64 protein-coding genes and 1 pseudogene (2 of these 65 running past the window's edge) are annotated in these 115,343 nt (G+C 67.2%); 26 read left to right on the top strand and 39 right to left on the bottom strand.

Going from position 1 to position 115,343, the window contains the following annotated elements; translation table 11 throughout:
- Together ACIA76_RS25670 and ACIA76_RS25665 are read left to right on the top strand one after the other, a co-directional pair.
- Positions 1-17, top strand: partial view of a DUF2630 family protein gene (locus ACIA76_RS25670; RefSeq protein WP_397154870.1) — the end only. 229 nt of this gene lie to the left of the window's left edge; the window shows 17 of its 246 coding nt (coding positions 230-246); its start codon lies off the left edge, out of view; it ends in the stop codon at positions 15-17.
- A 16-nt stretch (positions 18-33) separates the two neighbouring features.
- Entirely contained in the window at positions 34-1,536 is a 1,503-nt protein-coding gene (locus ACIA76_RS25665; protein ID WP_397154869.1) for a carboxylesterase/lipase family protein, read from the top strand.
- A 126-nt stretch (positions 1,537-1,662) separates the two neighbouring features.
- Here ACIA76_RS25665 and ACIA76_RS25660 read toward each other — a convergent pair whose 3' ends face one another.
- On the bottom strand, positions 1,663-2,529 hold the full coding sequence (locus ACIA76_RS25660; RefSeq protein WP_397154867.1) for an Fpg/Nei family DNA glycosylase: 867 nt from the start codon (positions 2,527-2,529) through the stop codon (positions 1,663-1,665).
- Positions 2,530-2,759: 230 nt separating this feature from the next.
- Here ACIA76_RS25660 and ACIA76_RS25655 point away from each other — a divergent pair, with 230 nt between their 5' ends.
- Together ACIA76_RS25655 and ACIA76_RS25650 are read left to right on the top strand one after the other, a co-directional pair.
- On the top strand, positions 2,760-3,716 hold the full coding sequence (locus ACIA76_RS25655) for a GlxA family transcriptional regulator (RefSeq protein ID WP_397154865.1): 957 nt from the start codon (positions 2,760-2,762) through the stop codon (positions 3,714-3,716).
- A gap of 139 nt (positions 3,717-3,855) precedes the next feature.
- On the top strand, positions 3,856-4,287 hold the full coding sequence (locus tag ACIA76_RS25650) for a VOC family protein (protein ID WP_397154863.1): 432 nt from the start codon (positions 3,856-3,858) through the stop codon (positions 4,285-4,287).
- A 39-nt stretch (positions 4,288-4,326) separates the two neighbouring features.
- Here ACIA76_RS25650 and cobF read toward each other — a convergent pair whose 3' ends face one another.
- Complete coding sequence (cobF, locus tag ACIA76_RS25645) at positions 4,327-5,100, bottom strand: precorrin-6A synthase (deacetylating) (protein ID WP_397154861.1); 774 nt, start codon at positions 5,098-5,100, stop codon at positions 4,327-4,329.
- Between the two features lie 20 nt (positions 5,101-5,120).
- Here cobF and ACIA76_RS25640 point away from each other — a divergent pair, with 20 nt between their 5' ends.
- From ACIA76_RS25640 to ACIA76_RS25610, 7 genes are all read left to right on the top strand, one after another.
- Entirely contained in the window at positions 5,121-5,921 is an 801-nt protein-coding gene (locus ACIA76_RS25640) for a thymidylate synthase (RefSeq protein ID WP_397154859.1), read from the top strand.
- Positions 5,918-6,397, top strand: coding sequence for a dihydrofolate reductase (locus tag ACIA76_RS25635; RefSeq protein WP_397154858.1), 480 nt, complete (start codon positions 5,918-5,920; stop codon positions 6,395-6,397). The genes ACIA76_RS25640 and ACIA76_RS25635 overlap by 4 nt, the downstream gene beginning before the upstream one ends.
- Positions 6,398-6,517: 120 nt before the next feature.
- Positions 6,518-6,844: a cupin domain-containing protein gene (locus ACIA76_RS25630; protein ID WP_397154856.1), complete on the top strand. Its 327-nt coding sequence runs from the start codon at positions 6,518-6,520 to the stop codon at positions 6,842-6,844.
- Positions 6,845-6,913: 69 nt separating this feature from the next.
- Positions 6,914-7,927, top strand: a complete 1,014-nt coding sequence (locus ACIA76_RS25625) for a Dyp-type peroxidase (RefSeq protein ID WP_397154854.1) — start codon at positions 6,914-6,916, stop codon at positions 7,925-7,927.
- On the top strand, positions 7,924-8,724 hold the full coding sequence (locus ACIA76_RS25620; protein WP_397154852.1) for a family 1 encapsulin nanocompartment shell protein: 801 nt from the start codon (positions 7,924-7,926) through the stop codon (positions 8,722-8,724). Before ACIA76_RS25625 ends, ACIA76_RS25620 begins: the two co-directional genes overlap by 4 nt.
- A gap of 64 nt (positions 8,725-8,788) precedes the next feature.
- Positions 8,789-9,319, top strand: a complete 531-nt coding sequence (locus tag ACIA76_RS25615) for a hypothetical protein (protein WP_397154850.1) — start codon at positions 8,789-8,791, stop codon at positions 9,317-9,319.
- Positions 9,320-9,334: 15 nt separating this feature from the next.
- Positions 9,335-9,733 (top strand): NUDIX domain-containing protein, encoded by a 399-nt coding sequence (locus ACIA76_RS25610; protein ID WP_397154848.1) that lies wholly within the window; start codon positions 9,335-9,337, stop codon positions 9,731-9,733.
- A 37-nt stretch (positions 9,734-9,770) separates the two neighbouring features.
- Here the strand turns inward: ACIA76_RS25610 and ACIA76_RS25605 are convergent, their stop codons facing one another.
- Positions 9,771-10,427, bottom strand: coding sequence for a TetR/AcrR family transcriptional regulator (locus tag ACIA76_RS25605; protein ID WP_397154846.1), 657 nt, complete (start codon positions 10,425-10,427; stop codon positions 9,771-9,773).
- Positions 10,428-10,450: 23 nt separating this feature from the next.
- Positions 10,451-11,596, bottom strand: a complete 1,146-nt coding sequence (locus ACIA76_RS25600) for an epoxide hydrolase family protein (protein WP_397154844.1) — start codon at positions 11,594-11,596, stop codon at positions 10,451-10,453.
- A gap of 63 nt (positions 11,597-11,659) precedes the next feature.
- Between ACIA76_RS25600 and ACIA76_RS25595 the strand changes: the two genes are divergently transcribed.
- Positions 11,660-12,610, top strand: a complete 951-nt coding sequence (locus ACIA76_RS25595; RefSeq protein WP_397154842.1) for a helix-turn-helix transcriptional regulator — start codon at positions 11,660-11,662, stop codon at positions 12,608-12,610.
- Positions 12,611-12,614: 4 nt separating this feature from the next.
- Here ACIA76_RS25595 and ACIA76_RS25590 read toward each other — a convergent pair whose 3' ends face one another.
- A complete protein-coding gene (locus tag ACIA76_RS25590; protein ID WP_397154840.1) occupies positions 12,615-13,088 on the bottom strand; it encodes a MarR family winged helix-turn-helix transcriptional regulator in 474 nt (157 codons plus the stop codon).
- 36 nt (positions 13,089-13,124) lie between these two features.
- Here ACIA76_RS25590 and ACIA76_RS25585 point away from each other — a divergent pair, with 36 nt between their 5' ends.
- Positions 13,125-13,298: a hypothetical protein gene (locus ACIA76_RS25585; protein ID WP_397154838.1), complete on the top strand. Its 174-nt coding sequence runs from the start codon at positions 13,125-13,127 to the stop codon at positions 13,296-13,298.
- On the opposite strand, the gene ACIA76_RS25580 is transcribed toward ACIA76_RS25585, so the two are convergent.
- The 5 genes from ACIA76_RS25580 to cobM all read right to left on the bottom strand — a co-directional run bounded on the left by ACIA76_RS25580 (position 13,285) and on the right by cobM (position 61,527).
- A complete protein-coding gene (locus tag ACIA76_RS25580) occupies positions 13,285-14,862 on the bottom strand; it encodes a hypothetical protein (RefSeq protein ID WP_397154836.1) in 1,578 nt (525 codons plus the stop codon). The two genes, ACIA76_RS25585 and ACIA76_RS25580, sit on opposite strands and share 14 nt — an antisense overlap.
- Complete coding sequence (locus ACIA76_RS25575) at positions 14,847-15,608, bottom strand: ABC transporter ATP-binding protein (RefSeq protein WP_397154834.1); 762 nt, start codon at positions 15,606-15,608, stop codon at positions 14,847-14,849. The genes ACIA76_RS25580 and ACIA76_RS25575 overlap by 16 nt, the downstream gene beginning before the upstream one ends.
- Before the next feature lie 123 nt (positions 15,609-15,731).
- Complete coding sequence (locus ACIA76_RS25570) at positions 15,732-16,325, bottom strand: Uma2 family endonuclease (RefSeq protein ID WP_397154833.1); 594 nt, start codon at positions 16,323-16,325, stop codon at positions 15,732-15,734.
- Positions 16,326-16,460: 135 nt separating this feature from the next.
- Entirely contained in the window at positions 16,461-60,392 is a 43,932-nt protein-coding gene (locus tag ACIA76_RS25565) for a non-ribosomal peptide synthase/polyketide synthase (protein ID WP_397154831.1), read from the bottom strand.
- Positions 60,393-60,759: 367 nt separating this feature from the next.
- Positions 60,760-61,527 carry a precorrin-4 C(11)-methyltransferase gene (gene cobM / locus ACIA76_RS25560; RefSeq protein ID WP_397154829.1) on the bottom strand — a complete coding sequence of 256 codons (768 nt, stop codon included), beginning with the start codon at positions 61,525-61,527 and terminating at the stop codon, positions 60,760-60,762.
- Between the two features lie 145 nt (positions 61,528-61,672).
- Between cobM and ACIA76_RS25555 the strand changes: the two genes are divergently transcribed.
- On the top strand, positions 61,673-62,533 hold the full coding sequence (locus ACIA76_RS25555) for an MOSC domain-containing protein (RefSeq protein WP_397154827.1): 861 nt from the start codon (positions 61,673-61,675) through the stop codon (positions 62,531-62,533).
- 261 nt (positions 62,534-62,794) lie between these two features.
- On the opposite strand, the gene ACIA76_RS25550 is transcribed toward ACIA76_RS25555, so the two are convergent.
- The 13 genes and pseudogenes from ACIA76_RS25550 to ACIA76_RS25490 form a co-directional block, all read right to left on the bottom strand.
- Complete coding sequence (locus ACIA76_RS25550; RefSeq protein ID WP_397154825.1) at positions 62,795-63,145, bottom strand: hypothetical protein; 351 nt, start codon at positions 63,143-63,145, stop codon at positions 62,795-62,797.
- A 199-nt stretch (positions 63,146-63,344) separates the two neighbouring features.
- A complete protein-coding gene (locus ACIA76_RS25545; RefSeq protein ID WP_397154823.1) occupies positions 63,345-63,572 on the bottom strand; it encodes a hypothetical protein in 228 nt (75 codons plus the stop codon).
- 28 nt (positions 63,573-63,600) lie between these two features.
- Entirely contained in the window at positions 63,601-64,635 is a 1,035-nt protein-coding gene (locus tag ACIA76_RS25540) for a nucleoside hydrolase (protein WP_397154821.1), read from the bottom strand.
- Between the two features lie 61 nt (positions 64,636-64,696).
- A complete protein-coding gene (locus tag ACIA76_RS25535) occupies positions 64,697-73,234 on the bottom strand; it encodes a toxin glutamine deamidase domain-containing protein (RefSeq protein WP_397154819.1) in 8,538 nt (2,845 codons plus the stop codon).
- 15 nt (positions 73,235-73,249) lie between these two features.
- Positions 73,250-73,573: a WXG100 family type VII secretion target gene (locus ACIA76_RS25530; protein WP_397154817.1), complete on the bottom strand. Its 324-nt coding sequence runs from the start codon at positions 73,571-73,573 to the stop codon at positions 73,250-73,252.
- Positions 73,574-73,669: 96 nt separating this feature from the next.
- Complete coding sequence (locus ACIA76_RS25525) at positions 73,670-74,104, bottom strand: YbaB/EbfC family nucleoid-associated protein (protein WP_397154816.1); 435 nt, start codon at positions 74,102-74,104, stop codon at positions 73,670-73,672.
- 4 nt (positions 74,105-74,108) lie between these two features.
- Entirely contained in the window at positions 74,109-74,783 is a 675-nt protein-coding gene (locus ACIA76_RS25520; RefSeq protein ID WP_397154814.1) for a hypothetical protein, read from the bottom strand.
- 103 nt (positions 74,784-74,886) lie between these two features.
- Complete coding sequence (locus ACIA76_RS25515; protein ID WP_397154812.1) at positions 74,887-75,210, bottom strand: hypothetical protein; 324 nt, start codon at positions 75,208-75,210, stop codon at positions 74,887-74,889.
- Positions 75,210-77,297: a hypothetical protein gene (locus tag ACIA76_RS25510; RefSeq protein ID WP_397154810.1), complete on the bottom strand. Its 2,088-nt coding sequence runs from the start codon at positions 77,295-77,297 to the stop codon at positions 75,210-75,212. Before ACIA76_RS25510 ends, ACIA76_RS25515 begins: the two co-directional genes overlap by 1 nt.
- A complete protein-coding gene (locus tag ACIA76_RS25505; RefSeq protein WP_397154808.1) occupies positions 77,275-77,595 on the bottom strand; it encodes a hypothetical protein in 321 nt (106 codons plus the stop codon). The genes ACIA76_RS25510 and ACIA76_RS25505 overlap by 23 nt, the downstream gene beginning before the upstream one ends.
- Before the next feature lie 184 nt (positions 77,596-77,779).
- Complete coding sequence (locus tag ACIA76_RS25500) at positions 77,780-77,983, bottom strand: DUF397 domain-containing protein (protein WP_397154807.1); 204 nt, start codon at positions 77,981-77,983, stop codon at positions 77,780-77,782.
- Positions 77,973-78,635: a DUF5753 domain-containing protein gene (locus ACIA76_RS25495; RefSeq protein WP_397155077.1), complete on the bottom strand. Its 663-nt coding sequence runs from the start codon at positions 78,633-78,635 to the stop codon at positions 77,973-77,975. Before ACIA76_RS25495 ends, ACIA76_RS25500 begins: the two co-directional genes overlap by 11 nt.
- Positions 78,636-78,650: 15 nt before the next feature.
- Positions 78,651-78,863 (bottom strand): annotated as a pseudogene (locus ACIA76_RS25490) (helix-turn-helix domain-containing protein); the annotation flags it as partial.
- 274 nt (positions 78,864-79,137) lie between these two features.
- Here ACIA76_RS25490 and ACIA76_RS25485 point away from each other — a divergent pair.
- Entirely contained in the window at positions 79,138-79,563 is a 426-nt protein-coding gene (locus tag ACIA76_RS25485; protein ID WP_397154805.1) for a DUF4254 domain-containing protein, read from the top strand.
- Positions 79,564-79,584: 21 nt separating this feature from the next.
- Positions 79,585-81,375, top strand: a complete 1,791-nt coding sequence (locus ACIA76_RS25480) for an alpha/beta hydrolase domain-containing protein (protein ID WP_397154803.1) — start codon at positions 79,585-79,587, stop codon at positions 81,373-81,375.
- A gap of 8 nt (positions 81,376-81,383) precedes the next feature.
- Here ACIA76_RS25480 and ACIA76_RS25475 read toward each other — a convergent pair whose 3' ends face one another.
- A complete protein-coding gene (locus ACIA76_RS25475; RefSeq protein ID WP_397154802.1) occupies positions 81,384-81,809 on the bottom strand; it encodes a PPOX class F420-dependent oxidoreductase in 426 nt (141 codons plus the stop codon).
- Between the two features lie 346 nt (positions 81,810-82,155).
- Between ACIA76_RS25475 and ACIA76_RS25470 the strand changes: the two genes are divergently transcribed.
- Positions 82,156-83,160, top strand: a complete 1,005-nt coding sequence (locus ACIA76_RS25470) for a transcriptional regulator (protein ID WP_397154800.1) — start codon at positions 82,156-82,158, stop codon at positions 83,158-83,160.
- Here the strand turns inward: ACIA76_RS25470 and ACIA76_RS25465 are convergent.
- Positions 83,130-84,014: a C1 family peptidase gene (locus tag ACIA76_RS25465; protein WP_397154798.1), complete on the bottom strand. Its 885-nt coding sequence runs from the start codon at positions 84,012-84,014 to the stop codon at positions 83,130-83,132. The genes ACIA76_RS25470 and ACIA76_RS25465 overlap by 31 nt on opposite strands.
- Positions 84,015-84,213: 199 nt before the next feature.
- On the opposite strand from ACIA76_RS25465, the gene ACIA76_RS25460 reads away from it, so the two are divergent.
- Together ACIA76_RS25460 and ACIA76_RS25455 are read left to right on the top strand one after the other, a co-directional pair.
- Entirely contained in the window at positions 84,214-84,876 is a 663-nt protein-coding gene (locus ACIA76_RS25460) for a papain-like cysteine protease family protein (protein ID WP_397154797.1), read from the top strand.
- On the top strand, positions 84,873-85,499 hold the full coding sequence (locus tag ACIA76_RS25455; protein WP_397154795.1) for a hypothetical protein: 627 nt from the start codon (positions 84,873-84,875) through the stop codon (positions 85,497-85,499). Before ACIA76_RS25460 ends, ACIA76_RS25455 begins: the two co-directional genes overlap by 4 nt.
- A gap of 3 nt (positions 85,500-85,502) precedes the next feature.
- Here the strand turns inward: ACIA76_RS25455 and ACIA76_RS25450 are convergent, their stop codons facing one another.
- The gene (locus ACIA76_RS25450) at positions 85,503-86,120 is read right to left on the bottom strand and encodes a response regulator (protein ID WP_397154793.1); all 618 of its coding nucleotides are present in this window, start codon (positions 86,118-86,120) and stop codon (positions 85,503-85,505) included.
- Entirely contained in the window at positions 86,117-87,265 is a 1,149-nt protein-coding gene (locus ACIA76_RS25445; protein WP_397154791.1) for a sensor histidine kinase, read from the bottom strand. The genes ACIA76_RS25450 and ACIA76_RS25445 overlap by 4 nt, the downstream gene beginning before the upstream one ends.
- A 130-nt stretch (positions 87,266-87,395) precedes the next feature.
- On the opposite strand from ACIA76_RS25445, the gene ACIA76_RS25440 reads away from it, so the two are divergent.
- The 3 genes from ACIA76_RS25440 to ACIA76_RS25430 are packed head-to-tail and all read left to right on the top strand — an operon-like array spanning position 87,396 to position 89,901.
- Positions 87,396-88,445 carry an ABC transporter permease gene (locus tag ACIA76_RS25440; RefSeq protein ID WP_397154789.1) on the top strand — a complete coding sequence of 350 codons (1,050 nt, stop codon included), beginning with the start codon at positions 87,396-87,398 and terminating at the stop codon, positions 88,443-88,445.
- A gap of 16 nt (positions 88,446-88,461) precedes the next feature.
- Positions 88,462-89,187: an ABC transporter ATP-binding protein gene (locus ACIA76_RS25435; RefSeq protein ID WP_397154788.1), complete on the top strand. Its 726-nt coding sequence runs from the start codon at positions 88,462-88,464 to the stop codon at positions 89,185-89,187.
- A gap of 33 nt (positions 89,188-89,220) precedes the next feature.
- Positions 89,221-89,901 (top strand): hypothetical protein, encoded by a 681-nt coding sequence (locus ACIA76_RS25430; RefSeq protein ID WP_397154786.1) that lies wholly within the window; start codon positions 89,221-89,223, stop codon positions 89,899-89,901.
- A 9-nt stretch (positions 89,902-89,910) separates the two neighbouring features.
- Here the strand turns inward: ACIA76_RS25430 and ACIA76_RS25425 are convergent, their stop codons facing one another.
- The 6 genes from ACIA76_RS25425 to ACIA76_RS25400 are packed head-to-tail and all read right to left on the bottom strand — an operon-like array spanning position 89,911 to position 97,913.
- The gene (locus ACIA76_RS25425; RefSeq protein WP_397154784.1) at positions 89,911-91,866 is read right to left on the bottom strand and encodes an acetoacetate--CoA ligase; all 1,956 of its coding nucleotides are present in this window, start codon (positions 91,864-91,866) and stop codon (positions 89,911-89,913) included.
- 15 nt (positions 91,867-91,881) lie between these two features.
- Positions 91,882-92,685, bottom strand: a complete 804-nt coding sequence (locus ACIA76_RS25420) for an HpcH/HpaI aldolase/citrate lyase family protein (RefSeq protein ID WP_397155075.1) — start codon at positions 92,683-92,685, stop codon at positions 91,882-91,884.
- The gene (locus ACIA76_RS25415; RefSeq protein ID WP_397154782.1) at positions 92,682-93,164 is read right to left on the bottom strand and encodes a MaoC family dehydratase; all 483 of its coding nucleotides are present in this window, start codon (positions 93,162-93,164) and stop codon (positions 92,682-92,684) included. The genes ACIA76_RS25420 and ACIA76_RS25415 overlap by 4 nt, the downstream gene beginning before the upstream one ends.
- Positions 93,161-94,321 carry an acyl-CoA dehydrogenase family protein gene (locus ACIA76_RS25410; protein ID WP_397154780.1) on the bottom strand — a complete coding sequence of 387 codons (1,161 nt, stop codon included), beginning with the start codon at positions 94,319-94,321 and terminating at the stop codon, positions 93,161-93,163. The genes ACIA76_RS25415 and ACIA76_RS25410 overlap by 4 nt, the downstream gene beginning before the upstream one ends.
- Entirely contained in the window at positions 94,318-96,330 is a 2,013-nt protein-coding gene (locus ACIA76_RS25405; RefSeq protein ID WP_397154777.1) for a biotin carboxylase N-terminal domain-containing protein, read from the bottom strand. The genes ACIA76_RS25410 and ACIA76_RS25405 overlap by 4 nt, the downstream gene beginning before the upstream one ends.
- 5 nt (positions 96,331-96,335) lie before the next feature.
- Positions 96,336-97,913, bottom strand: coding sequence for a carboxyl transferase domain-containing protein (locus tag ACIA76_RS25400; RefSeq protein WP_397154775.1), 1,578 nt, complete (start codon positions 97,911-97,913; stop codon positions 96,336-96,338).
- 94 nt (positions 97,914-98,007) lie between these two features.
- Between ACIA76_RS25400 and ACIA76_RS25395 the strand changes: the two genes are divergently transcribed.
- The gene (locus tag ACIA76_RS25395) at positions 98,008-98,601 is read left to right on the top strand and encodes a TetR/AcrR family transcriptional regulator (protein ID WP_397154773.1); all 594 of its coding nucleotides are present in this window, start codon (positions 98,008-98,010) and stop codon (positions 98,599-98,601) included.
- A gap of 156 nt (positions 98,602-98,757) precedes the next feature.
- Positions 98,758-100,860: a prolyl oligopeptidase family protein gene (locus tag ACIA76_RS25390; RefSeq protein WP_397154771.1), complete on the top strand. Its 2,103-nt coding sequence runs from the start codon at positions 98,758-98,760 to the stop codon at positions 100,858-100,860.
- Here the strand turns inward: ACIA76_RS25390 and ACIA76_RS25385 are convergent, their stop codons facing one another.
- Entirely contained in the window at positions 100,861-101,301 is a 441-nt protein-coding gene (locus ACIA76_RS25385) for an SRPBCC family protein (protein ID WP_397154770.1), read from the bottom strand.
- Positions 101,302-101,582: 281 nt separating this feature from the next.
- Between ACIA76_RS25385 and ACIA76_RS25380 the strand changes: the two genes are divergently transcribed.
- Both ACIA76_RS25380 and ACIA76_RS25375 read left to right on the top strand, forming a co-directional pair.
- Positions 101,583-102,839: a TetR/AcrR family transcriptional regulator gene (locus tag ACIA76_RS25380; RefSeq protein WP_397155073.1), complete on the top strand. Its 1,257-nt coding sequence runs from the start codon at positions 101,583-101,585 to the stop codon at positions 102,837-102,839.
- Positions 102,840-102,899: 60 nt separating this feature from the next.
- Positions 102,900-104,681 (top strand): FAD-dependent oxidoreductase, encoded by a 1,782-nt coding sequence (locus tag ACIA76_RS25375; RefSeq protein WP_397154768.1) that lies wholly within the window; start codon positions 102,900-102,902, stop codon positions 104,679-104,681.
- 41 nt (positions 104,682-104,722) lie between these two features.
- Here the strand turns inward: ACIA76_RS25375 and ACIA76_RS25370 are convergent, their stop codons facing one another.
- The 5 genes from ACIA76_RS25370 to ACIA76_RS25350 all read right to left on the bottom strand — a co-directional run.
- Complete coding sequence (locus ACIA76_RS25370; protein ID WP_397154766.1) at positions 104,723-105,373, bottom strand: hypothetical protein; 651 nt, start codon at positions 105,371-105,373, stop codon at positions 104,723-104,725.
- 101 nt (positions 105,374-105,474) lie between these two features.
- The gene (locus ACIA76_RS25365; protein WP_397154764.1) at positions 105,475-107,394 is read right to left on the bottom strand and encodes an ArnT family glycosyltransferase; all 1,920 of its coding nucleotides are present in this window, start codon (positions 107,392-107,394) and stop codon (positions 105,475-105,477) included.
- A 98-nt stretch (positions 107,395-107,492) separates the two neighbouring features.
- Positions 107,493-108,203, bottom strand: a complete 711-nt coding sequence (locus ACIA76_RS25360) for an NUDIX hydrolase (protein WP_397154762.1) — start codon at positions 108,201-108,203, stop codon at positions 107,493-107,495.
- 97 nt (positions 108,204-108,300) lie between these two features.
- Positions 108,301-108,519 carry an MbtH family protein gene (locus tag ACIA76_RS25355; protein WP_397154760.1) on the bottom strand — a complete coding sequence of 73 codons (219 nt, stop codon included), beginning with the start codon at positions 108,517-108,519 and terminating at the stop codon, positions 108,301-108,303.
- A gap of 45 nt (positions 108,520-108,564) precedes the next feature.
- Positions 108,565-115,343: the 3' portion of a non-ribosomal peptide synthase/polyketide synthase gene (locus ACIA76_RS25350; protein WP_397154758.1), read on the bottom strand. Its footprint extends 18,280 nt past the window's final position; only the last 6,779 of its 25,059 coding nucleotides appear in the window; its start codon lies beyond the right edge, outside the window; its stop codon occupies positions 108,565-108,567.

The following is a 115,343-nucleotide window of genomic DNA, read 5'->3' as shown; positions in this document are numbered from 1 at the left end:
AAGGCTACCTGCAGTAAGGTCTACCATTCGTAGATGGTAGAAGTCACGACCGCCGACGGCGTGGTCCGCGGTCATCGCGGCCGCCGCACGCTGCGGTGGCGGTCGATTCCGTATGCGGCGGCGCCGATCGACGATCTGCGTTTTCGCGCCCCGCAACCGGTGACGCCCTGGGCGGGTGTGCGTGATGCCACCCGGTTCGGCCTCGCCGCCATGCAGCATCGCACCGGCGCCCGCATCGGCCCGCGCAACGTCCAGCCGACCGGCGAGGATTGCCTGACTCTGAACGTCACCGCACCGGTCACGCCGTCGTCGACGCCGCGACCGGTATTGGTGTTCATCCACGGCGGCGCCTATGTCATCGGCACCTCGGCGCTGTCGCTGTATTCGGGCGCGCGGCTGGCCGAGCGCGGCGATGTGATCGTGGTGTCGATGAACTATCGACTGGGCGCGTTCGGCTATGTCGATTTCAGCGAATTCTCCACTCCCGGTAGGCCGTTGGACTCCAATCTGGGCCTGCGCGATCAGGTGGCGGCGCTGCGGTGGGTGCGTCGCAATATCGCGGCCTTCGGCGGCGATCCGGACAATGTCACGATCTTCGGCGAATCGGCGGGTGCGCATGCGGTGGTGTCGCTGCTGGCGACGCCCGCGGCCGCCGGACTGTTCCATCGCGGCATCGCGCAGAGCGCGCCCGCGGATTGGGCCGTCGACGCCGACGAGGCGCGGATCTTCGCGCGGCGCTGTCTGGAAAACCTCGGCGCCACAACGCAGGACGCCGCCGAGGCGCTGACCACGGCCGGCGCCAACGATATTCGCAAGGCCGTGGATCGGGCGATCGCCGCGGCGCTGTCGCGGCAGCCGGGCAGTTTTCCCGCGGCGCCGGTCGTGGACGGCGACTATCTGCCGCGCGCGCCGATCGATGCCATCGCCGAGGGAAGCGCCCACGCCGTACCGCTGATCATCGGCACCAACCGCGATGAGGCGACGCTGTTCACGCGCTTCGACCGAACCCTGCCGACGACCCCCGAACAGTTGCATCGGGCCTTGGCGCGATGTGGCGACGACGTCGAATTCCGCGTCGTGGCAGCCTATCCCGGCTATCCGGCGGCCCGGGTGGCGGTCCGGATGGGCGGCGACTTCGTCTTCTGGCGGCCGACGGTCGCCGTGGCTCAGGGTCACAGCCGCCACGCGCCGACCTATGTCTACCGATTCGACTACGCGCCCCGCGCGGTCCGGCTCAGCGGCTTCGGCGCGACCCACGCCTTCGACCTGATCCCGGTCTTCGGCGGCGTCGACTCCCCCATCGGCCGCTCGCTGACACTGGCCGGCGGCTATCGCGGCTTCCTGTCGGTCCAACGCGAATTCCAGGACCACTGGCTGACTTTCGCCCGCACCGGCACACCACGCGACACCTGGCCCGCCTACACCGAACAACACCGCAACACCAGAATCATCGACCACCCGTCCCGAGTAGAGATCGACCCGGACCACACGAAACGTCTTGCATGGGAAGGCATCAAGGTCCCGGCACTGGATTGACCACCGTGCCGGCGGGAGCCGGGCCCCAAGTGATCGGTACGCCGAAGCGAACCGATGCGGGTGCATTTGGGTTCCGGCTTCCACCCACCCAGGTCCCCCGCCGCGAGCGCCGGCGAGCGGCGGGGGCTACTTCAGGAGGCGGGACATGCGGCGGTCGGCGAGGATCTTGCCGCCGGTCTGGCAGGTGGGGCAGTACTGAAAGGACTTGTCGGCGTAGGCGACTTCGCGGATGGTGTCGCCGCAGACCGGGCAGGGCTGGCCGGTGCGGGCGTGGACCTGCAGGCCCGAGCGCTTCTCACCCTTGAGGCGGGCGGCGTCCTGCCCGACGGATCGGTTCACCGCATCGGTGAGCACCGCGCGCATCGCCGCGTAGAGCTGTACGGCCTTGTCCTCGTCCAGGGCGGACGCCGTCGCGAAGGGAGACAGCTTCGCGGCGTGCAGGATCTCATCGGAATAGGCGTTGCCGATGCCCGCGAGCAGCGCCTGATCTGTGAGCGCCGTCTTCAGTCGTTGTGAGGTGCCGCGCAGCAGCTCGACGAACTGCCGCTCGCCGACCTCGAGGGCATCGGGGCCCAGCCGGGCGATGCCGGGAATCGCCTTGGGATCCGCCACGATCCACACCGCGAGCCGTTTCTTGGTGCCCGCCTCGGTCAGATCGAATGCCGGTGTCGCCCCCTCAGGGGTGAAGAAGTGCACCCGCAGCGCCAGCGGTCCCTTGCCCGGTTTGGGCGGCGTCGCACTCGGCTCATCGATCCAGCGCAGCCAGCCACCGCGCGACAGATGCGTGATCAACCACAGCCCGTCGCAGTTCATCCCCAGATGCTTACCCCAGTGCCCCGCCCCGGTGACGTCGCGACCGGACAGCGCGGTCACCGGCGGATCGAACGTCTTCAGCACACTCAGCGCCGCGACATCCACCCGCCCGACGACCGCGCCCACCGCATGCTCGGCGAGGAACCGCTCGAGCGCCGCGATCTCCGGCAGTTCGGGCACACTCGCAGCCTACCGGCCCCCACCGACGCGCGACGGTTCATCCGCGGACGGCGTCGGATTCGTCGTAGCCGATCATCGAATCTGCTTATCTACGAACGGTTTCGGCGACGGCTCGGAGAGCGCTCGTGATTCGAGCCCGCTCGCGCGACCGGACGCCATCATCGATCGAGAGCCTTCGAGCTCTGACACGGACCGGTGGCGGAAACGGCACGATAGCTATGATTACCGCCATGGAGATCGCGGTTCTGGCCTGCGACGGCGTATTCGACTCCGGGCTCGCGGCAATCCTGGATGTGCTGGACCATGCCAACGCGGTGCGCGAACAGACCTCCCAGTCTCCGTCCTGGAATGTGACGACGGTCGGCGTCCACGCCATGGTGCGGACCGGAGCCGGACATCTCGTGCCCACTGAGCCCCTCGCACGTGCCGAGTCGGCGGATCTGTTGATCGTCCCCGCCCGGGCCGCACGCGGTCCTGCGGAGGTGCTCGACTTCCTCGACGGGGATGAGTCGCTTCCCCTGCGCACCCTGATCTCCCGAACTCGACAGCGCGGCACCCCGATCGCCTCGGCGTGTGCGGGCACCTTCCTGCTGGCCGAGGCGGGGATCCTGGACGGCCTGCGCGCGACGACGACCTGGTGGCTCGCGCCGGCCTTTCGGACGAGGTACCCCAGGGTCGACCTCGACGACAGCCGAATGGTCGTCACCTCCGACGGCATCGTCACCGCGGGTGCGGCCTTCGGACACGTCGACCTCGCCCTGGCGGTCGTCCGGACGAGCAGCCCCGCGCTGGCCGACCAGGTGGCCCGCTATCTGGTGATCGACGACCGCCCGTCGCAATCCGCCTACACCATCCCCAGCGCGCTGGCGCAGAGCGATCCTCTCGTCGCGGCCTTCGAACGCTGGGTCCGCGAACGTCTCGCCGAGCCCGTCAGCATCCCGCACGCCGCCGAATCCCTCGGCGTCAGCGAACGAACACTGCAACGTACCGTCCAGCGCACCCTGGGGACCTCGCCCATTCGCTTCGTCCAAGCCCTCCGGGTCGAACAGGCATCCCATCTGCTGCGCACCACCGACCTGTCCCTCGAAGCCATCTCCAGGAAAGTCGGCTACGAGCATCCCCACACCCTGCGCCTGCTCCTGCGCGAACGCACCGGCAAGACGACCACTGCCCTCCGAGGCATCTGACCCGCCACACCCTCGCGACCCGCATGTCGGAATCCATATCAAAGATGTCGTTTCCGCCTCTGACCTCGCGCCGATCAGCGACCTAGCGTCATTACATGCCGGGGAAGATCCCCGGCGGTCGATGAAAGAGGAGTTCGACATGGTCGATATGCACCTCGAGGTCAACATCATCCCCGTGCTCGACGCCGAGCGATCCAAGCAGTTCTACCAGCACCTGGGCTGGCGGCTCGACGACGACGTCGCCCCGGCGGACGGCGTTCGCCTCATCCAGTTCACGCCCCCGGGCTCCGCCTGCTCGATCACCTTCGGCACGGGAATCACGACGACCGCGCCCGGCTCGGTCCAAGGAGGGTTGGTCGTCTCCGATATCGACGCGGCCCGTAAGGAACTCGTCAGCCATGGCATCGACGCGAGCGAGATCTTCCACGGTGCGCCGTTCCCCAAGGCGGCACGGCTCAGCGGTCCCGACCCCGAGCGCGCGAGCTACGGGTCGTTCGTCTCGTTCAACGATCCCGATGGCAATGAATGGCTGGTCCAGGAAATCACCACGCGGCTGCCCGGCCGGGACTGATACGGCACTCGAGATCCACGGCGGCACAGACCCCCGCGCTCATTCCCCGAGCGCGGGGGTCACGATTCGGCGCAGCAGATAGATATCCATGATCCAGCCCTTGCGCTCGCGAAGTTCGTTTCGGCACCGCATGATTCGATCCTCCACCGCCCGCAACGGCCCTTCGATCAAGGTCTCGTCCGGCATCCCCAGATACGCGGCCCACCAGATGTGCAGATCATCGCCCGGCACCTGGGTGAACGAACACTCCCCGTCGAGCATCACCAGCGTGGACCGCCCCGCCGCGACGCCCTCCTCGCGAATCCGGCGCCCGGTGGTGATGTGCACCGGTTCGCCGATCTCGTGCAGCACGATGCGATGCCGCGCGGCCAGCGCCTGGGCGCTGGTGATCCCCGGGATCACCTCGTAGTCGAACCTTGCCGCGCCCCGCGCCGCCACCCGCTCGACCATCCGCAGCGTGCTGTCGTACAGCGACGGATCGCCCCACACCAGGATCGCGCCCACGCCCTCGGTCCGGTCGAAGGCCTCCGCCAGCAGCGCGGCACGGCGCTCGTGCCAGTCCTCGACCACGTCGCGATAGTCCGCCGCGGCGGCCACGGTCCGCTCGCGCGGCGGATCGTCGATCCGCACGACCCGATACGGGTGGTCGACATGCGCGTCGAGGATGGCCGAGCGCACATCGAGCAGTTCCCGCTTGCCCTCGCCCTTGCCGATGACGAAGAACACGTCGACCCGCCGCAGGGCCGCGACGGCCTGCAGGGTCACCTGGTCCGGATCGCCGGCCCCGATTCCGATCACGAACAGCTTCCGCACGATGCGTAAGCTTGCCAGTCATGGGCATCGATACCCAGTACGAGGACCTGCTGCGACACGTGCTGGCAGACGGGACGGCGAAATCGGACCGCACCGGCACCGGCACCCGCAGCATCTTCGGCCATCAGCTCCGCTACGACCTGTCGGCCGGTTTCCCGTTGATCACCACCAAGCGGGTGCACCTGAAGTCGATCGTCTACGAGTTGCTGTGGTTCCTGCGCGGCGATTCGAATGTGCGCTGGCTGCGGGAGCACGGCGTCACGATCTGGGACGAATGGGCCGACGCCGACGGCGAGCTGGGCCCGGTCTACGGCGTGCAGTGGCGCTCCTGGCCCACCCCGGACGGCACCCATATCGATCAGATCGCGCAGGTGCTGCACACGCTGCGCACCGATCCGAACTCCCGGCGCATCCTCGTATCCGCCTGGAACGTCGCCGAATTGGACAAGATGGCGCTCGCGCCCTGCCATGCGTTCTTCCAGTTCCACGTCGCCAACGGGCGGCTGTCGTGCCAGCTCTATCAGCGCAGCGCGGATCTGTTCCTCGGCGTGCCGTTCAACATCGCGAGCTACGCGCTGCTGACGCATATGGTCGCGCAGCAGGCCGAGCTACTGCCCGGCGACTTCATCTGGACCGGCGGCGATTGCCACATCTACGACAATCACGTCGAGCAGGTGACCGAACAGCTGGGCCGCACGCCCTATCCGTTCCCGCAGCTGCGACTGCATCCGGCGCCGACGCTGTTCGATTACCGCTACGAGGACGTCGAGATCGTGAACTACCAGCATCATCCGACGATCAAGGCTCCGGTCGCGGTGTGATCGGACTGATCTGGGCGCAGACACCGCGGGGCGTCATCGGAGTCGACAACATGATTCCGTGGCGCGTGCCCGAGGATACGGCGCATTTCAAGGAAGTCACCGGCGGACATCCGGTGGTGATGGGCCGGCGCACGTGGGATTCACTGCCCGCGCGATTCCGGCCGCTGCCGGGCCGGCGCAATATCGTCGTCACCCGGCAGTTCGACTGGGCCGCCACGGGAGCCGAGCGGGCGGGTTCGGTCGAAGAGGCGCTGAAACTCGCCGACGCCGACACCGTATGGGTGATGGGCGGCGGCGAGATCTACCGGGCCGCAATGGATTACGCCACCGAACTGATGGTGACCGAGATCGATTCCGATATCGCGGGCGATGCGTACGCACCGCCGATCGGACCCGAGTGGACGATCGGCTCCGATAGCGGGTGGCGCGAGTCGTCGAGCGGCCCGCGTTATCGCTTTCTGCAATACGTGCGCTGAGACCGACGCGAAATCGCAACGGCGAAACCGCCGGAGCCACAGGTATTCGTCCGGCATACTCACGACTATTCGGTCCGCGCCCTCGGGCCTCGCTCTCGGCTGATCCGTGAAAGGTTGTCCATGGACAAGAAATCGCTCACCGCGGTCGCTCGACAGCAACTCAAGCTGGCCGCGGCGGCCACGAGCGGACGCAGCTCCCAGACCCTCTGCGGCGGCCACGCCCACAGCCTGCGCCAGACCGTGATCGCCCTGACCGCGGGCCAGAGCCTGGCCGAACACGAGAATCCCGGCGAGGCCACCCTGCAGGTACTCAGCGGCACATTGACGCTGATCAGCGGCGCGAAGGAATGGAAGGGCTCACCGGGGGACCTGCTGGTGATCCCGGACGCGCGGCACAGCGTCAAGGCCATCGACGATGTCGCGTTCCTCCTGACCGTCGCGAAGTAGTCCGCGATCGAGCAGCCGCCCCGCAACCACTCGGCCGATGTGTCGGTGCCGACCCATAGACTGACGATCATGAGTGAGCCGCAACCGGTCCTCGATCCGCTGACGCGGGCCGCGATCTTCCTGGTCGCCACCGTCGACGAGGGAGGTGAGCCGGTCGTTCGCGAGCTACTGGCCGATCTGCAGGGCCTGCGCCGCTCGATCGGTTTCCGGTTGCCCGGTACCGGCCTCGCCGTCATCGCGGGCATCGGCGCCGCGGCCTGGGATCGGTTGTTCTCCGGTCCGAAACCGGCTGAGCTGCACGAATTCCCGGGCTACGACGGCCCGCGCCACCGCGCCCCCACCACCCCGGGCGATCTGCTGTTCCACATTCGGGCCGAATCCCAGGACGCCTGCTTCGAATTGGCGATGACCATCGGGGCGCGGCTGCGCGGCGCGGCCACCCTCGTCGACGAGACGGTCGGCTTCCGCTACTTCGAACAGCGCGACCTGCTCGGCTTCGTCGACGGCACCGAGAATCCGGAGGGCAAGGCCGCGGCCTCGGCGGCGCTGGTCGGCGACGCCGATCCCGAATTCGCCGGGGGCAGTTATGTGATCGTGCAGAAGTACCTGCACGATCTCGATACCTGGAACGCGCTGTCGACGGGCGAACAGGAGCTCGTCATCGGGCGCACCAAACTCGGCGACTTCGAGTTGTCCGACGAGGACAAGCCCGATAACTCGCATGTCGCGGTGAACACGCTGATCGATCCGGACGGCACCGAACGCGAGATCCTGCGCGCCAACATGCCTTTCGGCAGCGTCCGCGAGGGCGAATTCGGCACGTATTACGTCGCCTACGCCGCCACCCCGAGCGTTACCGAGCGCATGCTGGTGCGGATGTTCCTCGGCAGCGATCAGGCCGCCTACGACCGCATCCTCGATTTCTCCACCGCCGTCACCGGCACCTCGTTCTTCGCGCCGGCGCTGGAATTCTTCGACGACCTTCCGGATCCGCCCGCGGCGACGGCCCCGGAATCAGCTGTTGCCGCGCCTCCGGGGGACGGCTCTCTCGGTATCGGCACGATGAAAAGGAGCAACGCATGAACAATCTGCATCGCGAACTCGCGCCGATCACGTCCGAGGCCTGGTCGGCGATCGAGGAAGAGGCGACCCGGACGTTCAAGCGGCACATCGCCGGTCGCCGCGTCGTCGATCTGTCCGGCCCGCACGGCACGGCCCATTCGGCCGTCGGACTGGGTCGCACCACCTCGATCGATGCGCCCGCCGAGGGCGTACAGGCCCGGCAGCGGGTGGTCGCCCCGCTGGTGGAGCTGCGGGTGCCGTTCACGCTCTCGCGCAATGAACTCGACAACGTCGAACGCGGCGCGCGGGACACCGATCTGGATCCGGTGAAGGATGCCGCGCGCAAGATCGCCTTCGCCGAGGATCGCGCGATCTTCGAGAGCTATCCGGCCGCGAGTATCACCGGCATCCGGGCGGCCTCGTCCAATCGGCCGATCGCGCTGCCCGGCGATCCGCGCCTGGTCCCCGAGGCGGTGGCCCAGGCACTGAGCGCGCTGCGGCTGGCCGGTGTGGACGGGCCGTATTCGGTGCTGCTCAGCGCCGATCTCTACACCCAGGTCAGCGAGACCTCCGATCACGGCCATCCGATCCGCACCCATATCGAGCGGCTGATTCCCGACGGCCAGATCATCTGGGCGCCCGCGATCGATGGTGCCTTCGTGCTCACCACCCGCGGCGGCGACTTCGATCTGCAACTGGGACAGGATCTCTCGATCGGCTATCTGTCGCACGACGCGGAGACGGTGCGGCTGTACTTCCAGCAGAGCCTGACATTCCTGGTCTACACCGCCGAGGCGGCGGTCGCGCTGCGGTCGTAATTCGACCCGAACCAGAGCTCGAACTCCCGGTACGGTGGTGACGCGCGGTAGCCAGGAGGTCGAGATGAGGATGGTGCGGGCGGGCGTCGTGTCCGGACAGCGGGCGGTGCTCTACGGCTCGCTCGGGGTGCTGACGATCGTGATCGTCTGCGGCGCCTTCGTCGGCGCGTTCGGGCTGAACCGGATGGTCACCGGGCTGTTCGCGGGTTCGGTCGCGGGCGTCACGCTGCTGGTGGCGCTGTTCGGCCGCGACGTGGTGCTGCTCACCGAGCGCGCCATCTACTGCCGCACCCCGTGGGCCGAGACGAGTATCGACTGGCATCGCGTGGTGGCCGGGCGGTTCGCGCTCGACGAGCATGCCCGCTGGTCGCTGGCGCTGGATCTGGCCGGTGGCGACGAACCGCACGGCGAACTGGTCCTGCTGAACATCCCGCCGGTGATCCGCCCGATCTCCAACGCCTACGAGCATCGCAAACGCGAACAGGTCGTCCAGATCCGGACGATGCTGCGCCACAAGCAGATTCCGGTGACGATCCTGCCCGATATCGCCCGGGCGCTGCACGAGCACTGGAGGCTCGCGCCGCCGGTGCACTGAATGAGAAGGAGAACGATGATCCACACGGCCACGCTGGCCTACGTCCGCGATCGGCGGCTGCTGCAGGCTCGGTCGGCCCACAAGGACGTCTTCTACATGGCGGGCGGCAAGATCGATCCCGGCGAGACCCCGGTCGAGGCGCTCTACCGCGAGGTCAGCGAGGAGCTCGGCGTCCAGGTGGCCACGCATCGCGAGTTCGGCGTCTTCCAATGCCAGGCCTACGGCGAGGCCCCGGGCGTGCGGATGCATATGACCTGCTTCACCGCCGATCTCACCGGCGACCCGCGCCCCACCAGCGAGGTGGCCGAGCTGCGCTACTTCACCGGCGGCGAATACGAGACCATGCCGCACGTCGCCCCCGGTTCGATGCTGGTCTTCCGCCGCCTGCACGAACTCGACCTGATCGACTGGTAGATCGCGATCGCCCGGCGCGCAACGGAATTCGGTCGTTTCAGCTCTCCAGCCGGGCCAGCAGGTCCTCGGCGGCCGCCCTGATCTCGGCCGGATCATCGTGCCGCCCCAGCAGATACAGCACGGCGTCGGGGATCAGCCGCGGCGCGGAGGCGGGCGCGACGCCGTCGTCGGAGCGCATGTTGATCACTGATTCGACCAGCCGGAACGGCAGGACCCACGCCTGCGGCGGCGCGGACCCGGCCGCGACCGCCGCGGCGAGTTCCTCGTAGTGGCCGCGCAATTCGTCGCGGCGGCGGCGAAATCCCTCGAACCGTTGCGCACGCAGCTCCGGAAGCAGATACAGCGCACCGAGATTCCACCGCCCGGCGCACAGTTGGTGGACGTCGAACCGCGCGAGGGCATACAGCCGAACCGCGGGCGGAGCCGGATCCGCCCGCAGCCTTCGCGCCAATTCCAGTGGGCCGGTGATGGTTTCGTCCAGCAGTGCGTCGAGGATGTCATCCTTGGCGGCGAAGTGATGATAGAGCGAGGCCTGCCGGATGCCGACCGCGTCGGCGATGCTGCGCGTCGAGGTGCTGGCATAGCCCCTGGTGGTGAACAGTTCGGCGGCGGCATCGAGGATTTCGGCGCGTGGCGTCGGACCGTGGCGCCTGCGCGGCTCGAGGCGGGGGCGGCCGGGGCCGAGTTGTGTCACGGCACCCATTCTGAACCATGGGCTCAGCGCAGCTCGCGGAAGAACTCCCGCATATCGGCGACCAACAGCTCCGGCTCCTCCAGGGCGGCGAAATGCCCGCCGCGGTCCACGTCCACCCAGCGCGTGATGGTGTTGGCCGTCTCGCAATAGCGGCGGACGCAGACATCGTGCGCGAAGGCGATGACGCCGGTCGGCACACCGGAATTCGCCCCAGGGGCGACCCGGCGCTGCGCGTAGCCGACGTAGGCCGCGGAACCGGCCGTACCGGTGAGCCAGTAGATCATCGCGTTGGTCAGCAGACGGTCGCGGTCGATGATCTTATCGGGCAGCACATTTCGCGGATACGTCCATTCGCGGAACTTGTCCATGATCCAGGCGAGCTGTCCCACGGGCGAATCCACCAGACCGTAGGCGAGGGCCTGCGGACGAGTGGACTGAATGGCGATGTAGCCGAACTCCTCTCGCATGAAGGCCGCGATCCGATCGATCCGATCGCGTTCGAGATCGGTCAGTTCGGCGAGTTCGGCCGCCGGGATCGTGGACGGTGGGAGGTTCGGGCCGCCGTTGACGTGCACACCGATCACCCGATCCGGCGCCGCCCGCGCGACCTCGGGACTCACCACCGCGCCGATATCACCGCCCTGCACGCCGTATCGCCGATAGCCGAGACGATCCATGAGCCGCGCCCACGCCCGGGCGATTCGATCTCTGCCCCATTCGGATTCGGCCACGGGACCGGAGAATCCGAATCCGGGCAGCGACGGAATCACCAGGTGGAAGGCGTCGGCCGGATCACCGCCGTGCGCGCCCGGATCGGTCAGCGGCCCGATGACGTCGAGGAATTCGACCACCGAACCGGGCCAGCCGTGGGTAAGCAGCAGCGGCACCGCATCCGGTTCCGGCGAGCGCACATGCAGGAAGTGGATGCGCTGCCCGTCGATCTCGGTGGTGAACTGCGGATGGGAATTCAACTGCGCCTCCGCGGTTCGCCAGTCGTAGCCCGTGCGCCAGTGGTCGACCAGCTCGCGCAGCCAGTGGGTGGGCACGCCGGTATCCCAATCGTCGCCGGGCAGCGGCCGCGGCCAGCGGGCGTTGTCGAGCCGGGTGCGCAGATCGTCGAGCTGCTGCTGGGGGATGTCGATCCGGAAGGGGGTGATCTCCTCGCTCATGGATACGACGTTAGAAGGCGGCTAGGACAACTTCCGTCCTAGCTAACGGGCAGAATGGAAACCGTGTTGGAGACCTCAGCGCGATTGCTCGAACTCTTGTCGCTCCTGCAGACGCCCCGCGAGTGGAGCGGCGCCGAACTGGCCGAACGGCTCGACGTCGATGTGCGGACGGTCCGGCGGGATATCGAGAAGTTGCGCGGTCTGGGCTATCCGGTCCGCGCGGTGCCCGGCGTGGCCGGATATCGCCTGGGCGCGGGCACGAAACTGCCGCCGCTGCTGCTCAGCGACGACGAGGCGGTCGCCGTCGCCGTGGGGCTGCGCACCGCGGCGGGCGGCACCATCGCCGGGATAGAGGAGAGTTCGCTGCGCGCGCTGGCCAAACTCGAGCAGATCCTGCCCACCCGGTTGCGTCGCCGGGTCTGGGCGCTGCAGGACGCCACGGTCAGCATGCCGGCCGGGACTCCGGTCGTGGATCCGGAAGTTCTCAGCACGATCGCCGCGGCGATTCGCGATCGCGAACAGCTCCGTTTCGACTATGTCACGCACGGCGGCAACGACATTCGCCGCGCCGCCGAACCGCATCGACTCGTGCACACCGGGCGGCACTGGTATCTGCTCGGCTGGGATATCGACCGAAACGATTGGCGCACATACCGTGTCGACCGCCTGCGACCGCGCACACCCCATGGCCCCCGCTTCGCACCGCGCGCGGTGCCCGAGCTCGATCCGGCCGCATTCGTCTCCTACGGGATCAGCACCGCGCCGTATCGCTATCGAGCGCGGTTCATCCTCGAGGTGTCCGCGGCCGAGGCGGCCGATCGCATTCCGCCGACCGTCGGTGTCATCGAGGCGATCGACGAGCACCGGTGCCTGCTGCATACCGGTGCGCCGTCACTCGACGCATTGGCGCTCTACACCGGGCTTTTCGGCTTTCCGTTCCGAGTGCAGGAACCGCCGGAGCTGATCGACCATATCCGGGTGATGGCCGGGCGGATGATCGCAGCGATCGACTGAGTTCTCAGTCCGAGATCACCGATGCCTCGGGCAACGACGCATCGCGGATGATGCGCAGGGCCGCCATCAGGCCGTCGCGCTGCTCGGGGGTCAACGGGCCGAAGAACCATCGGTCGACGACCTCCAGATACTCCGGAAGCACCTTCGCCAGCCGGGCCGCGCCCGCATGCGTGAGCACCGCATAGGAAGTGCGCCGGTCGCCGGGATCGGCCTCGCGCCGCGCCAGGCGGTTGCGCTCGAGCCGGTCGACCAGGCGGGTGACGCCACTGGTCGAAAGCTGGGTCTGGGCAGCGAGATCGGTCATGCGCAGCCGCGTACCCGGCGAGCGGCTCAGGCGCATGAGCGCGATGAAGTCCAACAGCGACAACCCGTTCGCGGTCCAGGTCGGCTCGAGTCTCATCCGTAGACCCCTACCCGCCTCGAACAGCAGGCCTACATCGGTGAGCCGAGGGTCGTCGAACATGTCCACATGCTCCATACGACCCACCCTAGCGACCCATTGCCACGCGGATAGTTGACACGCGGAACATATCTCGAATACCTCCCCCTCGGGGATATTCCTCAACGCAACTACGCCGACACCGGCATACCCGTCCGCCGCGAAATCAACGAATGGCTACGCGGCACAGACGGTTTCGACGCGGTATTCGACGTCGCCAGGGTGCCCGCATCGCTCACCGAGGCTTGATCTCCGCCAGCAGCTCCGGCCCCCGGGACGACAAACGGTTCTCGACTATTCGGGATGCGAACACCGCCGCGCCGAGGCCGAGTGCGATGCCTACCGGCACCCCGCACCACTGGATGAGCCAATTGTGCAGGTACGCACCGATTCCCAGGACGACGATCACCGGTGCGCACAGGATGATCTGGCCGAGGCCGACGATCACCTGGATCAGCGCGCGGCCACAGCCGGGGTTCGCGCCGCCGCCACCGAGCGGGTTACCCCGTTGCTGGGGAAGCGGATACGCCGCGTAGACCGACAGGTAGATGGCGGTGGCGATGCCGACGCCGAGCAGCACCGGCAGGGTTGCCAGGCTCCAGGGGTAGAGCTTGGCCATGCCGACCGCGCCGGGCAGGATCAGGGTGAGCAGCAGGCCGAACGGCGCGACGATGATCACCCAGGCCAGCATGCGGCCGCGCACATCGGCCCGGATCGCGCCGGGAATCACCAGCGTCTGCCAGATCGCGGTGCCGTCGAAGGCGTACATGTTGGCGCTGGCCATGGCCGCCATCCACACCACGAACGCGCCCGCGAACGGCAGCGCGCCCTGATTGTGCTGCAACCACAGGAAGATCGGCACCACGATTCCGATCAGCATCAGCGGCAGCAGCGCCGCGCGCCGCCGACTGTCGCGCCACCATGCCCGCAGCTCCTTGCTCACAACGGCGCCCAGCGGATCGGCGGGTAACAGCCGATCCAGCACGCCGCCACCGGCATTCACGCGCACCTGCCCGGCCGCGGCCTCGACCGTGGTCAGCCGACGCCGCAGCAGCACCGCCCACGCCTGCCACAGCACCACCGACAGCAGCAGCAACCCGCCCACCGCCACCAGGCTCAGCCACCACTGACCGCGCTGCGCCGCCTCGACGGCATAGGGCGCCCAGCCCGAGGGCGGAATCCGCAGCGCCAATGCCACCGGCCGCGAGGCATGTTCCAGCCGCGGCCCGACGTAGCTGATCAGCAATTGGATCGGGTAGTACGCCAGGCCGGTCATCGCGGCCAGCACCACGCCCAGATCCTTACCCCGCCGCGACCGCATGGCCGCGCCGATCCAGGCCAGCAGCACCCGCGACAGCAGCACGACGAAGACCAGCTGCGCGATCGCGCCGAGGATCGCGAAAATCGTTGGCAGCACGCCCAATTGGACGGCCACCAGCACCAGCCCGCCGAACGCCACGAGATTCACGATCGCCGAGGGGCCGGTGAACGCGGCGGCCAGTAGCCCGCTCGCCAGCTGCCGATAGCTCAGCGGCAGCAGTCGGAAGTGTTCGGGCTGCAGGGTTTCGTCGCTGCTTCCGGTGAGGATCGGCCCGCAGATCCAACCGAGGGTCCACACCGCGTACAGCGCGGCGGCGGCATTGGTCGCGGCGCGCGCGTCCCAGGCGTAGCCGGCCGCGAACATCAGGGCGGCGGTGACGACCGCCGCGATCAGCCCGACGACCACGCCGAGCCAGAACGCCACCGAGGCCCGGCCGCTGCTCATCGAGCGCAGGGTGAGCCGCCAGCGCATGCGAATCAGGACGCCAACCACGCCAGCCCCTCGTCGCCGCCGATCCGGCCGCCGACCAGTCGCACGAACGCCTCTTCCAGCGTCCCCGCGCCGCGAACCTGGTCGACCGTGCCCGCCGCGACCACCTGACCGCGGTTGATCACCGCGAGCCGATCGCACAGATCCTCCACCAGCGCCATCACATGACTGGACAGCACCACCGATCCGCCCGCCGCCACGAACCGCTGCAGAATCGTGCGAATCGTCCTGGCGGACACCGGATCCACGGCCTCCAGGGGTTCGTCGAGCACCAGCAGTTTGGGCGCGTGCAGCAGCGCGGTCGCCAGCCCGATCTTCTTACGCATACCCGCGGAGTAGTCGACCACCATCGTGTTCTCGGCCCCGTCGAGTTCGAGCACGCTCAACAGCTCCGCGGCTCGCTCGGCCACCGTCCCCGCCGCCATACCGCGCAAAAGCCCCGTGTAGGTGAGCAATTCGCGCCCGGTCAGCCGCTCGGGCAGCGCCAGCCCGTCGGGCAGCACCCCCACGATGGTCTTGGCGTGCACCGGATCCGACCAGACATCGAATCCGAAGATCCGCGACTGCCCCGCATCCGGCCGCAACAACCCCACGGCCATCGACAGCGTCGTCGTCTTACCGGCCCCATTCGGCCCGACCAACCCGAAGAACGACCCCGGCGGCACAACGAGATTCACCCCGTCCACCACCCAGGGCCCACCGAACCCCTTGTACAGCCCGGTCAATTCCAACGCCGGCAAGTTATCCATGACTCCCCTCCTCCAACCCGCTGAGACATGCGCACACCATACGGAATCGCTATCCCCACCCCACCCGTTGCGCGCGCGTGTCGAGGCGCCGGCAACGACCAGTGCGGCAAAACCGGCAAACGGCTACCGCAACAGAGTGGCCGGATCGATCGTGAACTCGAAGGGTGAGCGGAGAGTCACCAATTCGCCCGCCGGGATGCGGTGAGTCAGGCCATATTCGCCGTCGTCACCGAGAACGTAAGCGAACAACACCGGAAGCTGTTCACTCGGCAGACGTCCCTTGAAGGAGTTGACCTCGATACGCCAGTAGTTGGCGATGCCGGCCTCGGCGTACAGAGCGGGTTTGACCATGCGGTCCATCATCGTCGTCGAGGCCGACACGATCTCGACTGCCAAGAGGACATGCTCGGCAGGCACGCCACGCGCGTCCTTGTCGACAGTCTTCTGCCCGGCAACGAGATCAGGGATGGGCTCGTCGTCGCCGATCAGAACCCCGACGCCGGGCAGCACCCAGAAGTCTGGGGGCATCGCCGAGAGCAGCGCGGCCGACAGCCATAGCAGCAGCTCTTGATGCCGGGGCTTGGGGGCGGCGTTCACGATGAGCTGACCATTCATCACCTCGTACCTGAGTCCGTTTTCGGGCAGGCGATCGAGGTCGGCAGCGGTCCACCGATCAGACGCAGGCAGGAACTCCGATGATGCCTCGGGTGCGGGCATAGCCACGGAAACCACCTCCAACCCCCCTAGCCAGGAAGAACGACATTCTCCGACTGCTGTGCGCAGTCTATACCAGACCAGGTCGGCCCCAGGCCGGTGAGAGGTTTGCCCACAGCCCCTCACCGGCCGACAGGCCTACTCGACTACAACGACCCGAATCTCGTCATCGCCCGATTCCGTCGCCTCCTCGGCCGTGACGAACCAATGCGTCACCTCGCCATCGGCGAGATCGCCCTCGACCTCCCCGCTCGGCAGCACCGACAACGCACCGGCCGTGGCACTGGCCAGGAATTCGGCCAGCGCCGCCGCCCCGGCGGCGGAGGTGGTGTACGTGGTCGACTCGTAGTCGATCTCGTTATCCGTGCGCAGGGATTCGGCTCGGTCGAGGGCCTGGTCCTGGGTCAGGGTGAGCCAGGCGCCGTCGGCGCCGCGCAGGACGAAGGCCGGATGGTCCTCGTGCAGCGGGCGGACCCGGTCGGCGTAGGAGACCGGATGTGCCGGGGCCGCAGCGATATCCGCCTGGACCTTCGGATCGGTCGGGACCAGCCAGCGGACCGACTTGGCCGCCGGTTCCAGCGCGATGCCGAAACCCGCTCCGGCCGAGACGATATCGCCGAAGGACAGCCCGTCGGCGAATAGTGCCGCGGCGCCCGCCTTCTGAATCGCCCACAGCGCGACCACCGCATCCAGCGAGCGCGGCAGCGCGACCGCGACGATATCGCCCGGTCCCACGCCCCGTTCGATCAGCACCCGCGCGAGCTGCGAGGACCGCGAATCGACCACCTGGTACTGGATTTCCGCGCCACCCACCAGCAGCGCGGGAGCCTGCGGATCCTCCTCGACGACCTCGCCCAGCGCCTTGGCGACCGTCCGCGCGCCCACCCGGGCGGGTTCGGGCGCGGATTCGCCTGTGGTGACACCGGATTCGGCCAGGATCCGGGCCCGCTCGGCGTGATCGAGGATATCGATATCCCCGACGAGCGCGTCCGAATCGCCCACCAGCGCGTCCAGCACCCGCAGCATCCGGCCCGACAGGGTCGCCACCTCGTCGGCGGTGAACCGGCTGCCCAGATACTTCCAGGTCAGCTCGATCGTCGACTCCGCGATCACCAGCAGTGTCAGCGGATAGTGCGTGGCATCGTTGATGCCCACACCGGTCACCGACATGCCGTCGATGGAGCTGGCGGCGGCGATCGCCTCCTTATCCATCGGATAGGACTCGAACACCAGCAGGGTGTCGAATTGCGCTCCGGCGCCGGCGATCCGCTGAATATCGGTCAGGCCGACGTAGTGATGCTCGAGCAGACCGGCCTGATCGTGCTGCAACCGCTGCAACAGTTCGCCGGCCGACAACCGATCATCGACCCGCACCCGCACCGGCAGCGTGTTGATGAACAGGCCGACCATCGACTCCACGCCCGGCAGCTCCGCCGGACGACCCGATACGGTCGCGCCGAATACCACATCGCCGCGCCCGGTGAGCCGCCCGAGCAGAATGCCCCAGGCCGCCTGCACCAGCGTATTCACCGTGACGCCGAGTTCGGCGGCGTGCTTGGTGAGCCGGCGCGTGCGGTCGGCATCGATCTCGGTGACCAGCTTGCCGATCTCGTACTGCTCGGTCGTCCGGGCTTGCGGCGCAAGGGCGGTCGGCTCGTCGGCGCCCGACAGCGCCTTGGCCCAGGCCTGCAGCGACGCCTCGCGATCGCGCCCGGCCAGCCAGCTCAGGAAGCTGCGATACGACGCCACCCGCGGCAGCGCGGTCTGATCGCCGCGCACCGCGTACAGCACCAACATATCCCGCATGAGCAGCGGCATCGACCAGCCGTCGAGCAGGATGTGGTGGGTCGTGATGCCCAGATGCCACTGCGCCTCGCTCGTCCGATACAGCGTGAACCGCATCAGCGGCGCGACCGCCATATCGAAGTGGGTATGGCGATCCACATCGACCAGGCGCTGCAGCTCCGCGAGCCGCCCGCCCTCGGGCAGATGCGTGAGATCCACCTCACGCCACGGCGCCTCGACCCGGTCGAGCACGACCTGTACGGCGTGGCCGTCGGAATCGGTGACGAAGGCCGTGCGCAGGTTCGGATAACGGTCCAGGATGCCCTGGGCCGCCGACCGCAACCGCGGAATGTCCAGCGTGCCACCGAGATCGACGACCGCCTGCATCGTGTACACGTCGACCGTCGCCTGCGTCATCATCGCGTGGAACAGCAGGCCCGACTGCAGCGGCGACAGCGGCCAGACATCGCCCAGGCCCGGGTAATCCCGTTCCCACACCTCGATATCCGACTGCTCGACCGCGACCAGCGGCAGATCCGACGGCGTCAGGCCGCCGGCCGCCGGACCCCGCGCATGCCGCGCCAGGGCGGTCAGCGCGGCCACCCACAGATCAGCGAACTCCCGCACCCGCTCGCGGGTCAGCAGACCCGACGGGAAGGCGAAGGACGCGCCCAGCTGCGGACCGTCCGTGCCGTCGGTGACGATCGCGTTGATATCGATCGTCGCGTTGGCGGGCATGTCCTGATCCATCTCGGCGTCCAGACGCCCCAGATCCGCGACCGGCACCCAGCCGATCTCGGCCAGCTGTTCCGGAATCTCACCGGCGGATACGCGACCCAGATAGTTGAAGCTGATCTGCCCCGCGCCGCCGAGCTGATCGGCGGTCTCCGGATTCAGATACCGCAGCAGGCCGTAGCCGAGGCCCTTGTCGGGCACGGCCAGCAGCTGCTCCTTGATCGATTTCACGATCTCGCCCAGGGCGTTTCCGCCCGCGAACGCGTCGGTGAGATCCGCGCCCGCCAGATCGAGCCGCACCGGATACGCGCTGGTGAACCAGCCGACCGTGCGCGACAGATCCGCACCGGGGACGACATCTTCCTCGCGGCCGTGGCCCTCGAGCTTGACCAGCGTCGCATCGCCGGACTTCCCGCCGCGCCACCGCGAGGCCGCCAGCGCCAGCGCCGACAGCAGGCCGTCGTTGACCCCGCCCCGGTACAGGCCCGGGATCGCGGTCAGCACGGCGTCGGTCACATCGGCCGGGAGGCTGACCTCGACCCGCTCCACGGTCGCGAACGTATCGATGGCCGGATCGAATGCGCGGCTGCCGAGCAGCGGATCCGGCGTGGCCGAAACCTGCTGCCAGAACGGCAGTTCCGCGATCCGCGCCGCATCCTGAGCCGCATCGACGAGCGCATGCGCCCAGCGCCGCATCGAGGTCCCGTTGGCGGGCAGCGAAACCTGCTGTCCGGCAACCAGTTGCGACCAGGCGACCGCGAGATCCGGGATCAGGATGCGCCAGGAGACGCCGTCGACCACGAAGTGGTGCGCCACGACCAGCAGCACATCACGCCGGACCCGGCTCTCCGGATTCGCGTCACCGGAGTCGAACGCGAACCAGACGAACTGGATCATCGCGGCATTCGCCGGATCCAATCGGCCCAGTGCCGCATCGTATTCCGCACTCGCCCGCCGGGTCAGCTCCGCATCGGAGATGTCGCCGGGCAGCTCGACGCGATGCACCAGGGCATCCACATCGACGCCGTCCCGCGCGAGCGCCTCGAACGCCCACTGCCCGGATTCGTCACGCCGCAGCCGAGCCCGCAGCACATCGTGATGATCGAAGACCGCGGCGATGGTCGCGACCAGGGTCTGCCGGTCGATCCCGTCCGGCACCCGCAGCTCCATCGACTGCGAGAACCGTTCGTAGGTCGACCCGCTCGACAGGATCGAGGTCATGATCGGCGTCAGCGGGATCTCGCCCACGCCGCCGCCCGGCAGCTCCGGCAGGCGCTGTTGCTCGGATTCTCCGGCGAGGGTGGCGATTTCGGCCAGGGCGGCCACACTGCGCCGTTCGAACACATCGCGCGGGGTGAACACCACGCCGCGCGCCTTGGCCCGCGACACCAGCTGGATCGACAGGATCGAGTCGCCACCGAGGGCGAAGAACGAATCGTCCAGGCCGACCTGGTCCGCGCCGAGCACCTCGGCGAACACCGCGGCGATGATCGTCTCGATCTCCCCTGCGGGGGCCCGGAATTCGCGCGGCGCCAGCTCCGGCTCGGGCAGTGCCCGGCGGTCCAGCTTGCCGACCGGTGTCAGCGGGATCTCGTCGAGCACCACGATCGCCGACGGCACCATATGCGGCGGCAGCGTGCGCGCCACGAATTCGGTCAACCGCGCCGGATCCACCGCACGGCCCGTGGCGCCGAGCACATACGACACCAGAATCGTCGCGCCCGCGGCGGTCTCGCGGCCCATGGTGAACGCGAACTCGACATCGGAATGACGGCCCAGCACCGCGTCGATCTCGCCGAGCTCGATGCGGAAGCCGCGGATCTTCACCTGGAAGTCCGAGCGGCCCACGTAGTCGAGTTCCCAGGGCACCTCCGGCAACGCCTGATTGCCCTGGCGCTCTTCGGATTCGGCGAACCAGCGCACCACGTCACCGGTGCGGTACATCCGGGCGCCCGGCTCACCCCACGGATTGGCGACGAACCGCTCCGAGCTCAGGCCCGAACGGTTCTGGTAGCCACGGGCCACCGCGCCACCGGCCAGATACAGCTCACCGGCCACACCCGGCGGCACCGGATTCAGCCGCGAGTCCAGCACCAGCGCCGACATGCCGTGCACCGGCGTGCCGATGGTGATGTGGCGACCCGGGAACGACCGCGCGTAGGAGGAGATGATCGTGGTCTCGGTCGGTCCGTAGGCATTGAAGTACCTGCGGCCCGGCTGCCACTTGGCCAGCAGTTCCGGCGTGGTGACATCGCCACCGACCGAGGTGACCAGCAGCTGCTGCTGTCCGGCCGGATCCATCGTGCCCAGTACGGCCGGGGTGATGATGGTGTGCGTCACCTGCTCGGTGCGCAACAGCTCGGCCAGGTCCGGGCCGCCGATGATGGCGCCCGGCACGATCACCAACGTCGCACCGATGTAGAAGGCGCACACCCACTCCAGGACCGACGGGTCGAAGCTCGGCGAGCAGATGTGCAGGAACCGATGCTGCGGCTCCAGCCCGTACAGCCCGGTCGCCACGTCGGCCAGGCCGCCCAGACCCGCGTGGGTCACGGTGACACCCTTGGGCTTACCGGTCGAGCCGGAGGTGTAGATCACGTACGCCGGATGCGACATCCGCAGCGGCGCAAGGCGATCCGCGTCGGTGACCGGCTCAGCGGACCGTGCCGCGCACAGCTCGTCGGTCGCCGGATCGTCGAGCACCAGCCAGTTCACATCATCGGGCAGGCCCGCGACGTGCGTCGCACCGGTGATGCCGAGCACCGCCGCCGAATCGGTGAGCATATGCCGCACCCGATCCTCGGGATAGGTCGGATCGACCGGCACATGCGCGCCACCCGCCTTGGTGATCGCCAGGACCGCCAGCACCATCTCATAGGTGCGCGGGAAGGACACGGCGACCAGCTTCTCCGGCCCGACGCCGCGGTCGATGAGCACCCGCGCCAGGCGCGAGGACTGCTCGTCGATCTCGCCGTAGGTGATCGAACGGCCGTTGTAGCGCACCGCGATTCGATCCCGGCCCAGCCGCAGGCCGTTGGTCATCAGATCCGGCAGCAGGCCGGTCGCCATGACCTCGTCGCCGTGCACATGGGTCAGCAGATCGTATTCACCGGACGCCAGCAGCGGCAGATCGCCGACCGGGACGGAGCGATCGCCCGCGATCTCCCCGAGCAGGCGCAGGAATCGCTGTGCGAACACCTCGACGGTCGCATCGTCGAACAGGTCACGGGCGAAGGAGAATTCGGCGTACATGCCGTTGGCCTCGTCGGCCGATTCCCGCATCGTCAGCGACAGATCGAATTTCGCGATATCGACATCGAAATCGACGGCCTGGACATGCAATCCGGGCAGTTCGAACGAGTTCTCCGGCAGATTCTCGAACGAGAGCGCCACCTGGAACAGCGGATGCCGCGCGGTGGAGCGCTCCGGATCGAGCAGATCGACCAGCCGCTCGAACGGGATGTCGGCATGCGCGAACGCCTGCAGGTCGGCATCCTTGGCCTGCGCCAGCAGTTCGTCGAAGGTCAGATGACCCTGCACATGGGTGCGCAGCACCAGGGTGTTGACGAACATACCGATCAGATCGTCGAGTTCGGCCTCGCCACGGCCCGCGATCGGGGTACCGATCGCGATGTCCTCGGTGCCCGACATGCGCGCCAGGAAGACCGCCAGCGCCGCGTGCACCACCATGAACAGCGTGGCGTTCTGCTCGCGGGCGATCCGCTGCAGCGACTGATGCAGATCGGTGCCGATCGGGAACACCACGCGCCCACCGGCGAACGACTGCACCGTCGGGCGCGGCCGGTCGGTCGGCAGGTTCAGCTCGTCGGGGACACCCGCCAGAGCCTTGCGCCAGTACTCGGCCTGGATCGACAGCAGGCTGTCCGGTTCGTCGGTCGAGCCGAGCAGATTGCGCTGCCAGACCGAGTAATCCGCGTACTGGATCGGCAGCGGCGCCCAGGCGGGGGCCTCGCCGGTCGAGCGAGATACGTAGGCCACCATCAGATCCCGCGTCAGCGGGCCCATCGACCAGCCGTCGGCGCTGATGTGATGCGCCACGAACACCAGCACGTGTTCGGCCGGAGTGACCTGGAACAGCCTGATGTGGAACGGAATCTCGGTGGTCACGTCGAATCCGGCCGATACCAGCTGCGCCACCTCGGCCAGCACCCGATCCTCGCCGATCCGCACCGGCGTCAGATCCACCGGCACCTCGGCGGGTGAAAGCACCCGCTGCACAGGGCCTTCCGACGTTTCCGGATACAGGGTGCGCAATACCTCGTGCCGCGCGACGAGATCGGTGACCGCCCGCTGCAGCGCCGTCACATCCAGCTCGCCCGAGAGCCGGATGGCCACCGGGATGTTCTCCACCGAGGACGAGGTGTCGAACTGGTTGAGGAACCACATGCGGTGCTGCGCCAGCGACAGCGGCACCCGATCCGGGCGCGGCCCCGCCACCAGCGGCGGACGGCCGCCCGCGCCGGCCTGCTGCTCGGCCTTGGCGGCCAGGCCCGCGACCGTGGACGCCTCGAACAGCGCGCGCACCGGCACCCGGGTGTCCAGCAGCGCGCCGATGCGGGCGGCGACCTGGGTGGCCAGCAACGAGTTACCACCGAGGGCGAAGAAGTCGTCATCGGCACCGACACGATCCACACCGAGAACATCGGCATACACCGACGCCACAACCTCCTCGATCGGAGTCGACGGCGCCCGGAACGCGATACTCTCGAACTCCGGCTCCGGCAACGCCTTCCGATCCAACTTGCCGTTCACATTCAACGGCAGCGCATCCAGGACCACGAAAGCCGACGGCACCATGTACGACGGCAACGCCGCCGACAGCGCCGACTTCACCTGCGCCACATCCACATCCGCACCCGACGGGACCAAGTAGGCGACCAACCGATCGCCCGCACGCTCATCCGACCTCGCCACAACGGCCGTCTGCGCGATCTGCGGCAACGCCCGCAGCGCGGCCTCGATCTCACCGAGCTCGATCCGGAAACCGCGGATCTTCACCTGGAAGTCCGTGCGACCCCGGTATTCCAACTCACCGTTGTGCCAGGCGACCAGGTCACCGGTGCGGTACATGCGAGAGGCGTGGGAATCCCCCTCTTGGGCCCCGAAGGGGTTCGCCACGAACCGATCCGCCGTCAGATCCGCGCGGCCGAAGTAGCCGCGGGCCAACTGCGCACCGGCCAGATACAGCTCACCGGACACACCATCGGGTACCGGGCGCAGGCGCGAATCCAGCACGTACACCTGGCTGTTCCACTCCGGCGCGCCGATCGACACCGACAGCTGGTCGGCGCGGGTCACCTTGTGGCTGGTGATCGAGACGGCGGACTCGGTCGGACCGTAGAGGTTGAACAGTTCGCCCGCGTTGTCTCGGCGGAAGCGCTGCGCGGTGGACGCGGGTAGCGCCTCACCGATCGCCAGCACGCGGCGCAGCGAACGCGACAGTGCCCCAGCCGATTCCACCAGTAGCGCGTCCAGCATGGACGGCACCACATGCAGTGTGGTGACGACCTCGCGGGCCATGAGCTCGTTCAGGTACGACGGGTCGCGGTGACCGTCGGCCGTCGCGATCACCAGGCGACCGCCCGACACGGCGGCGGACCAGAACTCCCACACCGACAGGTCGAATGTCGCCGCGGTCTTCAACAGCACCGCATCGTCCACATCGAGGCCGAATTCAGCTGTCTTCCAGAGCAACTGGTTGACCACCGCGGCGTGCGGCACGGCCACACCCTTCGGGCGACCGGTCGAACCCGACGTGAAGATCACATACGCGGTGTTCTCCGGACGCAACGGGGATACCCGCTCGGCGTCGCTGATGGCGGCATCGGCGAGCTCACTCAAAGCCAGCTCATCGATCCGAACCAGCGGCGACACATCGGTATCGAACTCCGCGGCGGCATTGGTGAGCACACACACCGGCGCGGCGGTGGACAGAATGTAGCCGGTCCGCTCGGCGGGCTGATCCGGATCCACCGGCACATACGCGCCACCGGCCGCGGTCACCGCATACATCGCGACCACGAGATCGGTCGACCGGCGCAACGCCAACCCCACCCGCGACTCCGGCCCGACGCCCAGCGAAATCAGATGCCGCGCCAGACGATTCACCCGGCGATCGAGCTCGGCATAGGTCAGCACCGCACTGTCCGGCCCGATGACCGCCACCGCGGTCGGATTCGCCGCGGTCGTCGCGGCCAGCAACGAGGCCAGGGTTTGCGCGCGATCGGTCTGGCGCACGGTGGCATTGCGCGCCTCGACCACCTCGGCCCGTTCGGCGGGGGCGAGCAGTTCGATATCGCCGACGGCCGTCCGCGGCGCGGCGATGATCTCGCCGAGCAGTCGCACGAACCGATCCACGAAGCCCTGCACCGTATCCCGCTCGAACATATCGGCGGCATAGGTGAACAGGCCGGTGATGCCCTCGGGCTCGCCGCCCTGACCGTAGCGGTCGGTCGCGATCAGATGCAGATCGAATTGCGAGATCCGGGTGTCGAAGTCCAGACCCGCCACCCGCAGACCCGGCAGCTCCAGGCTGGACTGGGCCAGGTTCTGGAACGACAGACCCACCTGGAACAGCGGATGCCGCGCGGTGGAGCGGACCGGGTTGAGCACCTCGACCAACCGCTCGAACGGCACATCGGCATTGGCGAAGGCCTGGATGTCGGTCTCGCGCTGGCGGGCCAGCAGTTCGGCGAACGGCTCGTCGGGCTCGACCAGGGTGCGGAACACCAGGGTGTTGACGAACATGCCGATCAGATCGTCCAGGACCGCCTCGCCACGACCGGCCATGGGCGTGCCGATCGCGATGTCACCGGTGCCCGACAGCCGCGACAGCAGCACCGCGAGCGCGGTATGCACGACCATGAACAACGTCGCGCCCTCGGTGCGCGCCAATTCGATGAGCGCCCGGTGGGTTTCGGCGTCGACGCGCACGTCGATCTTGCCACCGGCGAACGACTGCACCGGCGGGCGCGGGCGATCCGAGGGCAGATCCAGCTGATCCGGCAGCCCGGCCAGCGCTGTCTTCCAGTACTCCACCTGCTTGGCCGCCAACGATTCCGGATCGTCGTCGCTGCCCAGCAGTTCGCGCTGCCAGATCGAGTAGTCGGCGTACTGCACGGCCAGCGGCGCCCAGCCCGGCGCCTCACCCATCGAACGCGCGGCATACGCGGTCATCAGGTCCCGAGTCAACGGACCCACCGACGAACCATCGCCGGAGATGTGATGCACCACCATCGCCAGGACGTATTCGCCTGCGGCACCGTCGATCTCGAATACCGCGATCTTGACCGGCACCTCGGCGGTGACATCGAAGATCGTATTGGTCAGCGCGACCACGGCGTTCTCTACGTCGTCGAATGCGACCGTGCGGATCTCCAGTTCCGGAACCGCCTGGGCCGCAGGCAGAATCACCTGGACGGGACCGTCGGCCGTCTGCGGGTAGATCGTGCGCAGGATCTCGTGGCGCGCCACCAGATCCACGATCGCCGCCCGCAGCGCCGCCACATCCAGATCCCCGGACAGCCGCACCGCGATCGGCACGTTGTAGGCCGCCGACTGGGTGTCGAATCGGTTGAGGAACCACATGCGCTGCTGTGCCAGCGACAACGGAATCCGCTCCGGCCGCGGGCCCGCGGTGAGCGCCCTGCGCCCGCCCGCGCCCGCATGCTGCTCCACCCGCACGGCCAGCGCGGCCACCGTCGACGCCTCGAACAGCAGGCGCACCGGCACCCGCGTATCGAGCGCCTCGCCCAGCCGCGCCGCGACCTGCGTCGCCAGCAGCGAGTTACCGCCGAAGGCGAAGAAGTCGTCGTCGCGTCCCACCGCACCGCTGTCCAACCGCAGCACGTCCGCGAAGGTGCTCGCCACGATCTGCTCGATCGGCGTGACCGGAGCCCGGAACACGGCCTTCTCGAACACCGGCTCCGGCAGCGCCTTGCGGTCCAGCTTGCCGTTGGCATTGAGCGGCAACGCGTCCAGTCGCATGAACACCGACGGCACCATGTACGACGGCAGCTCCGCCGCCAGCGCCGACTGCAGGGCCTGCTTGTCCAGCTCACCCGGCTCGGCCGAGACGATGTAGGCCACCAGGCGGTCACCGGTATGCGGATCGTTGTGTGCGACAACGGCCGTCGTGACGATGCCGTCCCGCCGCAGCAGCGCCGACTCGATCTCGCCGAGCTCGATGCGGAAACCACGGATCTTCACCTGGAAGTCCGTGCGGCCCCGGTAGTCCAGCTCGCCGTCGGAGGTCCAGGCCACGAGGTCACCGGTGCGGTACATGCGCGAACCGCCGGAGGCGCCCCCGAAGGGGTTGGCGACGAACCGATCCGCCGTCAGATCCGCACGGCCGAAGTACCCGCGTGCCAGCTGCGCACCCGCCAGATACAGCTCACCGGACACACCGACCGGCACCGGACGCAGGCGCGAATCCAGCACGTACACCTGGCTGTTCCACTCCGGCGCACCGATCGACACCGTCGCCTGATCGGCCTCGGTCACCCGGTGGCTGGTGATCGACACCGCCGCCTCGGTCGGGCCGTACAGGTTGAACAGCTCCGCGGAATGCGCGCGACCGAACCGCTGCGCGGTCGACGCGGGCAGCGCCTCACCGATCGCCAGCACCCGCCGCAGCGAATCGCTCAGCGCCCCATCGGCGTCGGTGAGCAGCGCGTCCAGCATCGACGGCACGACATGCAGCGTGGTCACCGAGGTGGTGAGCATGAGCTCGTTCAGATACGCCGGATCGCGGTGCCCTTCGGGCGCGGCGATGACCAGGCGGCCACCGCAGACGGTGGCCGTCCAGAACTCCCACACCGACAGGTCGAACGTCGCGGCGGTCTTGAGCAGTACGGAATCCGATGCCGTGAGCCCGAATTCCGCTGTCTCCCAGAGCAACTGGTTGACGATCGCACCGTGCGGCACCGCCACGCCCTTCGGGCGTCCGGTCGAACCGGACGTGAAGATCACGTACGCGGTGTCGGCCGGGCCGAAGTCGCGCACCAGATCGGCCGCGGCGAGTGGGGCATCCGAGTGGCCGGACAGATCGAGCTCATCGATGGGAATGACGAGGTCATGCTCGAATTGTTCTGCGGCCGTGGTCAATACGCAGACGGGCGCGGCGGTCTCGAGGATGTACTCCACGCGATCGGCGGGCTGCGCCGGATCGATCGGCACATAGGCCGCACCGGTCCGGGCGACCGCGTACATCGCGACCACCAGATCCACCGAGCGCCGAATGGCCAGCGCCACCCGGTCCTCCGCACCGACGCCGAGCTCGATCAGGTAGCGCGCCAGGCGGTTTACCCGGGCGTCGAGCTCGCGATAGGTCAGAACCTCCTGCGGCGCCGCGGAACCGGACTCGTCGGCGACCAGCGCCACGGCGTCCGGATGCGCCACCACCGTGGCGTCGAGCAGTGCGGCCAGCGTGCCCGAGGGCAACGAATGCTCGGTGTCGTTCCACGCCCGCAGGATTCGCGCGCTCTCGTCGCCGTCGAGCAGGTCGATATCGCCGACCCGCACCGCGGTATCCGCGATGACCGCGTCCAGCACCCGGACGAACCGGTCGGCGAAGCCCTGCACGGTCGCCTCGTCGAACAGGTCCACGGCATAACCGAATTCGGTGACGATCTCCGCCGGGGTGCCGTCCTCGTTGTACCGGTCGTACAGCGTGACGTGTAGATCGGTCTTGGCCAGCTGCGAATCGAAGTCGACCGCGCTCACCGACAGGCCGGGCAGTTCGAAGGTGGTCTCGGCCAGGTTCTGGAACGACAGGCCCACCTGGAACAGCGGATTGCGCGCGGTGGAGCGCACCGGGTTGATGACCTCGACCAGCCGCTCGAACGGCACATCGGCATTCGCGAAGGCCTCGAGGTCGCGCTCACGCACCTCCGAGAGCAGCTCGGCGAATCCGGCGCCGCCGTCCACGCGGGTGCGGAACACCAGCGTGTTGACGAACATGCCGATCAGATCGTCCAATTCGCGCTCACCGCGACCGGCGATCGGGGTGCCGACGGCGATGTCGTCGGTGCCCGACAGCCGCGACAGCAGCACCGCCAGCGCCGCGTGCACGACCATGAACAGCGAGGTGTTGCTGGCCCGCGCCAGCTCGTGCAGGCGGGCGTGCCGGCGCGCGTCGATATCGAAGCGGATCGCCTTGCCCTGGAACAACTGTGCGGGCGGGCGCGGCCGATCGGTGGGCAGCTCCAGCTGATCGGGCAGCCCGGCCAGCGCGGTGGTCCAGTACGACACCTGCTGTGCGGCCAGCGATTCCGAATCGTCCTCGGAGCCCAGCACCGCGCGCTGCCACAGCGCGTAGTCGGCGTATTGCACCGGCAGCGGAGTCCACTGCGGTGCTTCACCCTCGGCGCGCGCCACGTAGGCGGCCATCACATCGCGGGCCAGGGGGCCCATCGACGAGCCGTCGGCGGCGACGTGGTGCACGGTGAAGGCGAGCACATGCTCATCCGCGCCGGTCACGTGGAACAGCGCCACCTTCAGCGGCACCTCGACGGTCACATCGAAGGTCGTCAGCGCGAATTCGATGATCCGGTCGAGCAATTCGGCCTCGTCGACCTGCACCGGGGTCAGCGACGGCGCGGTCGTCGAGGCGGGCAGCACGACCTGGTGCGGCCCCTCGGGCGAGCCCGGATAGGTCGTGCGCAGCACCTCGTGCCGGGCGAATACGTCGCCGATGGCCTGTTCCAGTGCGGTCACATCGAGCGTGCCCGACAGCCGCACGGCCAGCGGGATGTTGTCGACCGCGGAGGTTTCGGTGTCGAACTGGTTGAGGAACCAGTAGCGCTGCTGCGCGGGCGATAGCGGAATCCGTTCCGGCCGTTCGCCCGGTGCCAGGCGCGGCCGGGTGCGACCGGAACCGGCGCCCTGTTCGAGCCGGGCCGCCAGGGTCGCGACGGTCGAGGCCTCGAACAGATCGCGGACCACGAGCTGGATATCCAGCGCGGCGCCGAGCCGCGCGGTCACCTGGGTGGCGATCAGCGAGTTGCCGCCGAGGGCGAAGAAGTCGTCGTCCACGCCCACCCGGGTCACGCCGAGCACATCCTCGAAGGTGCCCGCGACGATCTCCTCGATCGGCGTCGACGGCGCCCGGAACACCTTGGCCTCGAACACCGGCGCGGGCAACGCCTTGCGATCCAGCTTGCCGGAGGCGTTGAGCGGGAAGGCCTCCAGGACGACGAAGGCCGAGGGGACCATGTACGCGGGCAGTTCGTCGGACAGCGCCGCACGCACCGCCTCGATGTCGACAGCGGTTCCCGACTCCCCAACCAGGTAGCCCACGAGCTGGTCACCCAGGCGGTCGTCCGAGCGCACGACGACGACCGACTGCGCCACCTGCGGCAACGCCACCAGTGCCGCTTCGATCTCGCCGAGCTCGATGCGCAGGCCGCGCAGCTTCACCTGGAAGTCGGTGCGGCCCAGGTATTCGATCTCACCGGCCGAGGTCCAGCGCACCAGGTCGCCGGTGCGGTACATACGAGCGCCGTCCCCGAACGGACCCGCCACGAAGCGATCCGCCGTCAGATCCGGCCGCGCGATGTAGCCGCGGGCCAACTGCGCACCCGCCAGATACAGCTCACCCGCGACACCGGGCGCGACCGGATGCAGGCGCGAATCCAGCACGTAGACACCGGTATTGAACACCGGGCGGCCGATCGGCACCGAGACGGTGTCGGCCGGGGTCACCTCGTGATAGGTCACATCGACCGCGGCCTCGGTCGGGCCGTACAGGTTGTGCAGCCGCGCACCGGTCAGCTCGATCAGCCTCTGCGCGGTGGGCGCGGGCAGCGCCTCACCGGAGGCGAAGACGTTGCCGAGGGTGGTGCATTCGGCCGCGCGCTCCTCGGCGACGAAGACCGACAGCATCGACGGCACGAAGTGCGCGGTGGTCACGCCCTCGGCGGCGATGAGTTCGGCCAGATATGCCGGATCGCGATGCCCCTCCGGCTTCGCGACGACCAGCCGCGCGCCGATCTGCAACGGCCAGAAGAACTCCCACACCGATACGTCGAAGGTGGCGGGGGTCTTCTGCAGCACCACATCGTCGGAGTACAGATCGTATTCGTCCTGCATCCACACCAGGCGGTTCACGATCGCGTCGTGCGTGACCGCGACGCCCTTCGGGCGGCCGGTCGAACCCGAGGTGAAGATCGCGTAGGCGGTATTCGACGGGCGCAGCGGCGCAACGCGATCCGCATCGGTGATCGGCTCGGCCGAGTAACCCGACACGTCCAGGCTGTCGATCTCGAGAGTCGGAGCCCAGCCCCCATCCACCCCGGCCCGGCCCCCATGGGCCCCGCCGAAGGCAGGGGCGAAATCGTCACGCGCGGTGGTCAATACGCAGACCGGGCGCGCGATCTCGAGCACGTACTGGTTGCGCTCGGCCGGATGATCGGGATCCAGCGGCACATACGCGCCACCGGCGACCGTCACCGCGTACATGCCCACGACCAGTTCGATCGACCGGCGCATGCCGAGGGCGACCAGCGAATCCGGTCCGACGCCGCGCGAGATCAGTTCGCGCGCGAGTTGATTCACCCGCTCGGAGAATTCGCCGTAGGACAGGGTCGTCCCCTCGAACGTCAGCGCGGGCTCGTCCGGCGTGCGCTCGACCTGCATCTGGAACATCGAGGCCAGGGTCAGGGCGCGGCTGCCCGCGGACTTGCCCAGCACGACACGGTCGATGTCGTAGGCGGTCGCATTCCAGTTGTCGAGCACCTTGCGGCGTTCGGTGTCGTCGAGCAGCTCGACATCGCCGATGGCCACGGCCGGTTCGGCCGTCACCGCCGCCAGCATCCGCACCAGCCGCCGCGCGAACGCGGCGACGGTCTTGGCGTCGAACAGATCGGTGGCGTAGGCGAATTCGGCGCTCATGCCGTCACCCTGGCCCTGCGCGTCGAACCGCTCGGTGAGGTTCAGATGCAGATCGAACTTGGCCGTCACCACGTCCAGCGGCACCCCGGCCACCTCGAGGCCGGGCAGTTCGAACGACGCCTCACCGGTGTTCTGGAACGACAGCATCACCTGGAACAGCGGATGCCGCGCCTGCGACCGCGCCGGGTTGATGATCTCCACCAGCCGCTCGAACGGCAGATCCGCCTGCCCGAACGCGGCCAGATCCGATTCCTTGGTGCGCGCGAGCAATTCGGTGAAGCCGTCACCGGGCGCGACCGGCGTCCGCAACACCAGCGTGTTGACGAACATGCCGATCGCCTCGTCGATGGCCGCCTCGCCGCGGCCCGCGACCGCGGTGCCGATGGCGATATCGTCGCTGCCCGACAGTCGCGACAGCAGCGCCGCGAACGCGGCGTGCACGACCATGAACAGGCTCGCGCCGTGCTCACGGGCCAGCGCGTTCAGTGCGCGCAACAGCTCGGCGTCGATCGAGAACTGGTGCACGCCACCGCGGTTGGACGCCATGGCCGGCCGCGGCCGATCCGACGGCAGATCCAGCTGATCCGGCAGTCCGGCCAGATTCCGCGACCAGGAGGCGACCTGCTGGGCGATCAGCGACTGCGGATCGTCCTCGGACCCCAGCGTCTCGCGCTGCCACAGCGCGTAATCGGCGTACTGCACCGGCAGCGGCGCCCAGCCCGGCGCCTCACCGCGCGAGCGGGAGGCGTAGGCGATCATCACGTCGCGGGCCAGCGGCCGCACCGACCAGCCGTCACCGGAGATGTGGTGGACCACGAAAACCAGGACATGCGTGGGGATTTCGGCATCGGTCACCCGGAACAGCCGGGCCCGCACCGGAACCTCGGTGGTCACGTCGAAGCCGGTGAGAACGACCTCGCCGATGCGCTCGGCGATGTCGGCCTCGGTCACCGGAATCGTTTCCAGCCCCGCGATTTCCGCACCGATCGGCAGGATCGCCTGGGTGCCGTGACCGTCGGCGGTCTCCGGGTACACCGTGCGCAGCACCTCGTGCCGGTCGACCACATCGCGGACGGCCGCGCGCAGCGCGTCGGTGTCCAGATCACCGGACAGCCGCACGGCCAGCGGGATGTTGTTGACCGCGCTGGCGGTGTCGAAGCGGTTGAGGAACCACATGCGCTGCTGCGCCAGCGACAGCGGAATCTCCTCGGGCCGCGGCCCGGCCACCAGCTCACGGCGACGACCGGATCCGGCATGGCTTTCCATCCGCGCGGCCAGCGCACCCACCGACGGCGCCTCGAACAGCAACCGCACCGGCACGCGGGTGTCCAGCGCCGCGCCCAGACGCGCCACGACCTGGGTCGCGATCAGCGAGTTGCCGCCCAGTTCGAAGAACTCGTCGTCGACACCGACCGGCTCGGTCAGGCCCAGCACCTCGGCGAAGGTCGCGGCGACGATCTCCTCGATCGGCGTGGCCGGGGCACGGAATTCGCGCGCCTCGAAGGCCGGTTCGGGCAGGGCACGGCGGTCGAGCTTGCCGTTCGGGGTCAGCGGCATGGCGTCGAGCACCACGATCGCGGCCGGGACCATATAGGACGGCAGCTGCCGCGCCAGATGCGCCCGCAGCGCGTCGAGGTCGATCTCGCCCTCGGCGGGCACCACATAGCCGACCAGCTGATCACCGGTCCGCGCGTCCGAACGCACCAGCGCGACGGCCTGAGCCACGGATTCGTGTGCGGTCAAGGCGGTTTCGATCTCGCCGAGTTCGATACGCAGGCCGCGGAGCTTCACCTGGAAGTCGGTGCGGCCCAGGTACACGAGCTGACCATCCGCGGCACGGCGGACCAGGTCGCCGGTGCGGTACATCCGAGAGCCGCCGGAGGTATCCCCCGGGGCCCCGAAGGGGTTCGCCACGAAGCGATCCGAGGTCAGATCGGTGCGGCCGAAGTAGCCGCGCGCGAGCTGCTCGCCCGCGAGATAGAGCTCACCCGCCACACCCGGCGGCACCGGATGCAAACGGCCGTCGAGCACATACGCCTGGGTGTTCCACACCGGCATACCGATCGGGATCGCACCCGCGACAGCCTCGCCGATCGAGGCGTGCGTGGCGTGCACGGTGGTCTCGGTCGGCCCGTACAGGTTGTACAAGGTGATATCGGGGCTCAGGGCCTGGGCCTGTCGCGCCGCATCGGCGGTGAACGCCTCACCGGCGATCAGCAGCACCCGCAGCGACGACACCGCAGCGCGGTCCACGCTCGCGGCGAACACCGTCAGCATCGACGGCACGAACGAGGTCATCGTGACCCGCTCGGCCGCGATCACGTCGGCGAGGTACTGCGGATCGCGATGCCCGTCCGGGGTGGCGACAACCATCCGGGCGCCGGCCGACAGCGGGGCGAACAGCTCCCATACCGACACGTCGAAGGTCGCGGGGGTCTTGAACAGCACCACATCGTCGGTGTTGATGCCGTATTGACCGGTGATCCAGCGGATCTGGTTCACCACCGCCGAATGCGGGACGGCCACACCCTTCGGGCGGCCGGTCGAACCCGACGTGAAGATCACATAGGCCGGGTTGGACGGACGCAGCGGTGCACGACGTTCCGCATCGGTCAGCGCGCTGTCGGAATACGCCGACAACTCGAGTCGATCGATGATCAGCACCGGCAACTCGTCCACGGTGAAACCGTCACGCGCAGTGGTCAATACCGCGACCGGCCGCGCGGTCTCGAGCACATACGCGATCCGCTCGGCAGGCTGGTCCAGATCCAGCGGCACATACCCGCCACCCGCCTCGAGCACCGCGTAGATGGCCACGACCAGGTCCAGCGACCGCCGAAGACCCAAAGCCACCAGCGTTTCCGGCCCGACACCGGACTCGACCAGATGCCGCGCCAGCCGATGCACACGAGTCGCGAACTCGGTATAGGACAGACTCTGCCCGGCCTCCCGGTCGACGACCGCGACCGCGTCCGGGGTGGCCCGGACCTGCGCCTCGAACAACTCGACCACGGTGCCACCCGCCGACAGCTCGAGCGCCGTCGCGTTCCAGCCCCGCAGCTCCTGCAACGCCTCCTGCGCATCCAACAGCGGGATATCCCCGACCGGCCGATCCGGCGTCGCCGCAATCAATTTCAGCAGCCGCGTGAACCGCCGCGCGAACATCGCGATCGTGTCGGCATCGAAAAGATCGGTGGCATAGATGAACTGCGCCTCGACCCCCGCACCCGGCTGCTCGGTCAGCACCAGCTGCAGATCGAACTTCGCGGTATCGATCGGCATATCCACGCCACTGGCCGTCAAACCCGGCAACTCGAGTGAGGTCTGCCCGAGATTCTGGAACGCCAGCATCACCTGGAACAACGGATGCCGCGCCCGCGACCGCGCCGGATTCAGAATCTCCACCAACCGCTCGAACGGCAGATCCGCATGCCCGAACGCCGCGATATCCCCCGCCCGCACCGACCGCAACAAATCGGTGAACGTCGTCCCCGCCTCGACCTCGGTCCGCAACACCAACGTATTGACGAACATCCCGATCACATCATCCAGCGCCCGCTCACCACGACCCGCGATCGGCGTACCGATCGCGATATCCCGCTCACCCGACAACCGCGACAACAACACCGACAACGCCGCATGAGTCACCATGAACAACGTCGCACCACGCGTACGGGCCAGATCCGCCAGCCGCCCATGAGTATCGGCATCGATCCGGAACGAATAGGTGGCCCCGCGACCCGACGCCACGGCCGGACGCGGCCGATCCGACGGCAGATCCAACTGCTCGGGCAACCCCCGCAGACTCGCACCCCAATACGAGATCTGCCGCGCGATCACCGACTCCGGATCATCCTCACGACCCAGCACCTCACGCTGCCACAACGCGAAATCCGCATACTGCACCGGCAACGACTGCCACGCGGGCTCGCCACCCTCGACGCGAGCACCGTAGGCGGTCATCACATCCCGGGTCAGCGGACCCATGGAGAAACCGTCGGCGGAGATGTGGTGCACGACCAGTGCCAGCACATGTTCGGTCGGGCTGACCTCGAACAGCCGGGCCCGGAACGGCACCTCGGCGGTGACATCGAAGCCGGTCAGGAACAACTCCGAAAGCCGCTGCGGCAGTTCGGTTTCGGCGACCTCGATCGGCGTCAGGTCCGGTATGACCTTGCCGGTCGGGACGACCTGCTGATAGGCGGTCCCGTCCAGCTCCGGATAGAACGAGCGCAGCGATTCGTGCCGCGCGAGCACATCGGCCACGGCGATCTGCAGCGCCTGCCGGTCCAGCAGACCCGAAAGCCGCACGGCCGCAGGGATATTGTCGACCGCCGACTCCGGATCGAAGCGGTTGAGGAACCACATGCGCTGCTGTGCCAGCGACAGCGGCACCCGCTCCGGACGCGACTGCGGCGCCAGCGCCTTGCGCCCGCCCGCACCCGAACGGGATTCGGCGCGGGCCGCCAGCGCGGCGACCGTGGAACCCTCGAAGATCTCGCGTACACCCAGCTGGGTGTCGAGAGCGGCCGACAGCCGCGCCGCCACCTGGGTGGCGATCAGCGAGTTGCCGCCCAGGGCGAAGAAGTCGTCGTCCAGGCCGACCCGTTCGACGCCGAGCACCTCGGCGAAAATCCCGGCGACGATCTCCTCCACCGGCGTGGCCGGGGCACGGAACACCGCGGCCTCGAACACCGGCGCGGGCAACGCGCGGCGGTCCAGCTTGCCGGAGGCATTGAGCGGGAACTCGTCGAGCACCACGAACACCGCGGGGACCATATAGGCGGGCAACCGCTCGGACAGCTGCTCGCGCACGTCCTCCACATCGATCGAAAGCCCGCCCGCCGCAACCACATACGCGACCAGCTGATCGCCGGTATGCGCATCCCCGCGCACCACCACGACCGACTGCGCGACCTCGTCCAACGCCGTCAGCGCCGACTCGATCTCGCCGAGCTCGATCCGCAGACCGCGCAGCTTCACCTGGAAGTCGGTACGGCCGATGTACTCGAGCTCGCCATCCTCGGTCCACACGACGAGGTCGCCGGTGCGGTACATGCGCGAACCACTGCCGGAGGTTCCCCCTTCATGGACCCCGAAGGGGTTCGCCACAAAGCGATCCGCGCTCAGATCCGCCCGCGCGACATATCCGCGCGCCAGCTGAACACCCGCCAGATACAGCTCACCCGCGACACCCACCGGCACCGGCCGCAACCGGCCATCGAGCACATACACCCGGGTGTTGAACACCGGACGACCGATCGGGACCGAGAGCTCATCCGCACCGGTCACCCGGTGATAGGTCACGTCGACCGCGGCCTCGGTCGGGCCGTACAGGTTGTGCAGCTCCGCACCGGTCAACTCGCGCAGACGATGGGCGGGCTTGGGCGACAACGCCTCACCGGAAGCGAATACCAACCGCAGCGAAGTGCACTGCGCCGCAGCCTCTTCGGCCACGAATACCGCGAGCATCGACGGCACGAAATGCGTCACCGTCACACCCGCCGCGGCGATCAACTCGGCCAGATACACCGGATCGCGATGCCCGTCGGGCTTGGCCACGACCAGTCGCGCACCGATCTGCAACGGCCAGAAGAACTCCCACACCGACACATCGAAGGTGGCCGGAGTCTTCTGCAGCACGACATCATCGGCAGCCAGCCCGTACGCCGACTGCATCCACACGAGCCGGTTGACGATGGCCGAATGCGGCACCGCCACACCCTTCGGCCGCCCGGTCGAGCCCGAGGTGAAGATGACGTACGCGGTATCCGCTGCCCGCAGCGGATACCGCCGCTCGGCATCGGTCACCGGATCGCCGGAGTGGTTCGCCAGATCCAGCAGATCGATCCGCACCTGCGCGGTATCGATCGCCAGATCGTCGCCCGTGGTCAGCACGCAGACCGGATCCGCGGTGGCCAGGATGTATTCGGTCCGCTCGGCCGGATGATCCGGATCCAACGGCACATACGCGCCACCGGCCACGCTCACCGCGTACATGCCGACGACCAGATCGATCGAGCGCCGCATGCCCAGCGCCACCAGCGATTCCGCGCCCACACCGCGCTCGATGAGCCAGCGCGCCAGCTTGTTCACCCGCTCGCCGAATTCGGCGTAGGACAGACTCGTCCCCTCGAAGGCGAGGGCGATCGCCTCGGGCGTGCGCTCGACCTGCGCCTGGAACATCGACACCAGCGTCGCGGTGCGATCGGTCTCGACATCGGTGGCGTTCCACCGCGAGACGACCGTCTCCCGCTCGGCGGCATCGAGCAGGTCGATCTCACCCACGACCGCATCGGGTTCGGCGGTGATCGCGGTCAGCACCCGCACCAGCCGATCGGCGATCCGCCGAATCGTGTTCTCGTCGAACAGATCCCGCAGATACCCCGCCCGAACGCGCAGGCGGTTGTCCAGCTGCGCGATCAGCGTCAGCGGGTAGTGCGTGGCGTCGGCGGCGTCCAGACCGGTCACGGCCATGCCGTCGATATCGGCGGCCTGGCGCTGAATACCCTCGGAGTCGACGGGATAGGACTCGAATACGACCAGCGTGTCGAACAGCCCGCCGATTCCGGCCGCGGACTGGATATCGGCCAGGCCGATGTAGTGGTGATCCAGCAGATCCGCCTGCTCGCCCTGCGTGCGGGTGAGCAGCGACCGCGCCGACTCCGACGGATCGAAGCGGACCCGCACCGGCACGGTGTTGATGAACAGACCCACCATGGACTCGACGCCCGACAGCTGCGCCGGACGTCCGGATACGGTCGTGCCGAACAGCACATCGTCGCGACCGGTCATGCGGCCCAACAGGATTCCCCACGCCGTCTGCAGCACCGTATTCGCGGTGACGCCCAACTGCGCGGCCAGTTCGGTCAGGCGCGCGGTGGTCGCCTCGTCCAGGTCGAAGAAGTACTCGCCGGACAGGCTGGTGATCTCGTGCGCGGTATCGGGCCGGGTCAGCAGCGTCGGCTCCGAGACACCGGACAGCGCCCGCGTCCAGGCCGCCAGCGAGGCCGAATGATCCTGCTGGCCAACCCATTCCAGGAAGTGCCGGTAGGACCGGACCGCTGGCAGCGCGCCGGTGTCGCCATGCGTGGCGTACAGCACCAGCAGATCCCGCATGAGCAGCGGCATGGACCAGCCGTCGAGCAGGATGTGATGGTTGGATACCGCCAGCGACCAGCGATCCTCGCCGACCCGGATCAGGGTGAACCGGATCAGCGGCGGCTCGGCCAGATCGAAGCGCCGCATGCGGTCGGCCTCGATCAGATCGCTCGCGTCGCCGGTGCGGCGGCGGTCGTGTTCGGCCCAGGCCGCCCGCACGCCGTCGAGCACGACCTGCACCGGATTGCCCTGGGCGTCGGTCACGAACGCGGTGCGCAGATTCTCGTAGCGATCCACCAGCGCCTGCGCCGCAGACCGCAGCCGTGCCGCGTCCACTCGACCGGTGAGGGTGAGCACCGCCTGCGCGGTGTACACGTCCACCGAGGTGGCGGCGAGCTGGGCGTGGAACAGCAGACCGCCCTGCAGCGCCGACAGCGGCCATACCTCGGTCAGCGCCGGGAAGCGCCGCTCCCAGCCGTCGATATCGGCCTGCGAGACCCGCACCAGCGGGAAGTCCGACGGGGTGTGCCCGCCGGCGTCGGCCGAATCCGCGTGCCGTGCGACGGCCTCCAGCGCGCGGGTCCACAGCGCGCCGAATTCTCCCACCTCGTCGGCGGCCAACAGGGTTGTCGGATAACCGATCTGGGCGGTCAGTCGGTCACCGGCCACGATCGCGTTGATATCCAACGGGGCCATGGCGGGCATATCGGCGTCGTAGGCGCCGCCCAGTTCGGCCAGATCCGCCGCGGGCACCCAGCCGAAGCCGCGCAGCGCGTCCGGCACGCTGGTCTCGGCGACGCGGCCGAGGTAGTTGAAGCTCACCTGGCCGGGCAGCCGCTCGGGCAGCTCGGCCGCGGTGCGCGGGTTCAGATAGCGCAGCATGCCGTAGCCGAGACCCTTATCGGGCACGGCCAGCAACTGCTCCTTGATCGCCTTGATCGCGCGGCCCATCGCGGGCCCGCCCGCCAGCGCGGCGTCGATATCGATGCCGGACAGATCGAAGCGCACCGGGAAGATCGCGGTGAACCAGCCGACCGTGCGCGACAGATCCGCGCCGGGAGCCACATCCTCCTCGCGGCCGTGGCCCTCCATCCGGATGAGCAGCGAATCCTCTTCCCGCGCACGCCATTTCGCGACGGCCAGCACCAGCGCGGTGATCAGGCCGTCGTTCACGCCGCCGTGGAACAGCGCCGGAACGGTCGTCAGCAGCGAGCGGGTGACCTCCGGGGAGACCTCGATGCCGTGCTTGGCGAGCACACCGGTCACATCGACGGCGGGATCGAACGGCCGCGCGGTCAGCAACGGATCCGGTCCCTCGACGACCTCGCGCCACCACTCGAGCTCGTCGGCCCGATCGGCCGCCGCCCGCTCGAGGGCATGCGCCCAGGTGCGCATGCTCGTCGCGGGCGCCACCAGCTCGGGCGTCTGCCCGGCCGACAGCTGACCCCATGCGGCCACGAAATCGGGCACCAGAATGCGCCAGGAGACGCCGTCGACCACGAGGTGGTGCGCTACGACGATGAGACGACCCCTCGGCTTTGCCTCGGGGACAAGAGAGGGGACGGAACCGGGGACAGAGGAGGGGGCGGAACCGGGGACAGAAGTGGGAGCGGAACCGGAGACCGAAGAGAGGGCGGAGCCGGAGACCGAGGCGGGGGTGGGCTCCAGCCATACGAACCGGATCACCACGCCCGCTTCGGGATCCAGCAGATTCAGCGTGGTGTCCACCGCGGCCGAGGCGATCTCGACGATCGCGGCATCATCGGCCGCGGCGTCGAATTCGACGCGGTCGATGAGCGCGTCGACCTCGACCGTGCCCGGTGCGGCGGTCTCGACGATCCACTCCGCGCCCGCGTGGCGGCGCAGCCGCGCCCGCAGCATGTCGTGGCGGTCGATCACCGCGCCGACGGTGGCCGCGATACCGGCCCGGTCGATGCCGATCGGAAGTTCCAGCGCCAACAGCTGATTGAAGCGCCGGAACTCGCCCGGCCGCTCGACCATGAACCGCACCACCGGCGTGAGCGGCATGGTGCCGACACCGCCACCGGGCAGCTCGACCAGCGTCGGCGCGGAATCGCCCCGCCCGTCGGCGCTTTCGGCGACGGCCGCGAGTCCGGATACGGTGCGCTGTTCGAATACGTCGCGCGGGCTGAAGATCACCCCGCGCGCCTTGGCCCGCGACACCAGCTGGATGGAGACGATCGAATCGCCGCCGAGGGCGAAGAAGGAATCGTCCACGCCGACCCGCTCGACTCCGAGCACCTCGGCGAAGATCTCGGCGATGGTGTGCTCCAACGGATTCCGCGGCGCGCGGAAGGTGACCTCGGTGGCGAACACCGGCTCGGGCAGCGCCCGGCGATCCAGCTTGCCGACCGGGGTCAGCGGGATCCGGTCGATCACCATGATCGACGAGGGCACCATATAGGCGGGCAGGCTCTGTTCGACATGTTCGGTCAGCACCGCCACGTCGATCGGATGACCCTGTGCGGCAACCACATACGACACCAGCGCGGTCGCACCCGCGGAGTTCTTATGGCCCACGGTGACCGCGAAGTCCACGGTCTCGTGCGCCGCCAGCGCCGCGTCGATCTCGCCCAGCTCGATGCGGAAGCCGCGCACCTTGACCTGGAAGTCGGAGCGGCCGACGTATTCGACCTCGCCGTGCTGGGTCCAGCGCACCACGTCGCCGGTGCGGTACATGCGCGCGGTCCCGGCGGCGCTGTCCCCGTAGGGATTGGCCACGAAGCGGTCCGCGGTCAGGCCCGCCCGCGCGTGATAACCGCGCGCCAGCTGCACGCCCGACAGATACAGCTCACCCGCGACACCCACCGGAACCGGCCGCAGCCGCGAGTCCAGGATCAGCGACTGCATGCCGCGGATCGGACCGCCGATGGTCACCGGATCGCCCGGCGACAGCGGATCGCTGATATTGGTCATGATGGTGGTCTCGGTCGGACCGTAACCGTTGTGGAAGCGGCGTCCCGAACCATCCTGCGCGCCACCCCATTTGGTGACCAGCTCGGCCGGGACGGCCTCACCACCGGCGACGATCACCTTCATCTCCGACAGCGCGGCCGGATCCAGCGAGGCCAGCACCGACGGCGTGAGGAAGGTGTGGGTCGCCCGCTCGCGGCGGATCAGCCGCGCCAGCTCCTCGCCGCCGTACACACCCGGCGGCACGACCACCAGGGTGCCGCCCGCACCGATCGCGAGCAGGAACTCGAGCATCGAGGCATCGAAGCTCGGGGAGGCGAAATGCAGTGCGCGCGTATCGGAATCGACGCGGTAGCGCTCGTTCTGCTCGGCCCGGAAGTTCGCCAGACCCGCATGGGTGACCACCACACCCTTGGGCACACCGGTCGAACCGGAGGTGTAGATGACATAGGCCGGATGTTCCGGGCGGATCGGCCGCAGCCGGTCGGCGTCGGTGATCGCGGCCGCCGAGTACGCACTCGAGTCCATCTCGTCGAGTACGAGCCAGTCCACCGATTCCGGCAGCTCACCGCGCACCGACGACACGGTCAGGCCCACCGGCGAACCGGAGTCGGTGACCATATGCGCGATGCGATCGGCCGGATAGGTCGGGTCGATCGGTACGAATGCCGCACCCGACCTCGACACCGCCCATTCGGCGAAGTAGGACTCGTCCGAACGCGGCACCGCGATCGCGACCAGATCCTCGGTTCCGACACCGCGTTCGATCAGCAAGCGCGCCAATCGGTTCGAGCGTTCGTCGAGTTCGCCGTAGGACAGAGTCGTCCCCTCGAACACCACCGCGGGCGCCGCCGGGTCGATGGCCGCGGCCTCGGCCAGCAGCTCGGGCAGGGTGCGGGCCGGTTCGGCGGGCAGTCCGGCGCGGGCGATCAGATCGGCCCGCTCGGTGGCGTCGAGGATATCGATCGCGCCCACGGAGATCCGCGGATCGGCGGCGATCGCCTCGAGCACCCACACCCACCGCTGCACGAGCTCCGCGGCGGTGGATTCGTCGAACAGATCGGTGGCGTAGGTCAGCGCCAGTGCCATCCCGCCCTGGTCGGCCGCGATCTCCGACAGCGTGAACTGCAGGTCGAAGCGGGCGAAGTTCTCCTCGAGATCCAGCGACGACACCGTGAGCCCGGGCAGTTCCAGGGTGGCGCGGTCGAGGTTCTGGAAGGCCAGCATGACCTGGAACAGCGGGTTGCGGGCCTGCGAGCGCTCCGGCGCCAGCAGTTCGACCAGCCGCTCGAAGGGCACATCGGCATTGCCGAACGCCTCGAGGTCGACATCCTTGATCCGGCCCAGCAGCGCGGTGAACGCCTCGGCCGGATCCAGGCCGGTGCGCAGCACCAGCGTGTTGACGAACATGCCGACCAGCTCGTCGAGCGCGGCCTCACCGCGTCCGGCGATCGGGGTGCCGACCGCGATATCGTCGCCGCCGGACACCCGGGCCAGCAGCACCGACAGCGCGCCGTGCATGACCATGAACAGCGATGAACCGTGCTCGCGCGCAACGCCTTCCAGCGCGGTGACCAGTTCGGGCGCCAGCGTGCGATGCAGGGTCGCGCCGCGATGCGAGGCGAGGGCGGGACGTGGCCGATCGGTCGGCAGCGTCAGCTCGTCGGGCACCCCGTTCAGCGCGTGCTGCCAGTAGCCGACCTGACGGGCCAGCAGTGATTCGGCATCGTCCTCCGAGCCGAGCACCTCGCGCTGCCAGATCGCGAAATCGGCGTACTGCACCGGCAGCGGCGCCCAGCCGGGCGCACTGCCCTGGGTCCGGGCGGTGTAGGCGGTCATCACATCGCGCGCCAGCGGGCTCATCGAGAAGCCGTCGGCGGCAATGTGATGCACGACCACGACCAGCACATGCTCATCGGCCTGCACCTGGAACAACCGGGCGCGCAGCGGCACGTGTTCGGCGACGTCGAAGCCGGTGGATACGAATTCGGTGACGGCCGTGACCAATTCGGTGTCCAGTACCGGATAGGCACGCAGATCCAGCGCGATCTGCTCGGCCGGGACGACCACCTGCATCGGGGTGCCACCGTGCTCCGGATACCGGGTGCGCAACGACTCGTGCCTACGCACGACATCGAAGACGGCCAATTCCAGTGCGGCGGTGTCGAGCTCACCGGAGAGCCGGATCGCCAGCGGCAGGTTGTAGGCCGCGGAGGTCTTGTCGTACTGGTTGAGGAACCACATGCGCTGCTGCGCGAACGACAGCGGCACCAGCTCCGCGGCCGCGCGGGCCCGGGCGCTCAGACGCGGCCGCGATTCACCGCCGGTATGCGACTCCAGCCGTGCGGCCAGCGCCTCCACGGTCGGGGCCTCGAACAGCATCCGGACCGCGACGGTCGTGCCCAGCGCGGTGCCGATGCGCGACACCACACGGGTGGCGATCAGCGAGTTGCCGCCCAGGGCGAAGAACTCGTCGTCCAGGCCGACTCGCTCCAGATCCAGCACCTCGGCGAATACCGCGGCCACGGTCTCCTGGACCGGGGTCTCGGGGGCGCGGAACGCCCGCGCCTGCACCGCCGGGGCGGGCAGCGCGCGCCGATCCAGTTTGCCGTTGACGGTCAACGGGATTCGGTCCAGCACCACGAAGGCCGTCGGGACCATATAGGACGGCAGCCGCTCGGCGGCCCCGTCGCGCACGGCGTCGAGATCGACCGCTCCGGTGGCCACCGCATAGGCGACGATGCGCTGATCGCCCGGCTGATCCTCGCGGACGATGACCGCGGCCTGCGCGATGCCCGGCTGCGCCAGCACCGCGGCCTCGATCTCACCGAGTTCGATGCGGAAACCGCGAACCTTCACCTGATCGTCGGCGCGGCCCAGGTATTCGAGTTCGCCGTGACGGTTCCAGCGCGCCACGTCACCGGAGCGGTACAGGCGACCACCCCTGGTGTCCCCGAAGGGGTCCGCCACGAACCGCGAGAATGTCAGATCCGCGCGACCCAGGTAGCCGCGCGCCAATTGCGGTCCCGCGACATACATTTCGCCCGCGACACCCACCGGCACCGGATGCAGGCGGTCGTCGAGCACGTATACGCGTAGGCCCGCGATGGCGCGGCCCACCACCGAACCGGTTGCGGCGGCGATGGTTTCGGCATCGAGCACGCGGTGCGAGACATGCACGGTGGTCTCGGTGATGCCGTACATGTTCACCAGCCGCGGCACGGTATCACCGTGGCGGGCGACCCAATCGGCCAGGCGACGCAGCTCCAGCGCCTCGCCGCCGAAGACGACGTACCGCAGCGCGAGCGCCGTGGCATTCGGCGCGGCATTGCGATCGGCCTCGGCCAGCTGATAGAAGGCCGACGGCGTCTGGTTGAGCACCGTAACCCGTTCGCGGCGCAACAGTTCCAGGAACTGCTCGGGCGAGCGGGAGGTGTAGTAGTCGACCACGACCAGCGTGCCGCCGTAGAGCAGCGGGCCCCACAGCTCCCACACCGAGAAGTCGAAGGCGAAGGAGTGGAACAGGGTCCACACATCGTCGGGCCCGAAGCCGAATTCGCGATCGGTATTGGCGAACAGCCGCACCACATTCCGGTGTGCGACCGCCACGCCCTTCGGGCGGCCCGTCGAGCCGGAGGTGTAGATGACGTAGGCGATGCTGTCGGGCGTCAGCGGTGCGCGCCGATCGGCATCGGTGATGGGACCCTCACCGGCGTCGACCAGATCGGGGGTCTCGATCCCGAAGCCGTCCATCGAGACCACGGGCAGATCCGCGCCCAGCTCGACCTCGCTGCCACCGTCCACGATCACGCTGGTGGGCTTGGAGTCCGAGAGCACATAGGCGATCCGGTCGGCCGGATAGGTCGGATCGATCGGCACGTATCCCGCACCGGACTTCACGACCGCGAGCAGTGCGACCACCAGATCCAGCGAGCGCGGCAGCACGACCGCGACCAGGCTCTCCGGGCCCGCACCCTCGGCGATCAGCTTGCGCGCCAACTGATTCGAGCGCTGATCGAGTTCGGCGTAGGTCAGCAGGTCTGTGCCGAACCGGACCGCGACGCGGTCGGCGTGCGCGGCCACCGCGGCGTCGAACAGATCCGACAGGGTGACCGTGCGATCGGCGAGAACACCGGAGCCGCCGTCGTTTCCGGACGACACCCAGCGCTGCGACACATCGAGCCGCTCGGCCTCGCCGAGCAGATCGAGATCGCCCACCACGACCGCCGGATCCTCGGTGATACCGCGCAGGATCCGCACCAGCCGATCGGAGAACGCGGCCACGGTCTCCGGATCGAACAGATCGGTGGCGTAATTCCAGGACAATGCCAGCCCGCCGTCGAGGGTCTCCCCGACGGTCAGCTGCACATCGAATTTGGCTGTGCCCTCGTCGAATTCGACGATATCGAGCGCCAGCCCGGGCAGCGTGATCCGGTTGGCGTCGCGCTGGCCGGCGGCCTGGAAGGTGAGCGCCACCTGGAACAGCGGATGATGCGCCTGCGAGCGGACCGGGCTGATGACATCCACCAGCCGCTCGAACGGCACATCGGCGTGTGCGAATGCGGCCAGATCGGTGCGGCGCACCTCGTCGAGCAGTTCGGTGAACAGCGTCTCCGGTCGCACCGGGGTGCGCAGCACGAGCGTGTTGACGAACATGCCGACGAGATCGTCGAGAGCACGCTCGCCGCGGCCCGCGATCGGGGTGCCGATGGCGATATCGGTGCTGCCGGACAATCGCGCCGCCCAGGTGGCCAGCGCGGCGTGCATGAGCATGAACAGCGTCACGCCGCGCGAGCGCGCCAAATCCGTGAGCGCGGAATGCAATTCGGCGTCGATCGAGAAGGCGTGCGTACCACCGCGATTGGTGGCCACCTCCGGCCGCGGCCGGTCGGCGGGCAGTTCGATCTGATCGGGCAGATCCCGCAGCTGGTCGCTCCAGTACGCGATCTGCCCGGCGGCCAGCGATTCCGGATCGTTCTCCGCGCCGAGCACTTCGCGCTGCCACAGCGCGAAGTCGGCGTACTGCACCGCCAGCGGCGCCCAGGCAGGGCTCTCGCCGCGGGTGCGCTCGGAGTAGGCGGCCACCACATCGCGCAGCAGCGGGCGCATCGAGAAGCCGTCGCCGCTGATGTGATGCATGACCAGCACCAGCACATGCTCGTCGGGGCCCAGCTCGAGCAGGTTCGCCCGGAACGGCAGTTCGCGGGTGACGTCGAAGTACACACCCACCAATGCCGCGATGCGCGAGGGCAATTCGGCCGCGGTGACCGGCTCGGGATGCAGTTCGACCGTCACCTCGGCCGCCGAAAGCACCCGCTGATAGCCGACGCCCTCGATCTCGGGGTAGATCGTGCGCAGCGTCTCGTGCCGTGCCACCACATCGCGGATGGTCGCGGTGAACGCCTCGAGGTCCAGCGCGCCGGACAGGCGCACCGCGACCGGGATGTTGTTGACCGCGGTGCGGTTGTCGAATCGGTTGAGGAACCACATCCGCTGCTGTGCGGGCGACAGCGGCACCCGCTCGGGCCGCGGGCGCACAGTCAGCGGCGTCCGGCCACCCTGTCCCGCCTGCGATTCCAGGCGCGCGGACAGCTCCGCCACCGTGGTGTTCTCGAACAGGGTGCGCACCGGCACCTCGGTATCGAGGGCCTCGCCGAGGCGGGCCACGACCTGCATGGCCACCAACGAGTTGCCGCCGAGTTCGAAGAAGTCGTCGTCCAGGCCCACGCGCGCCGCGCCGAGCACCTCGGCGATGGTGTCGGCGACGGCCTGCTCGACCGAGGTCGTCGGGGCGCGGAACACCTTGGCCGCGAAGGTCGGCGCGGGCAGCGCCCGGCGGTCCAGCTTGCCGGAGGCGTTGACGGGCAACGCGTCCAGCGTCACGAATGCGGCGGGCACCATGTACCGCGGCAACGCCCGTGCCAGAGCCGATTTCACCGCGTCGACATCGATCCCCGAGCCCAGTGTTTCCGGCATGCCCTCCGCCGGAACCAAGTAGGCCACCAACTGATCGCCGGTGCGCTCATCGGTGCGCACCACCACGACCGCCTGCGCGACCTCGTCCAGCGCGGTGAGCGCCGACTCGATCTCGCCGAGCTCGATGCGCAGACCGCGCAGCTTCACCTGGAAGTCGGTGCGGCCCAGGTACCGCAGCTCGCCCAGCTCGGTCCACATCACCAGGTCGCCGGTGCGGTACATGCGGGAGCCGATGTCATCTCCGCGGGCGCCGTTTTCATCTCCGCGGGCGCCGTTTTCATCTCCCGGGACCCCGAAGGGGTTGGCTACGAACCGCTCCGCGGTCGGACCCGGCCGCTCCACATAGCCGCGCGCCACCTGTGCGCCCGCCAGATACAGCTCACCCGGCACACCCACCGGAACCGGCCGCAGCCGCGAATCCAGCACGTAGACATGGGTATTGAAGACCGGCGCACCGATCGGCACCGTCACCGCGTCGGCGTCGGTCACCTCGTGCGCGGTCACCTGCACCGCGGTCTCGGTCGGACCGTAGAGGTTGTGGACCCGGGCCCCGAGCTCCGAACGCACCCGCTGGGCGAGCGATCCGGTCAAACCCTCGCCACCGGCGAAGACGAACCGCAGCGTATCGACCCGATTCGCCTGCGGCGCGGCCACGAACTGCGCCAGCAGCGACGGCACGAACTGCGCCACGGTGACCTGCTCCGCGGCGATCAACCGGGCAAGATAGGCCGGATCACGATGCCCGTCGGGCCGGGCCACGACCAGTCGCGCACCGACCTGCAAGGGCCAGAAGAACTCCCACACCGATGCGTCGAATGTCGCCGGGGTCTTCTGCAGCACGACGTCGTAGGCCGCGAGCCCGTACTGGGCGTGCATCCACACCAGCTGGTTCACGATCGCCCCGTGCGCGACGGCCACGCCCTTGGGGCGACCGGTCGAACCGGAGGTGAAGATCAGGTACGCGGTATTCGCCGCGCGCAGCGGCGCCCGGCGATCGGCATCGGTCAGCGGGGTGTCGGCGAATGCGGACAGATCCAGTTCGTCGATCCGAATCTGCGGGGCCGCGACGGATTCCAGATCGCCCTGGGAGGTGAGCACGAATTCCGGCCGGGCGGTGTCGAGGATGTAGGCGATGCGATCGGCCGGATGATCCGGATCCAGCGGCACATACGCGCCGCCCGCGGCGCTCACCGCGTAGATGCCGACCACCAGATCGATCGAGCGCCGCATGCCCAGGGCCACCGGCGTCTCGGGCCCGATGCCCTCGGCGATCAGCCAGCGCGCCAAACGCCGCACCCGGGCGGCGAATTCGGCATAGGACAGACTCGTCCCCTCGAACGTGACCGCGGCCGCGTCCGGGGTGCGGGCGACCTGTGCCTCGAACAGCGATACCAGGGTCGCTGCGGCGTCCTCGGACACCGTCGGCAGGGCCGCGTCGATCGGATATCCGGTCTCGTTCCACCGCTCGAGCACCAACGCCCGCTCGGCGTCGTCGAGCAGCGGCAGCTCACCGATGGTCGCGGCCGGATCGGCGGCGACGGCGGCGAGCACGCGCAGGAAGCGCTGGGCGAAGACGGTCGCGAAGCGGTCGTCGAAAAGGTCGGTGGCGAAGACCAGTTCGGCCTCCATCGCCGCGGCGTCGGCCTCCATCAGCGACAGCTGCAGATCGAATTTGGCCGTCTGCTGGTCGATTCCGAGTTCGGCGACGCTCAGGCCGGGCAGCTCCAGTTCGGTGCGCCCCAGGTTCTGGAACGACAGCATCACCTGGAACAGCGGATGCCGCGCCTGCGACCGCACCGGATTCAGCATCTCGACCAGCCGCTCGAACGGCACGTCGGCGTGTGCGAACGCGGCCAGATCCCGCTCGCGCACCTGCGCCAGCAGATCGGAGAACCGCTCGCCCTGTTCGACGTTCGCCCGCAGCACCAGCGTGTTGACGAACATGCCGACCAGATCGTCCAGCGACCGCTCGCCACGACCGGCGACCGGAATGCCGATGGCGATATCGTCGCTGCCGCTCAACCGCGACAGCAGCGCCGCGAAGGCGCCGTGCACCACCATGAACAGCGTGGCGCCCTGGGCGTGCGCGACCCGGTTCAGGGCCTCGATGGTCTCGCCCGGCACCCGGAAGCGGTGCGTCCCCGCACGATTCGAGGCGACCGCCGGACGCGGACGGGTCGACAGCCGCAGCTCGTCGGGCAGCTCGGCCAGCGCATCGTGCCAGTAGACCAGCTGCTGGGAGATCAGCGAACGCCGATCATCCTCCGGCCCCAGCACATCGCGCTGCCACAGCGCGTAATCGGCGTACTGCACCGGCAGCGGCGCCCAGCCCGGTTCGCTTCCGGCGGCGCGGGCGATATAGGCGGTGATCAGATCCCGCACCAACGGCCGCATCGAGAAGCCGTCGGTGGCGATGTGATGGACGACCACAACCAGCACATGCTCATCGGCGCTCAGGCGGTACAGCCGCAGCCGCGCCGGCGGCTCGTTCGTCACATCGAAGCCGAGTGCGACGAAATCCGCTGTCGCCGGGAACAATTCGTCCTCGGCGGCGTCGACGACCGCGAGCTCGGGAATGGCGCGGGTCGAGGGCAGCACCTTCTGGTACGCGACGCCCTCGTGCGAGGGATAGATCGTGCGCAGCGACTCGTGCCGGGCCACCACATCGGCGACCGCGCCGCGCAGCGCGTCCAGATCCAGTGCGCCGGTGAGCCGGACGGCCGCCGGAATGTTGTTGGCGGCCGATTCGGTGTCGAACCGGTTGAGGAACCACATCCGCTGCTGCGCCAGCGACAGCGGCGGATACTCCGGCCGCGGCCGGGCCGTGAGCGCCTGGCGCACACCGGATCCCGCATGCGATTCGACCCGCGCGGCCAGGGCCCCGACGGTCGGCGCCTCGAAGAGGGCCCGCACCCCGACCTCGGTGCTCAGCGCGGCGCTCAGCCGGGCGACCACCTGGGTGGCGACCAGCGAGTTGCCGCCCAGTTCGAAGAAGTCGTCATCCACGCCGACCCGTTCGACGCCGAGCAGATCGGCGAAGATCTCCGCCACGATCTCCTCGATCGGCGTCGACGGCGCCCGGAACTGCCGCGCCTCGAACACCGGAGCGGGCAACGCCTTTCGATCCAGCTTGCCCGACGCGTTCACCGGGAACGTGTCCAGCACGACCAGCGCGGCCGGGATCATGTACGCCGGAAGCGATTGTGCCAGTGCGGCCTTCACCGCATCGGTGTCGACGACCGCCGACGGCACGACATAGCCCACCAGCTGATCGCCCGCATGCGCATCGGTACGCACCACGACCACCGACTGCTCGATCCCCGGCTGCGCCAGCAGCGCCGCCTCGATCTCGCCGAGCTCGATCCGCAGACCGCGCAGCTTCACCTGGAAGTCGGTGCGGCCCAGATACTGCAGCTCACCCGCGGCGGTCCACATCACCAGGTCGCCGGTCCGGTACATCCGTGAGCCGGGCTCACCGAACGGCCCCGCCACGAAACGATCCGCCGACAGATCCGGCCGCCCGAGATAACCGCGAGCCAGCTGATCGCCCGCCAGATACAGCTCACCCGCGATACCCGGAGCGACCGGATGCAGGCGCGAATCCAGCACATAGACTCCGGTGTTCCACACCGGACGTCCGATGGGCACACCGGTGGTGTCGGAATCGACAACCTCGTGATAGGTCACGTCGACCGCGGCCTCGGTCGGGCCGTACAGGTTGTGCAGCCGCGCCCCGGTCAGCTCCCGCAGCCGCTGCGCGGTCGGCGCGGGCAGCGCCTCACCCGAGGCGAACACCTGCCGCAGCCGCATTTCCTCCGGCCCCGCGGCGCGCCCCTCTTCCTGCCCCTCGGCGCGCTCCTCTTCCTGTCCCTCGGCGCGCTCCTCTTGCTGTCCCCCGGCGCGCTCCTCTTCCTGTCCCCCGGCGCCGGAGGCGTCGAGGGCGGCCACGAACACCGAAAGCATCGACGGCACGAAATGCGCGGTCGTGATCCCCCGCTCCGCGATCACCTGAGCCAGATACACCGGATCCCGATGCCCGTCCGGCTTGGCGACCACCAGTCGCGCACCGGTCTGCAACGGCCAGAAGAACTCCCACACCGACACGTCGAACGTCGCCGGAGTCTTCTGCAGCACGGCATCGTCCGGACCGATCGGATACTCGTGCTGCATCCACAGCAGCCGGTTGACGATCGCGGCATGCTCGACGGCCACGCCCTTCGGGCGGCCGGTCGAACCGGAGGTGAAGATGACGTAGGCGGTATTGTCCGGCCGAATCGGCTGCGCCCGTTCGGCATCGGCGATCGGCGTCGCGTCGAATCCGTCCAGCGGCAGCGAATCCACCTCGAGCACCGGCACATTGCGGCCGATGACGAAGTCGTCGCGGCCGGTGGTGAGGATGGCGGCCGGACGCGCGATGTCGAGCACGTAGTCGATGCGGTCCGCGGGCTGATCCGGATCCAGCGGCACATAACCGCCGCCCGCCTCGAGCACCGCGTACATCGCGACGACCAGATCGATCGAACGCCGAATGGCCAGCGCCACCAGCGATTCCGAGCCCACCCCGTCGGCGATCAGCCGCCGCGCGAGCCGATGCACGCGCTCGGCGAATTCGGCGTAGGTGAGCTGCTCGTCCTCGAAGATCACCGCGACGGCGCCGGGAGTGGCCGCCGCCTGCTTCTCGAACAACGAGACCAGGTCCGGGCCTTCGCCGGGACCGAGAGGCAGGGAGTGGGCGGTCTCGTTCCACGCGAGGAGCACCCGGGACCGCTCGGCGGCGGTCATCAGGTCGATATCGCCGACCGACGCCTGGGGCGCCGCGGTGACCGCGGCCAGGATCAGGTCGAGGTGGCGCGCGAATGCGGCGACCGTCGGCTCGTCGAAAAGATCCAGCGCATAGGAGAATTCGGCCGACATGCCCGCGGCCTCACCGCGCGAGTCCTGTGCCTCCTGCAACGTCAGCTGCAGATCGAACTTGGCCAACCGGGCGTCGTACTCGATCCCGTTGACCCGCAGCCCCGGCAGCTCCAGCGTCGCCTGGCGCGTGTTCTGGAAGGTCAGCATGACCTGGAACAGCGGATGCCGCGACTGCGATCGCGCCGGATTGAGCACCTCGACCAGCCGCTCGAACGGCACATCCGCATGCGCGAACGCGTGCAGATCGGCGTCGCGCGACCGCGCGAGCAGATCCGCGAAGGTGGTGGCCCCGTCGACATTCGTGCGCAGCACGAGCGTGTTGACGAACATGCCGATCAGATCGTCCAGCGCCGCCTCGCCGCGCCCCGCGACCGGCGTGCCGATGGCGATATCACCGGTGCCCGACAGCCGAGCCAGCAGCACCGCCAACGCGCTGTGCATGACCATGAACAGCGAGGCATTGTGCTTGCGCCCCAACTCGATCAGCCGCCGCTGCGTCTCCGCGGAGATCACGAACGGATAGGTGCCGCCGCGATAGCTGGCCGCGGCGGGCCGCGGTCGATCCGAGGGCAGCACGAGTTCGTCGGGCAGATCGGCCAATTGGTCGGTCCAGTAGCGAATCTGGCTGGAGATCAACGAGTTCGAATCGTCCTCCGCGCCCAGCACCTCGCGCTGCCACAGCGCGTAATCGGCGTACTGCACCGGCAGCTCGGCCCACGCCGGCTGCTCCCAGGAGGTGCGCGCGGCGTAGGCGACCATCACATCGCGCGCCAGCGGCCCCATCGACCAGCCGTCGGCCGAGATGTGGTGCACCACCATGCCCAGCACGTACTCGGTCTCGCTGATCTCGAACAGCCGCGCGTGCAGCGGCACCTCGGAGGTCACATCGAAGGCCATCGACGCCAGCTCGATCAGATGATCGATCAGATTGTCCTCGGTGACCGGCACCGGCGTCAGGTCCGGAACGATCTGCGCCGCGTCCAGAACCACCTGCACCGGCCCGTCCCCGGTCTCCGGGAACACCGTGCGCAGCGATTCGTGCCGATCGATGACATCGATGACCGCCACCTGCAGCGCGGCCACATCGAGCTCACCGGACAGTCGGATGGCGACCGGGATGTTGTTGACCGCCGACCCGGTGTCGAACCGGTTGAGGAACCACATGCGCTGCTGCGCGAGCGACAGCGGCACCTGCTCGGGGCGCTCGCGCGCCACCAGCGCCTTGCGCGCGCCGTCACCGACATGCGATTCGATCCGCGCGGCCAGGGCGGCGACGGTGCTGGCCTCGAACAGCATTCGCACCGGCACGCGGGTGTCCAGTGCGGTGCCCAGGCGCGAGGAGACCTGGGTGGCGATCAGCGAGTTGCCGCCGAGTTCGAAGAAGTCGTCGTCGACGCCGACCCGGGCGACGCCGAGGACCTCACCGAAGATCTGGGCGACGATCTCCTCGATCGGCGTTGTCGGAGCGCGGAATTCGCGAACCTCGAACACCGGAGCCGGAAGCGCCCTGCGGTCGAGCTTGCCGGAAGCGTTGAGCGGCAAGGCTTCCAGCACCACGAACGCCGAGGGCACCATATAGGCGGGCAGCGTGCGGTGCAGGAACGCCTTCACGTTGTCCAGATCGACCGGACCCGGCGTGGTCACCAGATACGCGACGAGCTGATCGCCCGCGACGGTGTCGATGACCAGCACGACGGCCTGGTTCACGGCCGGATGCGCCAGCAGCGCGGTCTCGATCTCGCCGAGTTCGATGCGCTGACCGCGGAACTTGACCTGGAAATCGGTACGCCCGATGTACTCGAGGACACCCGCGGCGGTCCAGCGGACCAGGTCGCCGGTGCGGTACAACCGCCCTCCCTGGACCTGCTCCTCGTGCCCTTCCTGGACCTGCTCCGCGTGCCCTTCCTGGACCCCGAAGGGGTTGGCGACGAATCGTTCCGCGCTCAGATCCGGGCGGCCGTAGTATCCGCGTGCCACCTGCGCACCGCCCAGATACAGCTCACCGGGCACTCCGGCGGGCACCGGTTGCAGGCCCTCGTCGAGCACATACGCCTGCCCGTTGGCGACCGGGCGGCCGATCGGCACCGTGATCGGATGCGGATCGGTGATATGCGCGGCGGTGGCGTGGACGGTGAATTCGGTCGGGCCGTACAGGTTGTGGACCGCGGCGGTCGAGAACCGGCGGAACGCGACGACCGTCGCGGGCGGCAGTGCCTCACCCGCGACGAGAACCGCGCGCAGCGACAGGCATTCGGCCGCCGAGGCGCTGGAGGCGAACACCGACAGCATCGACGGCACGAACGAGGTCATGGTGACCCGGTGCCGTCCGACGATCTCCGACATGTACATCGGATCGCGATGCCCGTCGGGGGCGGCGATGACCATCCGCGCACCCACGACCAGCGTGCCGAACAGCTCCCACACCGAGACGTCGAAGGTGACCGGCGTCTTCTGCAGGATCACATCGGTGTCGTCGATGCCGTATTCGTCGGTGATCCAGGCGATCTGGTTGACCATCGCGGCATGGGAGATCGCCACGCCCTTGGGGCGGCCGGTCGAGCCGGAGGTGAACAGCACATACGCGGTATTGCTCGGCCGCAGCACCCCGCGGCGTTCGGCCGGATCGATCGGGGCGCCGGAGTACTCCGACAGCTCGAGCTGGTCGATTTCGAGCAGGTCGCGGTCGGTGCCGAGATCATCGGCATCGTGCGCGGTGGACAGCACGACCACCGGATCGGCGGTGTCGAGGATGTAGTGGATGCGCTCGGCCGGGTAATCCGGGTCGATCGGCACATATCCGCCGCCGGCGGCCATGGTCGCGTAGATCGCGACGAGCATGTCGACCGAGCGGCGAATACCGACCGCCACCAACGACTCCGGCCCCACGCCCTCGTCGATCAGCCTGCGCGCCAGGCGATTCACCCGCGCGGAGAACTCGCTGTAGGTCAGCTCGGTGAGCGGGCCGAACTCGCTGCCGGAACGCTCGCCCGGATCGAAGATCAGCGCCGTCGCGTGTGGACGCTGCCGGACCTGTTCGTCGAACAGCTCCAGAACCGTTACCGCCGAAGGCAGCTCACGGGCCGTGCGATTCCACCGCTCGAGCACCAGCGCGCGCTCGGTGTCATCGAGGATCTCGATCTCGCGCACCCGCGCCTGCGGGGCCGCGACCGCGGCCTCCAGCACACGCAGATACCGGCGGCCGAATTCGGTGACCGTGGCGGCGTCGAACAGGTCGGTCGCATACGACACGACCGCCGATACTCCGCGCGGTTCGCCACCGGCCCCGCGCTGCTCGGTCAGCGTCCACTGCAGGTCGAACTTGGCGATGTCGACCTCGAGCTCCTCGGCCGACACCGACAGCCCCGCCATCTCCATCGTGGCGTGGGACAGCTCCTGGAACGACAGCATCACCTGGAACAACGGATGCCGCGCCTGCGACCGGGTCGGGTTGAGCACCTCGACCAGCCGCTCGAACGGCACATCCGCATGCGCGAACGCCGCGAGATCGTTCTCCCGTGTGCGGGAAAGGAATTCGGCGAACGATTCGGCCCCGTCGACCCGCGACCGCAACACCAGGGTGTTGACGAACATGCCGATCAGATCGTCCAGCGCCTGCTCACCACGACCCGCCACCGGTGTACCGATCGCGATATCACTGGTCCCCGACAGTCGGGCCAGCAGCACCGCCAGCGCCGAATGCAGCACCATGAACAGCGACACACCCTGCGCCCGAGCCAAACCCGACAGCTCGGCATGGAGATCGGCATCGATATCGAACGCGATCCGGCTACCGTGGAAGCTCTGCACCGCCGGACGCTGACGATCCGCGGGCAGATCCAGCTGATCCGGCAGACCGGCCAAAGCGCCACGCCAGTAAGCGATCTCGCTCGCCGCCATCGATGCCGGATCGTCCTCGGACCCGAGCACCTGCCGCTGCCACAGGCTGAAATCGGTGTACTGCACCGGCAACGACCCCCATCCGGGAGCCTCACCGTTCGCGCGCGACAGATACGCCGCCGTCACATCACGAGCCAGTGGACCGAACGAGAACCCGTCCGCCGCAATGTGATGCACGACGAACGCGACCGCGTAATCCGCGCCGTGCCCATTGGATCCCGCGACCTGGAAGATCCGCACCCGGATCGGCAGCTCATGGGAGACATCGAAGCCGCGCGAGGCGAATTCGGCCAGCGCGGCGGGCAATTCGGCCGTCGAGATCGGCGCCACCTCGACGCCGAGGTCGACCTGATCCATCGGCAGCACCCGCTGGAAGCCGCCGTCACCGGATTCGGGGAAGATCGTGCGCAGCGATTCCTGCCGCCGCACCACATCCATCAACGCCGTGGTCAAGGCGTCGATATCGACCCGGCCCCGCAACCGCACCACGAACGGGAGGTTATAGGTAGGCACACTCGGATCGAACTGGTTGATGAACCACATCCGCTGCTGCGCCAACGACAACGGCACCCGCTCGGGGCGGCGCTGGGCGACCAGCGGCGGACGCGAGACGTCCGCGGGAGTGGCGGCCTCGGCCCGTGCCGCGATTCCGGCCACGGTCGGGGTCTCGAACAGCGTCCGCACACCCAGCCGGATCCCGAACGCCGCGGAGATCCGCGCCACCACCTGGGTGGCGACCAGCGAGTTGCCGCCCAGATCGAAGAAGTTGTCGTCGATGCCGACCCGTTCCTGGCTCAGCACATCGGCGAAGATCCCGGCGACGATCTCCTCGGGCTGCGTCCGCGGCGCGCGGTATCCGGCCGCGTCCGCGCTGAACACCGGATCCGGCAACGCCTTCCGATCCAGCTTGCCGGAGGTGTTGAGCGGGAACGCATTCAACACCATGACCGACGCGGGCACCATATAGCTGGGCAGCTTCTCCGCGACGAACCGCGTCAACTCGACCGGATCCACCGAATGTCCCGGCACGGGAACGACATACGCGACCAGCTGCTGACCGGTGGCGGTGTCCATCACCAGCACCACGGCCTGACTGACCGCCGGATACGCGAGCAGATCGGTCTCGATCTCGCCCAGCTCGATCCGCTGACCACGGAACTTGACCTGGAAGTCCGTGCGCCCGATGTACTCCAGCGCACCGGCGGAGTTCCAGCGCACCAGGTCACCGGTGCGATACATGCGAGAGCCGATTCCGCCCTCTTCTTGTTCTTGCCCGCCCTCTTCTTGTTCTTGGACCCCGAAGGGGTTCGCGACGAACCGATCCGAGGTCAGATCTGCCCGGCCCCGGTACCCCCGCGCAAGTTGACGACCCGCCAGATACAGCTCACCCGCGGCGCCGACCGCGACCGGCCGCAACCGCGAATCCAGCACATAGACTTCGACATTCCACTCCGGCACACCGATCGGCACCGTCGTGGCGTCCGCCGCGGTGGCCTCCCAGGAGGTCACCGACACCGCGGCCTCGGTCGGACCGTACAGGTTGTGCAGACCCGCACCGGTGATGGCGCGGAATCCGGCGGCCGTCTCGGGCGGCAGCGCCTCACCGATCACGAACACCGCACGCAGCGAGACACACTGAGCGGCGGTGGCATGCGAGACGAATACCGTCAACATCGAGGGCACGAAATCGGTCACCGTCACCCGATGCCGAGCGATCGTCTCCGCGACATAGATCGGATCCCGATGCCCATCGGGACTCGCCACGATCAGCTTCGCGCCGACCATCAACGGCAGGAAGTACCCCCACAACGACACGTCGAATGTGGTCGCGGTCTTCTGCAGGTAGACATCATCACTGGTCAGCCCGTATTCATCGAGCATCCACAGCTGCTGGTTGACGATCGCGTGATGGGTGACGGCAACGCCCTTCGGGCGGCCGGTGGAACCCGAGGTGTAGATGACATACGCGGTGTTATCGGCCCGCAACGGCGCGCTGCGATCGGCATCGGTCACCGGCTCCGCGGAGAATCCGGACATGTCGAGCGAGTCGATCTCGACCCGCCGCACCGCTTCCGGCAGCTCCAGCTCGTCCGTTGATACGATGAGAACACAAACAGGAGAAGCGGATTCGAGAATGTAGGCGGTGCGATCCGCCGGATGATCCGGATCGATCGGCACATACGCGCCACCGGCCTTCAGCACCGCGTGCATACCGACGACCAGATCCAGCGAACGCCGCATCCCCAGCGCCACAAGCGATTCCGGCCCGACGCCATCGGCGATCAGGTAGCGTGCGAGTCTGTTGACCCGCGCACCGAACTCCGCATACGTCAGGGACTCGCCCTCGAACTCGAGCGCGACACTCCCGGGGCTGCGCGCGATCTGCGCATCCAGCAGTGCCGACAACGTGGTCGTCGGCACCGCATGCCCGGAGTCGTTCCACGCCGCCAGCGTCCGATCCAGCTCGGCCCGGGTGGTGATCGGCAGATCCCACGCCGCCTGGTCCGCCGCCGCGCTCAGGAACCGATCGAAGAACTCCAGGAATCGCGAATGATGCTGCTGCGCTTCGGTTTCGGAATACAGGTTCGGATTGGTCTCGAAGTCGATCCGCGCCCGCGCGCCGCCCTCGGACTGATAGAAGTTGACGCCGAGATCCTCGATGGCGCCCGTCGAAAGCACATGCAGCTTACCGACATTCGCACCCAGCACGAGCTCGTCGTGGAACAACATGATGTTCACCCACGGCCCGAAGAACTCCTTGGTGACCGTGCCGCCCGCGGCGCTGTCGCGCCGAATGTCCTCATGCCGATACCGCTGATGCCGCAGCGCGCCCGACACCTCGATCTGCACGGCCTTCAACAGCTCGGCGACCGTCGTATCGAAGCCGACCCGCAGGCGCAGCGGCACGATATTCGACGACGCACCGCCGGAGCGACGCATGACGGCGGTGGTGCGCGCGGTCACCGGCAGGCTGAGGATGACATCCTCGCTACCGGTCCACTGCGCCAGATATGCGGCGAACGCCGCGATGAGCAGACCCGCCGGCGACGAATCATGCCGCCGCACGGCCTCGTCCAGCACGGCATTGCGATCATCGGACAGCGCGGCGGTGACGACACCGTTCAGGGGTGCGGGCGCGGCATTGCGGCCGGTGAGGCTGCTGCCCTCCTCGAGCCCGGCGACCCGCTGCGCCCAGTAGGTCTTATCGGTCTGGAAGCGCGTGCTCTCGCGGTAGGTCAGCTCGGATTCGACCAGCGCGCTCAGATCGGCGGCCTTGGACGGCGTCGGCTCGGCGCCCGACAGATACGCCGTGTACAGCTCCGCGATGCGGTTCATGTTGGTCATCGCGCCGAAACCGTCGAGCGCGATGTGATGGGCCCGGCTGTACCAGTACCAGTGGTCGTCCGCGAGGCGCAGGGCCGCGACCTTGATCAACCGATCGGTCGTCAGGTCCAGCGGGCGGCCGTACTCCGCGCGCATCCACTCGTCCGCGGCCGCGCGCGGATCCGCTTCCTCGCGCAGGTCGACGTAGACGACCTTGTCGTAATCGGCGATGGCGTGATCGACGTACTGCAGGGGCTCACCGTCGCGCTCGACGATGCGCAGGAAGCCCGAACCCAGTTCGTGCGAGGCGTCGATACTGGCACGCTCGAGCACCTCGACGTCCAGCTCGCCACGCAGATCCACGTACTGGGCGATGGTGATCGGCACCTGCGGATCCAGATGCTGGGCATACCAGATACCGAGCTGCGCCGGAGACAGCGGGAAGAGGTCCTCCCCCGATTCGCCGTTTCCGCCGAAATCCAGCCGGTTCAACCGTAACCTCGCTTCCGAAACGCCCTGCAGCGCTCCCCGACGGCACACCGACACGGACGCACACCTAATCCAAGCGTGGCGTCCAGCGTTCGGGGCTCACTTCGAATCTCAATCAGACAAAAATGTTCATAGGACCTATACGCCCCACGGGCCGATCTTGTTACATGGGCCTGACCATGCCGGCCACGCACGGATCGATCACACACTGAACCTCGCTGATAAACACCGAACCAATCTACCGTCCACGACGGCTCGGCGACCAAAAAGGTTCATAGCCGAAAGGCATTGAACCAGTTCCCGCAGCGTGTGCGACGAAAACTTCCGTCCGGCAATATATCTGAACACACCGCCTGGTGTGCATTCGGTCTCAATGTGCCGGGCCCGCGGCAATGTGACGGACACGGGCAGGGTCATAGAGGTGTGATTCGACACAGTCGGTCGTCCGTCCGAGCGCGCGCCCGACGATGATCACCGCCGCCCGTGTCAGACCGGCGGATTCGACCTGTTCGGCAATGGTGGCGAGAGTGCCACGCAGAACGAGCTGTTCGGGCTGACTAGCCCGATATACGACGGCAACCGGACAATTCACCCCATAGTCCGCCCCGAGCTCCTCGGCGAGCGCCCGAATTCGGGTGATGGCCAAGTGCAGCACGAGGGTGGCCCCGGTCGAGGCGAAGCGATCGAGCGCCTCGGATTCCGGCATCGCGGTCGAGCGAGCCCGGGTCCGAGTGAGCACGACCGACTGCACGAGTTCGGGCACGGTCAACTCGGTCCCCAACAGCGCCGCCGCCGCGGCATACGCCGGAACACCCGGCGTCACATCCCACGGCACCCCGATCGCATCGAGTCTGCGAGTCTGCTCGGCCAGCGCCGAATAGATCGAGGGATCCCCCGAACACAACCGAGCCACCTCCTGCCCGGCCGCATGCGCCACGCGACAGTGCTCGATGATCCGATCCAGATCCAGATCCTGGGTATCGATCAACTCGGCCCCCGGCGCACAGTGCGCGAGCACCTCCGGATCGAGATAGCTCCCCGCATACAGACACACCGGCGACTCCCGCAACAACCGCACCGCCCGCACGGTCAACAGATCCGCCGCGCCCGGCCCGGCCCCGATGAAGTGCACGGTCATGCGGCTGAGTGTAGGTGCCCGGCCTGCCTGCGCCGCACTCTCGCCCGCCGTCCGCCACGACTGACGCGCAGCGGCGGCGAAACCGTTTCGACCGCAATCGGATCCACGACTACCGTGACAGACGGAGACGATCCGAGGGGAGCAGATGGCCACCGTCACCGCGTTGTTCACCTATCCGATCAAGAGCTGCGCCGGGATCGAGCTGCCCGCCGCGCGACTCACCCCCGCGGGCCTCGCCCACGACCGCGCCTTCATGGTCATCGACGAGGACGGCGTCTTCCGATCCCAGCGCCGCGACCCGCGCCTGGCCCTGATCAATCCGGCGATCGACGCACAGGGCCACACGCTGACCCTCCATGCCCCGGATCTCGAACCGATCGAGATCACGGTGGATACGACCGGCCCGCGCCGCCCGGTCACCCTGTTCGGCTCGGACTACCACGGCATCGACCAGGGCGACCAGGTCGCCCGCTGGCTCACCGAGATACTCGAAACGCCCAGCCGCCTGGTCCGAGTCCCCCCGGAACACCATCGCATCACCGACGGCCTCACCCCCGGCACCTCCGGCTACGCCGACAGCTGCCCGATCCACATCGTGTCCACCGAATCACTGATCGACCTCAACGACATGATCATCGAACGAGGCGGCCACCCCCTCCCGATGAACCGATTCCGCCCCAACATCGTCATCGACGGCTGGCCCACCCCCTACCACGAGGACCTCACCCGCCGAATCACCGTGGGCAACACCGAAATCGCCTACGCCAAACCCGCAATCCGCTGCGTCATCACCATGATCGACCAGCACACCGCCACCAGATCAGGCCCCGAACCCCTCCGAACCCTCGCCGCAACCCGCCGCTCCCCCGAGGGCGGCGTCGCCTTCGGCGCCAAGTTCGCGGTACTGCGCCCGGGGCGACTCGCCGTCGGCGACGAGTGCGTCGTCACCGAGTGGGCTGGCGTCGCGTCACCTTCCCCGAGCACTCTTGCGAGCGAACCGCGATAGCAGCAGATCCGAGACTACACACATCAAATACATTGCTACTCAGCATATTTCGATACTATTATCAGTAATAACAGTGCGGTCCACCATCTTTCGATGAGGTCAATCCGGCACTCGGCAGCAGGGTGCCGCATGAGCACGGAACGTGCTGTCGACCAGCCGGTTCCGGCCCTGATATGATCGGCAGGGCGGGTATCGGAGCTGCTGGTCTCGAAGTCGGAATCGAAGCTGACAAGGGTGGCCGGTATTCGGAGAGCACACGGATCAGCTTATGGATCTCTCTCCACTCAAAGGGTTGCCTTCTAGATCAACCTCCTCGTAATCGATCGTGAACTCGAGCTTTACGTTTCTGCAGTGTTCAGCGAGCTCTTGAAGCCGAGAAGCGGCAGCGTCAACCATGCCATCGATATGACCTTCCAATAGAAAGCCTTCCGATGAAGTCTGAGGAGACTCCTCGTAGCAGAGCACCTCGAACCCTTCGGTCTCGTAGTGCGTCTCCCAACCACGGCGCAGCCGCATGCGCAGATCGTCAGTGGACAGCCAAGACCTCAACACTCCCTCGACCGCCTCAGGACTGCTTGTTTCGAAACTTCCGTGAAACGACGTGCGGGACATGAATCTCCTACTTCGACGCCGGGCGTACGCGTCTGGTTCCACGAATTCAGAATCAGCTCACCGTGATTGCTACCCAGACCCAGCCAGCTGCAGCGGAGTATCAGAGTTGCTCAACCGCGACGAGAAGACCAGCACTGCTGGAACATCACTCGAATATGCGATTCGAGGACAGCGAGACAGATTCCACTTCACTAGACTGTCATTGGACAAACACATGGTCCGGGGCTGTCCCGCTATCCAGCCAGATAGCAGCGATCTTCGCGACAACCGCTCGATACAGAATATCATCGAAGCCGCTCTCCAGAGAGAATGTTTCCGCTTTCTTGTTCAGAAGAACTACGCTTCCGAGCCCTTCCGCATCTACGTATTCATATCGGGCCATCTCGTCATCTTCGTCCATTTTCCGCACTTCAGCATATAGCGCCATTACTAATCCTCCACAGGTGAATGTGCTATCAATCGAGCCGCCTGGATGCAGGGTGCCGAATAGACGAAGAATGTATCTCTTTCATTTGATCAACGAGCCAGCGATGAAATTTGACTTCGTCGGCATCCTGCCCCACGTAGACCGGATTGCTACCGGCGCAAATCCGACCAAACTCATCAAGCCCTACATCGGCAGATATGGCGGTAACGAATGGCATCCCGATCGCCTGTGTCAATGTCAACACGCCAGGCAAGTGAGCGGCCGGCCTTTCGCTGAGCCATAGGTCGAAATTAAGACGCAGAAGTGTACAGATTGGATCCGCAGCCCGATCGATTATTTCATATTCGATCGACTCTTTAGTAATCGCGTTGAATGGGTAAGAAATGTCGACAGGCACGATCCAGGGCCTAATTCCACTGTCGAGGACCGCACGGGCGGAAGGTAGATCGAGAGCGATATTCTGTTCTGCACTGTCGAGCAGTGCCGGGAACGTTCCCTCCTGCTGTGTTACTACCAGCCGGTCCCGCAACTCGGGAATTTCTGCCAGAGCCAGAGCCAAATTTGACATAGGACCCAGGCCCACCCAACCAATCAGACCCTTGTGCTCGTCGAGCACCTGACGAATAGCGGATACTATATCGGTCGGCTGAGTCGGTATATAATCAGGGACCAGGTCTTCAAGCGTCCAATGATTCTCATTACCCAGACTCGCGCCCCCGACGATCGGGATGTCGCGGCTGTTCAATACCCGCAGCATGAATCGAGCAAGCCGGGCACGTCTATTGTTGTCGAACTCATCGCTGGTAATGATGAGCGCAAGACTCGGAAGCCTTGCTGCCAAGACCAAGGCTAGGGCGTCATCGGGCTCAAAACCGACATCAGTGTCAAGTATGAGAGGCATAGCAGATGGTTCTGGCCATGTTCGGGCAACACCAGGCATGCGATCCATACTTATGCCACGCACGAACTCGACCTGCGAGATTGCAGGCTCGTCGCCGACCATTAGAGTTTCCTTCCCTGGATGCATCTCTTCGACATAACCACGGCAGGCTTCAACTTCCATTCTCGGTCGAACACTCCGTAGCTGGAGTATACTACGAGGATTGGGTATGCGCTGTTGTGCATCACAGCTCAAGACCCATCCCTAGATCAAGTGAACGTTCCTGCGCCATTTGCTGGCGCATCTCCTGCATTCTGGACTCTCGACGAAGTGCTATCTCATCCAGCCCACGCTGTTGAAGCGTTCTTGTAATTGCGTCCTGTCCACGCGTCAGCTCCAAATCCCGCTCCTGCGAAATCTTCTCAAGGTCTCGCTCGTCGCTTTGACGAGCAAACTCCATAACGATGAGCTCGTCCTGGTCCAGCTCCACACCCTCCCACAGGTTTTGACGAAGATTCATTATCTCTTTTCGCTCTCGGGAAATTATATTCAATTCATTCAGGTCAAGTTGCTTCACAAGTTCGGTTCTCTTCTCTCTATCGCCTCGCAGAAGCTGATCCCGTTCAAGGTCCAGCGTTCTGCGCTCACGCGTATCAAGCACATGATGCTTCTCCTCAAGCTCACGAGCGTCAACCGACTCCGGATCATTCTCCAACCCCTGAGCCAAACGCACCCGCTCATTCTCAATACGAACAAGCTCCACCCGATCCAACTCAGCCGCACGCGCATCCAACTCCTGAACACGCTCAGGCAACTCCATTCCCCCACGCTCCAGCAACTGACCTCGCTCACGCTCGAGAATCACACGCTCACGCATATCAAGACCACGCTGCTTCTCCTCAAGCTCACGAGCCGCCAGATCAGTCTCAAGCCCTTGCGACAGACGCTCGCGCTCGTTTTCAATACGAACAAGCTCCACCCGATCCAACTCAGCCGCACGCGCATCCAATTCCAGAACACGCCCAGACAGCTCTACACCCCCACGCTCCAACTGAAGCCGATCTCGTTGCAGTTCAAGAATTAAACGTTCACGCTCGTCAAGCGCCTGTTCTTGCACGAGTTGCAGGTCGAGCTCACGCCCCTCCGCGAGGCAGGCCTGAGCTTCATCGAGTCGTATCCTTTCCCGCTCGTCCAGCGCTCGCTCGCGCGCGTCCAGGACTCCTTCGCGGAAGTCAAGCTCTCGGACCTTTTCCGACAGATCTCTGTTGGTCGCCCGATCGTAACGTTCGCGCTCTCGCCCGTCGCGCATTTCCTCTCGCTCGAGATTGGCCCGAGCCTGAATATCCAGATCCCGGGCTCGCTCCAGTATCGCTCGCTGTTCGGGGCTGACTTCGCTCCATTCTAGAATGTCGCGTTTCCCCTCACGCACGTCGAGCTGTCTCTCGAACTCGTCGCGTGCATGTTCTCGCGCGTCCAGCGTGCGCTCGAACTCATCCCGTTCCCCGGGATGCCATACCCGTTCCTGCTCTCTCAGAGCCCGCGCTTCTTTGCGAGCGTCACGGTCACTAAAAGCCTCGTTTCGTGTCCGGTCGCGCTCAGCGAGACTCATCCCTGCCCGATCGGCTGGGCTCGGCCTAGAGATGGAGGCTGGGTTATTATCAGCTGTTTGAACAACGTCGACCGAATATCTTACCTTCCCGTCCCCTCTGTCGGGCTGCCATTCTTTGACTTCTTCCCCACGCCCATAGGCGACTGCCTCTTCGTAACTCCCGACTAAGATTTCCCCTCTCCCTGTAACCCGCGTTGCCATAGCATCACGTTCGAGTTTCTCAGGATCACTCGCGGTCTTGGCGAGGTCGACGACCCTTGCAAGGAAATGCTCCAACGAATTGGGGTCGGACAGATATCCCGACCGCCCATCCTTACTTGGCACATATACAACACGCTCGTACTTATCTGAATTCTCCCTGACTTTTACTTCGATGTGCTTCACCGAGCCAGAAACATACGCTCGGAACAGTTCCGGATTAAAATCTGGAAGAGAAGTTGCCTCGTCAATCCGCTTTTGTATTTCCTCAAAAGCTTCCTCAACTCTCCCTCTGTAGTTTCTCTCGATTGCCTCGATCTTACGTCTATTAGTTACATGATCTCGGATGGCAGCTCGCCGGGCATACTCCGGAGAATCGCGCAGAACTCTTTCCTTAGCGCGCTCGACCTCCCACGCCACCTGACCTCTAACTTTGGGATAATGTCCGCGCGGTTCACCGGCCGCTTCCTTCATCCATTCCGGCCAATGCGAAGGAGGGTACACTCCCTCATATTCGGCGGGCATATTCTTAGGAACAGTCTTATCCCTCTTGGATGAGTTACATGACCCGCATGCGGGAACCAAGTTATCAGGCTCGAGATCGCCGCGGATTGAACGCGGCCATACATGGTCAACCGTTGTAGCATGGTTGACCCGACAGTACGAGCACATAGGCGGTTGCCTAGTAGTGTCCGCACCCCCTCCTGTATTGAAGGCTTTTTTAATCCCTTCCGGTATTTCTTTCCCGGCCCCTCGTCCACCAAAAGACCCACCCCCTCCCCACGGATGGGACTTTTCCGGTAGATCCCATATCGGTTCACCATTCGGGCCTGTGATATCTCTCCGAGGGGGGTGTATCTCGGCACCGGTTTGGCCCGGAGCCGGCAGGCGATGGTCGCTATCCTGATCGACCGATGAAGGGTAGTCACCGTCGCGAAGTGTGCGGTATTCGCTGTCCTGACCGAGTCTTCCCCGCTCCCAGTTAGCTATGTCGTTGGCGGCGCGATGCGCCTCGACATAGCTGGCGCCTGGATGGTCTACGAGATAGTTGTGTTCGGCAAGTTCGTGTTCCAGAAGTCGTATGTCGGAGTCGGTATGTCGTCCGGAGGTAAGGCGCTCCCAGGCTAGGGCGATATCGAGATTCGGCTCGAAGTGTGCCTTGATCAGGCCACCATCGGTTGCGTCGAGGAGATGCTCTTCGTGGAAGAGGTGATTCTTGACTACCTCGATATCGCCACGCGCATAGCGTGAGCCGTCTGGGCGTCGGAATCCTTGGAGATTCTCGGCAATTCGGTCGACGTCGTTCGCTTTGCGGATCGCTTCATAAGCCTCAGCGGCCAACGAATGCGACCGCGCCACGTCTCGGATCGATATCTCGGACCGGTGGGTTGCATGAGCGGCCTGCGAAGCAGTTTCGGCACTTGTCGCGTGCTCAGCTGAGTGGTCCCGGTTGTCATGCGGGTTAGCAGAGGGAATTTCGCCCCGCGTCTCTGGCCGGCTATCGGGCACCACGGACTTGTTGGCTTCAGCGATGCCATTGCCGAGTTCGCTGATGTGTTCCGGACGTGGCTGAGGGTGGCCCGATCCTGACGAAGAGCTCGGTTGCTCACGCGGCTCGTTATCCGAGTAGGCAACCTTCGGTGGCTCTGCTGAGGCGGGAGCTTCGATATTCGGGGGGCGCGCCGCGTCGTTGGGATCTAGATCTCGAAGGTCCCCTCGGTCGGCCAGGAGCCGTTCCGGCGATTCCCCCCTGCCCACATGAGCACGTTCACTGCCAGAGGGGCTGGCGGTTGATGAGCGAAGGTGTTCTTGTCGATCATCAGCTGGTAGTCCTCGGGCGGTTGCGGTGGTTCGGTCAGGCTCTGCGCCCGAACGTGGTATTCGATCGTGTTCGAATCCTCCTGAGTGCGCTGGATGTTCAGCCGCCACTGGGCCGGGTATATCTGACGACCCTGCACCGGCTGGCCTGTCCGGATCGCCTCGTCGTATCCCTCCCCGATCGTGAACGGATGCAGGCTCGAATGCGCGGTCACCACTCCGGTGTGCTTGTTCACCACGTAGTTCCCGAGGCCGATGTGCAGGCCCTCGGCCATCTGCTCCGGTGTCAGCTTCTCCTGGCACACCCATCCGTGCTGGAACTCGATCGCGTGGAACTGACGTGTAGGACCGAAGATCTGCGCCAGATAGTGCTCCAGTTGTTCCTCGGTCTGCAGTAGTGGCGGCACCGTATTGGTCTCCCTTGGGATCGACGATCATGAATTTCAGTTGTGCTGACCCGTCGATCAAACTGTGGGGCGGATAGTTCGAGAAGGTCGCCTGCTGCGGATCCCACCATACGGGCCCGGACGCATCGTGCGGATAAACGATGACGGTGGCATGCCCGCCACGAATCACGGGTGTTCCGTCTGCGTTATCAAGGAAGGTGCCGTTGGCATCTCGGGCATGCCACGTGTTGAGTACCAGGGCCGATGAGCCAGGACCACAGTGGCGCATCCACTCGTGCAGGGCTTGTGCTTGAGCGCCGACGGATCGGCCGACGTTGTAGTCCTGCCACTGCCCGCCGAGCCACGCTTGGGCACGCTCGTCACCTTCGCCAACCTCAACGGTGCTTCCATCGGGCAGGTATTCGGGCCAACGGGCAGCGGCGACCTGGGGCCGACCGTTGAACGAGGACAACGCCGCAAGTGAATTGTCCACGCAGTTGACGTTGCGGCCCACGTGCTCCGGCCCGCCGTCGTTGATCAAACGTCCATACGGGTTCGTGCGAGGATCCGCACCGACCAGGAACCGATTACCGTCGCGGAGCGCGTCCTCGACAGCATGCTGGTACTCGGCCATTTCGATCTCCTGCAGGTGACCCTCGGCGATCACCCGGGTCCCCGGCAGGCCGTCCAACGCCGCGGGCGTGTTGGCTTTGGCGATGTCATTGCTGAGCTGACGAATCTCCTGCGGATTCAGCTGGGCCTGATCAGACCTTGCCGGCAGACCCAGTTGCTCACGCAACTGCGACGCAATCGAGTCTGGATGCAATGGGCCGGAAGTGTCGTCGACGTGGATGTGCAGGTTCGCTGCCGAAGGATCCGATGTCGGTACGAGATCGACGAGCACCCAGTCGCCCGACAGCAGCCGGTGGCCGCGATTGAACGTCGAATCCGTTGCGAGCTGCGCATTTTCCCATGCGCGATGCCTCTGATCCGGAAGCATACGGTCGTCGTAGGTCATATGGACCTTGATGCTCACGACCGCAACCGATCGATCCGGTCCATCCGGATAGCGGCGGAAATCGTAGGCAGGCCCGGCGTGTGGCCCAGGTCCGCGATGCACCGGGGTGACGAGGCCGTTTTCCGGCGCCCGCAGACGGTATTGCTCACGTGCTTGCCGCGTCTGGTGCGCTTCCTGAATTTCGTTGTGCGACAGGGAGTGTGGGGTATTACCCCCATTGTGGGGCGCGGCCGGAAGCTGCTGTGGACGGGAGTGATCGGGCTCGTCGGCCCGAACCGATGGGCGCGGCTGGTCTGGTGTCGGGTTGTGTCCATCGAGTTGTGAAGCGTGCGGGTCCTGGTGTGGCGGTGGGGAATCGGGATGCACGTGTTGCGGAGGTGTCGACGGGGCCGATGAGCGATCCTCAGCGTTGTCCGGTGTTACTCGGTCGTTTCGTCGGTCTCCCGATCGATCCGCTTCAGCTCGGATTCGGTCCAGGCTTGCCGGATCTGGATCTGGTCGTCGGTGGCTGGGCGCCGCCCCTTCTTCTCCAGTTCGGCTCGGTAAGCGTCCGTCCGCTGGATCGCTTGTCGAAGGTCGATGCTCTGGCCGGTACTCCGGGCGGTGCCGAGGAGCCTCCGGGGGCGGGTCGAACTGACGAGGGGGATTGGACTCCGGGGCCCGATCTTCCGGGCGCGGCGACCAGAATGGTTGGGCTTGTTCCGTTGTGGGATGGCCGTTTTGGATGTCGTTCGGTGCGGCGATATGCGGGCTGCGCTCTGCCCGCGGGCCCGGCAGATGCGTAGGGACATCATGAGTGGCCGCGAAACTTGGATTGTCGAGATGAGCGAAGCGTGGATTGTAGATCGGATCGCCGACCTTGATAGACAAGTAATTTCGATTGCCGTCGACGATGATCTCTCGCGGCCAGATACGGTAGATCGTGTCAGCGGACAATCCACCGGGAGCGAGCACTTCCGTCTCTTTATGGCCGCCCTCCAACCCGATATCATGGAATGTGGGGTCGACGGCAATGCCGTATGGATGGTACACCTCGTGCATATAACGCACCTGCCGAAATGTGCCGTCCGGCAGCGGTTCCAGGCCGTCCGTGTCCCGAAGACCGCTAATGTTTCGAGTAATGGCATGCTCCGGACTCTGAGCGAACGAAACGAATCCGAAGTTCCCTTGCCGACCGGTATGCGCGGCGATGCTGAGGTTTTCGACGTCACGTGGCTCGAAGCCGGGGCCGAAGATCTCCGGCCCACGGGAATCCATGCGGAACAGCGCGTTCCTGGCCTCGAGATACGCGTCGTTCGCGCTGCGATCACGCCATATCGGCGAGAGACCGTCGCCCTCCTCATTTATCACGATCTTTCCCGCGTCAACCGGGCGGGTCACATCATGGAAGGCATCGGCGGGCATGGCTCGAGTAAGGTGGCGAGGCAATTCGGCATCGGGACATCCGGGGATGAATTCGTCTGGATCCTCACTGGAGTATCTACGACGTTCCGTTACATTGGTGAGCTGGTTGGCCACCACCTCGGTAAGGTAATCCTGGTGCAGGATATCGGGTGTCTCGTACCTATGCTCGACCAGGACTGTTGATTTTGTTATCCCCCACCGGCCGAACACCAACTTACCGTTCTCGAGATCGCGGACGATCTCATCGAACGTCATACGTGTTTCTTTGGCATACTGATCGATCGACCACCGCTGACTGTAATCCAGTTCGAGCCGCTGGGAATTCGGCTCGTGTGGGAACGATCCACGCGAGGCGCTCTCGCCCGGGCGGTGTATCTCATCCGGCCCGCGTAGCGGTCGATCGAAATCGCCTGCGCCAGGGCGGGTATCGACCGGCCTGTCCGAGGGGGATGTATGATCGGGTGCGGCCCGATGACCCGGATCCGGGTGATGCTGTTGCCCCGCGATGTCGGACGGTCCCGCCGGACGGCTGCCGCTTCTTTCGTCGGCCCGGCGCGGCGACTGTGCGTGCGTGCTCGTCTCGCGCGGGACGTGATCAGCGGGTGGCCGAGGCGCGGTACCACGTGGTTGCGACCCGACGGATGGGCGGTCGGGCGTGAGAGACGCGGGATTTTCCGGCCGGTGCGATCCACCGGATGTTTCGTGGGAGGGGGGTCGCCCTGTCGTCGCTGGTGTTGCGGCGGCGGGCCGGTGCACAGTGGCGCTCGGGTTCTCGCGTTCCGGCGATGTTGCCGTCGTCCGATCCGGTCTGTCGACGCCGCTCGCCGGGCGGACGTCGTCGGTGGCACGATACGCAGGCGGAGTTCGGTCGCTCGTCGGACGATCGCCGGACACGGTAGTCCCTTGCGGCGATGTCGAATCCGACGTTCGAGTGACAGAGCGGTCCGGCGCGGGGGATGAGGTCGCCGCACCGTGGGACGGCTGCCCGGCCGAGCCGGGATCGGATAGCGCCGGCCCCGATGTGGTGTTCTGCTGCGACGCAGGCGAAATCGAGCGAGGATCGCCCGAATGGCCCGAACTCGGCTGGCCATCGGTCCCACCGGAATGACTGGATCCGGCCGAATTCTGCGGCGGTTCAACCGAAGTACTCGAATCCGCAGCGGCTGCTGATGTCTGGGCGGGAACATCGTCGCCCCTGGGCGCTGCCGCATTGGCGGGTGCGGTGGTCTCGGAATGCGTCTCGACGGAGGCGGGCATGGCGTCGACCGGCCCCGAGCTCGTCGACACAGGTGCGATATCGGCTGTTTCAGGGGTCGCCGATCGCGGGGCCTTCGAGTCTATGGTCGGTGGTTGTTCTTGTCCCACATGAGAAGTGGCGCCGTCGGTCGACGCGGTATGCGCGGTCGACGCGGGTGCGGTCTCCGAGTGTGACGTTTCGACATGGGAACCGCCACTCGCATGCGTACTGTGACGGCTGAGCCCACCACCAGCGCCATCGAACAGATTGCTGGTATCGACATGACCACCCGAGGTGACCGCCGAGCCCGCGGCATTGCCGACGATATTGCCGGGCACCTCGGCCACCGCACGGCTCACCACACCGCCCAGCGAATTCGACTCCAGGACATCGCGACCCACGACACCGGCCACACCGTCCTGCATCTTGGCGCCGATCGGCCCCGCGATCGCTCCGGCCACCGCCCCTGCCTCGGCCGCCGAACCCACCGACCCCCAGTCGATTCCGTCCCGACGGTGACCTTCCGCGATCTCGATGCCCTGGGCCGCGAGATCGACACCACCGCCCATGGCCGAACCGACCATCGCGCCCGCCCCCAGCCGGAACGCCAGGCGCGCAGCGAGACGCTCGCCGAGGAACACCGTGCCCTTCTCCGCGAGCCGGACCAGCAGCTCTTGCGCCGCCTTGCGGATGACCAGCTTCACCGCGAACGCCGCCGCGGTGCCGGCGACGGTACCGATACCGGGAATGAAGGTGATGACCAGCGTGCCCAGCGAAATGTAGATCGTGAGCTTGGCATGCTCGATATCGGTGGCGCCGTGCTCGAGCTGCTTGGCGAAACTCTCACACACCGTGATCAGGTGTTCCAGATCGCCGTTATCGCCCCCGATATCCTTCCAATACGTCGACAACGCGGCGTGGGTCTGACCCTCGATCGCCGACAACGCCGAGTTCATGGCCTGATCGGCGGGCTCGCGCAACTGTTTCAGCGCCTCGGCCATATCCGACCAGTGACCGGCCGCACGCCGCATCGCGTCTTCATCGCCCTCGGGCCAGTGCCCCAGAACGAAATCCATCAGGAAGCCCGGAATAGGCGGGCGCCACAACGTCACGAGTGCGATCCCCCGCTACACCCGACGGTACTGCTCGGCGTTGTTCTGCTCCTGAGTCCGAACGGCAGTGGCCGCCCCGGTGATCTTGTCACCGGTCGCCTTCAGCTTGCCCGCCAAAATCCCCAGCGCCGCAAGGGCTTCCCCGACGCTGCCCGGACCCTCGCCCTGCGGATACTGCTGCTCGAACTGCTTACCGGGCTGATCACTTCCCCAGCACCTGTGCTCGGAATCGAGGCCGTGACGAAGCTTCTCGACAGCCGATTCCACATCGGCACCCAGTTCCGCGAACTTCGGCGCCACCGCGCGCAGTCGCTCCGGATCAGCCCAGAAGTTGGCCACGATCACACTCCCTCATCAGGTACAGCTCGTTCATCTACTTCGACGCCGGGCGCACGCGTCCGGTTCCACGAATTCAGAATCAGCTCACCGTGATTGCTACTGCGGCGTCGGGGGTTCGTCCGACAGTTGATGCTCCACTTGCCGCAGGCTCGGGGCGCCTGGGATCGTTTCGCTGAGGTCGGCTATTCCGTCGGCGACGGATTGCACCGGGGCCAGGAGCTCCTTGCGGGCCTTGGCGGCTGCCTCTACGGCGCCGCGGATCGTGGTGTTGAGTTCCTCGGTCAGCTGGGTCGGGGTGCTGCGGCGGTAGGCGTCTTCGGCGATGGATACCTCGAGGACCAGGCCGGTCGAATTCACTGTCACGCGTGCGAGATTGGTCGGCGAGGTGGCGCGCACCTTCATCTCGGCCAGCTTCTGGCTGATCGCGCTCAGTTGCTCGAGTTCTTGCTCATAGGCGGTGTGGAGGGCGTCCAATGCCGAATGGAGACCGGCGTTGGCCGATCGGATTTCGTCCCGCTCGCGGTTCTCCATATCGCTACGGTCCCTCGGCCCGCTCGGCTTCCGCCGCCAGCCGGATTCCCTCCTGGCGTTGCCTCCACCAATACGTCAGATCCTCGCCTACCAGCGTCAGTCCGGGCTCCTTGTCGGGGGGATTGAAGAACACGTGCACCCGATCCATCGGGCTTACCTGCTCGAGCACATCCCGGCCCGAAATATCCCGCCGCAACCAAGGATTCGTATCACGGGGCAACATGCCCGCCGAGGTGTAGACGTCCAACCACAGCTGATCGCCGTCGGGGCGGAACGGCCATCCGCGCTGTCCGTCCGGATCGTCCGCGCGCAACACGATGGTCAGCCTGCTCCGGGCGAGCGCGTCCAGGAATCTGCCGATGTTGGTGAATCCGGAGTTGGTCCGCCACATAACCAGTTCGAACTCGTTGGCGAACTCGACGCCCGCGTACTGGGGCGTAGGCACGAACTCCGGGTTGATCCAGCGGTCCACGAATTCGCCCTCGCCATTGGCCAATCGGCCGCCGATCACGTTGGCGTTGGTGAGCGCGGACTTGTCGGCGCTCGGATCCACGTAGTACATCCACTTATCGGGATTCTCTCGCGCCCAGACGAAGTCCGCTTCCTTCACCTGGGGAAGTACGAGGTCGCGGGGGTACGGGAAGTCGAATTCCTGGAGAGGGCGCGGTTCCCGGCTCATCGGTGACCTCCCGATTCGAGACCCTCATCACTCATTCGCCGATGCCAAAGCACTTCGAGACTCACCTTTCGGAACTGCTGCTTGCCACTCACGTTCGGATCCATCAAACCAGCCAGGAGTTGGGTGATCCGTAGCCCTCCGCTCTCGCCTCGTCCTCCTCCGTCCAGTCGGATGGCAGTACGTAATCCGCTCGGCCAGGTCTGCGGGCATCGGATCTCGGTTCGCGATGGTCGGCGCGGACGGGCTGAGCTGGCATATCAGGCTGCGGCTCCGGGTCGGGGCGGTCGTATTCGTCTCGCAGGGTGTCGAATACGGCTGTGCCCTCGCGGGTGGTGCGGGCGTCGGCCGTCAGGAACTGGTCGGTCACGGTGCGGGAGGCGGCTCGGTAATCGGCGAGGATGCGGTCCATCTCGGCTGCGTAGTCCATTACTTGCCCATTTCGATTTCGATCTTGACGCCGTCGTTGCGGGGCGGAGGCGGCGTGGTTTCGGAAACGGCTTGTGTCGGTACGTCTTTGGGCGTCGGCGGGATGGGAGCGCTCGGCTCGGCGTACAGGCTTCCCGCGGATGCCAATTCCGGCGCGCCCGGCGCGGGGAAGGGGGACTCTTCGGTGGCCGGCGGGGTGGTCCACAGCGGTTGGGGTGGCACGATTCCGCTGGAGCGGCGTTCGGGGTCCGGACTTCCTTTTCCGGCGGACGCACCGCCGGAGGGCATGCCACCACCCATCGGCATGCCGCCCATCGGCGCTCCGCTCTGGGTCGACACCGCCGAGTTGGGGTCGGTGAACGATGTCGGGGTCGCGGCGGCCTGAGGTGTTCTCGCCGAAGGGGTTCCGCTGTAGGACGCACCCGCGGCCGGGTGATCGACCGATGTGCCGGAGGCGATTCCGACGCCGAGGGAACGACCGAGCGGGCCGGATTCCTTGACCGCTCCGGCCGTGGTCGGCTCGGTCGACGGGTCCGGGTTCTCGGTGAAGAACGGTTTCCCGTCCTTGATACCCATCGAGTACTGGCGTGACTTGCCGTCCGGTCCGGTAACCGTTGCGGTGAGTGTCCCGTTCGGGGCCTGTGCCAGGGACAGCTTTCCGCCGGGGAGGTCCAGGCTCGCCAGCGTCTTCGACGCGGATGGATCGCCCACGCCCGGTGAATCCTTCACACCATTCATGTCGGCGATCGGTGACTCGGCGGCCGCGGCGTTGGTGGCGAGCCCGCTCAGACCCTGCTGAACCATGCCCTGCAGCTGACCGAGGCCCTGCTGCAGGGTTTGACCTGCCTGTCCGACCAGGCCGGACAATGCCTGTAACGGATTGGCTTGCGGTGCGGTCGGTGAGGTTGGGGTAGGAGTCGCCGGGGTGACCGAGGCCGGGGTGGTGGACGGCGGCGTACTCGGCTCGAAACTCGTTGTCCGCGTGGGTATGCCACTCGGGGATGGACTCGGTGCCGGTCCGGAGGGCGCGGGCTTGTCCTGCGGTTTGGGAAACGGAGTCGGGTCGTGGTTGTCGAGCAGATCCGTCACCGGCTTGTATGCCTGCCGGATGTAGTAGTCGGCCAGGGCGCACTGATGTACGAAGGCGGTGAACGCTTCCCGAACCGCCGGGCCGAAATGCTCGATCAGCCACTGTTTGCACGCATCGCGAAGCTTCTGGGAGCCGTCACTGCTGCCGACGCCGACATCGGTCATGTGAAACTGTTCGGCCGCACGCATATTCGTCTTGTCGAGCAGATAACCGAAGGTGGTGCTCTCGGCGGCCACCGTGATGATGTTGCTCACCGGATCCTCGCCACTGCCGAGGCGCATGGCATGCCCGGCGACCGGACACTGCGGGCTGTCGAACCCGGAGATGAAACCCGCCTTCTCCCTGACGATTTGGAGGAGAACGCCGGGCAGTCCCTGCAACGCCGCCGCGACCGACTGCAGATACTGGGTCTGCTGCTCGGCATGCGCATGGAATCCGGCCAGGTGGTCCTGCGCCGCCACGCCGCCGACGCCCTGCCACACTTCGGGCACCGCGCTTGCGACACCATTCAGATCACGAGTCGCGTCCTCGGCCGAAGGGTGTGCGTCGTTCGTCTTCGAGGCCTTCGTCAACGAATCGGCCAGCTTGGTCAGATTGCCAAGATCCATGCTGCGCTGCTGGTCGTACCATTTGAACTCCAGGCTCCGCATCACCGCGTCGGGATTCCCCGTCGTGACGATGGTTTCGCCGCCGACCTTCTCCTCGCCGAGCTGCAGCGGCGGTACGACGATACTGGCGAAATCCTCTAGCCCCAGCACCTGGTACACCCGGTGGTACCGGATCAGAGCCCGTTCGAACCATTGCAGTCCGGGGGCCGCCTGGTCGAGAAGGGTGTTGACATCCGAACCGGTCGTCTTCGGCTTCTCGTTCCAGATCGCCTGATCGCCCTTGCCACTGAAAGCGTTCTTGCCATCCTCTTGGAGAAAGCGCTCGAGATCGTGCCTCGCCTTATCAATGTCACCCTGATACGCCTGGTCATACGGCTTGGGATCCGTCACGCCCACCCTCCGCCCCCTCGATCCCGGTTCGATTCTGTTCATCGGTGGCGGTGGTCGCGGTCACCACCTGCCGCAACACATCGACCGTGGCACCGGAAGCCTCGGACCATGAATGCAATGTCGCCACGATCCCATCCACCCCCGCGGCCAGCTTCCGCCCCTGCTCCAGGTAGTCCTGCCCGGCATGCGACGGGTCGAAGCCGACCGCGGCGATCCGCGTCGCATGCTCCCGCATCGCCGCGGTCGCCGGTTCGATCGTCCGCGCCATTCCCAGCACGGACTCCGGAATGAACAGCACGGCCCCTCCTCGGTCTCTCTCCACCCAGCCCGACGATCATGGCAGACATGCCTACGCGCCTACGGATGGCTCCAATAGGTTCGACGCGGCAGCGTCGAGATCGGTTCCGTCGCGGCAGCACATCCTTGGCGGATATGCGATGACCCGCCACCTTGGGTAGCGGGTCATCGGCGTTGCGGCTTCGTCAGGCGAGGTGGATGTCGGTGGTGACCGATGTAGTGAAGGCGTCCCACTCATCTGGCGTGAAGAGAAGAGCCGGGCCGGTTGGGTTCTTGGAGTCGCGGACGCCCACATGACCGTCGGTGAGGAACGCGACCTCCACGCACTCCTTGCCTCCCGAGCTGCGGCTGCTCTTGAACCACTTCGCTCCAGAATGATCAACGCCCACGTCGGTACTCCTTCGCCAACTGCCTCAGCAGTAGCCTGCTGCTCACCTCATCCATCGCCGCGCGTCGAATGATGGCGGACACCAAGCGATATTGCTTCACATCACCCTCTCCTCGAAGGTACATGTCGCCGGTCAGATTCTCGACGTAAACGATCGTGGGGGCCGCCAATCCCTTTGGCTCATCGGCGAAGTCGAGGATGACGTAGGGTCCGGCCGGGATGCCGACAGGTAATCCGGCCGCGAAGGGCAGGATTCGAACGGTGATGTTGGGACGTGTGCTGAGGTCGGCCAGATGACTCAGCTGTGCCGCCATCACTGCAGGTCCGCCGACAATCGTTCGCAACACGGTCTCGTGCAGAACCAGAGTCACCGCCACCGGTCGACTCTTCCGGGTGATGATTCTCTGCCGACGAAGCTTCAGCTCGATACGACGTCTCTTGTCCTCCTCCGAGTCGTTCGGGAAGTAGATGCGATCGAGCGCCGCCGCATAGTCGCCGGTTTGGAACAGTCCGGGAACGACATGCGGCTGATAGATATCGAGAACGCGCGCCTCTGCTTCCAAACTCAGATACACATCGAATGAGCCGAGCATCACGTCCATGAAGCTGCGCCACCAGTTCTCCATGAGCGGCTGATGCAGCAGTCCGATCATCGCTGTGACCTCCTCCTGGCTCAGCTCCAGCACCTGCCCGAGTTGGACCAGGTCGCGGTCTCGTAATCTGCCCAGGTCACCGTGCTCGATCCGGGACTGCGTACTCGGACTCCACTGCATCAGCTCAGCGACTTCCTCCTGTCGCAGATTCACCTCTTCCCTGGCCCGGCGGATGAACTGGCCCAGTTGCCGACGCGGCAGCGACGGATGGTCCGGATCCTTTGCCATGACATAACCCCCTCTGACGCCGCTTTCAGTTCGGCAGCGCTCGGTTTTCAGTCCGACCGCGGTCCTGGATATTCCACGGACATGTTCGGAATTCCCGGAACGGGAGTCGGAGACGGCTGTATCGGTGATGTTCTTCAGGAGCATCCGGTGCACCATGCGCGCCGCGAATCGTTCTGTGGTGCAAGGGACTCGATGGGTGGAGCCGCCGAGTCCGCCGGGTGCATCTTATCCGTTCGATATTGGCGATGGCTACGAATTCCGGAGGTTTGTGATGATGCGGCGGGCGTTTCCGACGAAACAGCAACTGCTGCATGCCTGTCGGGGGATCGACTGCGATGTGCATCCGATGTTGTCGGCCGCCCATGCATTGGCCGAATTGCATGAGCAACGAATCGGTGCCGATCGCGATCGCGTGCACGAGATCGACGGGCTGCGTGCGCAACTGGTGCGCCGGATAGATCGATGGGTGGGCGATACCGTTGCGCCCGCACCGGGTTCGGCGCGGATTCATACCGAGACGCTGGGGGCGATCGTCGATCGGCTGGCGCAGCTCACCGCCGACGCCTATGCCGCGCTCGCGGGGACCGACGACTGGGAGCTCGGTGACGCGTGGGAGCGGCTGGCCGAGCTGGCGGTCGGATACGAGGATCTGGCGGAGGAGGTGGTGACCGGGCGTCGGCGGCTTCCGGGCGGACCATGATCGCGTGGATAGACTCCGGACATGGGCGTCGAGGCTGTACATATCGAATCCGTCACCCCGTATGCCGATCTGCGCTACGAATTGGTGCGGGGCACGGTGGATTTCGCCGTCGATCCGGAGCATCCGGCGAATCGATCGATCGTGGATCTGGATCGGGCGCCGCGGGGTGCGGACGGGCTGGTGCGGTTCGACGCCGATCTGCGGATACTGCGGCCCGTCGACGGCGGCAGCGGGGATCTGTTGTTCGTGGTGCCCAACCGCGGGCTGCTCGGTGGCGCGCCGTTCAGCACGGGGACGGTCGTCGACTATGCCGATCTCGAACGCGTCGACCCCGGGGACGGGTTCCTGCTCGATCGGGGCTGGACCATCGTCTGGTGCGGATGGCAGTGGGATGTGCGGCGCGGACCGGGGAATCTCGGCATCACCGTGCCCGAGGCCGATGTGCCACCGGGCCGGATGCGGGTGGAGTGGCGGTCCGATACCGACGAGAAGAGGCATCTGCTCAGCGATACGATGCCGGGGCTGGGCGCATTCTTCCGGTTCGACACCTATCCCACGGCCGATATCGGCGATCCGGAGGCGGTGCTCGCCGTTCGCACCTCGCCGGACGGCGAGTGGTCGGAAATCCCCCGAGACTCTTGGCATTTCACCGATGCGACGCATATCGCACTGGCGGGTGGGTTCCGGGCCTTCCATTGGTATGAGCTGGTGTATCGGACCTCGCGGGCACCGGTCGTCGGCTGTGGACTGCTGGCGATCCGGGATATCGTGTCGCACTTGCGTTCCGAGGGTGTTCAGCGCACCTTCGGATTCGGCATTTCACAGTCAGGTCGACTGTTGCGCCAGTTCCTGTGGGACGGACTGAATCTCGACGAATCCGGGACGAGGGTATTCGACGGGGTGTTCGCGCATGTGGCCGCCGGGGCGCGGGGCGAGTTCAATCACCGCTATGCCCAGCCCTCGCTCACCGGCGTGGACGGCTTCGCCGGGCTGCCGCCGTTCGACGGCAGCGGCCTGCTTGCGCGCCAACGTGATTCGGGCGGCGTCCCGAAGGTGGTCCTCACCAATAGCGCCTCCGAATACTGGCGCGGCGACGGCAGCCTGGTGCATGTGGATCCGGTGACGGGCGCCGATCTGCCCGAGGATCCGGATGTACGGGTCTACGCCCTGGCCGGAACAGATCATATGGGCCCGAATCCGATCAAAGGCGTTCTGCCGGGTGTCAATCCGACGCACAAGCTCGATCCGCAACCGGTGTTGCGCGCCTTGCTGATCGCGTTGCGGCAGTGGGTGATCGGCGAGGAGGCCGCGCCGCCGAGCCGGGTTCCCCGCGTCGCCGACGGCACGGCCGTCCCGGCGGCGAAGGTGCTCGACCGGTTCGGCCATGTCCCCCACCCGAATCCGGATCTGCTGCCCCGGCCGCGCCGCCTGGATCTCGGTCCCGAAGCCGATCGTGGCGTCGGCCGCTGGCCGGTTCGCCGCGGCGACCCCTATATCGGCCTGGTATCAATGGTCGACGACGATGGCAACGAGCTGGCTGGAATTCGCCTGCCCGCGGTCGCCGCACCGCTCGCCAGCTATACCGGCTGGAATCCTCGACGACACGTCGACCACCTGCCGGACGTCCTCTATGAGCGACTCGGTAGCAAACTGCCCTTCCCGCCCGGTCGCCCCACGGTCGCCGACCGCTATCCCACCCGTGCGGCATACGCCGCCGCGGTCCGGGAGGCGGCGAATGCCCTGGTGAGCGAGCGGCTCCTGCTGGCCGGCGATGTCGAGGCGGTCGTCGGACAGGCTGTGGCCGACTACTGAGCCGCGGATCAGGCCGTCATATCGACGCCGCCGAGGATCTTCGTCGGCCGGACCCGCACGACCAGCTCGCCGGGGACGCCGTTGCGTTTACCGAATTCCTCGGCGCGATCGGCGCCCATATAGCGGCCGCCGAGGAGGGTGGCGGTGCGCAGCAGCTCGGCCGGATCTTCGGAAATCGTTGCGATGCCCTGGATCTGGAAATACCCGAAGGGCGGTTCCTCGAGATCGACGCAGATCGCGACGCGTGGATCACGCCGGATCGCCCTGCCCTTGGCAGTGTCCTTGCCGGTATTGAAGACCAGTTCCTCGCCCTCGACGATGAACCAGACCGGGTTGATGACCGGCCGGCCGTCGGCGGCCACGAACGCGAGCTTGCCGGTGCGGGTGCCGTGGGAGAGGAAGTCACGCACTTGGGGGTCGGTAAGTGAGGCCATGTGGTCCAGCGTACGGCCCGCTACCGGCGAATCCCGCCAACCCCGGCACGTTCGTGTCACCACATTCCCGGACCAATGAACACAATGTTTCGTATCTTGTTGCAGCACTTAACATGATTGATACATGATCGCCAATCTTGTTGGCATCGAAAGGTTTCCATACCTCCGAATCCCCCGCAGATATAGCCGACGCATGGCGAGCTTTCGTGTCATGATTTAGCCGGTTGTTCGTACCCCGGCGACAGACTGCGATGTCGTCCGTTGGAACAGTCACTCGCGCAACAATTCTCATGACTCTTCGGTCGGCAGCTTCGGCGTACGAACATGCCGGCGATCAGGAGGTCTGATGTTCATCGGCAGACGAGAAACCGTCCAGATACGGCTCGACACACTGGCACTGGCCGACTCACCCCGGCTGGCGGGTGCGGACTTCGTGCATATTCGCGCGCTGGCGGAGGTCGAGGAGACGCTGCCACCGATCCTGGTGCATCGCCCGAGCATGCGGGTGATCGATGGCGCGCATCGCGTCGGCGCGGCCCGGTTGCGGGGTGCGCAGACGATCGCGGCACAGTTCTTCGACGGTTCCGAGACCGAGGCGTTCATCCTGGCCGTTCAGATGAACATCACCCATGGTCTGCCGCTGTCGCTGGCCGATCGCAAGGCCGCGGCGTCGCGGATCATCCGGGACTGCCCACAGTGGTCCGATCGCGCCATCGGGGTGGCAACGGGACTGTCGCACAAGACGATCGGCGCGCTGCGGCGTTCGACTGGGATAGATACCCAGTCGAACATCCGCATCGGCCGCGACGGCCGCCCGCACAGTCCGGATCGGGCCGACGGTCGCCGAATCGCGAGTGAGCTGATCGCGCGTTCGCCCGGAATTCCGCTGCGGGAGGTCGCCAAGGCGGCGGGGGTATCACTCGGGACCGCGCACGATGTGCGTCAGCGCCTGCGCCGCGGCGATGATCCGATTCCGGGACCGCGGCCCCCCGCGAATCGCACCCCGGCGCCGCCCAGATCCGCCGAACGCGTGCAGATCAAGGATGCGCGGCTGGTGATCCATCGACTCAAATCCGATCCCTCGTTGCGATTCACCGAGGCGGGGCGGGCACTGCTGCGCCGACTGGAACTGTATGCGATGGCCAACACCGCACTCGAGGGCATGATCGATGCGTTGCCCGCACACGCCATAAGCCTGATTGTGCAACTCGCGTACGTCTTCTCGGAGGATTGGCGAAGATTCGCAGCACATTTGGAGCAAAGACAGACTTCGGCCCCTGTCGACGATTCCGTCGAACAGGGGCCGGAGAAACTTATCGACTATCCGGTAACCAGTCGACCCATGGAGTGAACCTCATCCACATCGCCGCCGGTGAGGAAGGACCACGGGGCGGTGAAGTAACCGGCATTACCCCAGTTGGATCCCCAGGAGTTCTCGATGGTGACACCATTGTCGTCGTACGCCACAATCGTCACCTCGTGGCCGCCGACTGTGCTGTCGCTGGGCGAGGGATCGTAGTTGTAGTTGCTCGAGTTCAGGTTCATGAAGCTTTGCCGGACCTCGAACCCGATCGCCACGGGCAGTCCGGAAGAGATCGCCTTCTTGACATTCGTCACCACATCGCCGCCCGTCAGATCCTTGTTACCGGACAGCTTGTAATGCGCGGCGTTCGCGATCTCGTTCTGATCAGGCTGCGTGGTGTAGTCGAAATCCCCCTGCCAGTAATCGGCTTTCGTATCGATGCCCTGCTCCTGCTCCATTGGCAATGCGACCGAGGCATAGGTGCCCTGATCGTTGCCCTTCGCGATCTGCGAGTAGATGAACATCGGCGCCATCGGGCTGCCGCTGATGCCCTGCTCGTTCATCAGAATCCCGTACCCGGTGTAGCCGGTCGCCCAGGTCACGCATGCTCCGACCGGCCCCTGATCGCCCGGGGTCAGGGCGTACTGCTGCAGCGAGTACGACGACGGCGGCGCGCCGATCGCGCCCACACGCACGGGCAGCGCGTGGCCCGAACTGGTGTTGCCGCGCTTCTGTGCTGCCTTCGCGCCCTTCACATCGAAACCGAAAGCGTGATGCTTGAGCTGAGGTGAGGAGGGGGCCGGGGCGTTGGGCGGCTGCGGGGCCGCGTTGGCGAATCCCGCCGAAACGAGTCCGACGCCGAGGACGAATGCCGTTGCGGCGGATAAGTGTGAATAGCGCATGTCTTCTCCTGAAACAATCGGTGCTACTGCCCTGTCGCGGGTGGACCGGTGAGGACCGGAAGACTTCCTTCACGACGGAATCAATGTTTCGCGCTCGCACCGGAGCCGGGCAAGCGTTCAACGCGTTCATCGCTGTCGCACTCGAGCCGCGATCACTACGATGATCTTCAGGAGTGAAGACTCGGAAAGAGGTGCTCGCATGCGGCCGATTCGGAAAATGGGCGTCCTGCTCGGAATCGCGGTAATGATCATTCTGTCGGTCGGACAAGGGCTTTCGCTCGCTGCGCCGCCTGCCGATGGCAAGGATTTCGGCGGACACTCGATGGGTCTGCGAGTAACCCCTGGGCTACCGGGTGTGCTGGAACCGCGCATATCGGCGTTCGGCGCGAAGACGCTGCCCTATTTCCAACAGATCCAGCAATGGAATCAGTGGTGCTGGGCGGCCGACGGCGCATCCATAGCAACATATCTCGGGCACTGGATCGGTCAGAACGACTACTGCAAACTCGTGTTCGGTGTGGACTCGCACGGCACCTGCCCGAATGACACGGCCTCGCTCGAGGAGATCGCCGCGGCGTTCGGGAAGATCGGATTCGGCGCCTCGGTCGGCTCGCCGTTCTCGATGACGACCGTCGCCTCGGAGATCTCGGCGAACCGCCCCATCCTCACCGGCATCGCGTGGACCGAGGGCGGCGGGCACGCCCAGGTCGTCTACGGCTACGACGCCGACGCCGCGACCATCACCTACGGCGATCCGTGGCCGACCTCCCGGCGCAGCGTCACCCAGACCCTGGCCTCGTATACCGAGAATCCGGACTGGATCTGGTTCGGCGAGGACTATCGAATCACGAAGCAGAAATGAGGCGGCACGTGTTTCGCGCGGCCGCGCTCGCATTCCTCGCGGCCTCGGCGATCGCGGGTTGCGCGACCGCATCGCACAGCGACGATCCGCCCGATACCGCGTGGACCGCGAGCGTCGACCTCCCCGCCGTGGATCGCACCCTGGCCTCGGCCGCGGCCCAGCAATTGGCCGGTTCATACCTGCGATCGCATCCCACCCCCGGTTCCGACGACGCACTCATGCGGCGCGCCGGACCACCGATCCTGGTCTACGCGATCGATCCGGCCTTCGTCGGCAACCCGTCGGCCACGATGCGCGACGCGGGCACCCCGTCCTATATCGCGGTCCCGGTCCGCATCGGCGCCCGAACCGATACCGACACACTGCAACTCGCCGCCGACCAGGGCTACACCCCCCGGGCGATCGCCTCGGGCGCCGAGGAATCCGACGCGGCCGCGACGCTACCCCCCGACACCCGCCTGCTCCTGGACTACCCGTCCCACACCTGGTTCGGCTGGACCGAAACCCGAGTCACCGCAATACAATCCGGCACCTACGCCGACCTACACGGCCGCGAGTTCGACCTCGCCGAATTCGAGCAATGGCTCACTGTCCGACAGCCGGCCGGACGTCCGGGCGGATGAGGCTCAAATGGCTCCGCGCTCGCGCGCTCGGGCCACCGCGGAGGTGCGGGACTTCACACCCAGTTTCGAATAGATATGCACCAGATGGGATTTCACCGTTGTCTCGCTGAGGAACAGGCGTTTGCCGATCTCGCGGTTGGAGTGGCCGTCGGCTACCAGCCCGAGGACCTCGATTTCGCGGGGGCTCAGGGTGGTGTCGGGCTTGCGGACTCGGGTCATGAGTTTGGAGGCGACCGAGGGAGACAGGACGCTTTCACCGGCGGCGGCGCCGCGGACCGCGGCGAGGAGTTCGGCGGGCGGGGTGTCCTTGAGGATGTAGCCACACGCCCCCGCCTCGATGGCGCCGAGGATATCGGCGTCGGTGTCGTAGTTGGTGACGACGAGGACGTTGGGGGGATTGGGCAAGGCGCGCAGGGCCAGTGTGGCGTCGACACCCGATTTGCCCGGGCCGAAGCGGAGATCCATCAGGACCAGATCGACTTCGGTTGTGCTGCAGAAGGCCACGGCCTCCTCGGCGGTGGCGGCCTCGCCCGCCACCTCGATATCGTCATCGGAATCCAGCAGCGCCTCGAGCCCGGCGCGGACGATGGCGTGATCGTCGGCGAGCAGCAGGCGGATCATGACTCCGCCAGCGGGAACGCGACGGTGACGGCGGTGTGACCGGCCTCGGATTCGACGTTCATGCTGCCACCCTGCTGTTCGACCCGGCTGCGCATGGCGTTGAGTCCGAAGGTGCCGCGGCCGAACACCTTCGGGTCGATGCCGACACCGTCGTCGACCACGTCCAGATGCACCGCGTCGTCGGCGTAGGTGAGGGTGATGCGCATCCGCTCGGCGCGGGCGTGCCGGACCACATTCGACACCGCGCCCTGGGCCACGCGGACCAGCGCGGCCTCGATGGGCATCGGCAGTCGTTCGGGGGCGCCTTCGATCATGAACTGGGACTGTAGGCCGGGGGCGCTGGCGCGCTGCGCGATTCGATCCAGCGCGTCGGTGAGCGATTGGCCGTCCAGGGGCGCCGGGGTGAGTTCCGCTATGAGCTGGCGGGTTTCGACGAGGCTGTCGGCGGCGGTGTCGCGGGCCAGGCGAATCTGTTGCAGCGCAGGATGTTCGGGGGCGGCGCGTTCGACGGCGTGCAGCAGCAGCTGAATGCTCGACAGGCCCTGGGCCACGGTGTCGTGGATCTCCTGGGCCAGCCGCTCGCGCTCGGCGAGTTTACCGGCGGTACGTTCCTGTTCGGCGAGAGTGGCTCGGGTGGCCAGCAATTCGTCGATCAACCGCTGGCGCTCGGCGGCCTCGCGGAACAGGGCGCGATAGCCGAGCCCGATCGCGATCGCGACGAGCGCCGCCACGATCGGGCCGAGCACGCCGCCGACGTTCCAGCCCCGGTGCAGTTGATATCCGACCACCGCGGCGACGGTCGTGACGGCGACCGCGATCACGCCCCAGGCGCGCGGCAGCAGATGCAGGTACAGGAAGAACAGGGGAAAGACCAGATACTCCGCGTCCGGCACGAGCGCGAGCAGACCGAGCCACAGCACGGTCAGCACGCCCAGCCATACCCGGGCGGCCATGGGACGCCCGCGCAGCGAGACTCCGGCGAAGTAGGTGATGAGGAACACCGCCGACAGCGCGGCCACCCCCCATCGGTGGCCGCTTCCGAGCACCAGGCCCCGCACGACCACGACACCCGTCAGCGCCACCATGAGGGCGTGCAGACCGAGCTGCAGCGCGGCGAAGACGGGAGCGAGTGGGGACCGGTGCACCTAGTCAGCTTATGCGCGGTTACCAGGGCGGCATCCATCGAAAGGAGGAATCGGGCACCCACCGCCCGGTGGTCGGCGAATGGTTCCGGCTTGCGATGGCCCGGGCGCGGATCGGGGCGAGTGTGGAGATATGTTCGTCGCGCTCAGAGATCTGCGGGCCGCCCGCGGCCGATTCCTGCTCATCACGCTGGTGGTCGTCATGGTGGCGCTGCTGGTGAGCTTTCTGAGCGGACTGACGGCGGGACTGGCCCATCAGAACATCTCGGTGCTGCAGCGGCTGCACGGGGACGCGGTGGTCTTCGCCGATTCCGGTTCGTCGCCGTCGTTCGATTCCTCGGCACTGAGCGCGGATCAGGTACAGGCCTGGCAACGCGCCGGCGGTGTGGTCGATCCGGTCGGGATCGGGCACGGACAGGCGACCCGCGACGGGAGCGCGCCGACCCAGGTCGCGCTGTTCGGGGTGGACGGCAAGGCTTTTGGCAACCAAGTGGCTACTCAGCCGGGGACGATCGTGTTGAGCGAGCCCGCGGCGAAGAAGCTCGCCGCGGCGGTCGGTGACCGCATGTCGATCGGTTCGGGTGTGTTCACCGTGGCCAGGATCGGGGCAGATGACTGGTACGCGCATACGCCGGTGGTGTGGATGACATTGTCGGACTGGCAGTCCGCGCTGCCGCGCGGTGGTGCGGCGACCGTGCTGATCGTCTCGGGTGTGCACGATCCCGCGGCCGCGAATGCCGCGGCGCATACCCGGACCACCAGCGTTTCCGGTTCGTACCAGGCGATCTCGTCGTATCAGGCCGAGAACGGGTCACTGACGCTGATGACGATCATGCTGTTCGCCATCTCCGCGCTGGTCATCGGCGCCTTCTTCACCGTGTGGACGATTCAGCGCACCCCCGATGTCGCGACGCTGAAGGCCTTGGGCGCCACCACCGGATCGCTCATGCGCGATGCGCTGGGGCAGGCGTTGATCGTGCTGTTGATCGGCGTCGGAATCGGGGTTTGCCTGACGGCCGTGGCGGGCACATTCATCGGTGACGCGATGCCATTCGTGCTCAGCGCCGCAACGACTCTGGTGCCGGCCGGGGCGCTGATCGGGCTGGGCCTGGTGGGCGCCGCGTTCGCGCTCCGCTTCCTCGCCACCACCGACCCGCTGACTGCCTTGAACCAATCATGCTGAGATATCAGGAGTTTCGATGCATTCGTTGACCGTGTCCAAGGTCACGCTCACCTATCCCGATGGCGCGGACCGCATCACGGCCCTCGACTCGGTGGATCTATGGGTGGGCGGCGGCGAGATCGCGGCCATCACCGGACCGTCGGGTTCGGGCAAGTCGAGCCTGCTGGCGGTGGTATCCACCCTGATCCGCCCCGACTCGGGCAGCATTCGCCTGGACACCGCCTCGGGCACAGCGGATCTGGTCGGCCTGAGCCGCGGCGAGGCCGCGCGCCTGCGCCGCGAGCAGATCGGCATCGTCTTCCAGCAGTCCAATCTCGTGCCCGCCCTCACCGCGCTCGAACAACTGGAAGCCATGGCCCATCTCGGCCAGCACCTGATCATCCCCCCGAGCATCCGCCGCGAGACCCGCAGCCGCGCAAGGGATCTACTAGCATCGGTCGGCCTGTCGGGCCAGGAGCACAAGCGCCCCGCCCAACTGTCCGGCGGCCAGCGCCAACGCGTCAACATCGCCCGCGCCCTGATGAACGACCCCGCCCTACTGGTCATCGACGAGCCCACCAGCGCCCTGGACCAGGACCGCGGCGCCGCCATCATCGACCTGATCCTCGACGTGGTCCACACCCACGACACCGCCACCCTGCTGGTCACCCACGACCGCTCCCACCTGCACCAGATGGATGCGGTCTACCGCATGGTCGACGGCGTCCTCACCATCGACGAATCGGTCAACCTGGCCGCCTGACCAGGTCATTTCCTGTCGGTGGGCGCGGCTACCGTGCCCACCCTGGCCGTGATCGTCGAAGTGCAACTTCGCCCCGACCTCGACAAGGCGTGGAGCTGGCCGGTGTATGTGTCCACGCTCCGCGCGAGACTACGTGCTCCCACATTGTTGCTCGTGATCTGCCCGAACGAGCGGGCGGCCGCCAAGTGCCGCCGGCCGATAACGATCACTCCGGGGTGTGTCCTCACACCCATCGTGCTGAGCCCGGCGGACGTTCCGGTGATCACCGACCCACAGGTCGCGGCCGGGAACCCCGAGTTGACGGCGTTATCGGCACTCGCCCACCGCAGGCATCCCGATCACCATTCGATCCTCGCTGCCCTCGCCGAGAACGTGGTCGACGATGACATCTGCGACATGTACATTGACCTGGTACTACGAGTCTTGCCGAAGGCAGTGGCACAGCACTTCATGGAGAGTCTGATGACGACCGGCACAGAGACATTCAAAAGTGATTTCGCCCGGCGTTACATAGAGCGAGGCCGGGTCGAGGGCAAGGTCCAAGGCAAAGTCGAAGGAGAGGCCAGCGCACTGCTGGCTTTCCTTCGGGTGCGATTCACGGTGCCCGAGCCCATCGTCGACCGCATCACCACGTGCACCGACCCCGAGCAGCTGGTGCGCTGGATCGAGCGGGCCGCGACTGCGCAAGCCCTCGACGATGTCTTCGGCGAATGAGATCTTGACCTAACGCTCGAGACCTTCCCCCTTCGGCATCTCGACAGCCGCATACCAATCCAGCAGTTCGGGATTGTCGACCGCGGTGCGTTCCACTACTCGGCTGGGGTCCGCGCCCTGGAACAGGCGTTTGATCGGGACCTCGAGCTTCTTGCCGGTGCGGGTGTGGGGGATGCCGGGGGCGAGGATGATGACGTCGGGGATGTGGCGGGGGGAGACCTCGGTGCGGATGATGTGGTTGATGCGGGTTTTCAGGGCTTCGGTCAGGGTGGCGTCGGGGGCCAGGACCACGAACAGCGGCATCCAGTAGCCGCCGTCGGGTTGTTCGGCGCCGATGATCAGGGCCTCGGCGATTTCGGGGAGGGATTCGACGGCCTGGTAGATGTCGGCGGAGCCCATGCGGATGCCGTGGCGGTTGAGAGTGGAGTCGGAGCGGCCGTGAACGACGAAGCTGCCGTGATCGGTGTGGGTGACCCAGTCGCCGTGGCGCCAGATTCCGGGAAACGTCTCGAAATACGCCGCGCGGTAGCGGGATCCGTCCGGATCGTTCCAGAACTTGACCGGCATCGACGGCATGGGCTTGGTGATGACCAGCTCGCCGACCTCGCCGCGGATCGGGTGACCGGTGGGGTCCCAGGAGTCGACGGCCGCGCCCAGGAACGGCACCGACAGCTCGCCCGGCCACACCGGGACCGTCGGGACGCCGCCGAGGAAGGCCGACACCACATCGGTGCCGCCGCTGATCGAGGACACCTGGATATGCTCGCCGACCTGCTCGCCCAGCCAGATCGAGGAGGACGGCGGCAGGGACGCGCCGGTGATGCCGACCATGCGCAGTGCGGACAGGTCGTGGTCGCGCCGCGGCGACACTCCGGCCTTGATGCAGGACAGGATGTATCCCGGACTCGAGCCGAGGATCGTGGTGCGGGTGCGAGCGGCGATATCCCACAGGGAATCCGGGGCGGGGGCGGCCGGATTGCCGTCGTAGCAGACGATCGTAGCGCCCACCAGCAGGCCCGCGATCTGGAAGTTCCACATCATCCAGCTCGGGCTGGTGTACCAGAAGAACACGTCATCGGAGCCGATATCCGCCTGCAGCGCAACGGCTTTCAGATGCTCCAGCAGGACGCCGCCGTGGCCGTGCACGATACCCTTCGGCAGGCCGGTGGTGCCCGAGGAGTACAGCACCCACAGCGGATGATCGAAATCGACCTGCCCCGTGTCGATCTCGGCGCCGGTCGGCTCGGTGGCCTTCGCCCAATCCAGCGCGCCGGGCACCTCGCCCCCGATCCTGGACACCACCACGGTCTCCCGCAGCGTCGGCAGGCCCGCGCGCAGATCCGCGATCTCGGCGGACTTGTCGTGCGCCTTGTTGCCGTAGCGATAGCCGTCGGCGGTCACCAGCACGACCGGTTCGAGCTGGCCGAGCCGATCCAGCGCCGCCTTGGCCGAATAGTCCTGCCCGCAGGCGCTCCAGACCGCGCCCAGGGCGGCGGTGGCCAGGAAGGCGATCACCGCCTCCGGAATGTTGGGCAGATAGCCCACGACCCGGTCACCCGGCAGCACGCCTCGCGCGCGCAGCACCGCCGCGAACGCGGCCGTGCGACCGAGCAGTTCGGCCCAGGACATCTCGGTGAGACCGCCGTCCTCGCTCGCGTACACGATCGCCGGACGATCCGTGCGGGCCTGGCGCACGATCTGATCCACGTAGTTCAGCCGCGTGCCCGGAAACCATTGCGCACCGGGCATATCCGCATCCGCCAGCACCTGCTCGGGCGCGGGACCGAGGTCGAAGTACTCCCACACCGCACCCCAGAAGCCGGAGATGTCGTCGACCGACCAGTGCCACAGCGAGTGGTAGTCGGGGAATTCGCGGCCGGTCCGCCCGGTCACGAATCGCGCGAACGCGGTGACCCGCGCCCGCGCCATATCCTCGGCCGTCGGCACCCACTGTGGTTGGACCACAATCACTCTCCTGTTCTAACCCGCGCGCCGGACGATGCGTTCGGCGTGACGGATGACCGGCCCGTCGACCATTCGGCCCTCGAATGCGAAGACGCCGCGATTGTGCGGCACCTCGGCGAGCACTCTTCGCGCCCAGGATAATTCGTCGTCCGAGGGCGCGTAGGTGGAGCGGATCACCGGGACCTGGCCGGGATGGATGGCCACCTTGGCGTCGAATCCGATCGCCACCGCATCCTCGGTCTCGGCGCGCAGACCGTCCAGATCACGAATGTCCAGATATACCGAGTCCAGCGCGAACTTCCCATATGCCTTGGCCGCCAACAGGGCCGACGAGCGAACGTGCCGGGCCACGTCCCGATAGCCGCCGTCGGCATGTCTGCTGGCATTGCCGCCCAGCGCGGCGACCAGATCCTCCGCGCCCCACATGACGCCGATCGCATTGGCCGCGCGCATCACCGAATCGACGGCCAGCGCGCCCAGCGGCGATTCGATCAGCGCGACGGTCTCATAGGTGAGACGCGAAAGCTGTTCGGCGCTTTCACATTTGGGCAGCATGAGGCGTTCGTAGCCGGTGCGGGTGAGCGCGCGCAGATCCAGGGTGTGATCCTCGCTGCCCACCGCGTTCACGCGCACGATCGTGTGCGCCGGATCGAGCGGGGTAGCGATCAGCGCCTCCCGCGCGGCCGCCTTGTCCGCGGGCGCGACACCGTCCTCCAGATCGAGGATCACGACATCGGCGGTGGCGGCGGCCTTTTCGAAGCGCTCGGGGCGGTCGGCGGGGCAGAACAGCCAGGCCGGGCCGGACATCTCCCAGCTCATGCGGGCCTGCATCGGACCAGCGTCTTACGCGTCGCGGTGGCCACCACGTCGCCGTGCTGATCGCGGCCGGTATGGGCGAAGGTCACGATCCCCTCCCCCGGGCGGCTCTTGGATTCGCGCTTCTCGGTGATCAGCGTCTCGGCGTAGAGCGTGTCGCCGTGGAACAGCGGCTTCGGAAACGCGATATCGGAGAAGCCGAGATTGGCCACGATCGTGCCCTGCGTCAGCTGCGCGACCGACAGCCCGACCAACGTGGACAGCGTGAACATCGAATTGACCAGCCGCTGGTTGAACGGCGGCAGCGCCTCGGCGAACGCCGCGTCCAGATGCAGCGCCTGAGTATTCATCGTCAGCGTCGTGAACAGCACGTTATCGGCCTCGGTGATGGTGCGGCCGGGTCGGTGCTCGTACAGCACGCCGTCCTCGAATTCCTCGAACCACAGCCCGCGCTGCACCACCCGGCGAAGAGGTTCGCTCACAGCCCCAGCTCCCGTCCGATCAGCAGCAACTGCACCTCCGTGGTGCCCTCGCCGATTTCCAGAATCTTGCTGTCACGATAGTGCCGCGCCACAGCGTATTCGTTCATGAAACCGTAGCCGCCGAAGACCTGGGTGGCGTCGCGCGCGTTATCCATCGCGGCCTCGCTGGCGACCAGCTTGGCGATGGCGGCCTGCTTCTTGAACGGCTTACCGGACAGCATCAGCGCGGCGGCGTCGTAGTAGGCCGCGCGGGCGGCATGGGCCCGGGCCTCCATGCGAGCAATCTTGAACGCGATGGCCTGGTTGCGGGCGATCGGCTGCCCGAACGCGTCGCGTTCCTTGGCATAGCGCACGCTCTCGTCCACGCAGCCCTGGGCCGCGCCGACCGCGAGCGCGGCGATGGCGATGCGCCCCTCGTCGAGGATGCGCAGGAAGTTGGCGTAGCCGCGACCGCGCTCGCCGAGCAGATTCTCCTGCGGCACACGCACATCGACGAGGGTGAGCGGGTGGGTGTCCGAGGCGTTCCAGCCGACCTTGTTGTATGCGGGCTCGGCGGTGAAGCCGGGGGTATCGGTCGGCACCAGGATGGTGGAGATCTCCTTCTTGCCATCCGACTGGCCCGTCACCGCGGTCACCGTCACCAGGCGGGTGATATCGGTGCCGGAGTTGGTGATGAACTGCTTGTTGCCGTTGATGATCCAGTCGTCGCCGTCGAGTACGGCCGTGGTGCGGGTGCCGCCCGCATCGCTGCCCGCACCCGGTTCGGTGAGGCCGAAGGCGGCCAGCGTGCGGCCGGAGGTCAACTGCGGCAACCATTCCTGCTTCTGCTTGTCGTTGCCGAAGCGGTAGATCGGCATCGCGCCCAGTGAGACCCCCGCCTCGAGGGTGATGGCCACGCTCTGGTCGACCTTGCCGAGCTCCTCGAGGGCCAGGCACAGCGCGAAGTAGTCCCCGCCCATGCCGCCGTACTCCTCCGGGAACGGCAGGCCGAACAGGCCCATCTCCGCCATGCCCGCGACCACCTCGTACGGGAAGCTGTGCGCCTCATCGTGTTTCGCGGAGACCGGGGCGACGACCTGGCGTGCGAAATCCCGGACGGTGAGCGCGAGGTCGCGGTAATCGTCGGGCAGGGCGCCCGTGGACAGAAAGTCGGTCATGCGGGTGTCTCCTTCTCGGTGTCGGGAACGATGCGGGCGAGAACCTGGTCGACCTGTACCTGGGCGCCCGAGTCGACCAGCAGCTCAACGGTTCCCGCGATCGGGGCGGTGAGGGTGTGCTCCATCTTCATGGCCTCGACGATGACCACGGGCGCGCCCGCGGCGACGGTCGAGCCGGGGGCGGCCGGGATCGCGATCACCGAACCCGGCATGGGGCTGCGGATTTCGGCGTCGCCGATATGTTCGGCGGCGGCGCGGGTACTCACCTCGGCGACCTCGCGGAGGATCGCGATGCCGGAGGGGTCCGCGAGCCAGATCTGATCGCCCTGTTCGGCCATCCGATACGGGGCGCGGATGCCGTCCAGCGTCACCACGATGCCCTCGGCACCGATATCCGCTGCCAGCGTGCGGCTTTCACCCTCACCGAGCCATACCCGCGCGGCATCCGGGCGACCGGTGATCGAGACGTGCACCCTGCGATCGCCGCCCGCCAGACGGATCGTGGTCGGTGCCGGGGTGCCCAGACGCCAGCCGTTCGGGATCTCCCATGGGTTGGACGGCCGCGCGGACCAGACGCGCAGCCAGCGGGCGGCCGCGGCCGCGATGAACTGCTCGTCGGTGACCTCGGCGGCGCGGAAGTCGACCGCGCGCCGGTCCAGCAGGCCCGTATCCAGCCGTCCCGCGAGCACATCGGGATCGGCGAGCAGGAAGCGCAGGAAATCGGTATTGGTCCGTACGCCGAGCACGACCGTATCGGCCAGGGCCGCATCGAGTTTCGCGATGGCCTCGGCGCGGTCGGTGGCGAAGGCGATCACCTTCGACAGCATGGGGTCGTAGTCGCTACCGACCACCGTGCCCGCGCGCAGACCCGAATCCACCCGCACGCCGGCGCCTTCCGGCTCCGACAGCGCCAGCACCGTGCCGCCGGTCGGCAGGAAGTCGCGGCCCGGATCCTCGGCGTAGACGCGAGCCTCGACGGCGTGACCGGTCAGCTGGATTTCGTCCTGGCTCGCGGCCAGCTTCTGGCCCGAGGCCACCCGGATCTGGCATTCGACCAGATCGACGCCGGTGACCAACTCGGTGACCGGATGTTCCACCTGCAGACGGGTATTCATCTCCATGAAGAAGAACTCGTCCGGACGATCCGCGGAGACGATGAATTCGACCGTGCCCGCGCCGACGTAGTCGACGCTGCGGGCGGTATTGCAGGCGGCCACACCGATCCGCGCCCGGGTCACGACGTCCAGCAGCGGCGAGGGGGCCTCCTCGATCACCTTCTGATGCCGGCGCTGCAGGCTGCATTCGCGTTCGCCCAGATGCAGGACGTGGCCGAACTGATCGGCGAGAATCTGGACCTCGATATGCCGGGGGCGGGTGACGAAACGCTCCAGGAACAGGGTGTCGTCGCCGAAGGCGCCCGCCGCCTCGCGGCGGGCGCTCACCAGCGCGTCGGACAGCCGCTCGGGCTCGTGCACCAGCCGCATACCCTTACCGCCGCCGCCCGCGGACGGCTTCACCAGCACCGGATAGCCGATATCGGTTGCGGCGTCGATCAATTCGGCATCGGTCAGACCGGGGCGGGCGATGCCGGGTACCACCGGGACGCCGAAGGCCGAGACCGTGTTCTTGGCGGCGATCTTGTCGCCCATGATCTCGATGGCCCGGACGGGCGGGCCCAGGAAGACGATGCCCGCCTTCGCCAGGGCGGCCGCGAACGCCGGATTCTCCGACAGGAAGCCATATCCCGGATGTACGGCCTGCGCGCGGGTGCGCACCGCGGCGTCGACCACACGATCGATATCGAGGTAGCTATGCCGCGCCGGGGCCGGGCCGAGGCGGACCGCGAGATCGGCCTCGCGGACGTGACGGGCCTCGGCGTCGGCGTCGCTGTACACCGCGACGGAACGAATTCCCATGGTGCGCAGGGTCCGAATGACGCGCACCGCGATCTCGCCGCGATTGGCGACCAGGACGGTGTCGAACGGGACAGGGTGGGATTTATGCATCATCTCGATCACATCCGGAAGACGCCGTAGGACACGGGCGCCAGCGGCGCCTGTGCGCAGACCGACAGAGCCAGGCCCAGCACCGTGCGAGTATCGGCCGGGTCGATGACGCCGTCGTCCCACAGCCGCGCGGTCGAATAGTACGGATTACCTTGGCGCTCATACTGTTCCCGGATGGGCGCCTTGAATGCCTCCTGATCCTGCGGGGTCCAGGAGTCGCCGAGTTGATCGCCGCGCACGGTGGCCAGCACCGAGGCGGCCTGTTCGCCGCCCATCACCGAGATCCGCGCATTGGGCCACATCCACAGGAAGCGCGGCGAATACGCGCGCCCGCACATGGAGTAGTTGCCCGCGCCGTACGAACCGCCGATCACCACCGTCAGTTTCGGCACCCGCGCGCAGGCCACCGCGGTCACCATCTTCGCGCCGTGTTTGGCGATACCGCCCGCCTCGTAGTCGCGGCCGACCATGAAGCCGGTGATGTTCTGCAGGAAGACCAGCGGCACCGAGCGTTTATCGCACAGCTCGATGAAATGCGCTCCCTTGAGGGCGGATTCGGCGAACAGTACGCCGTTGTTGGCGACGATGCCGACCGGATGGCCGTGGATGCGGGCGAAGCCGGTGACCAGCGTGCGGCCGTATTCGGCCTTGAATTCGGAGAATTCGCCGCCATCGACGACGCGGGTGATCACCTCGCGCACATCGTAAGGTGTGCGCGGGTCGACCGGGACGACGTCGTAGAGCTCCGATTGCGGCCGGGTGGGTTCCACGGTCGGCGCGATATCCCACGGGCTCGGGGACTTCGGGCCCAGGGTGGCGACGATGCGGCGCACGATGCGCAGCGCGTCCCCGTCGTCCTCGGCCAGATGATCGGTGACACCCGATATGCGGGAATGCAATTCGCCGCCACCCAGCTCCTCCGCGGTCACCACCTCGCCGGTGGCCGCCTTCACCAGCGGCGGGCCGCCCAGGAAGATCGTGCCCTGATTACGCACGATCACCGCCTCGTCGCTCATGGCCGGGACGTAGGCGCCGCCCGCGGTGCAGGAGCCGAGCACGGCGGCGATCTGTGGAATTCCGTTGGCGCTCATGGTCGCCTGGTTGTAGAAGATGCGGCCGAAGTGCTCGCGGTCGGGGAACACCTCGTCCTGGGAGGGCAGATGCGCGCCGCCGGAATCGACCAGATAGATGCAGGGCAGCCGGTTCTGCAGCGCGATCTCCTGGGCCCGCAGATGCTTCTTGACCGTCATCGGGTAGTAGGTGCCGCCCTTGACCGTCGCGTCGTTGGCCACGATCACGCATTCGCGCCCCGACACCCGGCCGATGCCGCCGATCACGCCCGCGCCCGGGCAGTCGTCGTCGTACATGTCGGTGGCCGCCAGCGGTGCGAGTTCCAGGAACGGACTGCCCGGATCGAGGAGCCGGTCCACCCGCTCGCGTGGCAGCAGCTTGCCGCGCGCGATATGCCGTTCGCGCGCGCGCTCGGGACCGCCCAGCGCCGTCGCCGCGAGCCGAGCCCGCAGATCCGCCACCAGTTCCAGATGTGCCGTCCGGTTGTCCACGCCCGTGTCCTGCGTAACCGTCATCACGCCGTCCTGCCCGATCGGTTAATCGCCAATAACTGAACTTCAAGATAATCTGTACTAACCGAGATGTCGAGGGCCACGGAGAGGAGGCGCGATGACCAGCAGTGATTCCGTCGCCCCCACGCGACGCGAGCAGCTCAAGGCGCAGCGTCGGCAGCAGTTGCTGGAGGCGGGGGCGCGGCTGATCGCCGATCGCGGATTCCCCGGGGTGCGGCTCGAGGATCTGGGCGCCGCGGCCGGTATCAGCGGTCCGGCGGTGTATCGGCACTTCCCCAACAAGGAGGCGCTGCTGGTGGAGTTGCTGGTGGGGATCAGCCGCCGCCTGCTCGCCGGCGGCGAGGGTGTGGTGGCCCGATCGGAGACACCGGGCGGGGCGCTGTCCGGGCTGATCGAGTTCCATCTCGATTTCGCACTCGGCGAGCCGGAGTTGATCCGCATTCAGGATCGCGATCTGGCGAATCTCCCCGAGGCGGCGCGGCGCCAGGTTCGCCGCACGCAGCGGCAATACGTCGAGATCTGGGTGGGTGTGCTGCGCGAGCTGCATCCGGATCTGGCGGAGGCGTCGGCCAGAGTGCAGGCCCACGCGACCTTCGGCCTGCTCAACTCGACTCCGCACAGTGCGTCCGCCGCGCTGGCGACTCGCGCACGGCCGATCCTGCGCGCCATGGCGTTGACGGCGCTCGGGTGAGCTTGCGGGATAAAGCCTTTCATCGACTGTGCCCGCACGCCCGCGATGCCGCCGAGCGCTCGTCGATCAGCAGGCGCGCCGGGACGATCGACCGTCCCGGCGCGTCGGCGTATGTGCCCTACGCTGGAGCGCTCGGGACGATCTTGGGGAGGCGTTGTGGGACGTACTTCGGGTGGTCTGATGGCGGTCATGGCCGTGGTGCTGGCCGCGGCCGGGGTGGCGTGCGGGCAGTCCTCGTCATCCGGTGACGAATTCCGCTGGCTGGAGGACAACGACAGTCAGCGGGTGCAGCAATGGGTCGCGGCCGAGAACGCCAAGACGCTCGGTGCGCTGCAACAGGATTCGCGCTATGCCGACAATCTCGCGCAGGCCAAGGAGATCGGGAATTCGCCGGATCGGCTGGCCACGCCGACGATCATCCACGGGGAGATCTACAACTTCTGGCAGGATCCGCAGCATCGACAGGGGATCTGGCGGAAGACCTCGGTCGCGGATTACGAGTCGCCGCAGCCGAATTGGGTGACGGTGCTCGATGTGGACGCGCTGGCGCGCAGCGAGGGCAAGAGCTGGGTGTGGAAGGGGGCCGACTGCGAACCGGCCGGGGAACGCTGTCTCGTCGAGCTGTCCGAGGGCGGCGAGGATGCGGTCACGGTGCGCGAATTCGACCTTCCGGCAAAACAATTCGTCCCCGACGGCTTCACCCTGCCGCGCGGTAAGCAGGATGTGGCCTGGCTCGGCGGGAATTCGCTGCTGGTGGGGCGCGAATGGCAGCCGGGCCAGCTGACCAGCTCCGGATATGCGTATGTGGTCAAGCAGTGGGACCGGGGCCGCCCGCTCGACGCCGCGGTGGAGGTCGGCCGCGGCCAAGCCGGCGATGTCAGCACCCGGCCGGTCGTGCTGACCGACGGCGAGGATCACCGGCTGGCCCTGCTCGATCGCAACCCGTCGTTCTTCGATCACGAATACCGGCTGCTGGTCAACGGCGCCGCACCGGTCGCGCTGCCGCCGAAGGCCGATCTGCAGGGCATGGTCGCCAATCGCGTTCTCTTTTCGCTGCAGCAGGATTGGTCCGTCGACGGCATCAACTATCCCGCCGGGACGCTGGTCGCCCTCGACGCCGACGAGCTCGCCCGCGATCCCGGCCATCTGCGGCCGACTGTCGTCTACGCCCCGGGCCCGTCCGAAGCCCTGGAACAGGTCATGACCACCCGCGACCAGGTGGTGGTGCTGTCGCTGCAGGATGTGCGCGGCCGGGCCACGGTCTACAACCCACGCCCGGACGGTTCATGGGCGGCGACGCCGCTGGCCCTGCCCGACAATGCCGCCATCTCCGCGACCGCCGCGGACGACCACAGCGGCCTGTCGTATCTGACGGTCACCTCCTTCCTCGATCCGCCCGCGCTGTGGCGCCTGGACACCACCACCGATGCCCTCGCCTCGGTGAAAACCACGCCACCCCAGTTCGATTCGACGGGACTGGCCGTCGATCAATGGAAGGCCACCTCCGCCGACGGCACGCAGGTTCCGTACTTCGTCGTCCATCGCGCGGATATGCCGCTCGACGGCAACAATCCCCTGATCCTCAACGCCTACGGCGGATTCGGGGTGAGCTCGACACCGAGCTATTCCGGCGTGCTCGGGCGGTTGTGGCTGGCGCGCGGCGGCGCGTTCGCCCTGGCGAACACCCGCGGCGGCGGCGAATTCGGTCCGGCCTGGCACGAGGCGGCGCTGACCACCAACCGGCAGCGCGCCTTCGACGATTTCGCCGCGGTCGGAAGGGATCTCATCGACCGGAAGATCACCTCGGCACGGCATCTGGGCATCACCGGCGCCTCCAACGGCGGACTGCTCATGGGCGTCGAATTCACCCAGCACCCCGAGCTGTGGAACGCGGTCGACATCGGGGTACCGCTGCTGGACATGCTGCGCTATCAGCAGATCGCCGCGGGAGCGTCGTGGGTGGGCGAATACGGCAGCGTCGACGATCCGGCCCAGCGCGCGTTCCTCGCCAAGATCTCGCCCTACGCGCAGCTGAAATCCGGTGTGCACTACCCGGAACCGTTCATCTGGACCACCACCAAGGACGATCGGGTCGGCCCGCAGCACGCCCGCAAGTTCGCCGCGCGGCTGAACTCGTTGGGCGACCCGTATCTGTACTACGAGGGTTCGGAGGGCGGGCACGGCGCGGGCGCCAATATCGACGAATCCGCCGTCACCACCGCCCTGCGCTACACCTACTTCATGCGGCAGCTGAGGTAATCAGCGACGCAGCTCATGGTTCGCCCGCGCGAGCACCGAATGAATGCCCAGCGACACGATCGGGCTCAGCGCGAGCGTCCAGAATCGATGGAAAAGCGGTGCGGCAACCTCGAATTGGGTGTGCCAGTGCACCCGGGTGCCGCGCTCGTTCTTGGCGAAGGAGATGAACCCGTCCTGCGATCGCAACGGCGGGACCGAATGAAGGATCTTGTAGCGCATCAGATTCGGCGGATCGTATTCGACGATCTCCTCGGTGATGCGCATGAGCGGCGTGACGAGTAATCGAACGGCGCCGACGCCGTGTTCGGCGATATCGCCCGGGCGCACCAGGGTGACCCGCCGAATCAGCAGTACCCGTTGATAGTTCGTGGCATCGGTCAGCCAGTCGAACACGTCGGCGATGGGCGCCTGGATGGTGCGTTCCAGGTCCACCGTGCGCATGGCGGCTCCGTTCATGAAGGTCGGGATCCTGCGGAGCCTACGGCCCGCACAACCGGGCGAACCAGTACAACCGAACGAACCGATGCTGTTTCGATACCGGAGGGTCCAGATCACAGGTAGGGCGAAACCGCGCGTAACACTGAACAGGGCCGAAACCACCGCTGGCTACCATAGCGATCGTGAATGTCGAGGAGCGCAGCCGCCCCGGCAGCACCCCACAGCCCGAGCGCGCCCGCCGAGACCCGGCACGACGTGCCGCTACCGAGAGACAGGCCAGCACCTTGAGCCGAGGACAGCGCGCCACCGCACAGCCCAGCGAGCCGTCGGCGACGGATCCTCCGGAGCGCGTGATTCGCCGGCGCCCGAAGAATCGCCGTGCACAAATCGCCGCGACCTCGGCGGCCGCCTTCGGCTCGCTCGGCTATCACGGGGTGAGCATGGAGGATATCGCCAGCCGGCTCGGCATCTCCTCCGCGGCGCTGTATCGGCACTATCCGAGCAAGTACGCGCTGTTCCGCGAGGAATTGCTGCGCCTGGGCACCGCGACCGTGGCGGCGGTCACGCTGCCCGAGCAGGCCGCAGAACTCCCGCCCGAACACAGGCTCGGCCGGGTCATCGACTCCGTGATCGCCGATACCATCGCCAATCGTCCGACCGTGGCGCTGGTGCGCTGGGAGCGCCGCTATCTCGACGACACCGATCGCACGACGCTCGACGATCAGTTCACCGGCGCGGTCGCGGTGGTGCGCGATCTCATCGGCGAGCTACGGCCCGAGCTGTCGCGGCGGGAGCGCGGTGTGCGGGCGGTCGCGCTGTTCAGCGTGGTCAGCAGCATCGGCGATCATCATGCCACGCTGCCGGTGAAACCATTGACCGCCGTGTTGAATTCGGCGGCCTGGTCGCTGGTGCGTGCGGATCTCCCTGCGGCCGAGGCGTTTTCGCGTCATCCGCGGGCGGTGGAGATTCCGCAGTCGTTCAAACACGAACTGCTGCTGCGGAAGGCCGTGGAGCTGTTCCATCAGCGCGGCTATCCGAATGTCAGTGTCGAGGACATCGCGATGGCGGCGGATCTGTCCGCGGCGTCGGCGGTGTATCGCTACTACCGCAGCAAGAGCGATCTGCTCGCCGCCGCGTTTCGTCGTGCGGCGGACCGGGTTTCGGGCGCGATCGGCCCGGCGACGGCCGCATCGTCGGATCCGGCCGAGGCGCTGTCCAAGCTGATCGATCTCTATGTCGCGGGTTCGTTCGCCGAACGCGAGCTGACCTTCGTCTACTACGCCGAATTCGGGCATGTCCCCGCCGAGGAGCGGGCGGTGCTGCGCAATATCCAGCGCCTGATCGTGGCCGAATGGGTGAAGCTGCTGGTTCGGGTCCGCCCTGAACTGTCCGAGGCGCAGGCCCGCATCCTCGTGCAGGCGGCGTTCAGCCTCGTCGTGGATCTGGGCCGGGCCTTCGACAACGAGTCCATCTGCCCGCAGGACAAGGTGATCCAGCTACTGGAGGTCACCCTGTTCGGTGCGGAATCGATCGGTACTTAGAGCATAGTTTTCCCAGTCAAACCGATCACGTAACTCAAGAATGCCTAATAACATATAGGCATGGGTGACTGGTCTGGGAATCGGTTCACACGACGGAACTTCCTGCGGAGCGCGGGGCTCGCCAGTGGGGTGGCGGCAGCCCTCACGCTGGCGCCCACGGGACGGGCGGCGCCCGGTGGACCGTCGGTGGCGGTCTTCGGGGCCGGACCCGCGGGGCTCACCACGGCGCATGAGCTGGCCGAAAGAGGCTTCGCCGTCACCGTATTCGACAAGTTGGCCGATGCGGGCGGTAAGGCGCGCAGTATCTACACCCCGGACGGACTGCCGGGTGAGCACGGGTTCCGCAGCTTCTTCGGCTTCTATCACAATCTCCCCGACACATTGCGACGAATTCCGTTCCCCGGCAACGCCCATGGCGTCTGGGACAATCTGGTGCGGCTCGACGCGGCGATGATCGCGGGGGTGAATCGGCACAATCTGACCATCCCGCTGCCGTTTCCGTTACCGCTGTCACGGCCGCCGATGACTCCGCAGGAGTTCATCGACTCGGTCGCCGCCGGATTCGAGACGCTCTTCCGGCTGCCGCCACTCGAGGCGATATTCGCCGCCGAGCGGCTCGCTGTGTACGTATCCAGTTGCGATGAGCGCAAGCTCGGGCAGTGGGAGCGGATGACCTGGACCGATTTCGCACGGTTGGACAACTCCTCGGCCGAGTACAACCGCTTCCTCGGCGACGGATTCATCCGCGAGCTGGTGGCGACGAAATCGGCCAATTGCAGCGCGCATTCGATCGGCTGGGTCGGCGAGCAGTATGTGTGGTCGCTGCTGAACCTCGACAACGATACCGACGGCAAGGGTAACGATCGCGTGCTCAACGGGCCGACCACCGAGGCCTGGCTCACGCCGTGGGTCGACTATCTGCGTTCGATCGGCGTGACATTCCAGCTGGGACAGAGGCTTTCGGCGCTCGATAACGACGGCGCCCATATCACCGGCGCGACGGTCGTCGACGGCGCGGGAAATCGCGGCGCGGTGGAGGCCGATCACTACGTCTGCGCGATACCGCTGGACAAGATCACCGCGGTGCTGTCCGACGAGCTGATCGCGATCGATCCGGCGCTGGGCCGAATCGCGCGGCTGGAGGCGGCCTGGATGGTCGGCATTCAGTTCTTCCTCACCGAACAGCCCGAGATCGCGGTCGGCCATGTCGGATACAACGATTCGCCGTGGGGGCTCACCTCGATCAGCGAGGCGCAGTTCTGGCGGCGGCCGCCGAGCAGTTACGGCGACGGCCGGGTGCGGGAGGTGTTGTCGGCGATCATCTCCGAATGGGACGAGCCGGGAATGTTCGACCGCCGCACCGCGAAGCAGTGCGCTCCCGACGAGATCGCCAGGGAGACATGGGCCCAGATGAAGGCCCACCTCGATCACGACGGCGAGGTGAAGCTCACCGACGAGATGCTGCACTCCTGGCAGATCGATCCGGGACTTACCGGTGCCGGAACTCCCCGAATCGCTTACGACGACGCCATTTTCATTCAGAATCCGGGTTCGTGGGCCGATCGCCCGGACGCCCATACGGCGGTGGACAACCTATTTCTCGCCGGCGACTGGATCAAGACGCCGATGAACGTGGCCTGTATGGAGGGCGCCAACGAGGGCGGCAGACTGGCCGCCGGTGCCGTGGTCCACGCCGCCGGATCCGGACGACCGCCGGTACCGATCCGGCCGATGTACACGATGCCGCTGTGGGAGCCACTGAAACTCGTCGACCGCGAACTGTTCCACGCCGCCCAGCCCAACATGTTCGATGTGATCGATCGCCGCTATCCGTTGCGGTAGTTCACCATTCGAGCGGCGACCGGAGAGCGGGCCGCGGTAGTTCACCAGTCGAGCTGCGGCCAGGGGTAGAAGGCCAGGTGGATGAGCAGGATTACCAGTAGTGCCAGTACTACCGCCGCGAGCCAGTGGGCCCGGCGGCCGAGGTAGGCCAGGGTGCGAAACAGGGTGGGGAAGGCCACCTCTCGCGCGAGGAACATCGCCAGTGCGCTGGGGATGATCACCCACACCAGCGCGATGATGCCGTAGAGCACATAGCCGCCGAGGAAGGTACCCGGATGCACCGCGCGCGCCCCGGCCGCGAAGGCCACGCCGACCGCGTAGGCGACGAAGGCGAAGACCAGATAGCCGCCCATGTTCTGGTAGCCGACCGCCTCGATATCGGCGGTGAGCCGGCCGTTGGCCGTCACCTGCCGACCGCCGACCATCCCGGCCGCGTCGGGCCGCTTGGCCAGCTGCGGCACCGCGTAGTAGGCCAGCGCGACGATCACGAAGACCACGATCAGCCGCACCCAGTCGTGCCGGGCCTCGAGATGACCGACCGTCGCGGAGATCGTCGGCCAGTCGGCGATCGAGAAGATCGACATCAGCTCGGGCACCAGGATCGCGAGGCCAGCCAGGCCCCACATCACATATCCCCAGAATTCCGCCGACCGTCCCTGCGTCGTCGGCGCGCCGGCCGCCACCTGCGTCATAGTGCTGGTTTACCACCGGCAATCGGTCCGCACACGCCACCACGCGATTGCTCTCGAAGTCGATATGCCCTCGTCATGTGCGCGCAACCTCCGCACCCCGATCAGGCCTTGCGCGGGGCCGTCAGGTCGTAGACGGCAACCTTGTCGACGGTGGCCGCGGTGTAGTTGTCCTGCACCCAGGCGGTGATCTCGCCGCCGCTGGTGGCCGAGTTCGACCGCCCCGGCCGGTTGTTCCGATTGCCGCGATCGGCGAGCAGGAAGTAGTGGATATCGCCGTCGGCGACGTACTGCTGGAACTGCGCCAGCGTCGGGGCGTCGTCGCGGCCGCTGAAGCCGCCGACCGCCAACAGCGATGTGCCGGTGCGTAATTCGAGTGCGCTGACCTGCTGGGAGCCGACCGTGGCCGCCGCCCAGCGGGTTCCGCCCACCTCGGTCAGTAGCGCGTCGAGTTGTGGTGTGGCCGTGGCATTTTCGCCACCGCCACCGAAACCGCCGCCGTGCGATCGCGTCGGTCCGCTGTAGGGGCTGCCGCCGCTGTGCGGCAGGGCCACGGTTTCGGCCGCGTAGGCGGCGGGGCCGGTGAGGCCGATCGCCAGGGCGACGGCCGCGATCGCCGCGGCGGTCCGGCGGGGCCGGTGCGCGCAGGCGAACAGCAGTGCGGCCGCGACGAATCCGGCGATCAGCAACTTCCAGCGCAACCACGGCAACCAGGTCGGGGTGTAGCCGAACAGGACGCAGACCCAGACCCCGGTGATCGCCGACATCGCGGCCAGCGTCGCCCGGGCCTGCCAGTGGTCGCGCCGCCGCCACAGCAGCACGATGCCGATGCCCGCGAGCGCCGCGATGGCCGGGGTCAATTCGACGGTGTAGTAGGTGTGGAACGAACGGCTCATATAACTGAGCACGGCGGCCGTGCTCACCAGCCAACCGCCCCACAGCAGCAGACCCGCCCGATCCGGGTCGATGCGCGCGCCCCGCCGGGTGAGCCACAGTCCGGCCAGCAGGCCGATCACCGCGACCGGCAGCAGCCACGCGTATTCGGTCGCCAGCGAATCCTGGAACAGCCGCAGCACCCCGTTCTGCCTGCCGGCCATGCCGCCGAAATGCGGACCGGGCGGAGGCGGGGGTGCGGCCACCGCCGGATGTGGCGGCGGCGCGGCATGATTCGCGCCGCCGTGGCCGCCGCCCTGATTGCCCAGTACGCGGCCCAGCCCGTTGTAGTCGACGGCCAGATTCCACAGGCTGTTATCGGTGGAGCCGCCGATATAGGGCCGGGAACCGGCGGGCCAGAGCTCGACCAGGACCACATACCAGCCCGCCGATACCGCGACGGCCGCACCGGCGGTCACCAGTTTGCCCAGGCGCGAGGCGATTCCGCCCGGCGCGGCCACGAGCACGACCAGCGCCAGACCCGGCAGCACCAGGAACGCCTGCATCATCTTGGCCAGGAAGGCGAAGCCGACCGCGACCCCGGCCAGCACCAGCCAGCCGGTCCCCGCGGACAGCCAGCGCGGATTCGGCGAGTGCAGCGCCCGCACCACGCAGTAGCCGGCGGCCACCACGAGCAGTGTCATCAGCGCGTCGGGGTTGTTGTAGCGAAACATCAAGGCCGCCACCGGAGTTACCGCCAGCGCGGCGCCGGCCAGCAGCCCGGCGGCCGGGCCGCTGCAGCGCCGCACCGCCCCGTACAGCAGGGCCACGGTGGCGACGCCCATCAGCGCCTGCGGCAGCAGCATCGACCAGGCGCTGAATCCGAACAGCCGCCCCGACAGACCCATCACCCACATCGCGGCGGGCGGCTTGTCGACGGTGATGGCATTGCCGGAATCGAGCGAGGCGAACAGCAACGCCTTCCAGCTGTGCGTGCCCGCCTGCACCGCGGCGGCGTAATACGGATTGGCCCAGCCCGCGGCGCGCAGGCCCCACAGATACAGCACGGCGGTCGCCGCCAGCAGTGTCACCAGACTCGGCAGTACCCAGCGCGGGCGGAGCCGCTCACCGCCTGTCACCGACACCACCATGCAGTCCGCCTTTCCCACGCGAATCCGGGCGTGGGTGAGCCTAGAGAGCGCGGCTGGCAGGCTTGCTCCAGCCTGGCTGGGAGTTTCCTGTGTGCCGATCAGCTCGGTCGTAACATCGGCGGATGCAGCACCCGCGCCGGTCCGGCCCGGTAGAGCTGTGCGGGACGGCCCGCGTCGCGGGCGATCGTGCGGCCGGTGGCCTCGACGAATCCGGGTGTGCTGGTCACCTTGCGGTGGAAGTTACGCGGATCGATGGTCGTACCCCACATCACCTCGTAGACCCGGCGCAGATCGGCGACGGTGAATTCGCGAGCGCAGAAGGCCGTCGCCAGCGGGGCGTATTCGAGTTTGGCGCGGGCCCGTTCGACACCATCGGTGAGGATGCGGTGATGGTCGAAGGCCAGCCGCCCGCGATCGGCCAGCACCTGATCCACCGACCAGATGGCGGCCGCCGCCGCCTCGGGTCCCGCATTGGGCGCGGGCAGATTCGGCACCAGCGCAAGATAGGCGATGCTGATCACGCGACCGCGCGCGTCGCGGCCGGGTTCGCCGTAGGTGGCTAGTTGTTCCAGATGCAGCTGATCGCCGCGGATTCCGGTCTCCTCGCGCAGCACCCGCACGGCCGCCGCGGACAGGCTCTCCTCCGGCTGCACCAACCCGCCCGGCAGGCCCCAGCGTCCGCGATAGGGCGCGAGAAGCCGCTGGACCAGCAGTCCACAGAGGGTGTCGTTGGGCAGCGTGCGCGCGCCGAGGGTGAGTACCACCAGTTCCACCGCGACCGCCGCATTGAGGCGAAAAGCATTGCCCATGAATCGGATTGTAATCGTCAGGATGACGATAAATAGAGGGGAAGCGCCGCGGCGTACCGGATGCAGGGTGTTCGGTGGGGTACGCCGCGGCGCGTATTCAGTTGGCCTTCAGGCGCATGGCCCCGAGCAACGCGGCCGGGCGCGGCTCGATCCAGCGAGATTCGGCATAGTCCAGGCACTCTCGGCGCCGCGCGGGGCCGTGCGCGATCGTCCAACCACCGGGCACGGCCACGAAGACCGGCCACAGCGCGCACCGGCCCTCCTCGTTGATCAGGACGTAGCAGCGGGGATCATCGTCGTCGAAGGGGTTTCCCATCGAATTGCCTTTCTCGCGTGAGCGTTTCCGGCCGGGCCGAATGTCCTATGTCACGGTGCGCGAGCGGTCCCGGTTCGATGGTGAGTCGGCCTCGTCCCACAGCGCGGTGAGGACGCGGCCGATGCGGGCGAGGGCGGCGTCGGAGGTCATGCGCCAGTGCGAGGCCGGGGTGGCGTGATTGTGTACGGTGCCCGAGACCACATCGATCCACTCCGTCGCACCGGCCGCGCCGGTCGGATCGTCCAGTGTCGCAGTGAAATACACCAGATTGCCCTTGAACGGCCGGGGCCGGTAACGGGCGATCAGCGCCAGCGAGCGCAGACCGGCGTCCAGGACGCGTTCGAGCCGATCGGCACCGAAGGATGCGAACGGCTCCGGCAGCCGCGCGATTCGGTCCGTCAACTCGGCGGGGTTCAATGCGGCGTCGGTGTCCTCGGCCGCATCGCCGAGCAGTCCGCCCGCGAGATCGGCCAGCGGAATCGATACCGCCGCGGCGGCGTCCACCCGTAACGCGCTGTCCATCACGGCCAGCAGCGCGACCTGGCAGCCCTCGTCCTGCAACCGCACCGCGACCGCATGGGCGAGCACGCCGCCGAGTGACCAACCGAGCAGCTGGTACGGACCCTCGGGCTGGACGGCGCGGATCTCCCGGACGTAGCGGCGAGCCCAGGCATCGATCGAATCGGGCAGGGCCGCGGTCGAATTCAGCACCGGGGATTGCAGGCCGTAGAGCGGCCGATCCGCGATATGCGCGGCCAGGCCCGCGAAGGACCAGGCCACGCCGCCCGCCGGATGGATGCAGAACAGCGGTTCCCGCCGTCCCGCGGTCCGCAGCGGCAGCAGCACCTCGAATGCGGCCTCGGTGTCGATGCGGGCGCGGCCCGCCCGGCGGTCCCGCACCTGTGCCGTCAGGCCCGCGGGGGTGGGGGCGAGGAATACCCACAGCGGTGGAATCGGCTCGGCGAGTGCCCCGCTCAGGTGCACGGTCAGGCGGGTGGCCAGCAGCGAATTGCCGCCATGTTCGAAGAAGTTGTCGTCCAGGCCGATTCGGTCCATGCCGAGCACGTCGGCGACGGCTCGGCAGATCTGTGTCTCCAATTCCGTTGCTGGCTCGCGGATTCGGTCGATGCGCGGACTCGGCGCGGGCAGGGCGGCACGGTCGATCTTGCCGTTGGCGGTGCGAGGCAGCGCATCGAGGTGTCGAAGGTGTTGCGGGATCATATATCCGGGCAGGGTCGCCACCAGGGCGGCGCGTAGCTCGTCCAGGGATATCGGGTCGGCGGCGGTGAAGTACGCGGCCAGCGTCGCGGTATCGCCGCCGCCGTGGGCGATGACGGTCGCCTCGGTGATCGCCGGGTGACCGCGCAGCGCGTGTTCGATATCGGCGAGTTCGATGCGGTAGCCGCGCACCTTGACCTGGAAGTCACGGCGTTCGATGTAGTACAGGTCGCCGTCGGCGGTCCAGCGGACCAGATCGCCGGTGCGGTAGAGCCGCGTACCGGCGGTCCCGAAGGGGCTCGCCACGAACCTTTCGGCGGTCGCATCGGGTCGGCCCAGATAACCCCGGGCCAGTTGCGGGCCACCGAGATACAGCTCCCCGGTCACCCCGACCGGGACCGGATGCAGGCGGTCGTCGAGGACGTAGACCCGGATTCCGGTCTGCGGGGACCCGATCGGCACGACGGCCTGGGTCTCGATTCCGGCGATGCGGTAACGGGTCACCGAGACCGCCGCCTCGGTGGGTCCGTAGAGATTGTCCAGCCGGGCGTCGGTGCGATCGCGAATCCGGTCGACGATCGCGGTGGGCAGCGCCTCGCCGATCACCAGCAGCCGTCGCAGGGTGCGCGGCAGCCGCTCCGGCGCGACCTCGGCCAGTATGGCCAGTAGCGATGGCACGAGGGCCACGGTGGTGATGCGTTCGGATTCGACCAGGCGCAGCAGCTCGCGCGGATCACGCCGAATCCCCGTGGGTGCGATCACGATCCGGGCCCCGGTGCGCGGCGCCCACCAGAACTCCCAGACCGATAGATCGAAGGCCGCCGAGGTCGCCTGCAGGACGGCATCGTCGCCCCGCAACGCGTATTCCCGCTGCATCCAGGCCAATTCGTGCGTGACCGCCGAATGCGCGACCGCGACACCCTTGGGTGTGCCCGTGGAACCGGACGTGAAGATCACGTACGCGGTGTGGGCCGGACGCAAGGGCGCCTGCCGTTCGACGTCGGCGATCGGGCGATCGTCGAGCTGATCGTCCACCTCCGAAACATCCACGGAAGCCGGATGATTCGCCGATAGCGGCATGGGATACCGGCTCGATGTCACGACGAGCGCGGGTTCGGCGGCCGCCAGCACGGCCGCGGTCCGATCGGCCGGATGATCCGGATCCAGCGGGACATAGGCGCCACCGGCGGCGATCACCGCATACATCGCCACCACCAGATCGGCGCTGCGCGTAACGGCCAGGGCCACCCGTGCTTCCGGGCGCACGCCGCGGGCGATGAGCACCCGGGCGAGCCGATGCACGCGGGCCGCGAACTGTGCGTAGGTCAGCACGGTCGAGCCGTCGACGACCGCGATCGCGTCGGGAGTCCGCGCGACCTGCGCCTCGAAACCCTCGGTGAGGACGGCGGATTCGGCCGCGGGAACGGCCGGATTCCACGCCGACAGCAGCCGATCGGCCTCGGCGGCGTCGAGCAAGGGCAGATCGCCCACGGGCACCGCGGGATTCGCGCAGACGGCCGCGAGCAGCCGATGCAGCCGACCGGCGAATCCGGCGATCGTGGACTCGTCGAACAGGGCCGTCACGTAGGTGAAGGAGGCGGCCAGGCCCGCCGGGACGCCGTCGTCGTCGTAGCGATCAGTCACCACCAGATGCAGATCGACCTGTGATACATCGGTCTCGAAATCGGCGGCGACCACGGACAATCCGGGCAGCGCGAATTCGGCCGCGGTCTGATTGTGGAAGGAGTATCCGATCTGGAACAGCGGATGCCGGGCCGTGGAGCGCTCCGGATTGAGCACCTCGACCAGACGCTCGAAGGGGATATCGGCGTGCTCGAAGGCCGCCACGTCGGCGCGGCGCACGCGGTCGAGCAGCGCGGTGAAGCCGGCGGCCGGATCGACCGCGGTGCGCAGCACCAGCGTGTTGACGAACATGCCGACCACATCGTCGAGCAGGGCGTCGCCGCGCCCGGCGACCGGGGTGCCGACCGCGATATCCGTGCTCCCGGACAGCCGCGACAGCAGGACCGCGAACGCCGCCTGCACCACCATGAACAACGTGACCCCGGATGCCCGGGCCAGCTCGGCCAACCGCGCGTGCAGCTCGGCGTCGACGGTGAAATCCAGATGACGGCCCCGGGTGGACAGCACCACCGGACGCGGCCGATCGGCGGGAAGCGCCAAATGCACCGGCAGGTCCGCCAATTCCGCACGCCAGAACAGCAATTGGCGGGCCATCAGCGAATCGGGATCATCCTCGGAGCCCAGCAGTTCGCGCTGCCACACGCCGTAATCGCGATAGTGCACCGGCAGCGGCGACCAGTCTGGCGTGCCGCCGCGACGGCGGGCCGCGTAGGCCGCCATCACATCTCGGGCCAGCGGCGCCAGCGAGGAGCCGTCGGCGGCGATGTGATGGATCGCCACCACCAGGACATGCTCGGGCGAGGCATCGGCGGCGATCGGGGCGAACAGCCTGGCACGCAACGGAACCGCGGCCGTCACATCGAAACCATCGGCCACGAAGTCGGCGATGGCGGCGCTCAGGTCCGCCGCGGGCACCTCGATCGCGGGCAGATCGGGCGTGCCCGCCGCGCCGACGGGCAGGACCATCTGCACCGGTCCGGCGTCAGTGGCCGGGTACATCGTGCGCAGCACCTCATGGCGGGCCACGACGTCGGCCATGGCCGCGGTGAGCGCGGCGATATCGAGATCGCCGATCAGGCGCACGGCCAGCGGGATGTTGTAGGCGTCGGAGTGGTGATCGATCCGGTTCAGCAGCCACATGCGGTGCTGTGCGAGCGATAAGGGCACGGGATCGGTATGTTCGCGGCGCGACAGCGCGGGGCGCACGGGTCGGTCGGTCGCGGTCACGGCCGCGGCGAGCGCGGCCACGGTCGCATGCTCGAAGACGGTCCGCACGCCGACGGCGGTATCGAGGCGCGCTCCGATCCGGGCCGCCAATTGAGTTGCGGTGAGCGAATTTCCGCCGAGGGCGAAGAAGTCGTCCGCCGCGCCGATCCGATCCGCGTCGAGGCCGAGCACCTGCGCGACGACCTCGGCGACCGCGCGTTCGGCGGCGGTGCCCGGCGCGCGGAATTCGGCCGCCCGGAACACCGGCTCGGGCAGGGCCCGGCGATCCACCTTGCCGACCGGGGTCAGCGGCACGGCATCGAGCATCATGATCGCGGCCGGGACCATATAGGCGGGCAGCGAGCGGGCCACGAAGGCGGTCAGCCGCGCCGGATCGATCGTCTTCGCCTCGGCGGCAACCACATACGACACCAGCGATACGGCCCCGGCGGGGTCGGCATGCCCGATCGTGACCGCGAAGTCGACCTCCGCGTGCGCGGTGAGCGCCGCATCGATCTCACCGAGTTCGATGCGCAGGCCGCGCACCTTCACCTGATCGTCGCCGCGAGTCACATAGTCCAGCACCGGATAGCGCACACCCTCGTGCTCGTGTATCCGCCAGCGCACCAGATCGCCCGTGCGATACAGGCGGCCGCCGCGGTCGGCCCCGAAGGGGTCGGCGACGAATCGGGCCGCGGACAGCCCCGGGCGCGCGTGGTAGCCGCGGGCCAGGCCGAGGCCGCGCAGATAGAGCTCGCCGGTGACGCCGTCCGGCACGGGCCGCAGCCGCGCGTCGAGCACCAGCGCCGACATTCCGTGGATCGGTGCGCCCATATCGAAGTCGCCGCCGGGGCGCAGCGGGACGCTGATGGTCGAGATGATCGTGGTCTCGGTCGGGCCGTAGGAGTTGTGCAGACGCCGTCCGAAGCCCCAGCGCCGCACCAGATCCGGGCCGAACGACTCACCGCCGACCACGAGGTGACGCAGCTCGGGCAGTGCGGCCGGATCCAGCGTGCGGACCACACCGGGAGTGAGGAAGGCGTGGCTGACCCGTTGCTCGCGCATCAGCGCGGTGAGCTCCGCCCCCGCGTACACACCGGGCGGGGCCACGACGAGCGCCGCGCCCGCGGCGAGCGCCAGCAGCAGTTCCAGCATCGCGGCGTCGAAACTCGGTGAGGACACCTGCGATATCCGCGCCTGCGAGGTGAGTGCGTACCGATCACGCTGGGCCACCGTGATACCCGCGAGCCCGGCATGCGTGACGACCACGCCCTTCGGCACCCCGGTGGAGCCGGAGGTGTAGATCATCCACGCCGGATTCCGCACGTGCACACCGCGATTCAACTCCGAGCGCATGATCGGTGCGGGATCGGCATACCGTAGCCGGGCGGCCGTATTCGCCGCGTCCAGGACGATCCACTCGATGCGTCCGGGCAGGCGCGTGCGAGCGGCGGTAACCGTAAGCCCCAGTGCCGCACCGGAATCGGTGAGCATATGCGTGATGCGCTCACTCGGGTAGGTCGGGTCGACGGGCACGAATGCCGCGCCGGACTTGGCGACCGCCCAGATCGCGAGCAGCGATTCGGCCGAGCGCGCCACGGCCACGGCGACGAAATCCTCCGCACCCACGCCGCGGGCGATGAGCAGGCGGGCCAGCCGCGACGACTGCTCATCCAGTGCGCGATAGGTGAATTCGCGATCGCCGTCGATTACGGCGATCGCCTCCGGATTCATGGCGACCGCGGCGGCCATGAGTTCGGCGAGGGTCCACGGCGACAGCGGCCGGGCATCGTGGCGAGCAAGGATCGCGGCATATTCGACCGGGGCGAGGATATCGACCGCGGCCACCGGCACATCCGGAGTCGCGGTGACCGCACCCAGCATCCGGCCGAGGCGGCGCAGCAGATCGGCGGCGGTGCGCTCGTCGTACAGGTCGGTGGCATAGGCCAATTCGACGGCCAGATGACCGTCGCCGTCGAGGCCGCCCGCCGCGGTGAACTGGAGATCGAAGCGCGCGACGGGCTCGTCGAAGTCCACCGGCTCCACCACCAGCCCCGGCACCGCGTGCGCGTGCGACACGGAGTCCAGATAGCTCAGCGCCACGGTGAACAGCGGATGCCGGGCCGCGCTCGGCGCGCCGCCCACGGCGTCGACGACGCGATCGAACGGCACCTCGGCGTGTGCGAAGGCCGCGAGATCGACCGCACGAATCCGGTCGAGCAGCGCCGAGAACGAGGCGTCCCCGTCGATTCGGCCGCGCAGCACGACCGTATTGACGAACATCCCGACCAGGCCGTCGAGCGCACTCGCGCCGCGCCCGGCCATCGGCGTGCCGATGACCACATCGTCGGATCCGGACAGCCGGGCCAGCAACGCCGACAGCGCGGCGTGCAGCACCATGAACGGGGTCGCGCGATGCCGCCGCGCGAGCTCGTGCAGGCGGGCGCCCACTCCCCCGCCGATGCGCCCGCGCACGACCGCGCCGCGCCGGGAGGCGACGGCCGGGCGGGGGCGATCGGTGAGAGGTGCGAATTCGTCCGGGAAGTCGCTCAGCGTCTTGCGCCAGAACGCCAGCTGCCGTTCGGCGTGGGTGTCGAGCATCCGGTGCTGCCACAGCGTGTAATCGGCGTACTGCACGGGCAGCGGCGTCCAGGCCGGTGCGGCACCGTCCCGACGGGCGAGGTAGGCCGAAATCAGGTCGTGCAGCAGCGGATTCATCGACTCGCCGTCGGCGGCGATGTGATGCAGGACCACGA

The sequence above is a fragment of the Nocardia sp. NPDC051570 genome, from assembly GCF_044454005.1.
Taxonomy (GTDB): domain Bacteria; phylum Actinomycetota; class Actinomycetes; order Mycobacteriales; family Mycobacteriaceae; genus Nocardia.
The sequence above is the reverse complement of the archived record's forward strand: the minus strand, read 5'-3'. Positions and strand labels throughout refer to the sequence as shown.

Bases quoted from the DNA above. Each gene is read 5' to 3' on its own strand.
- ACIA76_RS25665 (WP_397154869.1), top strand. From the start codon at position 34: ATGGTAGAAGTCACGACCGCCGACGGCGTGGTCCGCGGTCATCGCGGC.
- ACIA76_RS25655 (WP_397154865.1), top strand. From the start codon at position 2,760: ATGGAGATCGCGGTTCTGGCCTGCGACGGCGTATTCGACTCCGGGCTC.
- ACIA76_RS25650 (WP_397154863.1), top strand. From the start codon at position 3,856: ATGGTCGATATGCACCTCGAGGTCAACATCATCCCCGTGCTCGACGCC.
- ACIA76_RS25640 (WP_397154859.1), top strand. From the start codon at position 5,121: ATGGGCATCGATACCCAGTACGAGGACCTGCTGCGACACGTGCTGGCA.
- ACIA76_RS25630 (WP_397154856.1), top strand. From the start codon at position 6,518: ATGGACAAGAAATCGCTCACCGCGGTCGCTCGACAGCAACTCAAGCTG.
- ACIA76_RS25625 (WP_397154854.1), top strand. From the start codon at position 6,914: ATGAGTGAGCCGCAACCGGTCCTCGATCCGCTGACGCGGGCCGCGATC.
- ACIA76_RS25620 (WP_397154852.1), top strand. From the start codon at position 7,924: ATGAACAATCTGCATCGCGAACTCGCGCCGATCACGTCCGAGGCCTGG.
- ACIA76_RS25615 (WP_397154850.1), top strand. From the start codon at position 8,789: ATGAGGATGGTGCGGGCGGGCGTCGTGTCCGGACAGCGGGCGGTGCTC.
- ACIA76_RS25610 (WP_397154848.1), top strand. From the start codon at position 9,335: ATGATCCACACGGCCACGCTGGCCTACGTCCGCGATCGGCGGCTGCTG.
- ACIA76_RS25600 (WP_397154844.1), bottom strand. From the start codon at position 11,596: ATGAGCGAGGAGATCACCCCCTTCCGGATCGACATCCCCCAGCAGCAG.
- ACIA76_RS25590 (WP_397154840.1), bottom strand. From the start codon at position 13,088: ATGGAGCATGTGGACATGTTCGACGACCCTCGGCTCACCGATGTAGGC.
- ACIA76_RS25575 (WP_397154834.1), bottom strand. From the start codon at position 15,608: ATGGATAACTTGCCGGCGTTGGAATTGACCGGGCTGTACAAGGGGTTC.
- ACIA76_RS25570 (WP_397154833.1), bottom strand. From the start codon at position 16,325: ATGCCCGCACCCGAGGCATCATCGGAGTTCCTGCCTGCGTCTGATCGG.
- cobM (WP_397154829.1), bottom strand. From the start codon at position 61,527: ATGACCGTGCACTTCATCGGGGCCGGGCCGGGCGCGGCGGATCTGTTG.
- ACIA76_RS25555 (WP_397154827.1), top strand. From the start codon at position 61,673: ATGGCCACCGTCACCGCGTTGTTCACCTATCCGATCAAGAGCTGCGCC.
- ACIA76_RS25550 (WP_397154825.1), bottom strand. From the start codon at position 63,145: ATGTCCCGCACGTCGTTTCACGGAAGTTTCGAAACAAGCAGTCCTGAG.
- ACIA76_RS25545 (WP_397154823.1), bottom strand. From the start codon at position 63,572: ATGGCGCTATATGCTGAAGTGCGGAAAATGGACGAAGATGACGAGATG.
- ACIA76_RS25540 (WP_397154821.1), bottom strand. From the start codon at position 64,635: ATGGAAGTTGAAGCCTGCCGTGGTTATGTCGAAGAGATGCATCCAGGG.
- ACIA76_RS25525 (WP_397154816.1), bottom strand. From the start codon at position 74,104: ATGGAGAACCGCGAGCGGGACGAAATCCGATCGGCCAACGCCGGTCTC.
- ACIA76_RS25520 (WP_397154814.1), bottom strand. From the start codon at position 74,783: ATGAGCCGGGAACCGCGCCCTCTCCAGGAATTCGACTTCCCGTACCCC.
- ACIA76_RS25515 (WP_397154812.1), bottom strand. From the start codon at position 75,210: ATGGACTACGCAGCCGAGATGGACCGCATCCTCGCCGATTACCGAGCC.
- ACIA76_RS25495 (WP_397155077.1), bottom strand. From the start codon at position 78,635: ATGATCGGACTGCTGCATCAGCCGCTCATGGAGAACTGGTGGCGCAGC.
- ACIA76_RS25485 (WP_397154805.1), top strand. From the start codon at position 79,138: ATGCGGCGGGCGTTTCCGACGAAACAGCAACTGCTGCATGCCTGTCGG.
- ACIA76_RS25480 (WP_397154803.1), top strand. From the start codon at position 79,585: ATGGGCGTCGAGGCTGTACATATCGAATCCGTCACCCCGTATGCCGAT.
- ACIA76_RS25475 (WP_397154802.1), bottom strand. From the start codon at position 81,809: ATGGCCTCACTTACCGACCCCCAAGTGCGTGACTTCCTCTCCCACGGC.
- ACIA76_RS25470 (WP_397154800.1), top strand. From the start codon at position 82,156: ATGTTCATCGGCAGACGAGAAACCGTCCAGATACGGCTCGACACACTG.
- ACIA76_RS25465 (WP_397154798.1), bottom strand. From the start codon at position 84,014: ATGCGCTATTCACACTTATCCGCCGCAACGGCATTCGTCCTCGGCGTC.
- ACIA76_RS25460 (WP_397154797.1), top strand. From the start codon at position 84,214: ATGCGGCCGATTCGGAAAATGGGCGTCCTGCTCGGAATCGCGGTAATG.
- ACIA76_RS25455 (WP_397154795.1), top strand. From the start codon at position 84,873: ATGAGGCGGCACGTGTTTCGCGCGGCCGCGCTCGCATTCCTCGCGGCC.
- ACIA76_RS25450 (WP_397154793.1), bottom strand. From the start codon at position 86,120: ATGATCCGCCTGCTGCTCGCCGACGATCACGCCATCGTCCGCGCCGGG.
- ACIA76_RS25440 (WP_397154789.1), top strand. From the start codon at position 87,396: ATGTTCGTCGCGCTCAGAGATCTGCGGGCCGCCCGCGGCCGATTCCTG.
- ACIA76_RS25435 (WP_397154788.1), top strand. From the start codon at position 88,462: ATGCATTCGTTGACCGTGTCCAAGGTCACGCTCACCTATCCCGATGGC.
- ACIA76_RS25420 (WP_397155075.1), bottom strand. From the start codon at position 92,685: ATGAGCTGGGAGATGTCCGGCCCGGCCTGGCTGTTCTGCCCCGCCGAC.
- ACIA76_RS25410 (WP_397154780.1), bottom strand. From the start codon at position 94,321: ATGACCGACTTTCTGTCCACGGGCGCCCTGCCCGACGATTACCGCGAC.
- ACIA76_RS25405 (WP_397154777.1), bottom strand. From the start codon at position 96,330: ATGATGCATAAATCCCACCCTGTCCCGTTCGACACCGTCCTGGTCGCC.
- ACIA76_RS25400 (WP_397154775.1), bottom strand. From the start codon at position 97,913: ATGACGGTTACGCAGGACACGGGCGTGGACAACCGGACGGCACATCTG.
- ACIA76_RS25395 (WP_397154773.1), top strand. From the start codon at position 98,008: ATGACCAGCAGTGATTCCGTCGCCCCCACGCGACGCGAGCAGCTCAAG.
- ACIA76_RS25385 (WP_397154770.1), bottom strand. From the start codon at position 101,301: ATGCGCACGGTGGACCTGGAACGCACCATCCAGGCGCCCATCGCCGAC.
- ACIA76_RS25375 (WP_397154768.1), top strand. From the start codon at position 102,900: ATGGGTGACTGGTCTGGGAATCGGTTCACACGACGGAACTTCCTGCGG.
- ACIA76_RS25370 (WP_397154766.1), bottom strand. From the start codon at position 105,373: ATGACGCAGGTGGCGGCCGGCGCGCCGACGACGCAGGGACGGTCGGCG.
- ACIA76_RS25365 (WP_397154764.1), bottom strand. From the start codon at position 107,394: ATGGTGGTGTCGGTGACAGGCGGTGAGCGGCTCCGCCCGCGCTGGGTA.
- ACIA76_RS25360 (WP_397154762.1), bottom strand. From the start codon at position 108,203: ATGGGCAATGCTTTTCGCCTCAATGCGGCGGTCGCGGTGGAACTGGTG.
- ACIA76_RS25355 (WP_397154760.1), bottom strand. From the start codon at position 108,519: ATGGGAAACCCCTTCGACGACGATGATCCCCGCTGCTACGTCCTGATC.